Here is a 110,309-nt window from a genome sequence, read left to right as displayed (position 1 = left end):
GGACTTGAAGCCCTCGGGGTTGAGCACGTTGCCCTGCTCGTCGATCCAGCCGCGCTCCACCATCTCCTCCTTGGGCAGGTGCCGCTGGAGCGGGGTGATGATGCCGCCCGGGTGGAGCGAGAAGGCGCGTACCCCGTGCTCCTTGCCGAGCTTGTCGAGGTGGACGGCGAACAGGACGTTCGCGGTCTTGGCCTGGCCGTAGGCCTCCCACTTGTCGTAGCCGTGCCGCCAGTGGACGTCGTCCCAGCGGATGCCGGAGAAGTGGTGGCCTCGGGAGGAGACGGAGACGACGCGGGCGCCGCCGGGTTCGATCGCCGGCCAGAGGCGGTTGACCAGGGCGTAGTGGCCGAGGTGGTTGGTGGCGAACTGCGCCTCCCAGCCGGGTCCGACCCGGGTCTCCGGGCAGGCCATGATCCCGGCGTTGTTGATCATGAGGTCGACGGTGCGTCCGGAGGCGAGGAACCGCTCGGCGAACGCCCGTACGCTCTCCAGGTCGCCCAGATCCAGCTCGTCCACCTCGACCCCGTGCAGCCCCGCGAGCGCCTCCCGCGCGGTGTCCGGACGCCGCGCCGGCACGACGACCTCGGCACCCGCCTTGGTGAGCGCCCGGGTGGTCTCCAGCCCGAGCCCCGAGTAGCCACCGGTGACGATCGCGAGCTTTCCGGTGAGGTCGATCCCCTGAAGGACGTCGTCGGCAGTGCTCTCGGCACCGAAACCCGACCCGATCTTGTGCTGTGCAGTGCTCATGCCCGAAACGCTACGAATTGGAGCGCACTCGAAGTCAAGCGGAACCGGGCCGCCTTCACCTCATCACCGGATCGCCACGACCACACAGCTGTCGCCGTACTGCCAGACAGCACCGGCATGGCGGAAGCCCGCCTCTCGCAGGAGTCGTAGGTGCGTGGGCAGGGAGAGGCGGGCGGCGTTGTCCGTTCCCGTCGGGGAGCGGCGGGTCTGGTGTTCGGCGAAGAGGTCGGTCATCTCGGGGTCCTCGGCGATCGCCGCCCACCAGGAGGACCAGTCCTCGTGGGCGAAGGCCCGCCGTCGTTCCGCCCGGCGGCGGCCGATGTGTCCGGCGATCTCGGCGAGTTCGGTGTCGTCCGGTGGGAGGTGGTCGCCGTTGACGAGAATGCCGCCGGGGCGGAGCAGTGACGCCAGCCGGCCGTAGGTGCGGCGCAGGGCGTCCGGGTTCAGGTAGTGCAGGGCCGTCGTCGACACGGCCGCGTCGAGCGGGCGGTCGAGGGTGAGGGCCTCGGTCCAGCCGGGTTCGCCGATGACCGTGTCGACGTAGCGGGCCGCGTCCGCGTGGTGGGTGCGGGCCAGTTCCAGCAGGAGCGGGTCCCGGTCCACCGCCACGATGTCCGCGTCCGGCAGCCGCCGGGCCAGGCGGGCCGCCAGTGATCCGGGGCCGCAGCCGAGGTCGACGATCAGGGGCCGGTGGGCGGCGCCCGCGGCGATGTGCTCGACCAGGTCGGCGATCACCGTGAAGCGTTCCTCACGGTCGACGGCGTACCGCTCCTGCTGACGCTCCCACCGCCGCACCCATCGCTCGGCCGTTGCCAGACTCAGCCCCATACGGTCGTGCCACCTTGCCGTCTCGCCTCTGATCCTTTTCGCAGAGGGTATAGGTGACAACGGTTTCCATTCCCTGTTCGGCTGCTGATATCACCCGAGGGTGGCGAGAACCGAGAGCAGCCTGTCGATCTCCTCCTCGGTGTTGTAGACGTGCAGACTCACCCGGACCGAGTCGGTCTTCTCCCCCGCGCCGCCCTGGCAGTGGCTGTCGGAGCGGACCATGAAGCCGTGGCTGAAGAGGATGAACCCCAGGTCGCCGGAGTCGATGTCGCGGTGCCGGAAGGTGACGATGCCCTGGCGTCGCTGTACGGGCGAGTCGGCGGCGATGCTCGTCTGGCAGCCGAGGATCTCGTAGGCGTCCAGGTGGCGCAGCCCTTCGGTGAGCCGGGCCGCCAGGGCGACGGTCCACCGTTCGATCCGGTCGGGCCCTGCGGCCTCCAGCCAGTCCAGCGCCGCCGTCAGGGAGGCGATGCCGACGGTGTTGGGCGTACCCGACCAGCCGCCGGGGGCGAACGCCGGTCCGCGTGTCTGACGTGCCCAGACGGCCCCCGAGCCGGGCAGGGCCATGGCCTTGTGGCCGGAGAAGACGACGAAGTCGACGTCCAGCGCGGCCACGGACACCGGCAGGTGCCCGATGCTCTGGGCGGCGTCCAGGCAGATGACGGCGTCCGGGCCGACCGCCTCGCGGATGCGGTGGATGTTCATGTCACCGCCGTAGACATGGTGGACATGGGTCGCGGCGACGAATCTGGTGCGCGGCCCGGCGAGGGACGCCAGCGCCGTGTGGTCGTAGTCGCCGGAGGCCTGCTGGTACGGCATCGGCAGGACGCGGACCCGCACGCCCTGGCCGGCCAGCTGCTGCCGGGCCTCCAGCCAGGGCGAGATGTTGGCCTGGTGGTCGGCGACCGGGACCACGATCTCGTCGCCGTCGGCGAGGAGTTCGGGAAGCCAGTCCCGGGCGATGGTGCGCAGCCCCTCGGTGGTGCCGCTCGTGAAGTGCACGGCCGACCGCTCCGGGTCCGGGTCGCCCAGGAAGCCTTTGACGCGGTCCCGGGTCTGCTCGACCAGGTCCGTGGTCCTGTTGGCCCAGGTGTAGGTGCCGCGTCCGGCGTTGGCGTTGGTCGTGGTGAGGTAGGTCTGCACCGCGTCGAGTACGGCCTGCGGCTTCTGGGCGGTGGCCGCACTGTCCAGGTAGGCCAGCTCCGGGTGCCCGGTGATGATGGGGAACTGGGCGCGCAGCGCGCTCAACTCCTCGATGGAAGAAGGCCCTTGAGTAGGTATCCCCGGTGCCGTCATGCCGCTCGGTCCCGTACCAGGGGTGCGCCCGCGTCGCGCCAGGCGATGATGCCACCGGTCAGGCTGCGGACGTCCGGATGCCCCATGCGGGTGAGCAGCGCGGCGTAGCGGGCGGACTTCTCGCCGACCGGGCAGGCGAGCAGCACCGGGCGGTTGCGGCTGAAGGGCAGGCCGCCGTGGACCAGTTCCTCGAACAGCTCGTCGACGATGTTGACCGAGCCGTCGATGTGCAGGGCGGCGTACGCGGAGGGGCTGCGCAGGTCGACCACGAGCGGCAGGCCGGTGGCGATCCACGCCTGGGCGTCGGCGACGCCGACGGCCGGAGCCGCGCGTACCTCGGTGTCGGACAGATCGGCCGGTGAGTTCCTGCGGCGGGGGCGGCCGAACAGGTCCGGGCGCCGCCGGCGGACGTAGCTCAGGTAGCTCTCGACCCGGTCGCAGACGATGAAGACGGCCGACTGCCGTTCCGTCAGTTCGCTGTCGGCGGCGCGCAGTCGGCGCAGGGCACCGAAGTAGGCGGCTCCGCCGGTGGGGCCGGCCATGATGCCGCACCGGCGGTTCAGGGTCAGCATGCCCTCGATCGCGTCGTCGGCGCTCACCGCCTCGATCGTGTCGTAGGTGCCGGGGTCGAACAGCCCGACCTCGCGCGCCTCGTCGATGGTGCGGATGCCCGGGATGAAGTCGGACTTGTCCGCGACCAGTCCGACGACCCGTACGGCGGGGTCGTGTTCGCGCAGCACGCGGGCGACCCCGGTGGAGGAACCGGCCGTGCCCACACAGGCGATGAACCAGTCCGGGGCCCGCCCGTCCAGGTCCTTGACGATCTCCGGGCCGGTGCCGGTGAGGTGGGCCTCGGTGTTGCGCGGGTTGAAGTACTGGTCGGTGTGGAGGAAGGCGGCGCCGGGTTCGGACAGCGTCCGGTGGAAGAGGGTCAGCGGGTCGTCGGTGGCGGTCGGGTCCAGGCATTCGCTCTGGCCCGGCAGCTCCTCGATCTCGGCGCCGAGCAGCAGCAGGAGGTCCTTGATCTCCGGGATGCGCATCCGGTTGGTGACGCTCCTGAAGGTCAGGCCGTGCATCCCCGCGAGGACGGCCAGGGCCTTGGCGGTGTTGCCGCTGGACAGCTCCACGACCTGCCGGCCGTGCTCGGCCGCGTCCGCCAGATGGGGGCGGGCCATGTTCCAGGCGGCCCGGTCCTTCACCGATCCGAACGGGTTGAGCAGTTCCAGCTTGGCGTACAGGTCGATGTGGGCCAGACCGTGTACGGCCGGGTCGATGCGCACGAGCGGAGTGTTGCCGATGGCCTCGGTGATGCTGTCGTACCTCACTGTGCTCCCCCCACGAAGGTGGTCGGCCAGTACTGATCGTCCAGGCACCAGCGCCACGAGCCGCCGTCCTGCCAGGCGGCGACCTTGCGGGCGGCGGGCTGGTGCTGGGCGCGGGTGGCATGGAAGTCCATGCAGTAGCCGGCGGTGTTCGCGAAGGCCATCAGGTCACCCGGTTCGGGGCGGCGCGGCAGGAAGACCGTACGGCGGGTGATCAGGTCCGACTCCAGGCAGAGGCTGCCGAAGAGGTGGACCGCGACCGGTCCCGTGTCGGCGTGTGACAGGTCTCGTGGGACGACGACCGGGTCCATCAGCACCCCGTGCGCCTCCAGGGCGATGTCGTCGGCCTTCGCCTCCAGCCGTACGAGAAGCTCGTCGCGGTCCTCCTGGGTGCGGACCTCCAGCACCCGCGCGAGCGTCAGCCCGCACTGGTCCAGCAGCGCCCGCCCGGGTTCGGTGTGCAGGTCGTAGAGGTGCTCCAGGAGCAGGTCGGCCAGCGGGCGGCCGTCGAAGGACGCGGCCGGGTGCGCGAGGAGTTCGTCGAGGTACCGCGCCCCGGCGACCGGCCGGTGCGCGGGGTAGAGCCCGAGCGCACCGCGCAGGGTGCCCGCCTCGCTGCGCAGCCCGTAGCCGTGGCCGCCCCAGGTCAGGGGCGGTCGGGTGCCGAGGACGGCGGCGGTGAGTTCGGTCGTGTACCGCTCCCACTGGTCGCGGTCGGCGAGGTAGCCGACGCCGAATCCGCCGCCGATGTCCACGGCCGACGGCCGTAGTCCCCGCTCCCGGCACTCCTCCAGCACGCGCAGGCAGCCTTCGAGGGCCGTCGCCTTCTCGTCGAGGCTGGTGGTGTCCAGGTGGTACGCCACACCCGTCGCGTCGAGGACGTCACGGTGCCGCTCGACCGCCTCCAGCAGCGGGTCCAACTCCCTTACGGGGGACCCGAATCGGCTGCGCCGGCTCAGCACCCGCACGCCGGTGGTCTCGAACCCCGACAACCGCAGCAGGACACGGGCTCGGGGCAGGGCGTGCTTGCGTACGAGAGCGGCGAGTTGCTCCAGCTCGTCACGGCTGTCGACGCCGACGGTGACCGACGTACGCGCGGCCAGCCAGAGGAACTCCCTGTTCTTAGGTCCGGTGGCGGTGATGCGGTCGGGGGTGAATCCGGCGCCGAGCGCGTGCTGCAGCTCTCCCAGCGAGGCGACGTCCACGCCCGCGTCCGTGGCGGCCAGCCGCCTCAGCAGGGCGCTGGACCGGTTGGCCTTGTGGGCGAAGAAGACCTGGCCGGAGAGGTGATGCCCGCGGTACACCGATCGGAACCGCTCCAGATTCGCGGCGATCTGCTCGGGAAGGACCACATGCAGTGGCGACCCGAGCGCGTCCGTGAGCGTGTGCAGCAGCTCGCCGGACTCCGCCAACGAGCGCAACCGGGCTTCCAGCCGCGGTTGGAGAAACAGAGGTTGCCCGCCCATGCCTGGTCCCTCCCCCAGTACCCAGGCCCGGCATCCCGGGCACGGCCCACCGCTCCCCGCGGTGTGCCGTATGACCCCCTTCCCCCATCCGATCGGTTTACGCCCCGTACCTCCCCTACTGGGAGCAAGTCGGCAGGTTTTCGCCGGAATTCGGTCCTGGGAGCCCACCACCGGCGGGTACCGCCCCGGGCCGGCGGTAGACGTACGGCGGCGCCTCGGGCCGGCCGCCGTCGGCCAGTTCGCGGACGAGGTGGTGGTCCGGTGACAGCGCGCACGCCGGGTCGGTGCGGGCGGCGTCGCCGGTGAGCGCGAACGCCTGGCAACGGCAGCCCCCGAAGTCCTCCTCCTGGCGGGGACAGCCGTGGCAGGGGCCGGTCATCCACTCGGTGCCGCGGAAGCGGTTGAAGGCCGGGGACCGCTCCCAGATCCAGGCGAGCGGGTGGTCACGGACGTTGGGCGGCTGGAGGTCGGGCAGGGAGGCGGCGGCCGGGCAGGGCAGGACGGTCCCGTCCGGAGCGACGGTGAGCGAGACCGCTCCCCAACCGCCCATGCAGGGCTTGGCGACGCCGTCGAAGTAGTCCGGCACGACCCACACCAGGTCGACGCGGCCGGCCAGCTGCTCCCGCCGGCGTTCGACGGTCTCCCGGGCACGGGCGAGCTGGTCGCGGGTGGGCAGCAGCGCGGTGCGGTTGAGCAGACCCCAGCCGTAGAACTGGGTGTTGGCCAGCTCGATGCGGTCCACGCCCCAGTCCACGCCGAGGTCGATGAGGGCGTCGACGGCGTCGAGGTTGTCGCGGTGCAGCACGACGTTGAGGCCGAGCGGAAGCCCGGCCCGGCGGACGAGGGCCGCGGCGCCTTCCTTCGCGGCGAAGGAGGACCGGCGTCCGGCGATCCGGTCGTTGGCCCGCGGGTCCGCGTGCTGGACGGAGAGCTGGACACTGCGCAGCCCGGCCGTGGTGAGCGCGGCCAGCCGGGCCTCGTCCAGGCCGGTGCCGCTGGTGACCAGTTGGGTGTAGATCCCGGCGGCCTCGGCGGCGGCGACGATCTGCTCCAGGTCGGGGCGCAGCAGCGGCTCGCCGCCGGAGAGGTGGGTGTGTACGACGCCCAGCTCGGCGGCCTGGCGCAGCACGTCCGCCCACTGCCCGCCGCTCAGCTCGCTCGAACGGCGCGCGAGTTCCAGCGGGTTGGAGCAGTACGGGCAGTGGAGCGGGCAGGCGTGGGTGAGTTCGGCGAGCAGGGCCCAGGGGGGTGCGGGGTCGGTGGAGCCGGTCACTTGAGCCAGCCTTCCTGTCGCAGGCGGTCGAGGAAGTCGGGTACGACGGTGGCCACCGGGGCGTCGGGGAAGCGCTCGGCCAGCTCGCCGACGATCCCGGGCACCGTACGGCTGCCGTCGCACAGGCCGACGACCACGCCCGCATGCCCCTCCAGGACGACCACGCGCTCCGGCAGGACCAGCAGGTCCCTGTCGCGCACGGTGTCGTGCCGCAGCATCAGCGAGGGGGCGAGGGCGGGGCACCAGGTGTTCTCGGGCTCCGGGATCACATCGACTCCCGGGAGCCGTCCTGACCCTGCCCGTCGGCGTGCTGCACGGCGTCGAGCAGGGACCACAGCACGTCGCACTTGAAGGAGAGCGCGGCCACCGCCTTCTCCTGGTCCGTGCGGGTCCGGGCCCACTGGAGTACGAGTTCGAGCGCCTCGCCGCTGTCCCGGCGGCCCTGGTCGACACGCGTGCGGAAGTAGGCGAGTCCCTCGGGCGCGATCCAGGGATAGTGGCGCTCGAACGCCTCGATCCGCGTGCGCATCAGATCGGGGGCGCTCAGCTCGGTGAGCGAGGCGGCGACGGCCTCCAGGGGTGAGCGCAGGCGGCAGAAGTTGACGTAGCCCTCCACCGCCAGCCGTACGCCCGGCAGCACGGCCTCGCCCGACAGCAGGGTCCGGCGGTCCAGGCCGGCCGCCTCGCCGAGCCGCAGCCAGCGCTCGATGCCGCCCTCGCCCTCGCTGCGGCCGTCGTGGTCCTCGATCCGCCGCAGCCACATGCGCCGCAGCCGCGGCGAGTCCAGCTTGGCGGTGATCAGCGCGTCCTTGACGGGGATGTGGCGCTGGTAGTGGAAGCGGTTGGTGATCCAGCGGCGCACCTCGGCCTGGGTGAGGTCGCCTTGGTGCATGCGGATGTTGAAGGTATGGCGGTCGTGGTAGCGCCCCTCACCCACCGCGCGCAGGCGAGCCTCGAACTCGGCGGGGCTCCAGGGTTCCGTCAGCGGGGCAAGTGTCGTCGTCACAGCTCGATCACCATTCCGTCGTCGGCCACCTCGATGCCCAGCCGGGCGAGCTGCTTGTGCTGCGGCGCGGCAGGGTCGACGAGGGGGTTCGTGTTGTTGAGGTGCGTGTAGAGACAGCGGGCGGACAGGGTGGCGAGGATGTCGGCGGTGCCGCCCGGTCCGTCGATGGGCAGATGGCCCATGCCCGTGGCGGTGCGGGCGGAGATGCCGGTGCGGCGGGGCTCCTCGTCGTCCCAGAAGGTGCCGTCGACGATGACGCAGTCGGCCTCGGCGGCGGCGCGGTGCAGATCGTCGGACCAGGCCGCCACGGCGGGGGCGTAGAGGGCGGACCTGCCGGTGGCCGGGTCGTACAGGCGCAGCGCGACGACCCAGGCGTCGTGCCCGGGGGCGTCGGCCGCGTATCGCGGGCGCTTGTCCGAGACGGGCACGGCGCTGATGCGTACGCCGGAGCCGAGCGGGCCCGGCGCGTCGGCGCGCAGCGGCTGCGCACCCCGGCGTCCCAGTTCTCGCCAGGTCAGGGCGGTGTAGGGGGTGAGCACCTCGCCCAGGCGCAGGCGGTCCTCGAGTGCCCGGCGGACCGGGGCGGTGGCGAGGATCTCCAGGCCGTCCGCCTCGCGCAGCCGCCAGATGCCCAGCGTGTGGTCGAGTTCGGCGTCGGTGAGGACCACTCCGGCGACCGGCGTCTGCCGCGGGCCGGGCCCGGGGTGGAGGACCGGGTGGGCCTCGATCTGGTCGCCGATGTCGGGGGTGGCGTTGACGAGGTACCAGCGGCCCTCGTCGGCACGGACGGCGAGCGAGGCGTGCCGGCGGCGCCGCACACAGTGGGCGCGTGCCCCGGAGCACCCGGGGCACGCGCAGTTCCACTGGGGGATGCCGCCGCCGGCCGCGGTGCCGAGTACCCGCAGCAGCATGCCGGCGGCTAGCGGACGCTGAGCGAGTAGGCGGTGACCTCGAGCGCGGTGTCGACGACGGTGTACCCGGGGGTCTGCCACGCGGTCCGGTCGGCTTCCTCGGCGGTGGTCCCGGCCGGCTGCTCGATGTGTTCGGTGGCTTCGGTCATGATGTGTGCCTTCCTTTCGGCAGTGGTGAGTTCGCCCCCTTGTTCAGCAGGGGGTCGTCACTTGATGGTCACTTTGAGAAGGAGGTCCTTCTCCGCGCCGCGGTCGCTCGTGCCCAGCCAGAGCTGGTCGGCGCCGGGGACCTTGGCGAGTGCCCGCAGCCGGCCGTAGGCGCCGGTGTAGTACGCCGTCGCCGGCTGGATGCCCTGGCCGGTGGCGTCGATCGGCAGCCGCCACAGCCGGCGGCCGCTGAGGGTCGTGGCGTAGATGACGTTCTTGACGACCGCGATCTGGGCGGGCACGCCTCCCTGGTCCGGCTTCCAGACCATCTTGGGATTCTTCATGCCCGCGACGGAGCAACTCCCCTCGCACTTGGGCCAGCCGTAGTTCCCGCCCGGCTTGATGAGGTTGAGTTCGTCCCAGGTCGACTCGCCGATCTCGGTCTCCCACAAGCGTCCGTTGCGGTCCCAGGCCAGGCCTTGGGGATTGCGGTGGCCGTAGCTGTAGACGCGGGTTCCGAACGGGTTTCCGGGAGCGGCGGCACCGGTCTTGGTGATCCGCAGGATCTTTCCGTTGAGCGAGTTCCGGTCCTGGGCCAGCCCGGACTGCTGCGCGTCGCCGGTGGTGACGTAGAGGTATCCGTCGGGGCCGAAGGCGATCTTTCCGCCGTTGTGCTGGGTGTCCCTGACGATTCCGGTGAGGATCGGGGTGTAGCCGCTCAGCGAGGTGCCGTCGAAGTTCATCCTGACCACGCGGTTGTCGCCGGCCGTGGTCTCCATGAAGAACACGGCCCGGTCCGTGGTCCCGTTCCAGGTCGGTGACGCGGCGACACCCAGCAGACCGCCCTTGTCCTGCGTCGTGTAGTTCCACACCGCTTTCGGGACCGTGCCGACCTTCTGCTTGGCCCCGTCCAGGGCGACCTTCCAGACCGTGGCGGTGTCGCGTTCCGTCACCAGCGCGGCGTTCTTGCCCGGCAGGAACGAAATCCCCCACGGGGTCGTCAGCCTGTCCGACAGGGTGCTGACACCCGACGGTGCGCCCTCACGGTGCGCGCCGGATCCGCCGTCCTGCGCACGCGGGACGGCCGGCGGTGCCGCGGCGGTCGCGGTCGACTGGACCACGCCGACGGCCACCACAGCGGCGACAGCGGAAATCGCGGCCATGCCCGGACGGACCCGGTGCAGCGCCGAATGCGCCAAGCGTGACATCCTCATGCCTTTCCTGTCGTGGGGCGCGACCGTGTGATTCCCAGCGGAAAAGGAAGCGCCCGACTGCGATACATGGGGTGGTGGCATTACTGCGCCGCAGCATGGTGAACCCGCTGAAAGGGCGAGGACCGAAGCGTGGCAATGACTCCTTTCTGGAGTATTAGGCGCCCACGGAATCTCTGGCCACCCGGATCCCCCCATCCTGCTGAAGCGCCGTAAAGTCCCTCCCACGAGTGACCCGCCGTCAGGGCAGGTGGCGGGGCCACGCGCCGGATCTACGGCTTGGCCGGGCAGCCGGCCTGGTCGCTGTCGGACGGGGTCGGCAGGTCAGGGACCGGAGGCGTCGTCGCGGGGCTCGGCTCGGGCGTCGCGGCGGGCGTCGGGCCCGGGGGCGAGGTCGGAGAAGGCGCCGGGGACGGGTTCGGGGTGACGCACGGGGGCGCGGCGGTGGGGGACGCCGGCTGGGGCGGGGGGCTGGTGTTCCCCGCGTCGATGCAGTCGACGAACCGCACGAAGCCGGGCCGGTCGGTGCCGTCGGCGGGGACCACGAAGTCACTGGCCGCATGGCTGCGGAGCAGGCACATGTCGTAGCGGGCGAGCGCCGGAAGGGTGTCCTGTGCGGAGGTGCTCCGGTACTCGTGGCGGCCCACCAACTGGCAGGAGTCGTAGCGGATCAGCGGCCCTCGCGGACCCACCGCGTAGCGGTGCGGGCGGACTTCGGCGGAGAAGTCCCGGTAGGCGAAGGCGGTGTCGTCGCAGTCGCTGAAGTGGACCGTTCCGCCGTTCCACACGCAGTCGATGACCCGCACGTCGGGATCGCGCACCTCGAAGCGGATGTCCTCGGCGTGGAAACGCTGCACCGAGTCATGGTGCACGTTGACCGGGAAGCGGAAGAACGTGCTCGTGGTGCCGTACTCCGGGGAGCTTTCCGGGCGTTTGCCGGTGATGATGTACGAGCCGCCCCGGCAGCTGATCGAACCGCCGTAGGGGAACTCCAGGAAGTTGCCCCATTCGTATTCGACCTTCATGTCGGTGAACCAGTAGTTGAGGAACTGGTCCTGGTCGTTCGGCTGGTCCTTCCAGCGCTTCGCGAGCCCGGAATACAGAAACGCCCGGCGATAGCTGCCGCCGATCCGGCACGCCTCCCACCGCATCTCCGAGTTGGTGTCCGTGCCGTCCAGGGCGAGCCCGTACTCCCATTCCCCCGTCCACTCGCACTCCGAGAACCGGTAGTCCTGCGCCTGCCCGGTCGAGTACGAGCTGAAGAAGGAGGCGCCGGGCGTGGCCGAGTGGAACTCCATGCGTTCGAAGGAGAGATTCGACCAGACGTCCTCGTTGCGGCAGAGATAGGAGCCCGGGCCGGTCTCCGGGCGGAAGACGAGGGTCGTCATCCGCTTGCCCGCTCCGGCGAAGCGCAGGCCGTTCGCGGGCCGGGGCGGAGCGACACCGTCGAGCAGCGCGTTCGGACGGGTGATGAGGAACTCGCCGGCGGGGATCTGGATCACCACACGGCCGACGCCCTGGGAAACGCGTGCGGCGGCGAAGGAGTAGGCGACCTCGAACGCCGCGCTGGCGTCGGTCCGCCCGTCGCCCACCGCCCCGAGGTCGGCCACGTTGACCACGGTTGCCGAGTTGTCCCAGCCTTTCGAGCCGACAGCGGCGGAGGCCGCGCGGGTGGACAGAGCCGTCGCGGCCAGCGCCGAGGCTCCGCCACGCAGGAGATGCCGACGGCTGACACGGGACACTCCGCCACCCGATTCTGTCATAATTGCCTCCTTCCAGCGAGTTTCTCAATAAGGTGGGAAATGACCGAGTTTGCCGAAGTGCTCAGGCAGTTGTCGTCGGCACAGAAGCCCGCGAAGGGGGCGTCGGTCTACAGCCTGTTCGTCAACCGTCCGGCCGGCCGGGTACTGGCCGCGGTGGCCTACCGCGTCGGGGCGACACCCAATCAGCTCACCACGCTCGGCGCCCTGTTCACGTTTCCGGCCCTGGCGACCGTGGCCCTGGTGCCGCCCGGCCGGATGATGTCGCTCTGCGTCGGTGCGGCGATGACCGTGGGGTTCGCCCTGGACGCGGCGGACGGGCAACTCGCGCGCGGTCAGCGCTCGGGGAGTCCGTCCGGCGAGTGGCTGGACCATGTGCTGGACTGCGTCAAGCTCGTCGCCCTGCACCTCGTGGTGCTGGTGTCGTTCTACCGGTTCTTCGCGCTGCCCAGCCCGCTCTTCTTACTGGCACCGATGGTCTTTCAGCTCGCGGCCGTGGTGATCTTCTTCGCCGGGGTGCTGACGGAGAAGCTCAAGCGGCGGGCGACGGCCGACGCGCCGGCGGGGTCGACCCCGGCGCTGTGGTCCGTGCTGCTCCTCCCGGTCGACTACGGCGTGACCTGCCTCAGCTTCCTATTCCTGGGGAGTCAGCACGTCTTCCTTCTCCTGTACTGCACCCTGCTGCTCGCCCATGTCCTGTTCATGGCCGCCTTCCTGGTCAAGTGGTTTCGCGAGCTGCGCTGAGGGGATGTGCGGCGGCTCCTGCGCGGAGAGCAGTTCCAGGGCGCCGCGCAGCAGGGTGCTGGAGACGTGCATGGTGTAGGGGAAGTAGACGACTTCGACGCCGACCTGCGCGAAGTGCCGTTCGAGCGCCTCCCACTTGGGCGTTCCCCGCCAGTCGTCGCCCTTGAAGACGACCTGGAAGCCGATCGTCTTCCACCGCTCCACCTTGTCGTCCTCCCACTCGACGACGGCCTCGTCGACGTGGCGCAGGCTGCGGACGATGTCCAGGCGTTCGGCGAGCGGGATGACCGGCGGCCGGCCCTTCATGCGCCTGGCCAGGTCGTCGGAGGTGACGCCCACGACGAGGCGGTCGCAGTGGCGACGCGCCTCGCGCAGGATGTTGAGGTGCCCGATGTGGAACAGGTCCCAGACGCCGGGCGCGTATCCGATGCGGGTCACGTCCACGGGTCACCCACTCCCCTGACGGTGGCCTTCGCGGGGACGGCCACGTTCAGGGAGGGGGACTTCCGCGAGGTGTTCTTCCCGTCCGTCACCTCGATCCGGTACTGGTGACGGGTGCCGGCGGGCACGGAGTCGGTGAAGCTCATCCATGGGCGGTCCCAGTAGGTGGACGACTGGCTCTGCCGTGAGACGAGTTTCCCGTCCCGGTAGAGCAGGTACGTCAGCGACGCGTCGTCCCGGTCCCACGAGGCCTGCCAGTGGATGGCGACCTTTCCGGGGCTCGCGGCGGAGAGCGCGAGCGAGGGAACCTTCGGCGCCCCGGTGTCGGGGCCGGCCGCGAAGCGGGTGAGGCTCTGCTGCGGTTTGCCGTTGACCTTGGTGAACTCGCCGCTCACCCACAGGATGTCCCGGGCCATCGTCATGGCGCGGGGACCCACCGGCTCCCCCAGCCCGTCGTCGGTGTCGGGGAACCAGTGCAGGATCCTCCCGTTCTCGGGCGACTGGGCCAGCAGGTGCTGCCGGTCCTGTCGCTCGGGGAATCCTCCGAGCGCCTGGCTGCAGTTGTGTGCGTGCGAGCCGCTGTAGAGGACACCGCGGTAGAGGAGGACGGCTTGAGTGGCGCCTTGGCAGTTGTCGTACCACGCCATGGTGCCGTCATCGAGACGGCCCGCGATGCGGCCGTCGTAGGAGCCCGGGCCATGGCCGTCGGCACCCAGGTAGAAGCGGTTGCCGTCGTTCGTGATCGTCCTGACCGTCGAATTCAGCGGCAGCCAGTCGGGATACCTGCGCACCGACGCGCCGGTGCCGGAGTCCAGGGCCACCAGCGCGTGCGCCCTCTCACCGTTGACCTGGTCGAAGTCGCCTCCGACGAGGAGCTCGTGACGCGACGGCACGGCCGACAGGGCGCGCACCGGACGGTCGATGTCCGCCGCGAAGGGCAGCAGCGCGCCGGTGGGTGCGAGGGCGGCGACGCGGTTCCTGGCCTTGCCGTCGACGACACTGAAATCACCGCCGAGGTACACCGCGTCGCCCGTCGTGTCGATGGCCCGTACGGTCGCGGACACCGCGGGCCTGAAGTCCTTGCGCAGCGAGCAGTGGGCCGTGTCCAGGGCGACCGCGCTCGCCACGCCGGTGGACCCGACATGGCTGAAGGAGCCGCCCACGTACAGCGCCTTGCCGTCGGGCGAGGTCTTGAGGGCACGTACGGTTCCCTCGCCGCCGGTGAACGACGGGGCGCAGGGCAGCAGGGCCCCGGTCACGGCGTCGAACGCGGCGAAGTTGTGGCGCGGGATCTCCCGCTTGCCGGGGGCGGCACCCGGCGGCCGTACCGCGTCGAAGGTTCCCCCGGCGTAGACGACACCGTTCGCGTAGGCCAGTGACCAGACGATGCCGTCCGTCTGCCAGGTGGCCAGCGGATCGGCGGTGAACGACGTCCGGGGCGCTACGTCGGCGGCCACGGCGGAGGAGGCGTTGAACAGGGCGGCGGAGCAGCAGAGAGTGGCGGCGACGGCCCTGGTGGCCACCTTCGTTGGGAGCTTTCTCAGGCGCAAGGGACACCCCGGATAGCAGTGGTGTGGGCGGCGCGCGGGGAGTGGGGCGGGACTTCGCGAACCCGGACCGTGCGACCCTGCCTGGGCTCATGCGGCGCGACTGCGCAGCACTCCGACCAGCTCGCTCACTCCCAGCGACCTTCGATACCACCACAAAGTAGTACCAAATACACACATTCCCAAGGTCATTCCGACGGCGAGTCCTGACGGAGTGTCACCGATCAGCATACGAAGGGCCGCCAGCACCACCGAGACGACCAGCGCGATGCCGAGGGCGGTGGTGTAGCCGCGGTCGACGGTCGTGAAGCCGAGGCGCAGGCGGATGATCAGTGCTGCCGAGAGGTTCTCCACGATGATGGCCGCACCCCAGGAGACGGCGGCACCGAGGACGCCCCACCTCGGGACGGCGAGCACGCCGACCGTCAGTTGCACCGCGAACGCCACGGCGGTGATGGCCAGATGCCAGGAACTCTTGCCCGCCATGAGCAGCACGGTCTGGGCGTTGCCGACCGCGACGTTGATCAACGAGGCCACGCACAGCACGACCAGAGCGGGCGCCCCGGCGACGAACTCCGGGCCGAAGACCGAGAGAACGGTCCGGGGGAAGCCGGCGACGAGGACGAACAGCGGCCAGGAGAAGAGCACGATCCAGCAGGTCGAGATGTGGTGCAGATGGCGCGCCTCGGAGACGTGGTCGACGGCGAGCATCCGGCTGATCTCGGGTGCCACGGCGAGCCGGACGGCGAGTTGGAGCAGGGTGCCCGCGGTGACGACGCGGCCGATGGCGGTGTAGACGCCCGCCTCGGTGCTGGTGGCGAGTGCGGACAGCAGGATGACGCCGACCCAGACCGCGCTGATGTCGAAGATCGAGGAGACGGCGCGAGGCGCCGAGAAGCTCCAGAAGGCGTGCCAGGGGGCGGCACCGCGCCCGGCCGGGCGTGTCGTGCCGCGGAGGGCTCGGCACCGGCGCAGGGCCAGCCACGCGGCCACGGTCCCGGCCAGCGCGGGCAGCAACCAGGCCGCGGCCAGGGACAGCATCCCAGGCGCGTAGTACGCCACCGGGACGGCGATCAGCACGCGCAGCACGGGTTTGCCGATCTGCTCCACGCCGACGAACGGCACGACCGTGCCGTGGCCCTGCGTGGCACCGAGCAGGACGAGTCCGATGGTGGCGGCGGGCAGGAACACCGCGAAGAGCCGGACCAGGGTGACCGCGTCGGCCGGCGGCAGGTGGGGCAGGAACGTGGTGGCCACGGCGGGGAACAGCAGCAGGGGCAGGGCGGCCGCGGTGCTGGCCACGGCCGCCGGTACGACGGCCACCCGCAGCAGGGCACCCACCGAGCGGCCCCCGTTGACGGCGAGGTCGCGCGAGACGAAGCGGACCAGCCCGGTGTCGGAGCCCAGCTTGCAGGTGTTGCTGAGAATGGTGAACAGGGCCACGCCCGTGAAGACCGCGCCCGCCCCACGCGCTCCGGCGGCGCGGGTGATCAGGCCGACGAGGACGAAGGCGAAGACGGCGTTCGCCGCGGAACCCGCCACGCCCCACCATCCGCCCCGTGCGGCGGCGGCGACCCCGCTCGGGGCGGCGGCCCCCGCGGGGGTGGGAGCGGTCGCTCCGGGCGCGGTCACCCGCGGGAGACCGTGAGTGTGTCGTCCTTCGCGGACTGTTCCACGATCGGGATGGCGGGCTCCACCGCGGGACGCCGCTGGGTGCGACGGCGCAGGGCGGCGCGGAGGCGTCCGTACGGACGGCCGGCGTCGAGCACGGTGCCGAGGAGGTTGCCGCCCGAGCAGCCGATCAGCTCGTGCACCCGCCTGAGGTCGTCCCGCCGGGTGGTGTCGAGGTCGGTGACCAGGAGGACGCCGTCGACCCGCTGGGCGACCGCCAGGGCGTCGGCGTGCTCCAGGAGCGGCCGGGTGACGACGACTGCGGTGTCGGATTCGGCACCGGACAGGGCCCGGTGGACCGCGCCGGACACGCCCGCCTGGACGTGCGCACCGGTGCTCGCGCTGGAGCAGCAGGCGAATCGCCCGGCGGTACCGGCGTCGACGGGGAGGCTCCCTTCGGGCAGGGACTTCTCCTCGGGCGTGCGGGCGTCGTCCGGCACGAGCGGCAGCCGGGTCGCGAGGCCGGGCGTGTCCGGGTCGGCGTCGACCAGCAACACCTCGTCCCCGCACTCCGCGAGGGCCGCGGCCAGGTTCACGGCCACCTCCCCGGTGGTGGTACGGCGCCGGGGGGCCACGACGAGTACGCGGCCGGCGCCGGCCGAAGGACCGGTCTGGCGCAGGCGGTAGGCCAGGGCGCGGTAGGCCTCGGTGCGGTCGCCTCCCGTGTGACCAACCGTCAGCAGGTCCTCGCGGTCGCGGTCCTGGCGGGGCAGCATGCCGAGCACCGGAGCGCGCAGCGCGGCCCGGGCCTCGTCGGCCGAGCGGACCCGGGAGTCGAGGGCGGAGCGCAGCCAGGCCAGCAGGATGCCGAGGGCGAGACCGCTCGCGAGGCCGAGCACGAGCAGGACCGGCCAGCCGGGCCCGGAAGGATGCCTGGGGGCCTCGCCGCTGCGGACGATGTCACCCCCGGTGGTGTCACGGGAGTTGATGTCGGAGACCCGCTTGTGCAGGGTGGCGATCTCGCTCTGGACGACGGAGTTCGCGGAGTTCGCGGAGTTCGCGGAGTCGTCGTCGTCGCTCGTCTTCTTGGCCGACTGCTTGGTCACCGCGGCGATCTGCTGCTCCACGCCCCGGGTGGCCCGGTCCACGGCGGCGTCGTTACGGCCCTTGCGGTCGGCCAGGTAGGCCTCGGCGAAGGCGTTGGCGCCACGCGCCGCACGCTTGGGGGTGTCGGCCGTGAACTCGAAGCGGAGCACCTGGGACTTCGGCGGGTTGGTGACCCGCAGCCGGTCCTGGAGCGCGCCCGCCCGGCTCGGGGACTGTCCCAGGGTGTGCGCCGCACGGATGGCGACCGCGGCGCTGGCGGCGATCTGCTGCTCGGTGCCCATGCTGACCTGGTTGTCCGCGGCCACGGCGACCGTGCCGAAGGGGTCGGTGGTGGAGCGCACGAGGACTTCGCTGGTGGAGGTGTAGGTGTGGGTGCGGACCAGCGCCAGGGCCGCTCCGGCGAGCAGTCCCAGGACGATCCCCAACGCGATCATGGCACGGTGGCGCAGGAGTCGGCGCAGTTGGTCGCGTAGCTGGTCCGGCTCGTCGTACCGGTCGTCGAGGTGGAAGGGGCCGGTCACGAGTGCCCTCCTGTTCCGGGGATCGATGCGTGACGGGTGGGTGCGGTCGACAGCGCGGCCGAGCGGGACCGGGATGCCCGGGCCGTGGGGGTGGTGATGAGCAGCGGGATGGTCACCAGCAGCATCAGCGGGCCCACGATGCCGAGCAGGCTGCCGCGCAGGAAGACCATCTGGTAGAAGGCGAAGGCCGGGACCAGTAGCGCCGCGAGGGTGCCCGGCCGGTCGCGGAGCCGGTGCCGTACGTCGTCCATCCGGCGTCCGGCCGCGCCGAGCAGGAAGAACACGACGGCCACCGCCGACGGGCCGGCCCACAGATAGCTCTCGATCCACAGCGGCGCGGAGAGATTGAGGAAGTCGTAGCCCGCGTACTGGGCCAGGGTGATGCCGGTGTCCTCGGGTTTGTCCGGCCACACCGAGCGAGGGACCAGGAACAGCGGGGGCCCCAGCGCGTTCTGGGGCGAGAACCCCTTTTCCCACGCGTAGTCGATGCCGGTCTGCACCTGCTGGTAGGCGTCGTAGTCGCCGTTGGTGGTGAACTGCTCGGCGAGGGAGACGACGGCGATCTGTTCCCGGTCGCTGTAGCGGAAGTAGTCGCTGTAGGGGAAGACGAGCAGCACGGCCGTCATGAGGGTGGCCGCGATGGCGCGGAAGGCGCGGGGCCGGCACAGTCGGGGCACGGTGAACAGCAGGGTCAGCAACACCGTGCCGGCCCAGAACCTGGGCTTGCTGACGGGGTTGTTGACGACGACGTTGAGTGCCAGGAACAGCGGCAGCAGCAGCCGGCGGATGCCGCGCAGCAGCCGGTCGCCGCCGGGCAGCCGCGGCACGTGCAGCAGGCCCAGCAGGGCCCAGAACGCGGGTACGGACAGCGACCAGTTGCGCAGGGCCATCAGGAAGGCGTCCTGCTCGCTGTCCATGGCGCCCGCTTCCCGCAGGGCCTGACGGCTCGTGAAGTAGGCCTGGAGGCCGCCTGGTTGGGCGGGGATCAGCAGCACCGCGAGGGCGAGCGCGAGGGCGCAGAGCGCGACGAGGCGCCAGGGCGCGACACGGCGGGACAGCAGCCGTTCCACCGCTCCGGGTGAGGTGACGGCCGCACGGGCGGCGAGCGCGTGCTCCCGGCGGGCGGCGAAGGCCGTTCCCGCGGTGTGGGCGAGGAGCCCGAGTTCGATGACTGCCACGGCCGTGAGGGCGGTCCCCTCACCTGCCCGGTAGGCCCACGGGTACGTGTCGGTGGCGAGCATGGCCAGGGGCGCCAGGCCGAGCCAGATGTAGGCGAAGACCCAGAAGCCGAGGGCGACGAGCCGCACCGTCGTCGCGGTGAGCACGCGGGTGAGCGTCACCCCGGTGTGCGCCACGACGACAGCCTGCAGAGCGAGCGCCACCGACAGGTGCGCGTCGCATGACTGGAGGATCAGACCCGGCAGCAGAACGATCAGCGCCACCGTCCAGAGCGAGACCGCAGCCACGCTGCGGATGCCGGCGTCCCGCGTCCCGACTTCTGCGCCACTCGGGCATTTCAACTGAACCTTCATCAACAGCTTTATAACGCCCATTCATCCCGAATCCATACAGGCGCGCGCGAATCCCCAGCTCCGCACGGCTGTTCGCGGACCCAGTCATCGGGTGACGAGAAAGTTCCGGGCGGCGTGCCATTTACCGCAAATCATGACAAATGTGTATTGCTTATCGGAACAGAATCCAGGACAGAGGAGTTGCCCATGAGCAAGCAGGTCGACGTCGTCGTTGCCGGTGGCGGGGGATTCATCGGCGGTCATCTGGTGGGCGCCCTGCTGAACCAGGGGCTGACCGTCCGCTCCATCGACATCAAGCCCCAACGCGATTGGTACCAGGTGCACGACGCCGCGGAGAACGTGATCGCCGACCTGTCGCTCCTGGACAACGCGCGCGCGGGCGTCCGGGGCGCACGGCAGGTGTACATGCTCGCCGCCGACATGGGCGGCATGGGCTTCATCGAGAACAACAAGGCCGCCTGCATGATGTCGGTACTGACCAGCACACACATGCTGAAGGCCGCGCAGGAGCACGGCGTGGAACGGTACTTCTACTCGTCCTCCGCCTGCGTCTACGCCGCCGGCAAGCAGACCGACCCGAACGTCACCGCGCTGCGGGAGGAGGACGCCTACCCGGCTCAGCCGGAGGACGGCTACGGCTGGGAGAAGCTCTTCTCGGAGCGCATGTGCCGCCACTTCGCGGAGGACTACGGGTTCATCTCGCGCGTCGCCCGCTACCACAACGTGTACGGCCCGCACGGCACATGGGACGGCGGCCGCGAGAAGGCCCCCGCCGCGGTCTGCCGGAAGATGGCCGAGGCGGTCCTCTCCGGCGACCACCGGATCGAGATCTGGGGCGACGGCCTGCAGACCCGTTCCTTCATGTACATCGACGACTGCCTGTACGGCACCCAGATGATCATGAAGGGCGACAGTGACGTACCGGTCAACCTCGGCTCCTCGGAGCTGGTGACCATCAACCAACTCGTCGACATCGTCGAGGAGATCGCGGGTATCCGCTGCGAGCGCGGCTACCGGCTCGACGCCCCGCAGGGGGTGCGCGGCCGCAACTCGGACAACACCCTGATCCGCGAGATCCACGGCTGGGAGCCGTCGGTCTCCCTGGCCGACGGCCTGGAGAAGACCTACGCCTGGGTCTACGACCAGGTCAAGCGCTCCCACCAGTGAGACGCGAGGAGACGGACAGCCGATGAGGATCCTCGTCCACGACTACAGCGGCCACCCGTTCCAGGCCCAGCTCAGCCGGGAGTTGGCACGCCGTGGTCATGACGTCGTCCACTCGACGTGCACGGCCTACGTCTCCGGCAAGGGCAACCTCGCCGGAGACTGCGCCGGCCTCCGCTTCGCCACCATCGGGGGCGGCACGAAACTGAGGAAGGAGGCCTACTTCCACCGGCTCCACCAGGAGACCCGGCTGGGCCTCGAACTGGCCCGGCAGGTACGGCGCGAGAAGCCCGACGTGGTGCTGCTGTCCAACCTTCCGATCCCGGTACTGGTCGTGACCGCGGCCGTGCTGGGGAGGCTGCGCATCCCTTGGGTGCTGTGGCATCAGGACGTGACCGCGGTCGCGTTGCAGAGCTTCGCCGCCGCGCAGGTCGCGAAGTCGATGGGCCTCGCCGCCAAGGTCTTCGGGGCGGGCGAGAAGTGGTCGGCACGCCGGGCCTCGGCCATCGTGGTGATCGCCGACTCCTTCGTGCGGGTCCACGAACGGTGGGGCACCGCCGGCAAGGTCACCGTCATCCCCAACTGGGCGCCGCTGGACGAGATCGTCCCGGTGGCACGTACCAACGCCTGGTCGGCGGAGCACGGTCTGAACGACGTGCGGACGGTGCTGTACTCCGGCACGCTGGGCCTGAAGCACAATCCGGTGCTGCTGGTGCAGCTGGCCGAGCGCCTGCGGGACCGGGGTGCTCCGGTACGGCTCGTCGTCGTCAACGACGGCCCCGCCGTACCCGTCCTCAGGGAAGCGGCCGCGGCCCGCGGTGTCGAGCTGACCCTGCTGCCCTTCCAGCCCTACGAGCGGCTGCCCGAGGTGCTGGGCACGGGCGACGTCCTCGTCGTCCTCCTGGGGCCGGACGCGGGGCAGTTCTCGGTCCCGTCCAAGACCCTGTCCTATCTGTGCGCCGGGCGGCCGGTGCTCGGCCTCATGCCCGCCGACAACCTCGCCGCGCAGCTGCTCCACCAGGCGGGGTCGGCGGTCCTCCCGCCGGAGGAGTCCGCACTGGACGGTGCGGCCTCCTGGGTCCAGAAGATCCTGGCCGACCCTGCCCGCGCCGAACGGCTGGGCAAGGAGAGCCGGGCACTGGCCGAGCGCGAGTTCGCCCTGGAGAGCTGCGCCTCCCGCTTCGAGGACATCCTCCGAAGGGTGAGCACCGCCTCGGCACACTGAGCCGGCCGTGTGAGCACACGTGCCGAATGCCACGGACCGCCCCGCTGACCATCCGCGGGGCGGTCCGTGGCGGCGATCAGCGGGCCGAACCCGAAACGGCCGGCTACGCACCCCGCCGAGCAGGGTCAGCCTCACCCGAACCGCCGCCGCAGCGCCGTCCGTAACGGCGAGCCAGCCGAGTTCGAAACGGCCGGCACCCCACCCTGCCGAGCAGGCTCGGCCTGACCCGAACCGCCGCCGCGGCACGGTCCGTGCCGACGATCAGCCAGCCGAACCCGAGGCGGCCGGCCCCGCGCCCCGCCGAGCGAGGTCGGCCGGACCCGAACTACCGCCGCAGCACGGTCCGTAGCAGCGATCAGCGGCCCGAACCCGAAGGCTCCGCAGCCCGCCAGCCACCGCAGCACGGCCCGCAGCAGCAATCAGCCGACCGAACCCGAAACGGCCGGCTCCGCACCCCGCCGAGCAGGGGCAGCCTGACCTGAACCGCCGTCGCTCTCCCGATAGTTCTCCTCCAACCGGTCCACCACAGCGCGGATGGAGTACACGTCCTCGACCACGCGCCGGCCGGCTTCCGCCAGCTCGGCGCAGAGGTCCGGGTCGGCGAGCAGGCGGCGGACCGCGTCCGCCATTGCCTCGGGACTGCCGTCGGTGACGACGGCCGCGCCCCGGCGTGCCAGTTCGTCGGCGATGCCGCAGGTGTCGGTGAGGACGACGGGGGTGCCGGCGGCCATCGCCTCGATGACGGTCATGCCGAACGGCTCGTTCACGCTGGCCAGCACATGGACGGCTGCCGTCCGGTAGGCCTCGCGCGCGTCGGCGGGATCGAGCGCCCCGCCGTAGTGGACCACGTCCGTCAGGCCGTCGGCGATGAGCCGGCGTACGGCGGGCAGCGATCCGTCGTCCGGGCCGTACAGCGTGAACCGGGCCTCGGGCAGCTCCTGGTGAACCAGCGCGGCCATCTCCACGAAGGCCTCCGGACGCTTGCGCGGATGCAGCCGGGCCAGGAACAGCACATGAGGGTCGCGCGGCCGCCGCGGGCCCGGTTCGGGCGGGCCCGGCCGGATGCCGTTGGGCAGGATCCGCAGCGGCGGGCCGTCCGGCCCGAGCACCCGCGCCACCAGCCGGCGCTCCTGCTCGGTCAGGACGAAGCAGGTGCGCGTCCGGCGCAGCAGCGGCAGGTACAGCAGGTCGAACAGCCGGACGGGGAGCGCGGTGCGCGGCTCGACCATGCCGTGGGTCTGCGCCACACACGGGACGCGGCGCAGGGCGGCGACGGCGAGCGCGGCAAGGGAGACCAGATCGCGCCCCGCGTGCACATGCACGACATCGGCGCCGCCCATGGCCCGCCACAGGTCTCGTACCAGGCGGGGATTGAGCAGGCCGATGAAGCCCTGTCCCGGCAGCAGCGTACGGGCGGGCCGGGAGCGCAGCCGGACGGAGCCGATACGGTCCGGTGCCCGGCCGCTGCCCCGCCACAGCGACATCAGCATGACGTCGTGTCCGCGTGCGACCAGCTCCTCCGCCTGGGCGAGGGCCACGCTCGGCGGACCCCCGAAGGCACCGTCGTCACTGACGAGCGTGACCACGTGGAGAAGTCTCATGCGGAGACTCCCTTCGCCGTCAGGACCGCGCCGGCCGGGAGGTCCCGGTGGGCCACGACGCCCGCGCCCACCACGCCGCCCCGGCCGACGGTGACACCGCGCAGGACGACGGCACGGGCCGCGACCCAGCTGCCCGGCTCCAGCCGGATCGGGCCGTTGTCGAACTCGAAGGTGACGGAACGGCGGCGATGGCTGCCCGTGCACAGCAGCGCGCTCTGGGAGACACAGCAGTCGCTGCCGATCGTGACGGGTTCCAGGTTGAGGATCCAGGCACCCTCGCCGATCCAGACGTCGTCACCGATCTCCAGCTTCCACGGCCAGTGCACCCGCACGCCGTGCCGGATCAGCACCCGCTCTCCGACCCGGGCGCCGAAGGCGCGCAGCAGCACCGGCCGCCAGCGGGCCGGGAACCACCACTTGACGAAGAGCAGGTGCAGGGCGGCGAACCAGGCGGCCTGAACGAGCAGGGGGCGCCCCTTGTCGTATCCGGCACCGGTGAAGCCGCGCAGGGATCGCGCGACGACGGTCTGCGCCATGAGAGTGTCCCTTCCCGAGGACTCAGGCGTCCATGGTCGTGATCCTTCCCGCCCCGGGAGCCGTGTCGCCCGTGATTGGGGCGTGTTGGCGGCAGGCCTGCCCGGATGGCGGATCAGTAGGCGCCCTGGCCGTTCAGCACCGCCCGTACGGTGCGGGCGAGCACGTTCATGTCGACAGCCAGGGACCAGTTGTCGACGTAGCGCAGGTCGAGGGCGACCGTCTCGTGCCAGGACAGGTCCGACCGTCCGCTCACCTGCCACAGCCCGGTCAGGCCCGGCTTGACGCTGAGCCGGCGCATCTCGACCGGGTTGTACTTGACGACCTCCTCGGGCACCGGGGGACGCGGGCCGACCAGGGACATGTGGCCGAGGAGGACGTTGAACAGCTGGGGCAGCTCGTCCAGGGAGTAGCGGCGCAGGAGGCGTCCCAGGGGCGTGATCCGGGGGTCGCGGCGCATCTTGAACATGTGGCCGTCGTTCTCGTTCGCCGCCTCCAGCTCGCTCTTGAGCCGGTCCGCGTCGACCACCATCGTGCGGAACTTCCACATGGGGAACGGCGTGTTGTTCCGGCCCACCCGCATCTGGCGGTAGAGGGCCGGGCCGGGTGAGCCGAGCCGGACGGCCAGGGCCAGCAGGAGCAGCAGCGGCGCGAACCCGACGATCAGCAGCAGCGCGCCCACACGGTCCACGACGGACTTCAGCAGCGTCGGCGTGCCACGGCGCAGCGGCGGCACGATGTGCAGCAGGGTGAGCCCGGCCGCCGAGGTGAGCCGGACCCGTCGGCGGGTGACGTCGACGATGCCGGGCAGCACGACGAGCGGGCACCCCCGGTCGTGCAGCGCCCAGGACAGCCGGCGCAGCCGCTCGCCCGCCATGTGCGGGCCCGGCACCACGAAGACCAGGTCGGCCGAGAGTCTGTCGGCCGCCCCGAGCACCACCTTGGAGTCCTGCTCGGGGGTTTCGGGCGCCTCGCAGGGCAGCCGCAGGTCCACGGGTACGCCGGAGAGCGGCTCGTCCTCCCCGACCGGGCAGGATCCGACGATCACGTATTCGTGGTCGGTGCGCTGGGCGAGCTGCTCGACCACCGCGTCGACCGTCGGGCCCTCACCCACCATCAGGACGTGGCGCAGTGCGCGGCCTCTGCGGCGGGCGGCCCGCAGATGACGGTGAATCACCTTCTGGCAGGCCGCCGTGAGGACGAGCGCGGGGATCAGTGCCGTGAAGGCACCGGCCGGCACGCTGCCCAGTCCGCACACCACGCGCAGCGTCGCCAGAGCGCCGACCAGCACCAGCCAGTCCCTGACGGCGGCCCGCAGGCCGCCCCCGTCGCCCCAGGCGGCGAGCGTGTAGCGCCTGCCGGCCACTCTGATCACCGGCCACAGCACGGCGGCGACGGCCGCCAGCCGCAGCGGGTGGGGCTCGCGGACCTCCACGATCGCGGCCGCGACGGGCAGCGCCGCGCCGGCCAGATCCACACAGACCGACAAGGGTCCGTACCAGCGCACCTGGGTGCCCTCCGGGTGGGCGGGTCGGCGCGGCATGGGAACCGGCACGTGTCGGGATGCCGCGATTCTGAACGGCCGCATGCCTCTCCTTCGAAGGCCCGATCTCGGACAACGGGCGCGACCGCACGGTCCGCTCAGAGGGAGGGGCCACACCTCGACGTGATCTTTATATCAACTGACAGGTACTTATGTCGGAATTGGTGGACATATCGCATTAATGATCCCTTACTGACATAGTGCCGCCATGGACAACACGCCTGCCGGCACCCGACGTGGCATCCGTACCCGCCGTACGGCCCTCGCCCTGGCCGGTGGTGCCGCCGGCCTCACAGGTGCCGCCGTCCTCACCGTCGTCCTCCTCATCGGGGAGCACCGTGCGCCGGACCGCGCCGGGCACCCCGCCCCCGGCGCCTCCCCCGGCTCGCCCGGTTCGCCTGGCGAGGCCCCCTCCCCCGGTGCCCCGGGGCTCGGCGACCCGCTCGTGCCGCTCGACGGCAACGGTGGCTACACGGTGCGCCGCTACACCCTCGACTTCGACTGGCGCGCACCCCGCACGCCCTTCGCCGCGACCACCACCGTCAGCGCCACCGCCACGCAGGCCCTGTCCCGCTTCGACCTCGACTTCGCGGGCAACACACTGCACACGGTCACCGTGGACGGCACACCGGCGAAGGCCGTACGCGACGGCGACGAACTGGTCGTCACCCCGGCGAAGCCGATCGCCCGCGGGGGCGCGTTCACCGTCCGGGTCGCCTACACCGCCGATCCGACGCAGCGTCGGCACCGCGACGACGCGATCCAGGACTACGGCTGGGTCCCCACGGCCGACGGCACCCTGCTGTCGCTCCAGCCCGACGGAGCCAGGATGGTCTTCCCGGCCGACGACCACCCCAGCGTGCGGGCGCCGTTCACCTTCCGCGTCACCACCCCGCCGGGACTGACCGCGGTGGCCAACGGCCGGCTCGTCGGGCACGTCCGGCAACCCGACGGACGGATCCGGTGGACCTACGACTCCGAGCATCCGCTCGCGGCCCAGCTGGTCCAGCTGGCCATCGGGAAGTTCTCCGTCGTGAACGGCACGGGCCCGCGCGGGCTGCCCGTCCGGGACGTGGTCCCCGACGGCCTGGTCGCCGGCACCGAGGCGTACCGCTCGCTCACCCCGGAGCATCTGGCCTGGCTCGAACAGCGGCTCGGCCCCTATCCCTTCCGCCGCTACGGCGTGCTGGTCGGGGACACCGACCTGCCGGTGGCCCTGGAGACGCAGTCGCTGTCCGTCGTGCCGAGCGCCGATCTGCTGGGGGATCAGGTCGGCGCCGAGCGCAACCTCGTGCACGAACTCGCCCACCAGTGGACCGGTGACAGCGTCGCGATCCGGCGGTGGTCCGACCTGTGGCTGAGCGAGGGACACGCCCGTTTCTACGAGCTGCTCCACTCCGACACCCACGGCGGCATCGACCTGGAGGACATGATGCGCGCCGCCTACGAGCAGCACGACCAGTGGCGGCACGACGACGGCGCACCCGCCGAGCCCACCGAGCCCACCCTGTTCCGGCAGATGCGCTACGACGGCTCGGCGCTGGTGCTCTACGCGCTGCGGGAGAAGGTGGGCGAGGGCACCTTCGACCGGATCGAACGCTCCTGGGTGACGACGTACCGCGGCCGGGCCGCCGGCACCGCGGACTTCGTCCGGCTCGCGTCCCATGTCGCCGGCGAGGATCTGACGCCCTTTCTGACGCCTTGGCTGTACGGGGCGCACACCCCGCCCATGCCGGGTCACCCCGACTGGCACGTGGAGCCGGTCGAGGACTGACCCGCCCGCCGCGGCGGGCGGGGTGCCGCCGACCGGGTGGCCTGTGCCCGAAGGCTGGTCCACGCCAGTGACGCTCGGCGCGCAGCGGCGCGCGAGGCACGGAAACGTACGAGGGGTGACGCGAAGGGCAACCCCCTTTGCCCTGAAGGGCGATCCACTGCGCCCTGGTCGCATCCGTCCTGGCCACCACGCTGAAACCCCTCGGAGGCACCTCCATGAAAAAGCGCGTCGCCCCCCGCGTCTCCAGTGCCGTACGCGGGCACCGGCGGATCATCTGTGTGACCGCTTCGGCGGCGCTTCTGGTGCCGTTGCTGATCGACCGCTCGGACGGCACACCGTCCGACCAGCTTCTGCAGGACGACTACACCGCCGCGGCGAACGAGTACCAGGTCCCCCGCAGCGTCCTCATGGGCGTGTCGTACCTGCAGTCGCGGTGGGACTCCCATCACGGCGCCCCCAGCGTCGTCGGCGGCTACGGGCCGATGCACCTGGTGGACGCGCCCAGACCCCAGCCGCCGCAGACGCCGCAGCACACGCAGGGACAGCCGCGCGCGGGGTCGGCGGGACCGCCCGCCTCGCGTACGACGAACCCCCCGGCGGACCTGCAACAGGCCGCACGCCTGACCGGGCTGCCGGCCGAGCAGCTGCGGACGGACGACGCCGCCAACGTGCGCGGCGGCGCGGCCCTCCTCGCGGCGACCCAACGACAGCTCGGCAAGCCGCTCAGCCCCAACCCGGGGACTGGTGGGAGACCGTGGCCCGCTTCCCGGGCGCCGCCGACCGTGCCTCGGCGGACACCTATGCCAATGACGTCTTCGACGTGATCCGCCGGGGTGCGCACCGCACCACCGACGCGGGGCAGCGCGTCACCCTCGACGCGAACCCCCACGTCCACCCGCACCGCCCCGCCACCAAGGGCACGCCGCGGCCGAAGGAGGTCGACTGCCCGCCGGACCTGTCCTGCTCCTGGCTCAGCGCGCCGTACGTCGAGATCGACGACGACGAGTACGGCAACCACCAGCTGGCCGACCGGCCCAAGGACCAGCGGATCGACTACATCGTCATCCACGACACCGAGGCGCCGCTGGCGTCGATGCTGCAGACGATCCAGGATCCGGAGGAGGCCTCCTGGCACTACTCCATCCGCTCCCGGGACGGCCACATCACCCAGCACGTCAGGATCAGGGACGCGGCCTGGCACTCCGGCAGCCAGTTCGTGAACGCCCGCTCGATCGGGATCGAGCACGAGGGATTCCTGCGGCAGCCCGACGCCTGGTACACGGAGACGATGTACCGGTCCTCGGCCCGGCTGGTGAAGTACCTGGCGAGGAAGTACGGGGTTCCGCTCGACCGGCAGCACATCTTCGGCCATGACAACGTGCCGGCCCCGACCGAGGACACCATTCCGGACATGCACGACGACCCGGGGCCCTTCTGGGACTGGCGGCACTACTTCGACCTGCTCGGCGCGCCGCTGAAGGCGACCGCCGGGCCGGACAGCGACGTCGTGATGATCCTGCCGGACTACTCCACCCACAAGCCGCGGTTCACTGGCTGCACCAAGAGCGGTGTGAAGTGCGCGCCGCACGGCTCCAGCGCGGTCCGTCTGCACACCGACCCGGCCGACGACGCCCCGCTGATCCAGGATCCGGGCCGGCACCCCGACGGCAAGGACTCCACGGAGGACGTCAACGACCTGGGGTCGCGGGTCTCCGCGGGCCAGACCTTCGCGGTCGCCGAACGCAGCGGCGACTGGACGGCGATCTGGTACCAGGGCCACAAGGCGTGGTTCAAGAACCCTCAGGCCCACCCGACGGCCGTCGGCGCGCGCGGCCGGACGGTGACCCCGAAGGAGGGCCTGAGGGAGATCGAGGTCTTCGGCCGCGCCCTGCCGGAGGAGGACGCCTACCCGGAGGGTGTGGACGAGCAGCCCGAGCCGTCGCCGCTCCCGTACACCCTCCGTGCGGGCCAGCGGTATGTGACGCAGTCCCGCGTCCTCGGTTCCTACCTGGAGAAACCTTCCTCCGACGACTCCCCGTCTCCGGTGGTGCAGGGCGAGGAGGCGTACTACGAGATCCAGCTCGGGCACCGGCTCGCCTATGTCCGGGCGCGTGACGTCGACGTGGTGAAGGCGGCGGCCACGGCGGGCCCGGCCGGGTACACGGCGCGCACTCCCCTGCGCTGACCCGAGGGGTGCCCGGGCCGTCGGCTACAGGCCCGCCGCCCGATGCGTGGGCCGGCCCGCCAGCACGGTCAGGACCACCGGCACGTCGGCCACCTCCGTGTCGGGCACCTCCAGCGGGTTCTCGGCCAGCACCGTCAGGTCGGCGCGGTGGCCGACGGCGAGCCGGCCGGCGAGGTGCTCCTCGCCGGCGGCCCAGGCCGCGTTGACGGTGACGCCCCGCAGCGCCTGCAGTGCGGTGAGGGCCTGTTCGGGCCCGTGCGGGGGCAGGGAGAGGTCGGCGGGGCGGCGGTGCCGGGCGCCGGCCATGACCTGGAGCGGCGGGTACGGCGCGATGGGCCAGTCGGAGCCGAGGACGACCCGGGCTCCGGCCGCCCACAGATCACCGCAGCGGAACGCGCGCGCGGCACGTTCCTCGCCGAGCCGGCGCGACCAGTTGTCGGTGTGGTCGGCCCGGGTGTACTCGCAGCAGTGGGTGGGCTGCATGGACGCGGCCACGCCGAGCCGCGCGAACCGCCGTACGGTGTCGTCGGGCACCGTCTCGATGTGCTCGACCCGGTGCCGTACCGGGGCCGGGCTCTCCGCCTGGGCCTTCTCGACGGAGTCGAGGACGTGCCGTACCGCCGCGTCGCCGATCGCGTGGGTGGCGGTGGGCACACCGGCCCGGTGCAAGGCTGCGATCACCTGGGTGTAGCGCTGCGGGTCGGGCCAGTGGGCGTGGGCCGACTCGCCGTGGCAGTCGGGGACTTCGAGCCAGGCGGTGCCGTTGTCGACGGTGCCGTCCATGAACAGCTTCACGCCGGCGACCCGCCACAGCGCGCCTCCTGTGCCCTGCGGCCGGATGAGTTCGGCTACGGCGTCGTCGTCCGCCTCCGGCCGGCACCAGGGGGCGACCCGCAACCGCAGGGGCAGCGCGCCCTCGGCCTCCAGTGCGGCGTAGACGGACAGGCTCTCGCCGTTCGCGTCCATGGCGTGGCCGCCGGTGAGGCCCGCCGCCGCCATGGCGGCGAGGACCTCCGCGGTGCGGGCCCGTATCTCGGCCTCGGTGGGCCGGGGTGCGACGGCCTCGACCAGTTCGCAGGCCGCGTCCTCCAGCAGCAGGCCGGTGGGCCGCCCGTCGGCGTCGCAGACGATCTCGGAGCCCTGGGCGAACTCCCGCGGGCCGTCGACGCCCGCCAGTTCCAGCGCCCGCGCGCTGGCCAGCAGCGAGTGTGCGTCGAACAGGTCGATGAGGGCGGGTACGCCGTCGAGGACCGGGCCGAGTGCGGCGGCGCCGACCGGCTCGCCGCCGAAGGCGTTGGGGTCCAGGCCCCAGCCGCGCAGCCAGGCTCCCGGCCGCAGGGCCTGCGCGGCCTCGGCGAGCGCGGTGCGTACGGCGTGCAGGTCCCGGCAGGCGGTCAGGTCGACGCCCATGGTGCGCTCGGCACCGGAGACCGGGTGCAGATGCCCGTCGGTGAAGCCCGCGGTGACCACCGCTCCGCGCAGGTCGACGACCGTGCTGCCGGGCCCGGCGAGGGCACGGGCCTCCCGGTCGTCGCCGAGGAAGGTGATCACTCCGTCCTCGGCGGCGAGCGCGGTGTGCGGAAGGAGCCTGCCCGTGCCGGGGTCGAGCAGCCGGGCGGAGAGTAGGACGAGATCGGCGGGCACGGGGGTCCTCCGGAGGGTTCGGTAGGCGTACTTGATGGCTGGTCAGCTTGGAATGTCGTCCAACACCCCTGAGGAGAGGCCGAGTTCACGCTCGGCGGTGGTGACGGCCATGCGGGCCACGGCCGGCGGCCGCTCGGGGGTCGCGGTGTTGGCATGTGCGCCGAGGCCGTCGAGCACGACCAGGATCTGAATGGTCGTCACCAAGGGGTCTTCGGTGTGGAACTCGCCTGCCGCCACACCCTCCCGGACCAGACCTTCGAGCCGTTCCCGCCAGGCGGCCTCCTGCTCGGAGACCCGGGCGCCCAGGACCGGCCGGTAACGGCTGAGATGGCGCGCGTTGATCCACAGCCGGCTGATGGCGTCGTACGCCTCGCCCGAGGTGCGGGCGAAGAACCGGGCCAGATACAGGGTGGGGGTGCCCTCGGGGCGCTCGGCCGGGAGGAGGGCGTCCAGCTCGCCGGTCGCGGCGCTGCCGAAGGCCTCGGCGACGAGGTCCTCGGCCGAGGGGAAGTAGTGGCTGATCAGCCCCGGGCGGACATCGAGTTCCTCGCCGATCCGGCGCAGGGTGACGCTTTCCAGTCCCTCGGCCAGGGCGACGGCGGCGGCCGCCTCGACGATTTCGGCCCGCCGGGCGGCCGGGTCCTTGCGGACCCGCTTGCGCTGAACGCTTGACGACATGACGGCAATGCTATTGAGTGTGCGACCAATAAGCAACTGGTCATGCGACCAATAAGCGACCAGGCCGATCCCACCGCCCCCGGAGGGCCTCATGGCGTCCACGCTCCCCGACCCGCATCCCGACGGAATCGCACCGGCATCCCCGGCCCCCGAGCGGGCGAACGGCATCGAGTCCCACGGCATCGACCACATCCCCGACTCCGAGCGCCGCGGCCGACCCCGCGAGCTGTTCCCGGTCTGGGCCGCCGCCAATGTGAACTACCTCAGCCTGGTCGTCGGCGGCGCGCTGGTGCTGATGGGTCTGAGCCTGTGGCAGGCGGTGGCCGTGATCGTCGTGGGCAACGTGTTCTGGCTGCTCACCGGCCTGCTCGCGGTCTCCGGCCCGGCGGCGGGCGCGCCCAGCGAGGTCGTGACCCGGGCGATGTACGGCGTCCGCGGGAACCGGGTGAACAACGCCGTGACCGGCTGGATGATCTCCGTCTGCTACTTCGCGCTGAACCTGGCCGCGGCGGCGACCGCCGCCTTCTCCCTGGTCGGACGGACCGGCCTGCCGGTGAACAACGCGGTGAAGGCGCTCGTCGTGGTCCTGATCGCCGCGGTCACCCTCGCCATCAGCGTCTACGGCCACACCGCGATCATCCGGCTCTACGTCCCGATCACCCTCGCGCTCACCGCCGTCTTCGCCGTGGTGGCCGTCGCCGTGGTGCGGCACACCGACTTCGGCTACGTCCCGGAGCGTCCGCTGACCGGCACGGCGCTGTGGGCGACCGCGCTGGCCGGCGTCGGGCTGATCGCCTCGGGCCCGCTGTCGTACACCACCAGCGCCGACTTCTCCCGCTATCTGCCCCGCAGCACGTCCGCGACGTCGGTGGCCGGCTGGACGGCGCTCGGCGGGTTCCTGCCCGGCACCCTGGTCTGCTGTCTCGGCGCGTTCGCGGCGACCGCGGTCGACATGAGCGACCCGCAGGGCGCGCTGGAGGGGCTGCTGCCCGGCTGGTTCCGCCCGCTGTTCCTGCTCGCGCTGGTCCTCGGCACCGTGGCCCTCAACGCGCTGACCGCCTACAGCGCCGGGCTCGCCCTGCAGGCCGTCGGCATCCGCATCCGGCGCTCGCTCAGCGTCCTCGTCGACGGAGCCGTCTCCGTCTCGCTGACCCTGTACGCGCTGCTCGTGTCCGACTTCCTGGACACGGTCGGGAACGTCCTGCAGCTGACCGTGGTCCTGCTCGGCCCGAGCATGGCCGTCTACGCCACCGACATCCTGCTGCGCCGCAACCGCTACGACGGCCTCGCCCTCGCCGACGAGACCCCGGGCAGCCCCTTCTGGTACACGAGCGGGGTCAACTGGTCCGGCGCGCTGGCCCTCGCGGCGGGCGTCGCCGCGTCCGCCGTGTGCGTCGACACCGCGTACACCGGGCCGGTGGCCGCCGCCCTGGGCGGCATCGATCTCGCCCTGCCGGTGGGGCTGTCGGTGGCTTCGGGCGTGTACGCGGTGTCGATGCGGGGCGTGCGCGGGGCGGGCTGAGCAGCCGGACGGCGGTGCCTCACACCTCGCCGAGGAAACCCGGATCCGCCGGGCCCATCTGCCGGGCGAAGTCCGCTGCCACGCCCAGGACTTCACGCATCGCCACGGGCCGCCGGCTCGTGGCCGCGAGGTCGTCGTGCGCCTCCTTGGACCACAGGAACGGGTAGACGGTGATGCCCTGCGCGAGGTCCGGCTCCGCGGCCTCCTCGCGCCATCCGGGCCAGCGCAGGCCGTCGTAGAACGTCTCCAGACGGCCGGACAGCAGCCACCACACCCAGGTGGAGTGGCCCATGTCCAGGGCCTCCCACTCCAGGGTGTCGGGGGCGAAGTACGTCAGCTGCCCGGGGTCGCCGGGGCGGCCCGCTCCGGCCGGGTCGTGGCCGTTGAGCGCGAACACCCCGCCGAGCACGTCGTGCCCGACGACCAGACCGGACGCGGGGTGCCAGGCGGGGTCGAACTCCTTTGGGAAGCGGTTGACCCGGCCCAGACTCGGCAGACCGCCGGCCGCAGCCGAGCCGCCGCCGTACACCCGCACCCATCCGTCGTCCAGGACGAGTCCGCCGCAGTTCAGCGCCAGCGCGCCGAGCGTGGAGCGCGCGGTGACCTGCATCTGCAGCAGGCACCGGCGGCCCTCCTCGGGATCGGCGGGCAGCACGCGGACCGGCACGGCACTGGCCGCGATCAGCTCCTGAAGCTCCGGCCAGGCCGGATCGTCCACCTGGGCCAGTTCGTCGATCTCGCGCATCCGGGGATCATGGCACGGACGCCGTGCCGTGCCCGCGGCTGCCCCCGGTCAGCCCTGCGGGCGCGGCTCGCGGCGCTTCCGGTTCGGCCGGTGCGGGCGCCGGAGGGTGTCCAACTCGCCTACGGCCGCACGGATGTGTGCCGGATCGCCGGGAGCCGCGGAACCGGCGCACCACCACGACGGGCGCCCGGACACCTTGCGCACGTGCATCCCCAGGTCGTGTTCGGAGCACAGCGGCCACGCCCGCCACAGCCGCTCCGTGACCGTCTCCTGGGCGGCCTCGGCAACGGCCTCAAGGGCGTCGGCCGCGGAGCCGGACCACAAGGGGTTCCCGTGCCACTCGCCGTTGGCGAGGGCGACGTAGACCTGCTCCGGTTCGCCCTCCTCCCAGGGCACCGCGAACAGGCGCAGGGGCCGCTGTTCCGGCAGGGTCGCCGCCAGATCCCGGTTGACCGCTGCCAGGGCCTCGTCCCAGAGGGGATGTTCGCCCTCGGCCACGGGGCGTGGTTCGGGTCGGCGGAAGGGCGAGTGGTAGCGCATTGGGGCATCCTCTCCCATGCGCCCGCCCACCCGTCAGCTCATTTCTCCAGGATGGTCCCTCCCCCATGACCGACTCCCCCTCGATGCCCACGCCCGACGTCGACCGCCTGATGGGCGAGGTCGACCGGTCGGCCGCACGGCTCGCGGCCACACTGTCCGGCCTCACCGAGGCCGAGTGCCGTGCGCCCAGCGCGCTCGCCCCGTGGACCCGGGGCCAGGTGCTCGCCCACATCGCGGGCAGCGCGGACGCCTACGTATGGCTGCTGCGGCTGGCGCGCACGGGCTCCGCGCCGGGGCCCCGGCAGGATGCGGCCGCCCTGGCCGAGACGGCCGAGCGGACCGCCGCCCTGCCCGTCGACGCGCTGGCCGACCGGACCCGGCGGGCCCTGGACCTGGTCGTGGCGGAGGCCCGGGAGATGCCGGCGGCACGGTGGGACGTCCTGGTGGCGGCACTCGCGGGCTGGCGGCACCCCGCCTGGTACACCCTCCTGCGGTGCCTGCGGGAACTGGAGCACCACCATGTCGACCTCGGCCTGGGATACGGCACCGCCGACTGGCCGGCGTCGTACGTGTCCTGGGCACTCGACGAGACCCTCACCACCTTGCAGGTCCAGGGACATCCCGTCGCCCGCGTCGAGGCGGTCGACCTGGGGCGCCACTGGGCCCCGTCTCCCGAGGGCCCCTCGATCGCCGGGCCCGGACACCTCCTGCTCGGCTGGCTCAGCGGGCGAACTCCGGCCACCGGCCTGGTGTCCGACCGTGCGACCGAGACCCTGTCCCCTCTCCCGAGGTGGCCGCAGCCGCCGACTCCCGGGTGGGGACGGACCGACGACGTCCTCGGCCTCGCCTGACCACCGTCCCGTCGAAGTACGCCTGCTGGACGCGCTCCTGACGAACCGTGAGACTGGGACACGTCCGACGGCCCGGCTCTCCAGGACGGTGACCATGGAAGTGGAAGTCCCCCGCGTCGAACTCACCCCGCAGGCCGCCGAACTGGTGCGCAGGCTGCGGGCCGAGCACGGTCCGCTGATGTTCCACCAGTCCGGCGGCTGCTGCGACGGCAGCGCGCCCATGTGCTACCCGGACGGCGAGTTCCGGACCGGCGGCTCGGACGTGCTGCTGGCGGAACTGGCGGTGGAGGGCGTCGAGGAGCCGGTGACCTTCTGGATGTCGAGGAGCCAGTACGAGGTGTGGAGCCACACCCGGCTGATCGTCGACGTGGTACCCGGAAGAGGGAGCGGATTCTCGCTGGAGGCACCCGAGGGGGTGCGTTTTCTCACCCGTTCTCGCGTAGTCGATGCCTAGCACCCCCGCGGGCCACCGCCGTCTGCTGCACTTCCCTGAGTTCTGGGACAGTTGACGAGACATCAGGGGGCGCGGTGGCGCACGATCGGCGGCAGACGGCAGCGGGCAGATCGGTTCTCACGGTTCTCACGGCGTTCGGTGTACTGGCCGGTGCGGCCCTGGCGGGGGCGGCACCGGCCGGTGCCGTACCGCTGGGCAAGATGGGCAGACGGATCGCGCCGGGGGTCACCTACCGGCAGTTCGACATCTCGGCGGCCGCGGGCGAGGCACACGCCCACCTGCTCACCGTCGACCTGAACAATCCGCACGTCCGCCTGGACCTGCTGTACCCGGGGACGGTGGCCGCCCGCGCGACCGTGTCGAAGCTCGCCGACTCGGCCGGCGCGGTCGCCGGTGTCAACGGCGACTTCTTCAACATCTCCGAGACCCAGCACCCGGGCGTGGAGGCGACGGGCGCGACGGTGGGACCGGCGATCGCGGACGGGAACGTGCTCAAGGCGGCGGTGCCGAAGGGCCAGCGGTTCGGGCCCTCCTTGCCGCCCGGGACGACCACGACGGACGTCCTCGGCGTGGGTACCGACGGGCGGGCCCGGCTGGACCGCCTCACCCTCACCGGCTCCGTCGGCACGCCGGAGGGGCAGTTCCCGCTCAAGGGCCTCAACCAGTACGCGCTGCCGCAGAACTCCGTCGGCGCCTTCACCTCACGGTGGGGCAGCGCCTCACGGGTGCGTGCCACCTGCGGCACGGACACCGACCGGGCGGCGGCGTGCAGCACGGACACCTACGAGGTGAAGGTGCGGGACGGTGAGGTGGTCTCCGCCTCCGACTCCCCGGGCAGCGGCTCGATCCCCACGGGCACCACGGTCCTGGTGGGCCGGGAGGAGGGCGCGCAGAAGCTGCGCAAGCTGTCGGTGGGCGACCGGGTGACCGTCACGCACGCCCTGGTGGCGGCCACGGCCAAGGTGCCGTACACGTTCGCGATCGGCGGCTACCCGGTGCTGCGGAACGGCAAGCCGCTGTCCGGCCTGGACGACAACGCCTCGGCCGTGCGCACCGTCGTGGGCTTCGCCGACGACGGGCACCGGATGCTGCTCCTCGCGCTGGACGGAGCCGCGGCCTATCGGACGGGCATGACCATCGCCGAAGAGGCCGAACTCATGAACGAGCTGGGCGCGTCCGACGCGTTCAACCTCGACGGCGGCGGCTCGACCGAGATGGTCACCCGGAATGCGGGCGCGAGCGGTGTGACGGTCCGCAACCACCCGAGCGGCGGCGCCGAACGCCCGGTCCCGAACGGCATCGGGGTCTTCTCGTCCTGACCTCGCGGCTCAGGGGCGCAGGCTGCCCACCAGATCGGCGGTCGCGGTGAGCCCGCTGTGGATGGTGGGCGCCATGCTGGTGCTGGCCAGGTAGAAGCCGAGCAGCATGCAGACCAGGCCGTGCGAGATCTTCAGCGCGCCGTTACGCATGAAGATCACGACAATGATCAGGAGCAGCAGCACCACAGAGATGGAAACGGCCATCGGGAACCTCCTCCGCCACGCCCCATGAGCGGCGTTCGGCCGCAAGTGTGGCGTAGCGAGGGGTTCGTCCGGGCGGCTGACATGTCCTCCGATCGTGTGGTGTTACACGGACGGGTGTGCGTCCAGGAAGGCCTGCAGGCCGGCGAGGTCGTCGGTGTTGAGGTAGTCGACGCCGCCCGCGAGGAGTTCCGTCCACAGGGCGTCCCGGGCCGCACCCGCCGTGTCCGGGGTGGCCCAGAACCGGATCTGCTGCCCGCGCGCGTGGGCGGCGTCGGTGATGCCGCGCAGCTTCTGCCGCTCGGCGTCCGGGAAGGGGCCCTCGCCCTGCCAGGTGAAGTTCAGCGTCCAGTTGTCGCTGATCAGCGGGATGAAGGAGGCGGGGGCCGCGCCGCCGAGGTCGGCGAGCCGGCCGTCGTAGAAGGCGCGGCGCTCGGTCTGGGCCTCCATCGGGATACGGGCCGCGCGGTCGCCGGAGATGACGGCGGTGACCGGGCCGGGGTGGACGCGGCCGTGCGCGTAGCGGGTGAACAGGTGCGGGTAGCGCCTGAGGTGCCGGTCGAGTTCGACGTACGTCGAGGAGCCCTCGGTCTTGATGTCGATGAGGAGTTGCACCGACTGCCGCCGGCCCCGGTACACGGAGCCGTGGTTGGCCTCGACGAGGGCGGCGAGCGGGTCGAGGTAGAGGGATTCGAGGGTGCGGGTCGGGTCCAGCTCGGAGGTGTCGTGGCCGATGAGCAACTGGTCGCCGACGAGGAAGATGTCGGCCTCGACGCTGCCGAAGCGGTGGTCGAGGGCGTCGAACAGGGGCCGCGGGTGCTCATAGTCGTTGTGGGCGTGCGCGTGCCACAGCGGGCGCGGGCCACGGTGGCCGCCGCCCGCCCAGGCCTGGCCGGCGGGCAGGGCGACCGCGCCCGCGAGGGCGGCGCCGAGGGTGGTGAGGGCTCTGCGACGGGTGGTGAGGGCCATGCGCTGCCTCCCTTGAGGGGCCGGATGGGACCGGGGAGAGTATGCGTGCGCTCTCCACTCAAAAGCCCCTGCCCTACAGGGAGTTGGCCGGACTGCTGCCCTCTGTTCACTTGGTGACGGGTGCGCACACGAAGAAGCCCGCCCCGGGTGGGGCGGGCTTCACGGGCTGTGCGTCAGGGCGCCTGGAGGTCGACCAGTTCAGCCAGGGCCTCCCGGTGGGCGCCTGCCGTGCCGTAGGCGATCGAGTCCGCCTTGGCCCGCTTCAGGTACAGGTGGATCGGGTGCTCCCAGGTCATCCCGATGCCGGCGTGGAGCTGGAGCGCCTCCTCGGCGGCGTGTACGGCGACCGGGGCGGCGTAGGCCTGGGCGACGGCCACGGTGACGTCGGTGTCCTCGCCGGAGGCCAGCGCGTCGGCGGCGGCGCGGGCGGCGGCCCGGAGGTTGACGACCTCCAGCCACAGCTGGGCGAGCCGGTGCTTGAGCGCCTGGAAGCCGCCGACCGGCCGGTTGAACTGCTTGCGCTCCTTCAGGTACCGGACGGTCTCGGTCAACGCCCAGTCGGCGACGCCGAGTTGCTCGGAGGCGAGCAGTCCGGCGGCGGCGCGCAGGGCCCGTCGCACGGCGGGCTCCGCGTCGCCGATGCGGCGGCCGGGCGCCCCGTCGAGGGTGACGGTGGCGAGCGGGCGGGTCAGGTCCAGGGAGGTCTGCGGGGTGACGGTCACCGCGTCGGCGGCCACCGCGTACAGCCCGCCGTCGTCGGCCGGGACCAGCAGGACGTCGGCGGCGGCCGCGTCCGCGATGCCGGTCAGCTCACCGTGCAGGGTGCCGTTCTCCAGACGTACGGCCTTGAGGGCCGCGCCCGGTGCCGAGTGCAGCCCGACCGCGAGGGCGCCGATGGCGCGCCCGGCGGCCAGACGGCCCAGCAGCTCCTCGTCCCCGCAGGCCAGCAGGGCCTCGGTGGCCACGACCGCGCTGGTGAGGTACGGGACGGGCGCGACCGCCCGGCCCAACTCCTCCAGAACGACGGCGACTTCACGGTGGGAGGCACCCTGGCCGCCCTGCGCCTCGGGCACCAGCAGCCCGGCGAGACCCATGCCGTCGGCGAGCAGCTTCCACAGGGCGAGGTCGTGCGGGGCGTCCGACTCGGTGCGGGCGATCACGCCGGCCGCGTCGCAGTGGTCCGTGAGCAGGTCGCGGACGGCGGCGCGCAGCGCCTCTTCCTCCTCCGAGTACAGCAGGTCGGTCATCGGGCGAGGTCCTTCCAGGCGACGTCCTTGTCGGTGCGCGGCTCGGCGGGCAGGCCCAGGACGCGCTCGGCGACGATGTTCAGCAGGACCTCGCTGGTCCCGCCCTCGATGCTGTTGCCCTTGGAGCGGAGGTAGCGGTAGCCGGCGTCGCGGCCGACGAAGTCCACCAGCTCGGGCCGCCGCATGGTCCAGTCGTCGTACAACAGCCCTTCCTGGCCGCGGAGTTCGACCTCCAGGCCGCTGATCTCCTGGTTGAGGCGGGCGAAGGCGAGCTTCATGCCGGCGCCCTCGGGGCCGGGCTGCCCGGCGACGAGCTGCTGGCGCAGGCGCTCGGCGGTGAACCGGGCGACCTCGGACTCGACCCAGAGCTTCAGCAGCCGCTGGTGGAGGTCGTGGGTGCGCAGTTCGGGGCGTTCCCGCCAGGTCTTCGAGACCGGGCCGATCATGCCGCCCTCGCGGGGCAGTCGCATGCCGCCGATGGCGACGCGCTCGTTGTTGAGCGTGGTCTGGGCGACCCGCCAGCCGTCGCCGACCTCGCCGAGGCGGCGGGAGTCGGGGATGCGGACGTCGGTGAGGAAGACCTCGTTGAACTCGGCCTCACCGGTGATCTGCCGCAGCGGACGGACGTCGACGCCGGGGTCGGTCATGTCGCAGAGGAAGTAGGTGATGCCCGCGTGCTTGGGCACGTCCGGGTCGGTGCGGGCGATGAGGATGGCCCAGCGGGAGTTGTGCGCGCCGGACGTCCACACCTTCTGCCCATTGACCACCCACTCGTCGCCCTCCCGCACGGCCCGGGTGCCGAGCGCGGCGAGGTCGGAGCCGGCGCCGGGCTCGCTGAACAGCTGGCACCACACCTCCTCGCCGATCCACAGCGGTCGCAGATAGCGCTGCTTCTGCTCCTCGGTGCCGTACTTGAGGATCGTCGGGGCGGCCATGCCGAGCCCGATGCCGTTGCGGCGCGAGTCGTTGTCGGGAGCGCCGGCCGCCTCCAGCTCGGCGTCCACGACGACCTGCAGGGAGCGCGGGACATCGAGTCCGCCGAGGCCCGTCGGGTAGTGCACCCAGGCCAGCCCCGCGTCGAAGCGGGCCTTGAGGAAGTCGAGGCGGTCGGTGGCGGCGGGCGGATGCGCGGCCAGCAACTCCCGTGTGCGGCGGCGCAGTTCTTCGGCGTCGATCATGCGGCGGCTCCCTTGTCCATGACCACGGCCACCCGGCCGGTGGTCACCCCGTCGGCGACCCGCTGCACGGCCGCGGCGGCGTCGGCGAGCGGTACCCGCTCGCTCACCAGCGGCTTGATCGCACCCCGTGCCGCCAGCTCGGTGAGCTGCTCGTGGCAGTGCAGGACCAGCTTCGGGTTCTTGGTGTTGTACAGGCCCCAGTGGAGGCCGAGGATCGAGTAGTTCTTCACCAGGGCGTGGTTGAGCGCGGGGCTCGGGATGGTGCCGCTGGCGAAGCCGACGACGACGATCCGGCCCTCGAAGGCGACGAGCTTGGCGGACTGGGCGTAGGCCGTGCCGCCGACGGGGTCGTAGATCACGTCGGCGCCCCGGCCGCCGGTGGCCTCCTTCACGGCGGCGACGACGTCCTCGGTGCGGCGGTCGACGACCACGTCACAGCCCAGCTCCCGGGCGACGGCGGCCTTGTCGGCGCCGCCGACCACGCCGATCACGGTGGCCCCGGCCGCCTTGCCGAGCTGCACGGCCGCGCTGCCGACGCCTCCTGCGGCGGCGTGCACGAGCAGGGTCTCCCCCGCCTCCAGGTGGGCGCGGCGGTGCAGGCCGAACCAGCCCGTCTGGTAGCCGATGTGCAGCGCGGCGGCCTCGGCGTCGTCCAGGGACTCGGGCGCGGGCAGCAGGGCGCGGGCGTCGGCTAGCGCGTACTCGGCGAAGCCGCCGTACGGCAGCACGGGGTTGGCGATCACCCGGCGGCCGTCCTCGGTCTCGGCGCAGATCTCCACCCCGGGAGTGAAGGGCAGCGGCGGCCGTACCTGGTACTGGCCCCGGCACAGCAGGGCGTCCGGGAAGTTGATGTTGGCGGCACGCACCCGCAGCAGCACCTGTCCCTCGCCGGGCGTGGGCCGCTCCACCTCCGCCAGGCGCATCACCTCGCTCGGCTCGCCGTTCTCGTGCACTTGCCATGCCTGCATGCGGGGCCTCCACGGGACTGCTTCGTCTGACCGGGTCCGATCGCATACTAAGCGGTCGCTTGCCATTCGCGAAACAGTCGGACGCGTCACTTGCGCGCGTCACTTCGGACACGTCACCTACGAGCCGGCCGTGCCCGTACGTGCATCCGCTCCCCCTGCGGCCCGAACAGGCTCAGGAACTCCACCGACCCCTCTCCGGTCGACCCGAACCAGTGCGGCACCCGGGTGTCGAACTCCGCCGCCTCCCCCGCCGACAGCACCACGTCGTGTTCGCCGAGCACCAGCCGGAGCCTGCCCGAGAGCACGTACAGCCACTCGTAGCCCTCGTGGGTGCGCGGCTCCGGCTCCTGGCTGCGCTGGGGTTCGCGGACCTTGAAGGCCTGGAGGCCGCCGGGCTGGCGGGTCAGCGGCCAGAAGGTACGGCCGTGCCGTTCGAGGGGCTTCGCCCGCACCCGGGGGTCGCCGACCGGCGGGGCGCCGACCAGCTCGTCCAGCGGTACCTGGTGGGCCTGCGCGATGGGCAGCAGCAGCTCCAGGCTGGGCTTGCGCAGGCCGGACTCCAGCCGGGACAGGGTGCTGACGGAGATGCCGGTCGCCTCGGACAGCGCCGCAAGGGTCACCTCCCGCTCCTTGCGGATCCGCCGGAGCCTTAGGCCCACGCCCGCCAGCACGCCGTCGGTGGTCTCGGTGCTCTCGGTACTCATGCCCGTATTGCAGATTCGGCAAAGACGTTTGTCAACACGGCAGGGTGTGGGCGACCGTCGGGCGCGGAGGTGGTCACCATGACCGAGAACTGTGAAGTGGTGGTGGTCGGAGGCGGCGCGGCCGGTCTGTCCGCCGCGCTGGTGCTGGGCCGGGCCCGGCGGCGCACCCTGGTGGTCGACGCGGGCGAGCCGCGCAACGCGCCGTCCGCGCACCTGCAGGGCTATCTGACCCGGGACGGCATGTCGCCCGCCGACTTCCTGGCCGTCGGGCGCGAGGAGATCGCCCGGTACGGCGTGGAACTGGTCCGGGACCGGGTCGTGGACGCGACCAGGGGCGAGGACTTCACCGTGGTGCTCGCGAGCGGCCGGACCGTACGAGCGCGGCAGCTGGTCGTCGCCACCGGCCTGAAGGACGAGCTGCCGCCGGTCCCGGGGATCGCCGAGCGGTTCGGCCGGGACGTGGTCCACTGCCCGTACTGCCACGGCTGGGAGGTCCGCGACCGGGCGACCGGCGTGCTCGCGAGCGGCCCGATGAGCGTGCACCAGGCGCTGATGGTGACCCAGTGGTCGAAGGATGTGCGGTTCTTCCTGCACGAGGTGCGGGAGACGGAGCTGACGGACGAGGACCGGCGCAGGCTGGCCGCCGCCGGGGTGACCGTCGTACCCGGTGAGGTCGCGGAGGTGCTCGCCGAGGCGGACCGGCTCACCGGCGTCCGGCTCGCGGACGGCACGGTCCACGAGCGCGAGGTGCTGTACGTCGCACCACGTGCCGTTCCGCAGAACGACCTGCTGGTACGGCTGGGTGCGGAGCTGCGCGAGACGCCGTTCGGCAGTTTCCCGGTGATCGACGAGCGGGGCCTGACGACCGTGCCGGGTCTGTGGGCGGCGGACAACGTGAGCGGCTTCGCCGAGCAGGTGGTGAACGCGGCCAGCCGGGGGTACCGGGCCGGGGCGGCGATCAACGGCGAGCTGCTCTTCGCCGACCTCCACGCGGCCGTACGGGTGTAGAGCCCGCACCTGCGGTGCAACCATGACTGCATGCTGCTGGCCCGGCTCGCCGAGGTGTCCCGGGAGGTCGCCGCGACGGCGGCCAGGTCCCGTAAGACCGCGCTGCTCGCGGAGCTGTTCCGGGACGCGGAGGCGGACGACGTGCCGATCGTCATCCCCTACCTGGCCGGACGGCTCCCTCAGGGGCGGCTCGGCGTCGGCTGGAAGGTGCTCGGCCGTCCGGTCCCGCCGGCCGCCGAGCCCTCCCTGACCGTGCGGGAGGTCGACGCCCGGCTCGGCGAGCTGGGCAAGGTGTCCGGGGCCGGTTCCCAGGCGGAGCGGGCCCGGATCCTCGGCGAGCTGATGGGCGCGGCCACCGGGGCGGAGCAGCGCTTCCTGCGCGGCCTGCTCACCGGCGAGGTCCGGCAGGGCGCGCTGGACGCGGTCGCCGTGGAGGGCCTGGCCCGGGCGACCGGCGCGGATCCGGCGGACGTACGGCGGGCGGTGATGCTCGCCGGGTCGCTGCAGACAGTGGCGCAGGCCCTGCTCGCGGAGGGGCCCGGGGCGCTGGACCGGTTCCGGCTCACGGTCGGCCGCCCGGTGCTGCCCATGCTGGCGCAGAGCGCCTCCTCGGTGGCCGAGGCGGTCGAGAAGCTGGGCGCGTGCGCGGTGGAGGAGAAGCTGGACGGCATCCGGGTCCAGGTCCACCGGGAGGGCAGCGCGGTACGGATCCACACCCGCACGTTGGACGACATCACCGACCGGTTGCCCGAAGTGACCCGGGCGGCCCTGGGGTTGTCGAGCGACCGGTTCATCCTCGACGGGGAGGTGATCTCCTTCGGCGCGGACGGCCGGCCCCGCTCCTTCCAGGAGATCGCCGGCCGGGTGGGCTCCCGGACCGACGTGGCGAAGGCCGCCGGGGAGGTGCCGGTCTCGCCGGTCTTCTTCGACGTGCTGCTGGTCGGCGGCCTGGACGTGCTCGACCTCCCGTTCGCCGAACGGCACGCGCTGCTGGCCGATCTGGTGCCCGGGCCGATGCGGGTCCGCCGGGCCATCGCCTCGGGGCCGCAGCACATCCCCGAGGCGGAACGGTTCCTCGCCGACACCCTGGCCCGTGGCCACGAGGGCGTGGTGGTCAAGGCGCTGGACGCCCCCTACAGCGCGGGCCGGCGCGGTGCGTCCTGGCTGAAGGTCAAACCCGTGCACACGCTCGACCTGGTCGTGCTGGCCGCCGAATGGGGCCACGGCCGCCGCACCGGCAAGCTCTCCAACCTCCACCTCGGCGCCCGCAACCCGGACGGCACCTTCGCGATGCTCGGCAAGACCTTCAAGGGCATGACCGACGCGGTGCTCGCCTGGCAGACCGAGCGGCTGCGGGAGCTGGCCGTCGAGGACGACGGCTGGGTGGTCACCGTACGCCCGGAACTCGTCGTGGAGATCGCCTACGACGGCCTGCAGCGCTCCTCCCGCTACCCGGCCGGCGTCACCCTGCGCTTCGCCCGCGTGGTCCGCTACCGCGAGGACAAGAGGGCCGAGGAGGCCGATACGGTGGAGGCCCTGCTGGCGGCCCACCCGGAGGTCAAGCCGTGACGGTGCGGACGACGAAGCGCAGCGCGGGACTGCTGTTGTTCCGGCACAGCGACGAGGGGCTGGAGGTGTTGCTCGGCCATATGGGCGGTCCCTTCTTCGCGAAGAAGGAGGCGGGAGCATGGACCGTGCCCAAGGGCGAGTACGAGCCCGACGAGCCCGCCTGGGAGGCGGCCCGGCGCGAGTTCCGGGAGGAACTGGGGATGGCCCCGCCCGACGGGGAGGCCGTACCGCTGGGCGAGGTCGCGCAGGCCAACGGCAAGATCGTGACCGTATGGGCGATCGAGGCGGACCTGGACCCGGAGGCGATCGAGCCCGGCACCTTCACCATGGAGTGGCCGCCGAGGTCCGGGCGGACGCAGGAGTTCCCGGAGCTGGACCGGGTGGCGTGGTTCGGTCTGGACCGGGCCCGTGAGCTGATCGTCACGGCTCAGGCCGCGTTTCTCGACCGGCTGGCGCAGCACTCGGGCTGAAGGGGGTGCTACGCGTTGCGGTCGGCAGCGCCGCGCGCGAAGGTCGAAGCAAGACCGCTCCCAGGGAGGTCAGCCATGCCCATCGCGACGGTGAACCCGGCGAACGGCGAGACGCTCAAGACGTACGAGGCCATGGGCGAGGAGGAGCTGGAACGCCGGCTCCAGCTCGCCGAGGCGACGTTCCGCACGTACCGGACGACCACGTTCGCCGAACGCTCCCGACTGCTGAACAAGGCCGCCGACCTGCTGGACGAGGACCAGCAGGAGATCGGCCGGGTCATGACCACCGAGATGGGCAAGCCGGTCAAGCAGGCCCGCGCGGAGGCCGCGAAGTGCGCCAAGGCGATGCGCTGGTACGCCGAACGCGCCGAGGGACTGCTCGCCGACGAGGAACCGGCCGAGTCGGACGTGCGGGACTCCGGCGCCTCCCGGGTCCGGGTCCACTACCGGCCGATCGGGCCCGTCCTCGCGGTGATGCCGTGGAACTTCCCCCTGTGGCAGGTGATCCGCTTCGCCGCGCCCGCGCTGATGGCGGGCAACGTGGGCCTGCTCAAGCACGCCTCGAACGTCCCCCAGACAGCCCTCTACCTGGAGGACCTGTTCCACCGGGCGGGCTTCAAGGAGGGCTGCTTCCAGACGCTGCTGGTCGGCTCGGGAGCGGTCGACGCCATCCTGCGCGACGAGCGGGTGAAGGCAGCGACGCTCACGGGCAGCGAGCCGGCCGGGCGGGCCGTGGCCGCCACCTCCGGGGAGATGATCAAGAAGACGGTGCTGGAGCTGGGCGGCAGCGACCCGTTCGTCGTCATGCCCTCCGCCGACCTCGACCGGGCGGCGCAGGTCGCCGTGACCGCGCGGGTGCAGAACAACGGACAGTCGTGCATCGCGGCCAAGCGGTTCATCGTGCACACCGACGTGTACGACGCCTTCGCCGAGAAGTTCGTCGCGGGCATGAAGGCGCTGAAGATCGGCGACCCGCTGGAGGAGAGCACCGAGATCGGGCCGCTCTCCACCGAGCAGGGGCGGGCCGACCTGGAGGAGCTGGTCGACGACGCGAAGCGCAGCGGCGCCCAGGTGCTGTGCGGCGGGGACCGTCCCAACTGGCCGGGCTGGTACTACCCGCCGACCGTGCTGGCCGGCATCACCCGGGAGATGCGCATCCACCGCGAGGAGGCGTTCGGGCCGGTCGCCACGCTGTACCGGGCCGGCGACCTGGACGAGGCGGTTCTGATCGCGAACGACTCCTTCTTCGGGCTGAGTTCGAACGTGTGGACGCGCGACGAGGACGAGGTGGAGCGGTTCGCGCGGGATCTGGAGGCGGGTGGCGTGTACGTCAACGGGATGACCGCCTCCCATCCGGCGTTCCCCTTCGGCGGGGTGAAGCGGTCCGGGTACGGGCGTGAGCTGTCCGGGCACGGAATCCGGGAGTTCTGCAACATCACCACGGTTTGGCAGGGTGCGTGAGCGCTGCGCGGCTACCATCCCGTTTGTGAACCGCGAAGTGACTCTGCCTCTGATCGTCGACGACCGCGGGTCCTTGCAGGTGGCTGCGGCCGACGTGAGCAAGTTGTTGCGGACCGTGGGTGGGCGGTGGCTGCATCTTGTCGAGGCCGGGGAGCAGCTCGATGAGGACACGGTGGCTGCGCTGACCATTGAGTTGGCGAAGCTGGCAGATCGTATTGATGTGGCGTGTATCGCGCACAGCAGTGGGGCGCCGTAGGTCGTCCTAGGGGGCTTCCCTCAGCGAGTCCCAGAACATCGCTTCGTAGGACTGGAGCAGGCTTCCGTAGATGTGGGCCAGGTCCGTATTCAGGCGGCCGGTGTCCAGGGCCGCCTGGACCGCCGCCGTCGCCCGGGCGTCCAGGTCGGGGGCCGGTTGCGCGAAGAAGTCGAAGAAGGCGCTGGCCTCGTCCGAGAAGCCGTAGTGGCGGCGGAGGCCTTCGGCGATGCGGGCGCAATAGCCGCCCCACGCCGAGAAGTTGGCGGTGAGGGCCAGGATCACGTCGGCCGGTGAGCCGTTGAGGGCCAGCCAGGCCACGTAGGCGGGGTAGGCCTGGCAGCCGGGGCGGGGCGGGTGGGAGCGGGTCCGCTCCTCGGTCACGCCGCTCTCCTCGGCGAACGCCGCCAGGTGCTCCCCCGCCAGTGCCTCGCCCTCGGCGAGCGAGGTGAAGAAGGCGGTGGCCGCGGGGCTGTCGGCCGCGCGTTCGGCCAGGTGCAGGAAGGAGCGGTGGTCGGCGGCGATCACCCACCGTTGTTCCAGGGCCAGGGCGGCGAGGGTCTCGCGGCTCGCCTCGCCCCTGGCGATCCGCGGGACCAGGGAGTTGGGATGCGGGTCCGGGGCGAGTCGGGCGGTCGTGGCGGCCAGTAGTTCAGCGGCCGTGAGCGTCATCGGGTCCTCCGAAGGGTCGTACGGGCTCAAGGTCCGATCCCTACCCGTTGTCCCCGATTCGGAGTAATCCGACGCGAGATCGTCGCCCCCTCGGGTGAACCTGGGTGGACCACCTTCTGACCGGTGGGCGCAGGCCCGCCGGACGGCGAAAGCAGGGACGGCTCATGGCGACTTTGTGCAGACCCTCGGTGTCCGTACCCGAACACGTGATCACGATGGAGGACACGCTGGAGCTGGCACGTACGCACCACGCGGACCACCCCCAGCTGCCGCTGGCCCTCCGGCTGATCGAGAACACAGGCGTCCGCACCCGGCACATCGTGCAGCCCATCGAGGAAACCCTGAAGCACCCCGGGTTCGAGGAGCGCAACAAGCTCTACGAGGCCGAGGCGAAGGCCCGTGTCCCCGCGGTGATCCAGCGGGCCCTGGACGACGCGGAGGTCCTGACCTCCGACATCGATGTCATCATCTACGTGTCGTGCACGGGCTTCATGATGCCGTCGCTGACCGCGTGGCTGATCAACGAGATGGACTTCTCGTCCACCACCCGCCAGCTCCCCATAGCCCAGTTGGGCTGCGCGGCCGGCGGTGCGGCCATCAACCGGGCCCACGACTTCTGCTCGGCCTATCCGGAAGGCAACGCGCTCATCGTGGCCTGCGAGTTCTGCTCGCTGTGCTACCAGCCCACCGACCTCGGCGTCGGATCGCTGCTGTCCAACGGCCTGTTCGGCGACGGCATCGCCGCGGCCGTGGTGCGCGGCCGGGGCGGCACGGGCGTCCAGCTGGAGCGCAACGGCTCGTACCTGATCCCCAAGACCGAGGACTGGATCGCGTACGACGTCCGGGCGACCGGCTTCCACTTCCTGCTGGACAAGCGGGTGCCGACCACCATGGAGCCGCTCGCCCCGGCGCTCCAGGACCTCGCGGGCACGCACGGCTGGGACGCCGCCGACCTGGACTTCTACATCATCCACGCGGGCGGGCCCCGAATACTCGACGACCTCAGCAAGTTCCTGCAGGTCGACCCGCACGCCTTCCGGTTCAGCCGGTCCACGCTCACCGAGTACGGCAACATCGCCAGCGCCGTCGTCCTGGACGCGCTGCGCCGGCTGTTCGACGAGGGCGGTGCCGAGCACCGGGCGCGCGGGCTGCTGGCCGGGTTCGGTCCCGGCATCACCGCCGAGATGACCGTGGGCCGCTGGGTCCAGGACGGCGGGATCACGCGATGAGCGAAGAGACCCTCACCGAGACCCTGCCCCCGATCCGGCACTGGCCGGCCGTCGATCCGACCGGGACGGACTTCGACCCGGTGCTGACCGATCTGATGCGCGAGGGTCCGGTCACCCGCGTCCAGCTGGCCAACGGCGAGGGCTGGGCGTGGCTGGTCACCCGGTACGACGACGTGCGCATGGTGACCAACGACCCCCGCTTCAGCCGCGAGGCGGTCATGGGCAGGCAGGTGACCCGGCTCGCCCCGCACTACATCCCGGACCAGGGCGCGGTCGGCGTCCTGGACCCGCCCGACCACACCCGGCTGCGCCGCTCGGTCGCCGCCGCGTTCACCGCGAAGGGTGTGGAGCGGATCCGCGAGCAGGCGCGCGGCATGCTGGACGAGCTGGTCGACGAACTCCTCCAGGACGGCCCGCCCGCCGACCTGACGGCGACGGTCCTCAGCCCCTTCCCGATCGCGGTGATCTGCGAGCTGATGGGCGTCCCGGCGGCCGACCGGCACGCCATGCACACCTGGACCCAGCTGATCCTGTCCTCCGCGCACGGAAAGGAGGCCGGCGAGAAGGCCAAGCGCGAGATGAGCGCATACTTCTCCGACCTCATCGGGCTGCGCGAGGGCAGCACGGCCGAGGACGTCACCTCGCTGCTCGGCGCCGCCCTGGGCCGGGGCGAGGTCACCCTGGAGGAGGCCGTCGGCCTCGCCGTCCTCCTCCAGATCGGCGGCGAGGCGGTCACCAGCAACAGCGGGCAGATGTTCTACCTGCTGCTGACCCGCCCCGACCTGGTCGAACGGCTGCGCTCCGACCCCGCGATCCGCCCGCGGGCGATCGACGAACTGCTGCGCTACATCCCGCACCGCAACGCCGTCGGCCTCTCCCGGATCGCTCTGGAGGACGTGGAGATCGGGGGCGTACGGATCCGCGCGGGCGACCCGGTCCACGTCTCCTACCTGGCCGCCAACCGCGACCCGGACGTCTTCCCGGACCCGGAGACGATCGACTTCTCCCGCAGCCCCAACCCGCACGTGGCGTTCGGCTTCGGCCCGCACTACTGCCCCGGCGGCATGCTGGCGAGGCTGGAGTCGGAGCTGCTGGTGGACGCCCTGCTGGACCGGGTGCCGGGCCTGCGGCTCGCCGTAGCGCCCGGACAGGTGCCTTTCAGGAAGGGCGCGTTGATCCGCGGGCCCGCGGCCCTGCCCGTGGCGTGGTGAGCGGCTGATGACGACGACCGAGGGACTGCTCGTGCCTCCGGGCCATGGCCGCGTGGTCGAGACGTCCGCCCAGCGCGTGACGTTCAAGGTCACCGGCACCCATTCACGGACGGCCTCCACCTTCGAGGTGGAGGTCCCGCCGGGCTTCGATGTCGGTGCCCATGTGCACACGCGCAGCGAGGAGTTGTTCTACGTCCTCGAAGGCGAACTGGACGTGCTCGCCTTCGAGCCCCGCATCCGCACCCCCGACAACTGGCAGAAGTGGGAGTCGAGTTCGGGCAACCGGGTGGTACGGGCAACCCCGGGCACGGTGATCGTCGTACCCCCCGGCTGCCCCCACGCCTTCGCCAACCCGACGGACTCCCCGGCCAAGATGTTCTTCCAGGCGTCCCCGCCCCCCGATCACGAGCACTACTTCGAGGAGCTGCTGGAGATCCTCGGCAGCGGCGGTCCACCGGACCACGCGGCGATCGAGGAGCTGCGGAAGCGCTACGACATCGAGCAGCTGACGCCGCTCAGGCATCGTTAGCGGATGGGCATGCCCGACAGCGTGCGGGCGATCACCAGACGCTGGATCTCGCTCGTCCCCTCGAAGATCGTGTAGATCGCGCTGTCCCGGTGCATCCGCTCCACCGGGTACTCCCTGGTGTACCCGTTGCCGCCGAGAATCTGGATCGCCTGCGCCGTGACCTTCTTCGCCGTCTCGCTGGCGAACAGCTTGGACATCGACCCCTCGGCCGCGGTGAACGGCTTCCCGTTGATCGCCATCCACGAGGCCCGCCACACCAGCAGCCGGGCCGCGTCGATCTGCGTGCGCATGTCCGCGAGCTGGAAGGCCACGCCCTGGTTGTCGATGATCGGCCGCCCGAACTGCTCCCGGGTCGTGGCGTAGTCGAGAGCCACCTCGTAGGCGGCCCGGGCGGTGCCCACCGCCATCGCGCCGACGGCCGGGCGGGACGCCTCGAAGGTTGCCATCGCCGCGTTCTTCACCCGCTCGCCGCCCGTCTTCGCCCGCTCCCGGGCCCGCGCCAGCCGCTCGTCCAGCTTCTCCTTGCCGCCGAGCAGGCAGGACCCGGGAACGCGCACGTTCTCCAGGACGACCTCGGCGGTGTGCGAGGCGCGGATGCCGTGCTTCTTGAACTTCTGCCCCTGGGACAGCCCCGGCGTGCCCGGCGGGACGATGAAGGAGGCGTGGCCCTTGGAGCCCAGCTCCGGGTCGACTACCGCGACGACGACGTGGACGTTGGCGATGCCGCCGTTGGTCGCCCAGGTCTTCGTGCCGTTGATCACCCACTCGTCCTTGGCCTCGTCGTACACGGCACGCGTGCGCATGGAGGCGACGTCGGAGCCGGCGTCGGGCTCGGAGGAGCAGAACGCGGCGACCTTGACGTCGTTCGCGTCGCCGTACATCTGGGGGATCCAGGTGCCGATCTGCTCCTCGGTTCCGTTGGCGAGAACGCCCACGGCGGCGAGGCCCGTGCCCACAATGGAGAGGGCGATGCCCGCGTCGCCCCAGAACAGCTCCTCCATGGCCATCGGGATACCGAGGCCGGTGGGGTCGAAGTACTGCTGCGCGTAGAAGTCGAGGGAGTAGATGCCGACCTTCGCGGCCTCCTGGATGACCGGCCAGGGAGTCTCCTCACGCTCGTCCCATTCGGCGGCCGCGGGGCGGATGACGTCGGCGGCGAAGCCGTGCAGCCAGTCCCGGACCTCCTTCTGTTCGTCGTTGAGCTCCATGGTGAACTCGGCCATGTCCCCTCCAGCGGCGGTGCATTCGGTGTTACTAGCGGTAACACGAGTGTGTTACTGACCGGTAGGAAAAGTCAACTCCCGATGACGCGTCGGCATCCCGTTCGATGTCAGGGCCGTGGACAGTGTTAGTTTGCGCAGGCGTCACCGAATCAGCACGGGTGGGGAGAGCACATGGACACCACGCAGCGGACCGATCAGCAACGGTCCGCCGACCGCCGACGGCGCGAGCTGCTGGAGGCCGCGGACAGAGTGGTCCTGCGTGACGGTCCGCAGGCCTCGATGAACGCCATCGCCGCGGAGGCCGGCATCACCAAGCCGATCCTTTATCGCCACTTCGGCGACAAGGGCGGGCTTTACGCGGCCTTGGCCAAGCGGCACACGGACGCTCTGCTGGATTCACTGCGGGCCGCGCTGGACGCCCCGGCCGAGCGGCGGGAGCGCGTGGAGTCCACGTTGGACACCTATCTCGCGGCGATCGAGGCACGACCTCAGGTGTATCGGTTCCTCATGCATCCGGCGGAGGGAAGCACCGGCGGCGACCAGGGCTTCGATGTCGGCAAGCATTCGGCCCCGCTGCTTCGGCGCATGGGCGAGGAACTGGCTCAGGTCATCGAGGACCGGCTGGATCTCGGGCCCGGGAGTCAGCAGCTGGCTCGGGTGTGGGGGCATGGGATCGTCGGGATGATGCATGCGGCGGGGGACTGGTGGCTGGGTGAGCGGCCGTGCTCCCGGGCTGAATTGGTGCGGTCGCTTGCGGATCTTTTGTGGGGACGCCTTGCAGCAGCTGGGGACAAAATAGGCGGTCCCGGGTTCTGACGGTTGCGTTTCGGGCGCGGGTGAGTGGGGGCTGAGCGCACCCCGCGGCGGAGCCGCAAAGGGAACACAGCCCCGCGCCCCTCAGGTGGGACCACTTCCGCGGTGCCATGAAGATCGGGAGATTTGTCTCATCAACCTGCGGTGGCGCCAACCCGTCAAGTGGTCGGCGTACACCGTGCCCTCCAAGTGGTCGCACTCGTGCTGCAAGCACCTGGCGAAGAATCCTGTGCCATGCACGGTGACCGGCTCCCCCGTCACCGTGAAACCTTCGACCACCGTGTGGTCGTAACGCTCCGTCCCTGCTTCCAGCCCCGGCAGGGACAGGCAGCCCTCCGGGCCCCGGATCACCACACCGTCCGCCTCCACCAGGCGCGGGTTCACGATATGTCCGAGATGTCGCACGTCCTCGTCGTCGGGGCAGTCGTACACGAACACCCGTAGCGGCACCCCGATCTGGTTCGCGGCCAGGCCCACCCCCTGGGCCGCGTACATGGTCGCGAACAAGTCCTCCACGAGTGCGGCCAGTTCGGGGCCGAAGTCCGTGACGTCCCCGCAGGGTGCGTGCAGGACGGGGTCGGGGAGGAGGGAAAGAGGCCGGACGCGCCCGCGGGCGCCCGGGATCGAGCCGTGTCGCATGGCGGCAAGGGTACGGTTCCTTCAGCTCATGCCCGCCGCACTGGCATGGGCCGGGATTCGGGTGTGCGAATGGATCTCGATAGGCTGAGGTCCACACCACGTTGCCGGATGGCCCCAGGCGCGGCGCGTACGCAAGGAGGATCGAGAACTGATGGCAGGCAACTCGGACCCGCTCACGCCGCGGGCCAAGCTGGCCGTGACCGCGGGCAAGGCGGTCGCAGCGGCGTCGCGGGCCGCGGGACGCGGCAGCGGATCGGTGATCGGTGGCCGGGTCGCGCTCAAACTCGACCCCGACCTCCTCGCCCGGCTCGCCCAGAACCTGGACGTCGTCCTGGTCTCGGCGACCAACGGCAAGACCACGACCACCCGGCTGATCGCGGAGGCCCTGCGGGCCGCGGGTCAGGTCGTCTCGAACGCGCTCGGCGCGAACATGCCGGCCGGCATCACCTCGGCGCTGGCCGGAGGCTCGGAGGCCAAGTTCGGCGTCATCGAGGTCGACGAGAAGTACCTGGCCGGCGTCGCCCGCGACACCGACCCGAAGTGCATCGCACTGCTCAACCTCTCGCGCGACCAGCTGGACCGCGCGGCCGAGACCCGGATGCTCGCCGAGAACTGGCGCGAGGGTCTGGCCGGGTCCAAGGCCGTCGTCGTCGCCAACTGCGACGACCCGCTGGTCGTGTGGGCCGCCTCCTCGTCCCCGAATGTGATCTGGGTCGCAGCCGGGCAGATGTGGAAGGACGACGCCTGGTCCTGCCCGTCGTGCGGTGGCGTGATGCAGCGCCCCGGTGACGACTGGTTCTGCGGCGAGTGCGGCTTCCGCCGGCCGACGCCCACCTGGGCGCTGTCCGGGGACCATGTGCTGGATCCGCACGGGTCCGCCTGGCCGATCCACCTCCAGCTGCCGGGACGCGCCAACAAGGCCAACGCGGCCAGCTCCGCGGCCGTCGCCGCCGTCTTCGGGGTGCCGCCTCAGGTCGCCCTGGAGCGGATGTACCAGGTGCAGGCGGTCGCCGGACGGTACGACGTCGTCCAGTTCGAGGGCCGCGACCTGCGGCTGCTGCTGGCGAAGAACCCGGCCGGCTGGCTGGAGACGTTCTCCCTGATCGACCCGCCGCCCACCCCGGTGATCCTGTCCGTGAACGCGCGCGGCGCCGACGGCACCGACACCTCCTGGCTGTGGGACGTCGACTACACGCGGCTGACCGGCCACCCGATCTTCGTCATCGGCGACCGGAAGCTGGACCTCGCCGTCCGTCTGGAGGTCGCCAACCAGCACTTCCAGGTCTGCGACAACCTCGACCAGGCCGTCCAGATGGCGCCGCCGGGACGCATCGAGGTCATCGCGAACTACACCGCGTTCCAGGACCTGCGCCGCCGCGTCGGCAACTGATCAGGAAGGGCGATCACCTCATGAGCGACAACCAACTGCGGCTGGTGTGGATCTACCCGGACCTGCTGAGCACCTACGGCGACCAGGGCAACGCGCTCGTCGTGGAGCGCCGGGCGCGGCAGCGCGGCCTGGACGTGGCCCGGCTGGACGTGCGCAGCGACCAGCCGATCCCGACCTCCGGCGACATCTACCTGATCGGCGGCGGCGAGGACCGGCCGCAGCGCCTCGCGGCCGAGCGGCTGCGGCGCGACGGTCATCTGCACCGGGCGGTGGAGAACGGCGCGATCGTCTTCTCCGTCTGCGCCGGCTACCAGATCCTCGGCCACGAGTTCATCAACGACCTCGGCCAGCGCGAGCCGGGCCTCGGCCTGCTCGACGTGGTCTCGGTGCGCGGCGAGGGCGAGCGGTGCGTCGGCGACGTCCTCGCGGACATCGACCCGCAGCTCGGCCTGCCCCAGCTGACCGGCTTCGAGAACCACCAGGGCGTCACCCACCTCGGCCCCACCGCCCGCCCCTTCGCCCAGGTCCGCCTGGGCCGGGGCAACGGCACCGGGGACGGCACGGAGGGCGCGTACAACGGGACGGTCTTCGGTACGTACATGCACGGCCCGGTGCTGGCCCGCAACCCGCTCATCGCCGACCTGCTGCTGAAGCTGGCGCTCGACGTCAACGCGCTGCCGCCGATCGACGACCGCTGGTACGACGCGCTCCGCAACGAGCGCATCGCGGCTGCGCAGCAGCCTGCGTAGGTACTGCTGCGCAGCAGCCGGCGTAAGCGTCACGTCAGGGACTTTTCAGCGGGTTCCGGCAGGCTCGTAGCGGGCCCGCCTGACGAGCCGTCCGCTCACATGTGCGGGGGCGTCCAGCAGGCGGACGCCCGCTACGGAGCCACCCCCTCACGCCGGTAGGGTGGCCGGGAATCCGCCGGACGACGTGGTCCGGTTTCCCGGCCCACGTTGAGAAGGTATTTCGGGCTATGCGCATTGGTGTCCTCACGTCCGGCGGCGACTGCCCCGGCCTGAACGCCGTCATCCGGTCCGTCGTGCACCGTGCCGTCGCCGACCACGGCGACGAGGTCATCGGTTTCCGGGACGGCTGGAAAGGCCTCCTGGAATGCGACTACATGAAGCTCGACCTCGACGCCGTGGGCGGCATCCTGGCCCGCGGCGGCACCATCCTCGGCTCCTCCCGGGTCCAGCCCTCGCATCTGCGGGACGGTGTGGAGCGGGCCAAGGGCCATGTCGAGGAACTGGGCCTCGACGCGATCATCCCGATCGGCGGTGAGGGCACGCTGAAGGCGGCCCGGCTGATGTCGGACAACGGTCTGCCCGTCGTCGGTGTCCCGAAGACCATCGACAACGACATCGCCGTCACGGACGTCACGTTCGGCTTCGACACGGCCGTCGGAGTGGCGACGGAGGCCCTGGACCGGCTGAAGACCACCGCCGAGTCCCACCAGCGCGTGCTGGTCGTGGAGGTCATGGGCCGGCACACCGGCTGGATCGCCCTGCACTCCGGCATGGCGGCCGGCGCCCACGCCGTCGTCGTACCGGAACGGCCCTTCGACATCGAGGAGTTGGCCGCGCGGGTCGGTGAGCGGTTCGAGGCGGGCAAGCGGTTCGCCATCGTGGTCGCCGCGGAGGGGGCCAAGCCGCGGCCCGGCTCCATGGAGTTCGACGAGGGCGGCAAGGACATCTACGGTCACGAGCGCTTCGCGGGGATCGCCCGGCAGCTGTCGATCGAGCTGGAGCAGCGGCTCGGCAAGGAGGCGCGGCCGGTGATCCTGGGGCATGTGCAGCGGGGCGGGACGCCCACGGCCTACGACCGGGTGCTGGCCACGCGATTCGGCTGGCACGCGGTGGAGGCCGTGCACCGCGGGGAGTTCGGGATGATGACCGCGCTGCGCGGGACCGACATCGTGATGGTGTCGCTGGCCGAGGCCGTGGAGACGCTGAAGACGGTTCCCGCGGAGCGGTACGACGAGGCGGAGTGCGTGCTGTAGTTCACCTGCCGCAGTTCGCCTGAGAACAACCCGCCCCCGGTCACAGCCGTGACCGGGGGCGGTTCTAGTCTTGGGGGCGGACAGACGCGTACAACCCCCACGAATCAGGAGCCGCCGGATGGATCACAGCGGGCACGGCATGATGATGGACTTGCCGCCGTTCACGCTGGGGCGGGGCCTCCAGTGGTCGGCGGATCCGTTCTTTCTGGTCGCCTGTCTGACCGGGTTGGCTCTGTACGGCTGGGGTGTGGTGCGGCTGCGGCGGCGTGGGGACGCGTGGCCCGTCGCCCGTACGGTGTCGTACGTCGTCGGTGTGCTGACCATCGCGCTGGTGATGTGCACCAAGCTGAACGACTACGGCATGGTCATGTTCAGCGTGCACATGGTGCAGCACATGGTGATCAGCATGCTGTCGCCGATCCTGATCCTGCTGGGCGCCCCGGTCACGCTGGCGCTGCGCGCGCTGCCGGTGGCCGGCAAGGGCCGCAAGGGGCCGCGTGAGCTGCTGCTGGCGCTGCTGCACAGCCGGTACATGCGGGTCATCACCCACCCGGTGTTCACGATCCCGCTGTTCATCGCGAGCCTGTACGCGCTGTACTTCACGCCGCTGTTCGACTTCCTGATGGGGTCGAGGGCCGGGCACATCGCGATGATGGTGCACTTCCTCGCCGTGGGTGTGGTGTTCTTCTGGCCGATCATCGGCGTGGACCCCGGGCCCCACCGGCCGAACCACCTGATGCGGATGCTGGAGCTGTTCGCGGGCATGCCGTTCCACGCGTTCTTCGGCATCGCGCTGATGATGGCGTCGGAGCCGATGGTGGAGACGTTCAAGAACCCGCCCGCCTCGCTCGGCATCGACGCGCTCTCCGACCAGAACGCGGCCGGCGGTATCGCCTGGGCGTTCAGCGAGATCCCGTCCGTGCTGGTGCTGATCGCGCTGCTGTTCCAGTGGTACGGCTCCGAGCAGCGGCAGGCGAAGCGCAAGGACCGGGCCGCCGACCGGGACGGCGACAAGGAGCTGGAGGCGTACAACGCCTATCTGGCCTCGCTCAACGCGCGGGAGAGCTGAGTCCGCGGTATGCCGTTCGGGCGGTGTTCGGGGCACCATGGTCAGGAACGGACCATGAGGAGGGTGTCGCGATGCCCGGTTCCACGAACGGTTCCACCAAGGCGATGGGGGCGATGACCGTCGGCGGGCTCGTCGTCGTGACGGCCTACACGGTCGCGCTCGGCAGCAACGGCTGGCTGTGGTTCGGATGGGTGGTGCTGGGGCTGCTGACGCTCGCCATGGTCGTCACCCAGTCGTAGGACGCTCGTCGCGGGCGTGGCTGATTACAGTGCCCGCATGAACAGCAGGACTGCCTCCTTCGACGACCTCGACCGGAAGATCATCACCGCGCTGATGACGAACGCCAGGACCAGCTTCGCCGAGATCGGCGCGGCGATCGGGCTGTCGTCCACCGCGGTCAAACGGCGCGTGGACCGACTGCGGGAGACCGGTGTGATCACCGGGTTCACGGCGACCGTGCAGCCGTCGGCGCTCGGCTGGCGGACCGAGGCGTACGTCGAGGTGTACTGCGAGGGAGCGGCCCCGCCGCGGCGCCTGGCGGAGGTGGTGCGCAACCACCCGGAGATCACCGCGGCCATGACGGTGACCGGCGGCGCGGACGCGCTGCTGCACGTACGGGCGCGGGACGTGGAGCACTTCGAGGAGGTGCTGGAGCGGATCCGCGCTGAACCGTTCATCCGGAAGACGATCAGCGTGATGGTGCTGTCCCACCTCCTCCCGGAAAGCCCGGAAGCGGGCGCCACCCACGCCGCACCCGAGTGATCGCGGCGTAAACCCCGACACGCGCAGTTCTCGTGCGTTCTCCCTGGTGAGAACGCAGCGATGCTGCGCATGCACGCAGCTTTCGTTTCTTGTCGCGCGCCTCCATTGCTTTCTACCGTGGTGCCACCCCTCAGTGACACACAGGAAAGCGGAGGAAACCCTCTGTGGCCGAAAGTCGTGTGCCGCGCGCCCGGCGCTTCCTTGTCTGCGAACCCAGACACTTCGCCGTGCAGTACGCGATCAATCCCTGGATGCATCCCGACACGCCCGTCGACGTGGATCTGGCCCAGGAGCAGTGGCAGGAGCTGATCCGCGCCTACCGCTCCCACGGCCACGCCGTCGAGGCGGTCGAACCGGTCCCGGGCCTGCCCGACATGGTGTTCGCCGCCAACGCGGCGTTCGTGGTCGGCGGCCGGGTCTTCGGCTCTCTGTTCCACGCGCCGGAGCGGCGCCCCGAGTCGGTCCACTACGACACCTGGTTCAAGTCGGCCGGCTACGACGTCTACCGCCCCGAGTCGGTGACCGAGGGCGAGGGCGACCTGGTGTGGACGGGCCGGTACGTGCTGGCCGGCACCGGGTTCCGCACCACCCGTGAGGCCCACCGCGAGGCGCAGGAGTTCCTCGGCCACCCGGTGATCGGCCTGACGCTGGTGGACCCGTACTTCTACCACCTGGACACGGCGCTGTTCGTGCTCGACGACGACAACATCGTCTATTACCCGGAGGCCTTCTCCCCCGGCAGCCGGGAGGTGCTCAAGCGCCTCTACCCGGACGCGGTGCTCGCCACCCGCGACGACGCGATGGCGTTCGGCCTGAACTCCGTGTCCGACGGCCGGCACGTCTTCATCGCCCCCAAGGCCGAGGCACTGGCCGAGCGCCTGGCCGACCACGGTTACGTCCCCGTCCCCGTCGACCTGTCGGAGTTCCACAAAGCCGGCGGTGGCATCAAGTGCTGCACCCAGGAGATCCGCTGATGACCGCACCCGCGCACGAGCGCACGTCCGACGACCTGATCAAGGCGGAGGAGCCGGTCCTCGCGCACAACTACCACCCCCTGCCCGTGGTCGTCGCCCGGGCCGAGGGCACCTGGGTGGAGGACGTCGAGGGCCGCAGGTACCTCGACATGCTGGCCGGCTACTCGGCCCTCAACTTCGGCCACCGGCACCCGGCGCTCATCGAGGCCGCGCACCGCCAGCTCGACCGGCTCACCCTCACCTCCCGCGCCTTCCACAACGACCGGCTCGCCGAGTTCGCCGAGCGGCTCGCCGAGCTGACCGGCCTGGACATGGTGCTGCCGATGAACACCGGCGCCGAGGCGGTGGAGAGCGGCATCAAGGTGGCCCGCAAGTGGGCGTACGACGTGAAGGGCGTCCCCGCCGACCAGGCCACGATCGTCGTCGCGGCGGAGAACTTCCACGGCCGTACGACGACGATCGTCAGCTTCTCCACGGACGAGACGGCCCGCGCCGGCTTCGGCCCCTTCACGCCCGGCTTCCGGATCGTGCCGTACAACCACCTGGCCGCGCTGGAGGAGGCGGTCGACGAGACGACGGCGGCGGTGCTGCTCGAGCCCATCCAGGGCGAGGCCGGGGTCGTCATCCCGGACGAGGGCTACCTGGCCGGCGTCCGCGAACTGACCCGCCGCAAGGGCTGCCTGTTCATCGCGGACGAGATCCAGTCCGGCCTCGGCCGCACCGGTCGTACCCTCGCCGTCGAGCACGAGGGCGTCGTCCCGGACGTGCTGCTGCTCGGCAAGGCGCTGGGCGGCGGCATCGTGCCGGTGTCGGCGGTGGTGGCCCGGCGCGAGGTGCTGGGCGTGCTGCACCCGGGCGAGCACGGCTCCACGTTCGGCGGCAACCCGCTGGCGGCCGCGGTCGGCACGGCGGTGGTCGAGCTGCTGGAGACCGGCGAGTTCCAGCGCCGGGCGGCCGAGTTGGGGCAGGTCCTGCACGGCGGCCTGGCCGAGCTGGTCGGCCGGGGCGTGACCGGGTTCCGTGCGCGCGGGCTGTGGGCGGGCGTCGACGTCGACCCGGCCATCGGCACCGGCCGGCAGATCAGCGAGCGCCTCATGCGGGAGGGCGTCCTGGTCAAGGACACGCACGGCTCCACGATCCGGCTGGCGCCTCCGCTGACCATCACGGCCGAGGAACTGGGCTCCGCGCTGGGCGCGCTGGAGAAGGTGCTCGGCGCGGCCGGCTGAGACGGGGGCAGGGGGCCGGGCACTCGTCCGGCCCCCTGCCCGCTCGGTCAGCTCTCGCTCTTGCCGAGGAGCTGCTTCATTTCCTTGATCTCGGCGTTCTGGGCGCCGACGATGTCGTCGGCCATGCCCGTGGCGGGGCCGTACCGGCCCTTGCTCTTCTCCGTGGTGGCCATCTCGACGGCGCCCTGGTGGTGCTCGACCATCAGGGACAGGAACTTCGTGTCGAAGTCCTTGCCGGTGGCCTTCTTGAGGGCGGCCATGTCGTCGTCGCTCATCATCCCGGACATCCCGGACATGCCGGTGTGACCCGAGTGGTCCATGCCGGTCATCGGCACCTGCTCGCCCCAGGCCTTCAGCCAGCCGGTCATGGTGCGGATCTCCGGGTCCTGCGCCTTCTCGATGCGGGCGGCGAGGTCCTTCACCCGGGCCGAGGAAGCCCGGCCGTCGGCGAGCCGCGCCATCTCCAGGGCCTGCTGGTGGTGCGGGATCATGCCCTGTGCGAAGGCGACGTCCTGTGCGTTGTGGGGCGTTCCGGTGCTGGACGCGCTCGGGCTCAGGCTCGCCGAGGTGCCGTGGCCCGCGTGGGCGCCGCCGGCGCCACTGCCGCAGGCAGCGAGGAGGACAGAGGCGACACCGGTCACCGCGACGAGTGCGGCACGGCGTGTCAGGTTACGGGTGGTCATGCGGGAACTCCTGCTGTTCGAAAGGTGTCTTCGGGCACGCGTGGGAGGACGACCGCAGCGCATGCGGTCGTCGCGGCCTCTAGATCCGCAGGAGTTGGAGTTCCGCCAGGGAGGGTGGTGCACGGGCCCCGTCCGGCGCCGTGACCGCGCACGCGCGCGCGTCGGTGGCCGGTGCGGGGGCGGCCAGGGGGTCGGGTACGAGCGCGGGCAGGTGCGGACCGCCGTTCACGGCGCCGGACGCGCAGGTGGGATCGGCGTGGTGCATCCGGTGGCCGCCGCAGTGCCCCGCACCCTCGGGACAGTCGTCGTGGGCGATGACCGTGACCATCGTGTGCGCGGCCCGGGCATGCTCCCCGTGCCCCGTGCCGCCACCGGGCCCAAGGGCGTGCATCCCCAACAGCCCGGCCAGCACCGCCAGCACGAACAGCGCGCGAAGCCGCCGCCGGGGCGGTCGCTGGGTGTGCTGTCCGGTGCTGTGCATCGGGGACATCGTAGGGGTCGCGGGCGGTGAGCGAGCCGGGGGCCCTGCCGATGCGGGCGCACACCTCGGTCCGGGAGGCCGGTCCCGGACGGCGTCGACCTCTTGACGAGGGTCCATCCAATCGATATGTACATGCCATCACTTGGTATGGACCAATCCCGTGCAGCCTCGCGCGTCACCCCGGCGCTCCCCCCCTGTGGAGGCAGCAACATGCGAAGACCATCCGCACTCGTCGCCCTGTTCCTCGGCGCACTCCTCCTGCTCCTGTCCCCACCGCCCGCACTCGCCGCGGGCTCGCCCACGGCGTCCTTCGCCAAGACCTCCACCTGGGACAGCGGTTACCAGGGCGCCTACACCCTCACGAACGGCGGCAGTACGACCGTGTCCGCCTGGACCGTCGAGTTCGACCTGCCCTCCGGCACCACGGTCGGCTCGTACTGGGACGCGCTGCTCACCCAGAGCGGCAGCCACTACACCTTCAAGAACCGTGAGTACAACGGCTCGTTGGCGCCCGGCGCGAGCACCACCTTCGGGTGGGTGTCGAACGGTACGGGGACGCCCGCCAACTGCCGGCTCAACGGCGCGCCCTGCACGGGTGGTTCGGGGGGCGGCGACACGACCCCGCCCAGCGTGCCCGGCGGGGTGACCGTGGGCTCCGCGTCCAGCTCGTCGCTGACCGTGCGGTGGACGGCCGCCACGGACGACTCCGGATCCGTCACGGGCTACGAGGTCTCGCGCGACGGCGGCACGCCCGTCACGCTGACCGGAACCTCGTACACCGCCACCGGACTGCAGGCGAGCACCAGTTACTCGTTCCGCGTGCGGGCCCGGGACGCCGCGGGCAACGTCTCCGCCTACAGCGCGGCGGTCAGCGGTACGACCGCTTCCGGAGGCACCCAGCCGGGCGGCGGCGTGCACACCGCTCCGTACCTCGACATGGGCGCGTGGCCCACCCCGAGCATGCCCGACATGGCCTCGGCGAGCGGACTCAAGAGCTACACCATGGCGTTCATCACCGCCTCCGGCTGCAAGGCCATGTGGTTCAACGCCTATGACCCGCGCGACGGCTGGGCCAAGGACCAGATCGACGCGATCCGGGCGAACGGCGGCGACGTGAAGGTCTCCTTCGGCGGCGCGTCCGGCATCGAACTGGCCCAGGCCTGCGACTCGGTGGACTCCCTCTACGCCGAGTACAACGCGGTCGTGAACGCGTACAGCCTGACCTACGTCGACTTCGACATCGAGGGCGCGGCCGTCGCCGACCCGGCCTCGATCAGCCGCCGTTCCCAGGCCCTGGCCCGTCTGCAGCAGGCCCACCCCGGGCTGCGGATCTCCCTCACGCTCCCCGTGCTCCCGGAGGGCCTGACCTCGGACGGCCTGAACGTGGTCAAGGCGGCGCGGGACGCCGGCGTCGACCTCGACCTCGTGAACATCATGGCCATGGACTACTACCGGAGCGTCGACTACGGCGACGCCGCCCTCCAGGCCGCGCAGAGCACCTTCACCCAGCTGAAGTCGCTCTATCCGGGCAGGACCGACGCCCAGATCTGGGCGATGACCGGCGTGACGCCGATGCTCGGCCAGAACGACGACGGCCACGTCTACGACCAGTCCGACGCCCGCCAGCTGGTCTCCTTCGCCCAGGGCAAGCACTTCGGGGAGCTGGCCTTCTGGGAGGCCACCCGGGACCGCAACGCCTGCACCGGCGCCCTGTACCAGTGCACCAACGTCCCGCAGTCCCCCTACGAGTTCGCGAAGATCTTCGCGGCGTACACGGGCTGACGCGCCCTCGGTGCCGCCTACAGCCGCTCGCCCGCGCCATGACCCGGTGGACCGGGCGAGCCGGCCGGACCGAGGTGGGGCCGCGACCGGCCGTACCAGTCGTGCACCACGGCACTGCCCACCAGGAGGTCCTGGACGGAGGCCCGGCGCCTGCTGGCCGGGATCCACAGCAGTCCCAGCGGAAAGAGGAGGTACAGGACGGCCCGCAGCACGGCGGGCACGAGGGTGAGGCGGGCGCCGGACCGGCCGGTCACCCGCAGGCCCATCATCTGGTCACCGGCGGTGCGCCCGACCGTGCACCAGCTGCCCGCGAGATAGGCGACCGCGATCGCGGTGCCGAATCCCGTGGCGCCCCACAGGCCGAGCTGCGGCGCCGAGAACGGGGGCCCCACCAGCAGATATCGCAGCGCCGCGTAACCGAACTGAACGACCGCGACCACGCCGAGCACGACGAGGACGTCCACGACGGCAGCCACGGTACGCGTGACGATCCCGGCCGGCAGTCCTTGGACGACCGCCGGACCGGGCGCACGGGCCATCGAGGTCACGGCGTCTCCGGCCCCTCGCGTCGCGCTCCGGACGGCGGCTCACCGGCCGACGGCCCCGGAGGGGATCCGGCGCGATGCAGCAGCCGTTCGGTGAACCGGTCCACGAACCGGTCGGCGCGGGCGTTCTGCTCACGGAACGCGTCCAGCGTCTCCGCCGTCATGCTGCCCCCGGTGTCCCGGACGATCCGCCCGACGTCCAGCTCCTCCAGCACCTGCTCGGTGTACGTCACCAGGTCCACCCGGGCCAGCACCGCGTCCAGGTCGATGCGCCGTGCGACACGGTCCACGTCCAGCCGCTCCGCCACCGCATCCACGTCGATCCGGTCGATGACGGCGTCGAGGTCGATCCGGGACAGCAGCGTGTCGACGTCGACACGGGCCAGTACGGCGTCCAGGTCGACGCGGGCGAGGACCGCGTCGAGGTCGATCCGGGACAGCAGAGCGTCGAGGTCGATGCGCCGGGCCACGCGGTCCACGTCGAGGCGGTCGGCCACGGCGTCGAGGTCGAGCTCGTCCACGACGGCCGCCGTCATCGCCCGGACGAGCGCCCGCGCCAGGTCCTCCGCCTGATTGCGCGACCGCACCCGTTCCGCCGCTCCCCGCGCGCTCCAGTACGCGATGCGGCGGTCCGCCGCACCCAGCACGGCCGAGGGCACGAGCAGCCGGGTCGCGGCGCGGGCCCAGCGCCCGGCCCGGTCGGCCGTGCCCACGACCCTGGACACCGACCGCCGCTCCACCTCCAGCGCGAATCCGAGCAGGGCGTCGCCCAGGGGCGCCGGCGTACCCACCGGGCGCGGAGTCCCGGGACGAGCTGCGGACACGGCCTGCGACGCCAGATCGGCCAGGCCCAGGACCAGCCGCGTCACCCCCTGGGGCACGGGCCGCACGAGGCCGTCGTCGCCGCCCCCGCCCGTCGGCGCGGAGGAGGGCGAGTCGCCCGCGGACCTGGTCATGCCGCCATCGGACCATCCCGGGCCGCGGCCCGCCCTCACCCGCATCGGGTGAGGAAGGGGCGACAGACAGCCGCCTACGGTGAGGAGAGCCCACACGGCAGACCCCGGAAGGCGGTCCCACCATGTCCACCATCGGCGTGGCCATCGGCCTGGCCGAGGCCGAGGCCCAGTCCATCGCCGAGGCCGAGGCCCGAAGCCGGGACAGCTCCTGAGGCAGGCGACAACGGCTCGTCCCTGAGCATGTGAGGTGACGTCAGGTACGACTCAACCGACCAGGCCATCTGGAAAGGCGGATGCTCAACCGGATGCCGGTACCGACGCCAGAGTCTCACGCGATGTCGGGCATCCCGGACGCCCAGTCGTCCAGAACCCTGGAGGGGTCCAGCGCGACAGGCAGCTCGGTCAGGCCGCGGAACGCGGGGAAGGGCACGGTCAGCCACTTGGCCTCGTCGGCCGGCATGGCCAGGGAGAGCTTCGGGAAGCGGCGGAAGAGCGAGGCCAGGGCGATCTGCATCTCCATCCTGGCCAGCGGTGCGCCGAGGCAGTAGTGCGGGCCCGTACCGAATCCCAGATGATTGCTCTGCACGCCCGGCCGGGCGATGTCGAAGGCGTCGGGGCTCTCGAACGCGGCGGCGTCCCGGTTGGCCGAGGTGACCGCGATCTGCACCAGCGAGCCCTTGGGAATGAGCGTCCCCGCGATGGTGATGTCCTCGAGCGCGTGACGGAAGGTCGCGTTCTCGACCGAGCCCTCGAAGCGGATGATCTCCTCGATGGCGTTCGGGAGGAGTTCGGGCGAGTCGATCACCTGCTTGAGCTGCTCGGGATGCGTGAGCAGGGTGTAGACGGCGTTGCCGATGAGGTAGGCGGTCGTCTTGTGGCCGGCGAACAGCAGCACCCACAGCGTGGACAGCAACTCGCCGTCCGTCAGCGACTCCTGCTCGTCGCTCGTCTGGATGAGGACACTCAGCAGGTCGTCCTCGGGGGCCTTCCGCTTACGGGCGATCAGGACCTCGAAGTACTCCCGGAGCGCGGTCTCCGCCTCGGCCAGCCGGTCCTTGTCCTTCTTGCTGAAACCGGTCCGCGCGACGACGCTGCACCGCTGCTGGACTTCCTCCCTCTCCTCCTCGGGGACGCCGATCAGCTCGCAGATCACCTGGAGGGGCAGCGGGAAGGCGAAGGCCGACAGGAGATCGACGGACTGCAGGGTGGAGCACTGGTCGAGCAGCGCGTCGGTGATCTCCTGGATCCGCGGGCGCAGGGCCTCGATACGGCGGGGGACGAAGGCACGGCTGACGATCCGGCGCAGCCGCGTGTGCTTCGGCGGGTCGGCGAACAGCATGTTGTCGTCCAGGGCGATGGAGGAGTCGCCGAAGATGGAACGGTAGGCATCGATGGCCGCGTACATGTCCTTGCTGATCCGCGGGTCGGCCAGGGCTTCCTTCGCGTCCTCGAACCGCGTGACGAGGTACGAGTCCACACCGTGCGGCGGGGTGAGACGGCACACGGGCGCGTTCTCACGCAGATGCTGATAGAGAGGGTGCGGGTTGGACCGGTATTCGGGGCAGCCTCGGGATGCCGCATCCACTGCCCGGGCTGTCTCGTCCGCGGTCTCCTGCTCTTGCATCTGAGTCATCGACGGCCCTTCTTCTCTTCCCGCAGTGGCACGAGTCGGCTGAACGCTGGAACGCAGGAATGCATTGACGCCACTCGTAACGGGAAAACGCGATTCACCCTGACGCTGACCGACTTCTTCGGCACGGTGCGGTCGCGGAAACGACGAGTGCGCCGTCCGAGGGAAGGCTCGATTGCCGACCCGGCGGCCGTATGACAGGTTCGAACCCAGGGCCGCCATGAGTTCGAATTGCTGCCCGAACTACCGCTGGGTCACTGGAGGAGGACGGGCCGTGGACAGGCGCGACGAAGAAATGGTGCCGGTATTGATCGTGGGCGGTTCGCTTGTCGGACTGTCCGCGTCGGTGTTTCTGGGAAGACTGGGCGTCAGCCATATGGTCGCCGAACGCCGGGCCGCCACTTCCGAACACCCCCGGGGCCGGGGGAACAACATGCGGACCATGGAGTTGTTCCGCACCGCCGGTGTGGAACCGGACATCAGAAAGGCCGCGGCCAACCTGTCCGGCAATCACGGCATCATGCAGACGGACAAACTGTCGGGCGGTCAGAGCAGATGGCTCTCGGCCCGGCTCACCGGCGGGAAGCCCCCCGAGAAGGACGTGTGCTCCACCCTGCGGTGCGCGTGCAGCCAGAACGACCTGGAGCCGGTCCTGCTGGACCACGCCCGTCGACTGGGCGGGGACGTGCGCTTCGGTACGGAGCTGGTCTCCTTCACCGAGGACCGAGACGGCGTGACGTGCGAACTGCGCGAACGGGAGAGCGGCCGGACGTACACGCTGCGCACGGCCTACCTCCTGGCGGCCGACGGACCGCGCAGCCCCGTGCGCGAGCGCCTGGGCATCGGACAGAGCGGAGGGGGCGACCTGTTCCACAACGTCAGCGTCACCTTCCGCAGCAAGCTCCTGCGTGAAGTGGTGGGCGATCAGCGGTTCCTCGTCTGCTACCTGAACGGGACCGAGGGCGACGGGGTCCTGCTGCCCGTCGACAACGAGGAGAAGTGGGTCTTCCACATCCCGTGGTTCCCCGAGCGCGGCCAGACGCTCGAGCACTTCACCGACACGCGCATCGCGGACCACATCAGGGCCGCCGCCGGCGTACGGGACCTGGACGTCGAGGTCACCGGGCGTGCCCCGTGGCACGCGGCGGACCGGGTCGCCGACCGCTACCGGCAGGGACGCGTCTTCCTCATCGGTGACTCGGCCCACGAGATGCCCCCCACGGGCGCGTTCGGGTCCAACACAGGCATCCAGGACGCTCACAACCTGGCCTGGAAGCTCACCGCGGTGCTGCACGGCTGGGCGGGAGAGGGCCTGCTGGACACCTACGAGAACGAACGGCGCCCGGTCGCCCTGGCCACGATCGCCCGGGCCATCGAGCAAGCGGCACGCGAGGAGCACCCCGGCTACGCCGCCGCGCAGGGCCCGGGCCAGAGCACGGACCTGATGACCGTGTCCCTCGGCTACCGCTACCTCTCCACGGCCGTGTCCGGCGCGGACACCGAAGCGCCGATCATCCCGGAGACACTCCGCCTGCAGGCGGACCCCGGTACCCGGGCCCCGCACATGACCGTCGTGCACCACGGGGACACCAAGTCGACCGTCGATCTCTACGAGCGGTGCTTCGTCCTGCTCTCCGGTCTTCCGGACGGGCCGTGGCCGTCGGCCGCCCAGGCCGCAGCGGCCAAGCTCGGCGTCCCCCTGGTGTCCTACCGCATCGGCGTCGGCCCGGACTTCGACCTCGACACCACGGCCGCCCATGGCGCCGATGGCGGTGGCGGTGGCGCGGACTGGGCCGCCGTCCACGGCGTCACCCCTCAGGGCGCGGTGCTCGTCCGCCCTGACGGAATCGTCGCCTGGCGCTCCGCGGACCTCCCCGCGAACCCCGCGCACGAGTTGACGCACGTCCTCGAAGGCCTGCTCAGCCGCTGATCCTCTCTCAGACGCCCCCGGACCCTTCCACCGTAGGGAGCCCCTTCCATGCCGACCGACCTGCAAGCTCCGGGCGACATAGGCCACCGCACCGCACTGAGCGGCGACGACGCCCGACACGAACGAATAGACGTCCACCACCACTACACCGCCCCCGAATGGGTGCGGTGGGCCGAGAAGAACGGGATCGCGGACCGTGACAGCCTGCCGCCGTGGACCCGGTGGGACGAAACGGCCGCGCTGGACCTGATGGATCGGACCGGCACGCGCACCAGCGTCCTCACCGTCGCCATGCTGGGACGCTTCAAGGAGGCGGCGGCACGCAAGGAGAGCACGCGTGTCGCCCTCGACGCCGCCGGCGCCCTGGCCACCAGGCACTCCGGCCGCTTCGCCTTCTTCACGCCCGTCTTCCTCGACGACGCCGAACTCTCCCGCTGGTCCGTCTCCCACGGAATGGACCAGCTCGGGGCCGTAGGCGTCAGCGCGCGCACCAGCACGGGCGACACGTACCTGGGCGACCCCGCACTCGACCCGATCATGGCGGAACTGGACGAACGGGCCGCCGTGATCAGCACGCACCCCATGCAGGTGAACACCTCCGGCGCCCCCCGGGGCGTACCGCCGTTCGTGTGCGACTTCCTCATGGACACCACGCGCGCCGCCCTGAGCCTGATCATGAACGGCACTCTGGACCGCTTCCCGCGGCTCACCTTCATCCTCCCGCACGGCGGCGGGTACCTCCCCTACATCGCGAGCCGGATCGAGGTCTTCGGCCGCCAGCTCGTCCCCGCCGTCGACCCCGGCCGCGTCCGCGACTACCTGCACCGCTTCTACTACGACACGGCCGCGCCCATGTCCCCGTCGGCCACCCCCACTCTGCTGGCCGCCGCTGGTTCCTCCCGGATCCTCTACGGAAGTGACTGGCCGCCCACCCCCACGCGCGTGGTCACCGAGATGACCACCCCCGCTCTGGACGGGGATCCCGCCCTCGGCGACCGGGAACGCGGCCACATCAACCGCGGGAACGCCCTGCGTCTGCTGCCCGCACTCGCTCCTGCCTGAGCGCGCCCGGGGCCGTCACGCGGGCCATCCTCACCAACCGGTGTGACGGCAGTGTCCCTTCGTACCGCTCGCGGGGAGCGACGCGAAGGGACACTGCCCTGCTCACGGAGCCGCACGGCCGACGGGCCGGCTCAGCTCAGCACAGTCCGGCCGGGATCGAGACCCGGCAGAAGTTGCCGCGGAAGAGGTTGCCGCTCTTCGAGGCGTTCTGATTGACCAGGTCGGCCGGGGCGTTGCCGGTGAGCCAGTTCCCGTCGACGCGGTTCTTGGCGTTGACCGCGCCGACCATGCTCTTGAACAGCACGACCCCGCCCGACAGGGGCGACCGGCCGCTGTTGCCCGCGACCACGTTGTGCGTCAGCAGAACGCTCTCCGCACCGGACAGTACGATCCCGGAGCCCTGCACGAACGGCAGCCGGGCCGTCTTGGCGCAGTACTTGTTGTTGCGCAGCACATGGTTCTCGCTGACGGTGAGCGCGCCGGCCTGGGGCTTGTTCTCGTCTCCGATCACGATCATCCCGGTGCAGTTCCCGGTCAGGTAGTTCCGCTGGACCGTGAGGTTGCGCAGACGCAGGACCGTCAGGCCGTTCCGGTTGCCCTCCAGGGTGTTCCCCTCCACGACCAGGCCCCGGCTGTCCGTGGCCCCCTTCTCCGACATCGTCGTGTTGGCGAGGTACAGGCCGGCGTCACCGTTGTCGCGGGCGACGTTGTTCCTGAACACACCGCGCGTGGAGTGCTCCTGCGAGATGCCCCACTGGCCGTTCTTCTCGGCTCTCACCCGCTGCACGGTCAGGCGGTCGGTGGCCAGGGACCACAGACCGACGCGGGAGAAGCCCGTCAGCTTCAGGTCGGAGACGGTCACGTCCGTGACGGGCTTGTTCCTGAGCCCGACCACACAGATGCCCTTGCCGCCCTCCACGCAGCCGACCGCTGCCTTGGGGCTGGGAACGGCCTTCTTCTCGGGAGGCACGATCACCGTGCGCGGACCGACGCCGCGGAGGGTCAGCCCGGAGGTTTTGACCGTGACACTCTCATGGTAGGTGCCGGCCTGCACCAAGACCGTGTCACCGGCGCGGGCGGCATCCACCGCCTTCTGGATCGACTCACCCGGGTGCACCGTCAAGGTCCGCGCGGCCGGGAAGGAAACCGCCGAGGCCGGGAAAGCACCCGTGCCCACACCGAGAAGTACGGCGACGAACGCAGCGTACCGAACATGGTTCCGTTTCATGTCGGGAACGTAGAACCGAATCGGCGGATGCCCGCGCGACACTCGGCCGCATGCCTCCCAACGGGCGTAAAGGTTCACATCACCGGCCGCGTACGGACGACGTCGGAGTAGCAGCGGTGGCAACTCCATCGGGCCATACCTAGGCTCGCTAGCGGAAACGAGCCCGCGGGAAGGAAAGAGAATGCCGCAAGTCGACGAAGAAGAGATCCGCGTTGGTGCGATCGATACGGTGGCTCAGCCTCGAACACTCACGGGTGTTCTGCGTTCCGCGGTCAAACAGACCAACCTGCTCCCGGTTTTCCTGGTCCTCACGGCCATGATGGTGGCACTGTGGCTCATGGGAATGCCCTTCCTGCAGGCCTTGACCATTTCGACCGCGGTGAAGATCTCGATGGTTCTTTTCGCAGCGCGTCGACTGCCTTGCGACTCGAAGGACTGACGCACGGCGATCATCTCTGTGCTGATGGCTGAGGACCGCCCGGCCCGCCGGCCCCGCTCTCCCCGACGCCCCGCAGCGGCGTCGCCGCGAGGTCGTCGCTGCCCGGATGCGCCCGGCGCTCCCGCAGATCGGCCACGGCCAGGACGAGGGCGACGAGGATGATGGCCATGGCGGTGAGCAGGCCGAGCTGAAGGGCCGTCGTGGCACGGCCGTGGTTGGAGAGGTGCGCGAAATACACAGCGCCGACCATGGCGATACCCATGGCCGAGCCGATGCGCTGGCCGGTCTGCATCACCCCGCCGGCCGCACCGGCCCGTCGTACCGGCACGAGCATGAGGGTGAGCGTCGTGTTGGGTGAGACCGTGAGACCGGACCCGATCCCGCCGATGACCAGCGGCAGCGCCATGGCCCAGCCCACGCCCTCGCCGGGCACCAGTTGAACGGCCAACACGACGCCGAGCAGCCCGAGAACCACCGCACTCAGGCCGATGACGACCAGGCTGCGGCCGTAACGCATCACCAGCCGTCCCCCGAAGGCCGCGCCGACCGCCGAGGCGACCGCGAACGGCAGGATCGTCACACCAGCGGCAAGGGCGCTGTATGCCACGGAGTTCTGCAGGAACAGTGACAGGACGAAGAAGATGGTGGTGAGCCCGGCGAAGAACGTGAGGCTGATCAGGGTGCCGAGCGTGAAGGAGCGCAGGGAGAAGAGCCCGAGGTCGACCAGCGGCGCCTTGCCCTGGCTGCCTCGGATCCTTTCCCACAGCCAGAAAACCCCCAGCAGCAGTGCGCCCACCGGGAGCAGTACCCACTTCGCCCGCCCCTGCCACTGCTGTTCCTGGACCAGGGGAAGCAGCAACGCGAGCACGCCCGTGCCGAGGAGCAGTACGCCCAACGGATCGAACTTCTCCCGTTTGTCGCTCGGCACCGGGAGGCGGGGCAGCAGCCGGTGCCCCGCGATGAGGGCGGCCACCCCGATGGGCACATTGACGAAGAACACCCAGCGCCAGCCGTCGTCCGTGCCGAACGCCTGGATCAGCAGTCCGCCCGCGAGCGGGCCCACCGCGGTGGACACGGCGACGACGCTGCCGTGGAAACCGAACGCCCGAGCCCGCTCGGCGCCCTGGAACATCTGCTGGATCAACCCCGAGGTCTGCGGTGCGACCACACCGGCGGCCGCACCCTGGACCAGCCGGAACACCACCAACCAGGTGGGGCCGGCAGCGAGACCGCACGCCACCGACGCGGCCGTGAACAGGCCGAGGCCGAACAACAGCGCCTGGCGTCGCCCACGCAGGTCACCCAGTCGCCCCGCCGGCGCCAGCGCGAGCCCGAAGGCGAGGGCGTACCCGGACACCACCCAGGACTGGGTGGCTTCGGAGGCACCGAGCCCGCGCTCCATGGAAGGCAGAGCCACGTTCACGATCGAGACGTCGAGCAGCGAGATGAAGCCCGCGGCCAGACAGACCCCGAGCGCTTTCCACCGCCGGTCGTCGAGTGCGGGCCGGTCCGTTTCTGTGGTCATGTGATCACGCTATGCAGGCGTGACCGGTCGCACCAGCGGGGAAGGGGAGCCGGGATGACTGTCCGGGGTGACGATGCCGCAGTGGTCGGCTCTCCTTCACACCTGACTATCTGTCAGTGAACTCAGTAAAGTGTCAGCATGAGACCGGCTGAACCCAGCTACAGCTGACCACAGGCGCACATGAGCAAAGTGAGGGACGAACCGTGTTCTACTACCTGCTCAAGTACGTGCTGCTGGGCCCCCTGCTCAGACTGGTCTTCCGCCCCCGGATCGAGGGGCTGGAGAACGTGCCGGCGTCGGGGCCGGCGATCGTCGCAGGGAATCATCTGTCCTTCTCCGACCACTTCCTGATGCCGGCGATACTGAAGCGGCGCATCACCTTCCTCGCCAAGGCGGAGTACTTCACCGGGCCCGGCATCAAGGGCCGCCTCACCGCGTTCTTCTTCCGCAGCGCCGGTCAGATCCCGGTGGACCGCTCCGGCAAGGACGCGGGACAGGCCGCGATCCGCGAGGGGCTCGGAGTGCTGGGCAAGGGCGAGCTGCTGGGCATCTACCCGGAGGGCACCCGCTCGCACGACGGGCGGCTGTACAAGGGCAAGGTCGGGGTCGCGGTCATGGCGCTCAGGGCGGGGGTGCCGGTCGTGCCCTGTGCGATGATCGGCACCTTCGAGGCGCAGCCGCCCGGCAAGGTCATTCCGAACATCCACCCGGTCGTCATCCGCTTCGGCAAGCCGCTCGACTTCTCCCGCTACGCCGGCATGGAGCACGAGAAGGCCATCCTGCGGGCCATCACCGACGAGATCATGTACGCGATCCTCTCGCTGTCCGAGCAGGAGTACGTCGACCGGTACGCGGCCGTCGTCAAGGCGGAGCAGGCGGCCGAGAAGAAGGAGCGCAAGTTCCCGCGGGCGCCGCTCAGCTGATCTGCCGTCGGCAGAACGGCTTCGTGCCGGGCGTGCCGCGCGCCTAGGCTCACCCCATGAAACGGGCTGTGGTGATCGGGGCGAGCGGACAGATCGGCCGTCCGGCGGTGGCGGCACTGGCACGGGACGGCTGGGAGGTGACGGCCGCCTCGCGGGGCGGTGGCCGGGACGAGTCGTGGGGCGAGGGGGTGCGGGCGGTCCGGCTGGACCGTTCCGACGACGGGGCGCTCGCGGCGGTGGTGGGCGACGGCTGCGATCTGGTGGTCGACATGGTCGCGTACGACGCCGGGCACGCACGTCAGCTGACGGCCCTCGCCGACCGGATCGGCTCAGCGGTCGTGATCTCCAGCGTGTCGGTGTACGAGGACGACAAGGGGCGGGGCTTCGACACCCAGGGCGAGCCCGACGGCTTCCCGGCCTACCCGGTGCCGGTCGCGGAGACCCAGCCTACGGTGGCGCCGGGCGAGGCGACCTCCAGCACCCGCAAGGCGGCCCTTGAGCGTGAACTGCTCACGAAGGGAGAGGAGTTGCCGACGACCGTGCTGCGGGCCGGTGCGGTGCACGGGCCGTACAGCCCGCTCCCCCGCGAGCTGTACTTCGTCAAGCGGCATCTGGACGGGCGGGGCGGGCGAGTGCTCGCGTACGGCGGGGAGAGCCGGTTCCATCCGGCGAGCGCCCGGAACATCGCCGAACTGGTCCGGCTGGCGGCGGGCCGGCCGGGGTCCCGGGTGCTCAACGCCTGTGATCCGCAGGCGCCGACGGTGGCCGGGATCGGGGCGGCGATCGACGCAGTCATGGGCGTGGAGCCGGAGACCACGCTCGTGGACGGCCCGCCGCCCGGCGAAGCCGTGGGCCGGACTCCCTGGTCGGTGCCGCTGCCGGTCGTCTTCGACATGTCCGCCGCCGAGCGGGAGCTGGGCTACCGGCCGGTGGTGTCGTACGAGGACAGCCTGCCGGAGACGGTCGAGTGGCTGCGTCGTCGCCTCGCCGAGGGTGACTGGCGGGAGCGCTTCCCGCTGCTCGCCCAGGTGTATCCCGAACTCTTCGACTACGCGGCCGAGGACGCCTGGCTGGCGGGGGCATGACGAAGGGGCGGCCGGAGAGTCCGGCCGCCCCTCGTCGCCGTACCGGAGGGGTTACGGCTTGGGCGTCGCGTGCGGCGCGCAGGTCACGTCGGCGGTGTCCAGCTTGCCGTTGATCAGGTAGTTGTCGACCCGCTCGTTGATGCAGGGGTTGACCAAGCTGGTGACGCCGTGGGAGCCCGCGTCCTTCTCGGTGATCAGGCGGGAGCCCTTGAAGCGCTGGTGCAGCTCGACGGCGCCCGGGTACGGGGTCGCCGCGTCACGCGTGGACTGCACGATCAGCACCTGCGGCAGGCCTCGGTGGGTCTTGACGTCCACCGGGGTCAGCTGCTTGGTCGGCCAGGTGGCGCAGGGCAGGTTCATCCAGGCGTTGGCCCAGGTCATGAACGGGTAGTCCTTGTTGAGCCGGGTGTTGTCCCGGTCCCACTTGCGCCAGCTCGTGGGCCACTTGGCGTCGGCGCACTCGACGGCGGTGTAGACGGCGTTGCCGTTCTCGGCGCTGATGTTGCCGGCCGTGTCCGACAGGTCGGGGGCGGCCGCGTCGACGAGCGCCTGGGTGTCACCGGCGACGTACTTGCTGAACGCCGTCGCCACAGGCACCCACGAGGAGTCGTAGTACGGGGCGCTCTGGAAGAAGGAGATCAGCTCGGCCGGGCCGACGACCCCGCCGAGGGGGCTCTTCTTCGCCGTGGCGCGCAGTTCGAGCCACTTCGCCTGGACGTCGGCGCGGGTGGTGCCGAGGTGGAAGGCGGCGTCGTTCGCGGCGACCCAGTCCTCCCAGTCCTTCCAGCGGCCCTCGAAGGCGATGTCCTGCTCCAGGTTGGCCTGGTACCAGATGTTCTCGCGGGAGGGGTTGACCACGCTGTCCACGATCATGCGGCGCAGGTGGCCCGGGAAGAGGGTGCCGTAGACGGCGCCGAGGTAGGTGCCGTAGGAGACGCCGAGGTAGTTGAGCTTCTTCTCGCCCAGCGCGGCCCGGATGACGTCCAGGTCGCGGGCGGTGTTCGGCGTGGTCATGTGGGGCAGCATGGCGCCGCTGCGCTCGGCGCAGCCCTCGGCGTACTCGCGGGCCAGCTTGCGCTGCGCGGTCTTGTCGGCCTCGGTGTCCGGGACCGGGTCGGCCTTGGGCGCCTTGACGAACTCCTGCGGGTCGACGCAGGAGATGGGCGCCGAGTGGCCGACACCGCGCGGGTCGAAGCCCACGAAGTCGTAGGCCTTGGCCACGTTCGCCCAGATGGCGTTCTTGGTGACGACCCGGCGCGGGAAGCGCAGCCCGGAGCCGCCGGGACCGCCCGGGTTGTAGACGAGGGCGCCCTGGCGCTCCTCGGCGGTCCCCGTGTTGCCGATGCGGTCGACGGCGAGCTTGATCTGCTTGCCGTACGGCTTGGCGTAGTCGAGCGGTACGGAGACCCAGCCGCACTTGATGGGCTTCTCCAGGCCCCAGTCGGCGGGGCAGTCCTGCCAGTCGATGCCGGCCTTGGCGGCGCGGGCGGCGGCGATCGCGGCGCCCCTGGCCTCGCGGTCCTGTCCGTGGCGGCTGTCGGCGCTGGCCGCGGGTGCCGACACCGCGCCGGCTATCAGGGTCGCGGTGACGAGCGCTCCGGCCGAGCCGAGCGCCAGCAGGCGGCTCTTCGGTCTGTTGTCCCTCAAGTGGGCCCCTCCCCCAACACAGTTCTACAAGTGGTCAGGCGGGGATCCTCTCGGCTGTGAGCCGTCTGAGAACAGGGGTCGCAGACGTTTCTTTACCAATCCGATAAACGGACGATCACGTCCCGCTGAGCGGGACATGGGCCATTTCAGGCCAACCGGGTCAGCGCCTCGTCCAGCAGCCGCCGCAGCGCGAGCGCGTCGGGGGCCACGGCGCTGACGAGTACGGCGGGTCCCGCGAGCGGAACCAGCGCGGCGCACTCCCCCAGCATCCGCGCCGCAACCGGCTGCTTGGTGAACTCCGGCCGTACGACGACCAATTGGCCCACCGACCGGTGTCCGGCGAGCACGGCGGGCCCGTCCCAGCCGCCCGGCGCCCCGGGCCCGCAGGACAGCTCCTGGTCCAGCACGGTCCGGCCCGCGACGCGCACCGTGAGCCGGCTGGTGAGCCGCCCGGGTTCCTCTCCGACCCGCCCGAGCACCTGCTCCTCGCGCAGCACGAGCCGTGCCCCGGCGGCGAGTTCGGCGCGGGTGGTGACGTTCAGGTCGCTGCCGCCGGCCGAGATCAGCTGCTCGGGCAGCCAGCGCAGCTCGCCACCGTCGGCCACGTCGAGCCGTACGTCGTAGTGGGCCTCGCCCTTCGCCTGCCCCGGGAGCGCGATGGTGGCGGCGGCCGACCCGACGTGCAACCGGGCGCCCTCCTCCACCCGCGCGTCCAGCGAGAAGCGGTCGCCGCCGAGCGGGCCGCTCATCGCGCCGACGACCATCACCCGCGCCTCGTCGCCGCCGGCCCGGGTGCGGCGCAGCGCCAGCGGGCCCTCGCCGTCCAGCACGGGCAGCGCCGTACCGCCGCGCCCGTCGGCCCGGGCGACGATCCGCGCCTGCGCCCGGACGCCGGTCGCCGTCATGCCGCCCACGCGGCGAGCCGCTCCCGCACCCACGCGGCCACGTCCGTGACTCCGGGCTCCGCGCGCAACGACTGGAAGACGACCGGGAGTTCGGCCCGCTGCGCCTTGGCGTCGGCGGCCATCCGGGCGAGGTCGGAGCCGACGTACGGCGCCAGGTCGGTCTTGTTGACGACGAGCAGGTCGGCGGTGGTGACGCCGGGCCCGCCCTTGCGCGGGATGTCGTCGCCGCCCGCGACGTCGATCACGAAGATCTGCGCGTCCACGAGCCCCTTGGAGAAGGTGGCGGTGAGATTGTCCCCGCCGGACTCCACGAGGATCAGGTCCAGCGGCCCGACCTCGTCCTCCAGGTCCTCCACGGCCTCGAGGTTGGCGGAGATGTCGTCGCGGATCGCGGTGTGCGGGCACGCGCCGGTCTCCACGGCCGTGATCCGCTCGGGCGGCAGCACGGCCTCGCGGAGCAGGAACTCGGCGTCTTCGCGCGTGTAGATGTCGTTCGTGACGACGGCCAGGGACAGCTCGTCGCGCAGGGCCCGGCACAGGGCGGCGACGGTCGCGGTCTTACCGGACCCGACGGGTCCGCCGAGGCCGATGCGCAGCGCGCGGCGGGTTCCGTCGGTTCGATGAGCGTCCGCGCTGACGGCGGCGGGGCCGTGGTGGGTGTGGTCGAGGTGCATGTACGGCTCCAATGGTTGAGAGGCTGAGTCTGGGGACGGCCACTCGCTGCCCAATCGAGTCGGGCGGGTGGGTGGGCGGATTTATGACGCGAACAGGCGCACGGGCCAGGCGGCATGCCACTCCGCGCCGATCTCCAGCACGGGCCCCGAAGCCGCAGGCAGCGCATCGACACCCTCGTCGAGCACCCTTCGCGCCGCCTCCACCGCCGAATCCGCGACGCGATCCAGTTCCGGCGCCAACCGGGCCAGAACTCCCGTCGCGTCGAACGGGTCGAGGCTCAGCAGCCGCACGGTGGCAGTCGCCGGCCCGCTCACGCTCTCGTACGCCGCGCAGTACGCGGCATCCGCGGGGCCGAGACCGGCCGCCCTGGCCGCCACCCCGAGCACGACCGGCTGGTGGGCGCCCTTGGGGAACTCCCCTGCCAGCGCGTCGAGTTCGGCCGACGGCCAGCTCGCCCGCGCGGCCCGCATCAGCTGCCGGCCGAGCCTGCGCGCGGCGCCCCGCAGCGCGGGCGAGGGCGTACGGGCGTCCGCGGCCACGTCCAGCTCCCGGGGCTCGACGCCCAGGACGGCGGCGGCCGCCAGCGCGCCCGCGACCAGCCCGGCGGTGTGCAGCCGGCCCCGGCAGAAGTCCTCCAGGCTCGCGGCGGAGGTGATCCGGCCCGCCTTGACGGCGGCCTCCGCGCCGCCGGAGTGCGCATGCCCTCCGGCGGGGAAGCGGCCGTCGGCCAGGACGAGCAGTGCTGCCCTGGACATCAGAAGAGGAAGTAGCGCTGGGCCATGGGCAGTTCGGCGGCCGGTGCCGCCTCGACCAGCTCGCCGTCGATGTGCACGGCGAAGCTGTCGGGGTCGACCCGGACCTGGGGACGCGCGTCGTTCTCGCGCATGTCCGCCTTGGTCACCCCGCGCGTCGAGTCGATGGCCACGAAGCGCTTGCCCAGCTGAAGGCGCTCCGGCAGCCCGTCCTCGATGGCCAGCGGTGCCACGAAGTTGAACGAGTTGGCGGCCGGTGCCCGGCCGATCGCCCCGTACATCGGCCGGGGCAGGATCGGCTGCGGTGTCGGGATGGAGGCGTTGGCGTCACCCATCTGCGCGTACGCGATCTGGCCGCCCTTGATGACGAGGTGCGGCTTGACCCCGAAGAACGCGGGCTCCCACAGCACCAGGTCGGCGAGCTTGCCGGTCTCGACGGAACCGACCTCGCGGGCCAGGCCCTGGGCGAGCGCCGGGTTGATCGTGTACTTGGCGACGTAGCGCCGTACCCGCCGGTTGTCCGCCTGCCCGTCGCCGGGCAGCGCGCCCCGCCGCCGCTTCATCACGTGCGCGGTCTGCCAGGTGCGCAGGATGACCTCACCGACCCGGCCCATCGCCTGGGAGTCGGAGGAGATGATCGAGATCGCGCCGAGGTCGTGGAGGACGTCCTCCGCGCCGATGGTGGACGGCCGGATCCGGGACTCGGCGAACGCCAGGTCCTCGGGGACGGCCGGGTTGAGGTGGTGGCACACCATCAGCATGTCGAGGTGTTCCTCGGCGGTGTTGACGGTGTACGGCCGGGTCGGGTTGGTCGAGCTGGGCAGCACGTGCGGCTCGGAGACCACGGTCATGATGTCCGGCGCGTGCCCGCCGCCGGCGCCCTCGGTGTGGTACGCGTGGATGCCCCGGCCGGCGATCGCGGCGAGGGTGTCGCCGACGAAACCGGCCTCGTTGAGAGTGTCGGTGTGGATGGCGACCTGGATGCCGGTGCGCTCGGCGACGGTCAGGGACGCGTCGATGACGGCCGGGGTGGACCCCCAGTCCTCGTGCAGCTTGAGGCCCAGGGCGCCGCCGCGGATCTGGGAGAGCATCGCCTCGTGCGAGACGGTGTTGCCCTTGCCGAGGAAGCCGATGTTGAGCGGGTACTGCTCCATCGCCTCCAGCATCCGGGCCAGGTGCCAGGGTCCGGGTGTCACGGTGGTCGCCTTGGAGCCCTCGGCCGGTCCGGTGCCGCCGCCGACCAGGGTGGTGATGCCGGAGGCGAGCGCCTCGTCGGCGATCTGCGGGCAGATGAAGTGGACGTGCGCGTCGATGGCGCCGGCGGTCAGGATGCGCCCGTTGCCCGCGATGACCTCGGTCTCCGGACCGATGACCAGATCCGGATGCACCCCGTCCATCGTGTCCGGGTTGCCCGCCTTGCCGATGCCGGTGATCCGGCCGTCGCGGATGCCGACGTCGGCCTTGACGATCCCCCAGTGGTCGACGATGACGACACCGGTGATGACCGTGTCGGGGGTGCCGTCCGCGCGCGTGGCACGCGACTGGCCCATGGACTCGCGGATGACCTTGCCGCCGCCGAAGACCGCCTCGTCACCGGCGAGCCCGGGGCCGCCGGAGCGGTCCTCCTCGATCTCGATCAGCAGGTCGGTGTCGGCGAGCCGGATGCGGTCGCCGGTGGTGGGGCCGAACAGGTCGGCGTAGGCGGCGCGGGAGATCTCAGGCATCGAGGGCACCTCCGGTCTCCCCGCGCAGTCCGGGCACGACCCGGGCGCCGGCGAGGGGGACGAGTTCGACGGCGACGGGGATGCCGGGCTCGAAGCGTACGGCGGTGCCGGCGGCGACGTTCAGCCGCTTGCCGTGCGCGGCGGTCCGGTCGAACTCCAGGCCGGGGTTGGCCTCGGCGAAGTGGTAGTGGGAGCCGACCTGGACGGGCCGGTCGGCGGCGTTGAGGACGGTCAGCCGGGTGACCTCGCGGCCCTCGTTGTAGACGACCGGGCCGTCCGCGAAAAGAACCTCTCCGGGAATCATCGCGGCCTCCTCAGATGATCGGTTCGTGGACGGTGACGAGCTTGGTGCCGTCCGGGAACGTGGCCTCGACCTGTACGTCGTGGATCATCTCCGGAACCCCGTCCATGACGTCGTCCCTGGTGAGGAGCTTGCGACCGGAGGACATCAGCTCGGCGACGGTGCGGCCGTCACGCGCTCCCTCGAGGATGTGCGACGTGATGAGGGCGACCGCTTCGGGGTGGTTGAGCCTGAGGCCACGGGCCCTGCGCTTCTCGGCCACGTCGGCCGCCACATGGATCAGCAGCCTCTCTTGCTCGTGCGGGGTCAGTTGCACGTCCCACCTCACAGTCCTTGCTCCGGACCGTGCGGGGTCCGGTTGCCGCAGCCACCGCGACGGGATAGGTGTAACACACAGACAAATTTGCCCGAACGTGATCAACGTGAGCAGAAAAACCCCTGGTGGCGTGGATCGGCAGGCTAGTTCGCCGGAGTTTCAACGACGTTAACCGGACCTTGATCAACACATGACCGCGCGATAGGCGCGCGCATACCCGGCTACGAGACGCCGGGCCCCCGGTGCTCGGCCGCGATCCCGAAGCGCTGCCGCTCCTGGGCCGCGGGCGTGACCTCGCGGACGCGGGACACCGAGGTGACCACCTGCTCCTCGGCCGACTCGTCGAGGGAGTCGAGGGAGTCGAGGGCGTCGAGCCGCTCCAGATCCGCGGCCGAGACCAGCGCGACCAGCGGCTTGCCGTGCCGGGTCACGACGACGCGCTCGCCGCCGTACACCACCCGGTTGATCAGGTCGGCGAGCTCAGCCCTGGCTTGTGTCACCGGAATCTCGTAGGCCATGTCCCCATCATAACGTCACGTACGTCCTGTACATTTTTTACAGAAGCGGGGCCGCCGGTGTCCCGTCGCGAGGAGGGGTATGCCCATGAGCCGACCGTCCGCCCGTCACGTCCTGCCCGAGTTCACCGAGCGCACCGGCACGGGCCACCGCACGCTGGATCCCTACTCGAAGCTGTTCGAGAGCCGGGTCGTCTTCCTCGGGACACCGCTCGACGACACGGCGGCGACCGACCTGGTCACGCAGTTCATGCAGCTCGAACACGCGGCGCCGGACCGGGACATCACGCTGTACCTCAACTGCCCGGGCGGCTCGTTCACCGCCATGACCGCGGTCTACGACACGATGCAGTACGTCAGTTGCGACGTGGAGACCTACTGCCTGGGCCAGGCCGCCGCGGCCGCCGCGGTGCTGCTCGCGGCCGGGACACCGGGGAAGCGGTTCACGCTGCCGGGCGCGCGCGTGGTGCTGGAACAGCCCGCGCTGCCCGAGCCGACCCGGGGCCGGCCGAGCGACCTCGTCATCCAGGCGACCGAGCTGGCCCGGATGCGCACCCTGATGGAGGAGATGCTCGTACGGCACACCGGGCGCACCGCGGAGCAGGTCCAGCGGGACCTGGAGCGGGACCTGGTGCTGGACGCGCCGGGCGCACTGGCGTACGGCCTGGTGGACGGCATCGTCCCGAGCCGCAGGGACACCCCCGGCGCACGGGACGCGGGGTGAGCCGCCCGATGCTGCCACCGGAGCTTCCGCCGCTGCCCGCGCTGACGCGTGCCGAGGGCGAGTTGATCGACCGTTACCTGGAAGCGGTCGACCTGCTGGGCCGGATCAACCCGGCGCAGTCCGGGGACACCTATCGCGGGCTGCGCGCGGCGCAGGCCCTGGTGCGCAAGGCGTCCGAGCTGCGCGACGCGCTGACCCTCATGCACCAGCGCGGCGAGACAGAGCTGCATGGGGACACGCTGGCACGGGCCTTGAGGGTGCTCGACGGCGAGCGCCGTACCGCTCGCGTCGTGCTCCCGCCGGACTGCGTGGGCTGATCCGGACGCTCGTCCGGCCCGACGGGACCCGCGTGTCGACGGACCCGTCGGGGCCGGACTCGAAACGGCCCGAACGACGTACCCCCGGCCGGCGTATCTTCAGAGATTTTTCCGGGTCTTTCCGCTTGCACAGTACGCCGGTTCAAGGTCAGCGAGAAAACGCTTCGTCCCAGGTCCGGGGCTACGTGCGGGATCTGACGGTGACTCGAACACAGCACTGTCCACCCGAACGGGCGAGTGGTGAGTAACGCCACAAACCCCCGGTTCCATTGGGATTTTCCGACTTCTGTGAAGGAAGATCCCTGTCTGACGACAAGCCCCCGCCACCGCGGCGGGGCGATCCGGGCGGACGCCGAGTCCTGCCGCCGCCCCGGATGACCGGTCGACAGGAGTGGATCGGCAGGAGTGGAGGACCCGAGCAAGACGGGTCGCCGGAACGGACGTTCGTCGCACAGACGGTCGGTCGGACCGAGCAGCCCTTGGGGTGAAGCCGTGGCAACACGGCCGGGCAACTTCGCCAGCCCGAATCCGACAGGTCATCCTTCACAGGCGGCTGACGAAGGGTTGCGCATGACTGCGCTCAATCGTGTCCCGTCGCTCATGGCCAGGGCCGGTACGGCCTCGGCCCTCACCCTCGCCGCCGTGGGCGGCTCGATCGTGGTCCCGGGCCTCGCCACCGACGCCTCGGCCGCCGGCACGGCGACGAAAGCACTGCAGATCGCGGCCTCCAAGAAGGGTTCCCCGTACCAGTACGGGGCGACCGGACCGCGCCGGTTCGACTGCTCGGGGCTGACGCAGTACTCGTTCAAGAAGGCGGGCAAGAAGCTGCCCCGTACGGCCGCCCAGCAGTACAACAAGACGCACCACATCTCGGCCCGCAGCCGCAAGGCCGGAGACCTGGTGTTCTTCCACTCGGGTTCGAGCGTCTACCACGTAGGCATCTACGCCGGGAAGGGCAAGATCTGGCACGCCCCGAAGACGGGGTCCGTGGTCCGGCTGGAGAAGATCTGGAGCAAGAGCGTCTGGTACGGCCGGGTCAGCTGACCCGGGGTCAGGCCAGGAGCGGCTCCAGCAGCAGGGCCGCTCCCAGGGCCGTGAGCGCCGTCCCGGTGCCCGCCTGCAGCATGCGGGCGGCCCGGGGCCGGCGCAGCCACCTGCCGAGCCGGTCCACCAGCAGGGCCACCACCTGGAACCACGCCAGCGCCAGTGTGCAGACGATCAGCGCGAGCAGCAGCGTCCTGGGCAGGGCGGAGCCGCCGGACGGCACGAACTGGGGCAGCAGGCTGAGGAAGGTCAGCGAGGCCTTCGGGTTGAGGACGTTGGTGACGAAGCCCTGCCGCAGCGGGTGCGCGGCCGACGGCGCCTCCTCGGCGGGGGCGGCGGCCGGCCGGCGCAGCGACCACAGGGTTCGCACACCGAGCTGCAGCACATAGACGCCGCCCAGCAGCTGCAGCGCGCGGAAGAGCGCGGGTACGGCGACCAGCACGGCCGCGACTCCGGCCACCGCCAGCGTGGTGTGCACGAGGAGGCCGCCCGCGATGCCGAGCCCGCAGACCGCGCCGGCGCGGCGGGAGACCAGGGCGTTGCGTACGACCACCGTGAAGTCGGCGCCCGGCATGGCGACGAGTCCGGCGGCGATCCCGGTGAAGGCGATGAGCTGTCCGTCCATACGGCCAGAGTGCACGGGTGGGGCCTTCAGCAGGTATTTCGAATGAGAAGGGCCAGCCTTAAGCAGTGCTTTAGGCTGGTGGCATGTACGACCCCACGCGGCTGGCCGCTCTGGTGGCCGTGGCGGAGGCGGGTTCCATCACGCGGGCCGCCGACCGGCTCGGCTACACGCCGCCCGCCCTCTCCCAGCAGCTGGCGAAGCTGGAGCGGGAGGCGGGCACGGCGCTGCTGGTACGGCATCACCGCGGGGCCCGGCTGACCGAGGCGGGCGAGGTGCTGGTGGCGCGGGCCCGGCGGGTGCTGGACGAGCTGGAACAGGCCCGGCACGAACTGGCCCGGCTGACCGGGCTGTCGGGCGGGGTGCTGCGGCTCGGCACCTTCCCGACCGCGGGCGTCCATCTGCTGCCACCGGCGCTGAGCGCGTTCCGCCGGGCACACCCGGATGTCGAGCTGTCGGTCGCCGACTACGACCCGCCGGCCGGGGTCGCGGCGGTGGCGGCCGGTGAGGTGGATCTGGCGCTGACCCACGCCTACCACCCGGGCGAGGCCGCTCCGGTGCCGGCCTCGGTCTCTCTGGAGCCGGTCCTGGTGGAGGAGCTGGTGCTGGTGACGGCCCCGGGGCACGCGCTGAGCAGTGCCTCGTCCCGGCTGCCGCTGGAGCAACTGGCGGGGCAGCCGCTGATCAGCATGGCCCCGCACCATCCGGCCCGGCGGGAGGTGGAGGCTCTGCTCGCCGAGGCGGGCGCCACTCCCGCGCTGCTGGTGCCGACCCCCGGGTACGCCGTGGTGTGCGCGCTGGTCAGCGCCGGGCTCGGGGTGGCCGTCGTACCGGAGATGGTGGCGCGGACCGCGGTCACTCCGGTCGGGGTGCGGCCGCTGGAGGCGGGACGGCTGCGCCGTACGATCTCGGTCGCCTTCCGGGCCGAGGAGGCCGCTCCGGCGGCGGAGGCGTTCCGGGCCCTGCTGCACGGGGCGTTCGGCCGGGCCCGGCAGACGCCGGTACGTCAGCGACCGTCCGTGTGAACCGTCGCCCGACCGAGTGGGGTCGACGGCCTGCGGCTGTGACCCTGCGGGGTGAAGGTGAAGCGGTGCCGAAAGGACACCATCGGCTGCGCGGGGCCCTCGGTCAGGTAACCGAGAGGAAGAGGAGGTGGTCGATGGCGAACCACATGGCCGCTTCCACCTCGCCGTACATACCCGGTCTGCGCCGCATGTCGTCAGGTGATGCGAGCGCCGTCCGGTCGGTCATTCAGAGAGTCTTGCGTATCAGGGCTCCTGGCCTGCCGTGACCGGCTCGGCCGGGATGGTCCAGGGGAGTTCGATGGAGACCGTCTTGCCGCCCTCGCGGGTGGGGCGCACGCGGAGTCTGCCGCCGCACTCGGCGGTGAGCCAGCGGATGATGACCATGCCGCGCCCGTTGTCCTGCTGGACGGCGGCGGGCAGTCTCTTCGGAAAGCGCGGATGACTGTCCGTGACGCCGATGCGCAGGTGTTCGTCACGGTCCAGCGCGATGTCGACCGTGAAGGTGGGTGACTGGCCGAAGGTGTGCTGTACGGCGTTGGTGGCCAGCTCGGAGACGATGAGTCGCACGGTGTCGGCCACTTCGGTGTCCGACGGCAGGCCCCACTCCGCGAGGGTGCCTACCACGTAGGAGCGGGCCGCGGAGACCGAGGCGGGATCGCTCGGCAGAGTGACGGATGCTTCCAGATGGTCTGCCATGGCGACGTCGTCCCTTTCCCACGGGACCGGAGTCCGACGAGGAGCGGATGGTTCGAGTACGGTCCCGGACTGGTGCTTGTTCGCCAGACTGCCATCACCGGGCCGGTCAGGGGAGCGATCCACCAAGATATGCATATATCTGTCGCTCAAAGCGGTGAACTCTACGACGCGAGACCGTATTTGGGCGGCCCGGTTGGAGTAAGGAGTAACCCATGCAGAACGGTCCCGCGGTACGGCGCCGCAAACTGGGCGCCGAACTGCGTGCACTGCGCACCGGGGCGGGGCTCACCAGCGGTGAGGCGGCCCGTCTCGTGGGCTGGCACCAGTCGAAGGTGAGCCGCATCGAGACCGGCGCCAGCGGGGTGAAACCGGCCGATGTGCGGTTACTCCTCGAAGCCTACGGGGAACGTGACGGCCAACTGCGTGAGCTGCTGCTGATGTTGGCAGGGTCGGAAGAGGCGGGCGGCCGCAGTCGCTGGTGGCACGCCTACCGTGGCATCCTGCCGCCCACCTACCGCGATTTCATCAGCCTGGAGTCACAGGCGACCGGGATGCGCACCTTGGAGACCACGGTGGTTCCCGGCCTCCTGCAGACGCCCGAATACGCCCGCGCGGTCACCCGGGCGGCCCTGGACGGGGTGGACGAGGAGCGGCTGGACGCGCTGGTGGAGGTGCGGCTGGCCAGGCAGGACGTGCTGCGCGCCGATCCGCCGCTGGAGCTGAGCGCCGTACTGGACGAGGCGGTGCTCCGGCGCGAGATCGGCGGCCCTGAGGTGATGGCGCGGCAGCTGGCCCGGCTGGTCGAGTGCGCCCGCCTGCCCCAAGTGCGCCTCCAGGTGCTCCCGTTCGCCGCCGGTGCGCATGTCGGCCTCACCGGGCCTTTCGTTATTTTCTCATTTCAGAGCACTTCTGATCTGGATGTGGTTGTTCTCGACCAGTTGACGAGTAGCCTCTACCTGGAACGGAAAGAAGACCTCAAGGCCTACCTGGAGGCCTTCAACACCCTTCAGATCCACGCCCTTTCACCCGAGGACTCGTTGGATTACATCGCCGGAATAGCTGACGGCGCGTAAGGAGGCACCATGTCAGCACTGCCTCGTAACGTCCCTGCCAGTACCGATCTGCACGACGTGCGCTGGCTGCGCAGCAGCTACAGCACGGGAGCCAACAACTGCGTGGAGACGGCCCGGCCGCACTCCGGCCCCTGGGCCGGGCTGCTCGCCGTGCGCGACTCCAAGAAGCCGGCCGGACCCGCGCTGCTCTTCTCCCCCGGGAGCTGGGCGGGCTTCGTGACCGCGCTCCGATGATCCCGTTCGGACCCGACCCGATCGACCCGACCGATCCCTACTGATCAGATCCGATCGCTTTCGCGCGATGCCCGGCCGTGTCACGCCGACTCATGGTCGCGTCTCGCCGATCACACGTACAGCGCGTTCGATCTCGGCCCCGGAGAGGTCCGCGCGGGCGGTCAGCCTCAGCCGTGAGATGCCGTCGGGCACGGAAGGAGGACGGAAGCAGCCCACGGCCAGGCCTGCCGTACGGCAGTCGGCCGCCCAGCGCACGGCCTGCTCCGGGGACGGAGCCCGCACCGAGACCACCGCGGCGTCCGGACGCACCGCTTCCAGACCCGCGGCGGTCAGGCGTGCGTGCAGTTCGGCGGCGACCTCGCGGGCCCGTTCCGCCCGCGCCGGTTCGCGTCGCAGCAGCCGCAGCGCCGCCAGCGCCGCCCCCGCGGCCGCGGGGGCCAGACCCGTGTCGAAGATGAACGTCCGGGCCGCGTTGACCAGGTGGGCGATCACCCGGGCCGGACCCAGCACCACCCCGCCCTGGCTGCCCAGCGACTTGGACAGCGTGGCCGTGACGACCACGTCCGCGGCGCCCGCGAGGCCGGCCGCGTGCGGGGCGCCCCGGCCGCCGTCGCCCAACACGCCGAGACCGTGGGCGTCGTCGACGACCAGCCCCGCGCCGTGCGCCCGGCACGCCTCGGCCAGCGCGGCCAGCGGCGCCGCGTCACCGTCGACGGAGAACACGGTGTCGGAGACGACGATCGCCTCTCCCCCGTGCGTGCCGAGCGCCTTGTCCACGGCCTCCGGGTCGGCGTGCCCGACGACCTGGGTGGTGCCCCGGGCGAGCCGGCAGCCGTCGATGAGCGAGGCGTGGTTGCCCGCGTCGGACACGATCAGCGAGCCGTGCGGGCCCAGCGCGGTGACCGCGGCGAGGTTCGCGGCATAGCCGGACGAAAAGACCAGAGCCGCCTCGAAGCCGCAGAAGTCCGCCAGTTCGCGCTCCAGCTCCGTGTGCAGCTCGGTGGTGCCGGTGACCAGCCGGGAGCCGGTGGCGCCGCCGCCCCAGCTCCGGGCGGCCCCGGCCGCACCCTCGATGACCTCGGGGTGGTGAGCTAGGCCCAGATAGTCGTTGCTCGCCAGGTCCAGCAGCGGCGAGTCGGCGGGGCGCGGGCGCAGGGTCCGTACGAGTCCGGCGCGGCGGCGCGCCTCGGCCTGCTCGTCGATCCAGCCGAACGCCATGGGTCCTCCGGGGCTTTTGTAGGTAGCGGACAGACCCTAGCGGCACGACCGGTCACCCAGGGTGTGGCAATACCCACACGGTGATCCGCCTTCGTTGTGCAAAGTCTCCTTGGCCCGGAGCGGTCCCGTAGGACAGGATCGGACCTCATGGACCTGCTGAACACGCTGGTGGACAAGGGGCTGCGGCGCGAGCTGCCGACCCGTGAGGAAGCACTCGCCGTGCTCGCCACCTCCGACGACGACCTGCTCGATGTGGTGGCCGCGGCCGGCAAGGTGCGCCGGCACTGGTTCGGCCGACGCGTGAAACTCAACTACCTGGTCAACCTGAAGTCCGGCCTGTGTCCGGAGGACTGCTCCTACTGCTCCCAGCGGCTCGGCTCCAAGGCCGACATCCTCAAGTACACCTGGCTCAAGCCCGACCAGGCCTCCCAGGCGGCCGCCGCGGGCCTGGCCGGAGGGGCCAAGCGGGTCTGTCTGGTGGCCTCCGGGCGCGGGCCGACGGACCGGGACGTGGACCGGGTCTCCGAGACCATCAAGGCGATCAAGGACCAGAACGAGGGCGTCGAGGTGTGCGCCTGCCTCGGTCTGCTCTCCGACGGCCAGGCCGAGCGGCTGCGCGAGGCGGGCGCGGACGCCTACAACCACAACCTCAACACCTCCGAGGCCACCTACGGGGACATCACCACCACCCACACGTACGCCGACCGGGTGGACACGGTGCAGAAGGCCCACGCGGCCGGGCTGTCCGCCTGCTCGGGTCTGATCGCGGGCATGGGCGAGAGCGACGAGGACCTGGTGGACGTCGTCCTCTCGCTGCGCGCGCTCGACCCGGACTCCGTTCCGGTGAACTTCCTGATCCCGATGGAGGGCACCCCGCTCGCCGCGGAGTGGCACCTCACCCCGCAGCGCTGCCTGCGCATCCTCGCGATGGTCCGCTTCGTCTGCCCGGACGTCGAGGTGCGCATCGCGGGCGGCCGCGAGGTCCACCTGCGCACCATGCAGCCCCTCGCCCTGAACCTGGCCAACTCCATCTTCCTCGGCGACTACCTGACCAGCGAGGGCCAGGCCGGCCAGGCCGACCTGGACATGATCGCGGACGCCGGGTTCGAGGTGGAGGGCGCCGACCAGGTGACGCTGCCGCAGCACCGGGCGGATGCCGTCGCGGGTGGGTGCGGGTCGCACGCCGACGCGGGCTGCGGGTCGCACGGCGAGGCCGGGTGCGGATCCGTCTGCGGATCCGTCTGCGGTTCGCACGAAGGAGCGGGCGTGTCCGGTACGGCGTCCGTGCCGGCCACGAACGAGCCGCGCACCGACCTGGTCGCCGTCCGCCGCCGGGGTGCCGGAACGGATCTCGCGCCCAATGCCTGAGCTGTCCGGCCTGGGCGTGCCCGAGCTGCTGGAGCTGGACCGCCGGCACGTGTGGCATCCGTACGGTCCGATGCCCGGGCGTGTCGAACCGCTCGTCGTGGAGTCGGCGAGCGGGGTCCGGCTGCGGCTGGCGGACGGCTCGGGCGAACTCGTCGACGGCATGTCCTCGTGGTGGTCGGCGATCCACGGCTACAACCACCCGGTCCTCAACGAGGCGGTGCGCGAGCAGCTGGGGCGGATGAGCCATGTGATGTTCGGCGGGCTCACGCACGAGCCCGCCGTACGGCTGGCGAAGCTCCTTGTCGACTTGTCACCCGAGGGCCTGGAGCATGTGTTCCTCGCCGACTCCGGGTCGGTGTCGGTCGAGGTCGCCGTGAAGATGTGCCTGCAGTACTGGCGCTCGCTCGGCCGCCCCGGCAAACAGCGGCTGCTGACCTGGCGGGGCGGCTACCACGGCGACACCTGGCAGCCGATGTCGGTGTGCGACCCCGAGGGCGGGATGCACGAGCTGTGGACCGGCGTGCTCCAGCGCCAGGTGTTCGTGGGCCCGCCGCCGGCCGAGTACGAGGAGTCGTACGCGCAGCAGTTGCGCTCGGCGATCGAGCGGCACGCCGACGAGCTGGCCGCGGTGATCGTGGAGCCGGTGGTGCAGGGTGCGGGCGGGATGCGGTTCCACTCCCCCGCGTATCTGCGGGTGCTGCGCGAGGCGTGCGACGCGCACGACGTGCTGCTGGTGTTCGACGAGATCGCCACCGGGTTCGGGCGCACGGGTGCGCTGTTCGCGGCGGAGCACGCGGGCGTCACACCGGACGTGATGTGCGTGGGCAAGGCGCTGACGGGCGGCTATCTGACGATGGCGGCCACGCTCTGCACCGGGCGGGTGGCCGACGGCATCTCCCGGGGCGAGGTGCCGGTGCTCGCGCACGGGCCGACGTTCATGGGCAATCCGCTGGCGGCCGCCGTGGCCTGCGCCTCCATCGAGCTGCTGCTCGGGCAGGACTGGCGGTCGGAGGTCGGGCGGATCGAGACCGGCCTGCGCGAGGGGCTCGCTCCGGCCGCCCAGCTGCCGGGTGTGAAGGACGTCCGCGTGCTCGGCGCCATCGGGGTGGTCCAGCTCGACCACGAGGTGGACGTCGCCGCGGCCACCCGGGCCGCCGTACGGGAGGGCGTGTGGCTGCGCCCGTTCCGCGACCTGATCTACACGATGCCGCCGTACGTCACCGCGGACGCGGACGTGGCACGGATCGCGCGCGGTGTGTGCGCCGCGGCGCGGGAGGGATGAGATGCCGGTACTGGTGATCACGGGGACGGGCACGGAGATCGGCAAGACGGTCACCACCGCGGCCGTCGCTGCCGCGGCGCTCGCGGCCGGGCAGTCGGTTGCCGTGCTGAAGGCCGCGCAGACGGGGGTACGGCCGGACGAGCGGGGCGACGCGGACGAGGTCGTCCGGCTCGCCGGTCCCGTCACGGCCGCCGAACTGGCCCGGTACCCCGAGCCGTTGGCTCCGGGTACGGCGGCCCGGCGGGCCGGGATGGCCCCGGTGCATCCGCACGAGGTGGCCGAGGCGGCGGCGAAGCTGGCCACCGAGCACGATCTGGTGCTGGTCGAGGGGGCGGGCGGGCTGCTCGTACGGTTCGACGCGGCGGGCGGGACGCTGGCGGACGCCGCGCGGCTGCTGAACGCGCCGCTGCTGCTCGTGGCCTCGGCCGGCCTCGGCACGCTGAACATCACGGAACTGTCGGCTCGTGAACTGCGCGCACGTGAGCTGGAGTTGGCCGGCGTGGTGATCGGCAGCTGGCCCGACGCCCCCGACCTCGCCTCCCGCTGCAACGTCATGGACCTGCCGGAGGTGGCCGCCGCTCCCCTCCTCGGCGCACTGCCCGCCGGGGCGGGGGCACTCCCGCCCGCCGACTTCCGCACGACGGCACCGCGGTGGCTGGCCCCGCGCCTGTACGGGACGTGGGACGCGGAGGCGTTCCGGATCCGGGAGGCGCCCTGACCCTCCGGGGGCTGTGCGACCTGTGCCGGGCGGCGGCGTGAGCGATCGGGGTTCGTGCGCTGCGGCACGGGCCCCGCGGTCAAGGAGGCCGACAAGGATCGGCGAAGTGGATTCAGTGGTCGCCCGTGGTCTCGCCCCGGGGGCCGTCGAGCAGTCGTACCAGTTCGATCCGTGAGCGGATGCCCAGGCGGGCGAAGACTCCGCGCAGATGGTGGTCGATGGTGCGGGGGCTGAGGGCGAGCCGGTCGGCGATCTCACGGTTGGTGGCGCCCTCCGCGGCCATGCGGGCCACCGTCAGCTGCTGGGCCGTGAGCAGGGCGGCCGGGTCTGTCGCGACACGTGCGGACACCGGGGTGCCCAGGGCGCGGAGTTCGGCCCGGGCCCGGGCCGCGCAGTGCGGGGCACCGAAGGACTCGAAGGCCTCCAGGGCGCTGTGCAGCCGGTCGCGGGCCTCGGCGCGGCGGCGCAGCCTGCGCAGGGCGCTTGCGCACAGCAGCTCGGTGCGGGCGCGTTCGAGGTCGCGAGTGCCGCGGGCGTGCAGGTCGAGGGCGGTCCGGTAGTGCTCGACGGCCTCGGTGCCGGGTGCGAGCAGGGCCCGGCAGCGGGCGCTGAGGGCGAGGTCGTCGGGGCTGCCCATGGCCCTTGCCCAGCGCTCGTAGTCGGCATGGGCGGCGCGGGCCACCCGGGTGTCGCCGGCGCGGACGGCGGCCTCCACGTAGTGCGGGGTGGCCAGGTGCCGGATGGCACGGTGGCCGTGTCCCGGACCGAATCCGGCGAGCGCGCGCAGCCGGGCCGCGGCGGCGGGGAAGCGGCCGGTGGCGAGGTCGAGAAAGGCCAGCGCCCACTGGGCGAGAGCAGCGGGCAGACCGAGCCCCCGGGCAAGCGCATGCGCACGCGCGGCCGCCGCATGCGCCCGGCAGCCCTCCTCGTCCCCGGTGACCGCCGCGAACATGGCGAGAGCGGCCCGCAGATGACAGGCCCCGTTGTCCTGCCCGGTGGCATACGCCTGCCGCAGGGCGTCCCGCGCGGCGGCCTCGGCAGCACGGGTACGCCCGGTCCAGAAGTCGGCGTACACACGGAACTCCAGAGCCTGAGCCTCGACGACGGGGCTCCCCTGGGCCCGGGCCGCAGCGGCGGCACGCAGGGTGGCGGTGGTGGCCCGGGGGTGGTCACCGAGCATCAGGGCGGCTATGCCCGCGTGGATGAGGAGGGTGGGGGAACTGCCGGGAACGCAGACGGCGGAGCCGTCACCGGGACCGGGCAGGGCAGCCTCGCCGCCGCGACCGCTCACGGACGCATCACGGCCAGTGCCGGCCGAGTTCGAATGCCCTGAGCCAAGAGAGCCTGAATCGCCTCCGAGCCCGCACCACCCCGCCGTCTCCCGGAGCAGGTCGCGGGCGGTCTCGTAGTCGCCTTCGGAGGCCGCTGCGAGGGCGGGTAGAAGGCCGGGGGGTGGGATGGCCAGGCGGTGGGCGAGGGTGCAGGCCTGCTGGGTGCGTCTCAAGTCGCCGGTGTAGATGGCCGCTTCCGCTGCGAGGGCCAGTAACTCGGCTGCTGCGGAAGGGTGTTTCTGTCGGGCGGCCGTGGTGAGCAGGGTGTCGAAGGCTTCCGCCGCGTTGCCCGCTCGGAGGGCGAGGATGCCGTCGAGGGCGGGGGTGTCGGTGCGGGCGGCGAGGTGGTGGGCCCGGTCGGGGCGGCCCGCGTGCCAGGCGTCGGTGGCCGCGCGGGCCAGGAGGCGGGCCTGTTCGTGCGGGTCGGGGCAGAGGGTGGCGGCGCGTTCGCCGAGGGCGCCGGCCAGGGCCGGCTCACCGGCCGCGCGGGCGCGGTCCGCCGCGGTGCGGAGTTCGGACGCGAGCCGCCTGCTGGGGCCCAGGGCGCCCGCCGCCCGGTGCCAGGACCGGCGGGCGGTCTCGCTGCCGCCGCCGAGCACCCGGGCGAGCAGCCGGTGGGCCTCGCGCCGGTCGGCCGGGGAGACGGCCTCGTAGGCGGCGATCCGCGTCCAGGCGTCGCGGAACACGACTCCTCCGGCCGTGGCTTGGGCGACGCCCGCCGCCTCGGCGGCCTCCAGGGGGCGGGTGTCCAGGCGAGCCGCCGCCACCGCGCGCAGGTAGGCGTGAGAGGCCACCGGATGCTGGTCGGCGGCGGCGAGGAGGAGCAGGTGACGGGTGCCGTCCGGCAGGGCCCGGATCTCCCGGCGCAGGGCGTGCAGCAACTCGGGGGCCAGTGCGGCCGGTTCGGTGGGAAGGGGGTCCAGACCCGTTCGCTGACGTGCGGTCAGGCGCGTTACGGCCTCGGCGAGGGCGCGGGGATCGCCGTACACGAGCCGCAGGAGCCGGGCGCGGACCGCTTCCGAGGGATGCGGTGGCGAAGTGCGGTGCTGGGGTGGGGGGTTGACCGGAGTCACCACACCATCGACGTTACTGGCGAGTTAGTTGATTAGTAAAGACTGGCGACTTCACCGATGCGGCGCGCGTAGACCCGTCCCGACACTCCTGGCATCCCCACCCGTTTCAGGAGGCATCATGCAGCGCCACAAGCGTCGCATCGCCACAGCACTGTCGGCGATGACCGCATCGCTCCTTCTGTCACTCCCCCTCACCGCCGCCCCCGCGCACGCCGCGAGCCACGATCCGATCGTGTTCGTGCACGGCATCAGCAGCTCGGCGAGCAGCTGGGACGACTGGGTCGCGGACTTCGAGGCCGACGGCTACAGCTCCTCGGAGCTGTTCGCCTGGTCGTACGACTGGAAGCAGTCCAACGCCACCACCGCCCAGCAGTTGGCCACCGAGGTCAAGAGCGTGCTGGCGCAGACCGGTGCCTCGAAGGTCGACCTCGTGGTCCACTCCATGGGCGCGCTCAGCGGCCGCTACTATCTGAAGAACCTCGGCGGGACGTCGTACGTCGACCACTTCGTGTCGGTCGCCGGGGTGAACCACGGCACCTCCGTCGCCTCCCTGTGCGGGTGGCTGTACACCTCGTGCAAGGAGATGCAGACCGGCAGCGCGTTCCTGACCGCGCTGAACTCCGGTGACGAGACGCCGGGCAGCCTGGCGTATGCCGCCTACTGGTCGGACTGCGACGAGGCGATCAACCCCGACACCTCGGCGGAGCTGAGCGGGGCGACCAACGTCGACGTCGGCTGCATCTCGCACACCGACATGAACAACGACCACGGCGTCTACGAACAGGTGCGCGACTTCATCTCGTGAGCCGCGAGCCGTGACGCGTCCGGCGGGGGTGCGACGGGACCGTACGGGGGACAATCTCCGTAGGCCTGTCCTCCGGGAGGTTGCCATGCGGCTGTCGTCGGCCGGTTCCGGCAAGGTGGCGCGGTGTTCCGTCCACCACCCGCTGTTCGCCCGTCGCTACGCCCGGATCAGCGTGGCCCTGGAGTCCCGGCTGGGGATGGCCGGGGTGCGCGAGCGGCTGCTCGCGGGGCTGTCCGGGCGGGTGATCGAGATCGGCGCGGGCAACGGCCTGAACTTCGCCCACTATCCGGCGGCGGTCGCGGAGGTCGTGGCGATCGAACCGGAGCCGCTGCTCAGGAAGTTCGCGCTGGAGTCCGCGCTGCGCGCCCGGGTGCCGGTCGACGTGGTGCCCGGTGCGGCGGAGGCGCTGCCCGTCAAGAGCGAGGCCTTCGACGCGGTCGTGCTGTCGCTGGTGCTGTGCAGCGTGCGGGACGTGACACGGGCGCTGAGCGAGGCACGGCGGGTACTCAAACCCGGCGGCGAGGTGCGGTTCTTCGAGCACGGGCAGGGCGGCGGCCGGGTGATGACGCTGACCCAGCGCACCCTGGACCGGCGGCTGTGGCCGGCGCTGAACGGCGGCTGCCACCTGTCCCGGGAGCCGGTGGCCGCGCTGCGCGAGGCCGGGTTCGAACTCGGCCCGCTGCGGCGGATGCTGCTGCCGGAGCGGGGGCCGACGCTGCCCACCTCGTACTGTGTGCTCGGGACCGCCTGGCGGCCCGACGAGCCGGGCCGGCGCTGATCACAGGCTCCAGCGGCGCAGCTCCCGGGCGATGTCGTCGATGCTCGCCTCGCCCCTCTTCACCAGCCGCGCGAGGTCGCGGACCTGCTCGGGTGTGGTGACGACCTTCAGGCCGCCGGCGACCAGATAGGCGTAGGCGACGGCCGAGGCGAACAGCGCGTTGGAGCGCTCCAGCGCGGGCACGTGGATGAGCAGCTGGAGCAGGGCCGCGGCGCGGGCGTGCGGGGTGTCGTAGACGGGGACGCCGAATATCTCGGCCCGGTGCCGGGCGACGGCGGCGACCAGCGCGCCCCAGTCGGTGACCTGCGGATCCCCGGGCGTCTTCTGTTCGGCGAGCATGAGCAGCCAGGCGAGGTCGATGCTGAGGTCGCTCAAGGGATCAGCTGCGGCCCGCGCCGGAGTCGGTGCCGTGCGTCTCGGTGAACTCCTCGGCGAACACGGACTCGTACTGCTTCATGAAGTCGGCCGCGGCGTCCACGAAGGTGCGGCCGGCCTCCCCGGCGTCCTGTCTGACCAGCTCTTCGATGTAGCGGTTGACGCTCATGCCGCGGGCCAGGGCGCGCTCGCGGGCCGCGCGGGCGGTGTCCTCGTCCACGCGCACGTTCAGCTGGGTCTTCGCCATGCTTCGACGCTAGCGCCGAGATGCTAGCAACGGCAAGAGCCTCCCCAACGGAACGTGCTCCCAGGTGCCCCTTACACGGTCTCCGAATCCTCGGCCCCACGAGGGATTCCGGCTGTGGGGCGGGTCACACTAGGCTCGGCCCCGACCAGGAGTCGGGACGTCCAGGCGACCGGGAGGCGGCCTTGTCCACACCTGCTGCGGAACACGCGCCGGGCCGGGCGGCGGACGGCGGGATCGCGGCCCGCGCCCGCGGGCTGACCAAGGCGTACGGCTCGGGCGAGACGACCGTGCTCGCCCTGGACTCGGTGGACGTGGACATAGCGCGCGGCCGCTTCACCGCCGTGATGGGCCCCTCGGGCTCGGGGAAGTCCACGCTGATGCACTGTCTGGCCGGCCTGGACAGCGTGTCGGCCGGTCAGGTCTGGCTCGGCGACACGGAGATCACCGGCCTGAAGGACCGCGAGCTGACCCGGCTGCGGCGGGACCGGATCGGGTTCATGTTCCAGTCGTTCAACCTCATCCCGACGCTGAACGCGGCCGAGAACATCACGCTGCCCATGAACATCGCGGGCCGCAGGCCCGACGAGAAGTGGCTGGACCAGGTCATCGACACCCTCGGGCTGCGCGGGCGGCTGACCCATCGCCCGGCGCAGCTCTCGGGCGGGCAGCAGCAACGGGTCGCCTGCGCGCGGGCGCTGGCCTCCCGGCCCGAGCTGATCTTCGCCGACGAGCCGACCGGCAACCTGGACTCGCGGGCGGGTCTCGAAGTACTGGGCTTTCTGCGCAGCGCCGTGGACGACCTCGGGCAGACCGTCGTCATGGTCACCCACGACCCGGGCGCCGCCGCCCACTCCGACCTGGTGCTCTTTCTCGCCGACGGGCGGATCGTGGACCGGATGGAACGACCGACGGCGGACGCCGTACTGGAGCGGATGAAGGCGTTCGACGTGGTGCGCGGACGGCTCGGCGACGACAGCACCGCCCTGGAGGACTGACCCGGTGCTCAAGGCGACCCTCAGAAGCTTCCTCGCGCACAAGGGCCGGCTGGCGCTGTCCGCGTTGGCCGTCGTCCTGTCCGTGGCGTTCGTCGCGGGCAGCCTGATCTTCTCCGACACCGTCACCCGTACCTTCGACCGGCTGTTCGCCTCGACCTCCGCCGATGTGACGGTCGAGCCGAAGCAGGACCTGAAGTCCCCGGTGCCGAGCGGCGCCGTCCAGAGCGTGCCCACGGCCCTGAAGGACCGGGTGGCGAAGGTCGACGGGGTCGCGGCGGCCCACGCGGACGTGTCGGTGCAGAACGTGGTGGTGGTCGACAGCCACGACAAGTCCGTCGGCCCGACCACGGGCGCCCCGACGATCGCCACCTCCTGGTACGTCACCCACCGCAGCCCGGTGAAGCTGACCTCCGGTCATGCGCCGCGGGGTGCGGGCGAGGCGCTGCTCGACGCGGACACCGCCGGCAAGAAGCACGTACGGATCGGCGACACCCTGACCGTGCAGGCCCAGCCGGGCACCTTCCGGGTCCGCATCGTCGGCATCGCCACGTTCACCACCACCAACCCGGGCGCGGCCCTGGTCTTCCTGGACCCCGCGGTGGCCGCCCGCGAGCTGCTCGGCTCCGCCGACCGGGCCACCAGCATCTCGGTGGACGCGGCGAAGGGCGTGACCGACGCGGAGCTGAAACACCGCGTCGGCGAGGCGATCGGCACCGGCACGTACGACCTGAAGACCGCCGACGAACAGGCCAAGTCGGCTGCGGCCGACCTCGGCGGCTTCCTCGACGTGATCAAGTACGTGATGCTGGGCTTCGCCGGCATCGCCGTGCTGGTGGGCATCTTCCTGATCGTCAACACCTTCTCCATGCTGATCGCCCAGCGCACCCGCGAACTGGGCCTGCTGCGCGCCCTGGGCGCCGACCGGCGGCAGGTGCGGCGGTCGGTGCTCACCGAGGCGGTGCTGCTCGGTGTCGTCGGCTCCACGCTGGGCCTGGCGGCCGGGATCGGCCTCGCGTTCGGGCTGATCCGGCTGATGAGCGCCTTCGGGATGAACCTGAAGGCCACGGAGATGGTGATCGGCTGGCCGACGCCCGTCGCGGCCTACGTCGTCGGCGTCGGCGTCACCTTCGTCGCCGCCTACCTGCCCGCGCGGCGCGCGGCCGGGGTCTCGCCGATGGCGGCGCTCGCGGACGCCGAAGTCGCCGGGGTGGGCAAGCCGTTGACGGTGCGGGCGATCGTCGGGGCCGTGGTCGGGGTGGCCGGGGCGGCCGCGCTCGCCGGGTGCGCGGCGGCCACGAAGACCGCTTCGGCGGCCTCCCTGCTGGGCCTCGGCGTGGTCCTGACGCTGATCGCGACCGTGATCGCGGGTCCGCTGCTGGTACGCCCGGTGATCCGGGTCCTGGGCGGTGCCTTCCCCGCGCTGTTCGGTTCGGTCGGCCGGATGAGCCAGCGCAACGCCCTGCGCAATCCGCGCCGCACCGGCGCCACCGCGGCCGCGCTGATGGTGGGTCTCGCGCTGGTCGGCGGGATGTCGGTGGCGAGCGCCTCCATGTCGGCGTCTTTCGACCGGCAGATCGACAAGACGCTGGGCGCCGACTTCACCGTCCAGAACGCCAACTTCCTGCCGTTCACCCAGGAGATCACCGACAAGGTCCGCGGCACCGAGGGCGTACGGCTCGTCGTACGGCAGCGGTTCGCACCCGTGGCCGTACACCTGCCCGACGGCAAGCGGGTGGAGACGACCGCCGCCGGTTACGACCCCCAGGTCGACGAGGTCGCGCATGTCACCTACGCGGCCGGGAACAGCGCGGCGGCGCTCGCGGACGGCGGCCTCGGCATGGACGTCACTTTCGCCCGGGACCACCACGTGCGCCTGGGCAGCACGCTTCCCGTCGAGTTCCCCGGCGGCCGCACGACCGAGATGAAGGTCGGCGCCCTGACCGACCAGGGCGGCAGCGGCGGATTCGGCATGCAGGGCGGGCTGTTCTTCGGCATCGCCACCGTGGAGAAGTACGTGCCCGGCGGCCAGGACGCCGCGCTCTACGTCGACAAGGCCGCCGGCACCGGCGCGGACCAGCTGCGCTCCCGGCTGGAGCGGACCCTGAAGCCCTACCCGCAGGTCCAGGTGCGCGACCAGGCCGACTACAAGAAGCTCGTCCACGACCAGATCGCCGTGCTGCTCTACCTCGTGTACGCGCTGCTCGGACTCGCGATCGTCATCGCCGTGCTCGGCGTGGTCAACACCCTGGCCCTGTCGGTGGTGGAGCGCACCCGGGAGATCGGGCTGCTGCGCGCGATCGGTCTCGGCCGGCGGCAGCTGCGGCGGATGATCCGGCTGGAGTCGGTGGTGATCGCCGTGTTCGGGGCGGTCCTGGGGCTGGGTCTCGGGCTCGTGTGGGGCGTGTGCACGCAGCAGGTGCTGGCCCTGCAGGGCATGACCGCGCTCGCGATCCCCTGGGGCACGATCGTCGCGGTCGTGATCGGCTCGGCGGTGGTGGGCGTCGTGGCGGCGCTGCTGCCGGCGCTGCGTGCATCCCGCATGAATGTGCTGGCGGCCATCGCGCACGAGTGATGGAATCGCGGCGGAGACCCAAGTAGCTCACAGCTCAAGTCGCTTACCGCCGAGGAGAGTTCATGCCGCGCCCGTTCCGCTTCGGAGTCAGCCTGCTCACTCCCGCGCCCGCCGGGGAGTGGCGCGCCAAGTGCCGCCGCGCCGAGCAGCTCGGGTACGACGTGATCCTCGTCCCCGACCATCTCGGTATGCCCGCGCCGTTCCCGGCGCTGGTGGCGGCCGCCGAGGCGACCGAGCGGCCCCGGCTCGGCACGTTCGTGGTCAACGCCGGCTTCTGGAATCCGGCCCTGCTGGCCCGCGAGATCGCGACCACGGACGCGCTGACCGGTGGCCGTCTCGAACTCGGCCTGGGGACCGGCTACGTCCAGTCCGAGCACGAGGCGGCCGGGCTGCCGTACGGCTCCCCGCGCGAACGCGTGGACCACCTGCGGCACACGGTGGAGGAGCTGGACCGGCTGCTCGGCTCCGAGGAGTACCTACCCCGGCCCGCCCAGCCCCGCGTACCGCTGCTGCTCGGCGGCAACGGCGACCGGATGCTGCGGCTGGCCGCCGAGCGAGCGGACATCGTCGGCTTCACCGGGGTACGGCTGGTGCCGGGCACTACGACGGGGAAGCTGGAGCCCGCCGACGCCGAGGCGGTGGACGAGCGGGTGGCCCGCTACCGGGAGCTGGCGGCGGGCCGGGCGGAACCCGCCGAGCTGAACCTGCTCCTGCAGCTCGTGGCCGTCACCGACGACCCGGAGCCCGTACTCAAGCCGCTGCTGGAGCGGCAGCCGCAGCTGACCCTGCACCGGGCGCTGGCCCTGCCGGTGGTGCTGGCCGGCCCGCTGGAGGAGGTCGTGGCGCGGGTGCGGGCGCAGCGGGAGCGGTTCGGGGTCTCGTACCTGACCGTCCTGGAGCCGCACATGGAGGCGTTCGCGCCGGTGATGGCCCGGCTGCGGGAGGAGTCCGCATGATGGAATTCCCGGGCGGGAGCGGCCCTGTGTGATGGGGTGAGTCCATGATCGAACCGCGTATACGTTCCGCCCGGCCCGCCGACCTGGACGCCGTCCTCGCCTTCTGGAAGACGGCCGCCGAGGGCACCAGCATCAGCGACGACCGCGACGGAGTGGAGCAGCTGGTCACCCGCGATCCCGAGGCGCTGATCCTCGCCGAGCTGGCGGGCGAGCTGGTCGGCACGGTGATCGCGGGCTTCGACGGCTGGCGCTGCCATCTGTACCGGCTCGCGGTGCATCCGGAGCGGCGGCGGCAGGGCATCGGCTCGGCGCTTCTGACCGCCGCGGAGGAGCGATTCGTACGGCTCGGGGGGCGGCGCGGGGACGCGATGGTGCTGGTCCGCAACGAGACCGCGCAGCACGCCTGGCGGGCGGCCGGGTACACGCCGGAGGAGCAGTGGCGCCGCTGGGTGAAGCCGCTCGCCGACTAGGGCACTTTGCTCATCCTTTACCATTGGGGGAGTACTCGGCCCTCGACGAAAGGTTGTGAGCGTCCGCCCATGGGCGATCCTCCCAGTCCGCGACACCGCGCGTTCCGCCCCGCCCTGTCCGATCATGGGACAGGGGTGGTGACCCGATGACCGAAGTGCTGCTCCTTCTGGTGGCGATCCTGCTCTCGCTGGCCTGCGGCGCCTTCGTGGCGGCCGAGTTCTCGCTGACCACGGTCGAGCGCGGCGAGCTGGAGCGGGCCGTCGAGCGCGGCGAGCGCGGCGCGGCCGGCGCCCTGAAGGCCGTGCGGAACCTGACCTTCCAGCTCTCCGGCGCACAGCTCGGCATCACGGTCACCAACCTGGTGGTCGGCATGCTCTCCGAGCCGTCGATCGCCAAGCTGCTCGCCGGACCCATGGAGGCGATGGGTCTGTCGTCCACCACGGCGAGTTCGGTCGCACTGGTGCTGGGCACGGCCCTGTCGACGGTGTTCCTGATGGTGGTCGGCGAGCTGGTGCCGAAGAACTGGGCGATCTCCTCGCCGCTGGCCGTGGCCAAGCGGGTGGGCAACCCGCAGCGCTGGTTCAGCGCCGTCTTCCGCCCCTTCATCACACACCTCAACAACACGGCCAACCACATGGTGCGCCGATTCGGCCTCGAGCCCGCCGAGGAGCTGGCCTCCGCGCGCGGGCCCCAGGAGCTGGCGGCCCTCGCCCGGCACTCCGCCAAGGCGGGCGCGCTGGAGCCGGACACCGCCGAGCTGTTCGTCCGGACGCTGAACCTGGCCGACCTCACCGCGGAGAACGTGATGACCCCGCGCGTCCAGGTCGTCGCCCTCGACACCCAGGCGACCTGCGAGGACGTGGCGAACGCGACCCGGGCGACGGGCCTGTCCCGGTTCCCGGTCTACCGCGGCAGCCTCGACTCGGTCGTCGGCGTCGCCCACATCAAGGACGTCCTGGCCCTGCCCGCCGACGAGCGGCCCCGCCGCTCGGTCACCCAGGTGATGCGCGAGCCCCTGCTGGTCCCCGAGTCGCTCACCGTCGACCGGCTGCTGGACCGCCTCTCGGGCAAGCGGACCATGGCCGTCGTCATCGACGAGTACGGCGGTACGGCGGGCGTCGCGACGCTGGAGGACATCGTCGAGGAGGTCGTCGGCGAGGTACGGGACGAACACGACCCGCACGAGACGCCCGACCTCGCCCCCGCCGGCGCCGACGGCGAGGGCCGGGCCCTGTACTCCGCGGACGGCGCCGCCCGCACCGACCAGCTCGCGCGCGTGGGTCTGCGCGTGCCCGAGGGGCCGTACGAGACCCTGGCCGGCCTGGTCGCCACCGAGCTGGGCCGCATACCCGAGGTCGGGGACGGCGTCGAGGTGGGCGGCTGGCAGCTGGACGTGGTGGACGCCTCGGGGCGCCGGGCGGCCCGCGTACTGCTGCACGCACCGCTGGACGACGAGAAGGACACCGAACGGGGCGACGGGAAGACCGGCCGAAGCGATCGAAGGACCGGGCGGAGCGACCGGAAGACCGAGCGAAGCCACGGAAAGACGGAGGAGGCGCGATGACCGCCGTACAGCTGCTGATCGGTCTGGCGACGCTGGTCGTCAACGCCTTCTTCGTCGGCGCCGAGTTCGCGCTGATCTCCGTGCGCCGCTCCCAGATCGAGCCGCTCGCGCAGGAGGGCGACCGGCGCGCGAAGAGCGTGCTGTGGGGCCTGGAGCACGTCTCCGCACTGCTGGCCGCCGCCCAGCTCGGCATCACGCTGTGCACGCTGGTCCTGGGTGTGGTCGCCGAGCCGGCGATCGCGCATCTGCTGGAGCCGGTGTTCCACGCGGTCGGCGTGTCCAAGAGCGCGGGCCACGCCGTGTCCTTCGTGATCGCGCTGACCCTGGCGACCTATCTGCACATGCTGCTGGGCGAGATGGTGCCCAAGAACATCGCGCTCGCCGAGCCCGTGCGCAGCGCGCTGGTGCTCGGCCCTCCCCTGGTCGCGCTGTCCCGGGCGCTGCGGCCGGTGATCTTCACGATCAACGCCTTCGCCAACGGGCTGCTGAAGCTGCTCAGGGTGGAGGCCAAGGGCGAGGTCACGGCGACCTTCACCGACACCGAACTCGCCGAGATCGTCAAGGACGCCACCGCGGCGGGACTGATCGACGACCGGGCGCAGGAGCGGCTGCACGACGCCCTGGAGCTGGGCAGACGGCCGGTACGGGACGTCGTCGTGCCCCTGGAGCGGGTCGTGTACGCACGCGTGGGCGTCACGGCGGAACAGCTGGAGCGGCTGTCGGCCGACTCGGGCTTCTCCCGGTTCCCGGTGGTCGACGAGGGCCGCCGGATCGTGGGGTATCTGCACGTCAAGGACGCGCTGGACGCCTTGCCGAGGGACACGGCGTTCCGGCTGCGCGACATGCGCCCCATCGCGCGGGTGCGCGAAAGCACCCCGCTGGACGACGTGCTCACCGCGATGCGGGGCAGCCGTACCCACCTCGCGGGCGTGCTCGGCGACGACGGGCGGCTGGCCGGACTGGTGACCATGGAGGACGTACTGCGGGAGCTGTTCGCGCAGCCCGCGTGAGCCGTCCGGGACCGACCGGAGTGACGGACCGGGGTGACCGACCGGCAAGTATGGAGCCGGGATACCATCGCTGTCGCCATGCAGACGAATCCCACATCTCCCACGTACTCCAGCCTGGTCGCGGTCGGCGACTCCTTCACCGAGGGCATGTCGGACCGGCTGCCCGACGGCTCCTACCGGGGCTGGGCCGACCTGCTCGCCACGCGGATGGCCGCCCGCACCCCCGGGTTCCGGTACGCCAACCTCGCGGTACGCGGCAAGCTCATCGGGCAGATCGTGGACGAGCAGATCGACGTGGCGGTCGCCACGAACCCCGACGTGATCACCCTCGTCGGCGGGCTGAACGACACGCTGCGGCCCAAGTGCGACATGGGCCGGGTGCGGGGCCTGCTGACGGAGGCCGTCGAGCGGCTGGCACCCGGCTGCCGGCAGCTCGTGCTGATGCGCAGCCCCGGCCGACAGGGCCCGGTGCTGGAGCGGTTCCGGCCCCGCATGGAGGAGCTGTTCGCCTGCGTCGACGAGCTGGCCGAGCGGCACGGCGCCCTGGTGGTGGACCTGTACGGGGCGCCTTCGCTGGCCGACCCGCGGCTGTGGGACGTCGACCGGCTGCATCTGACGGCCGAAGGGCACCGCCGGGTCGCGGAGGCCGTCTGGCAGACGCTCGGCTACGAGCCCGAGGACACCGAGTGGCGCACGCCGATGCCGGCCACGCCGCCGCCGGGCTGGATGACGCGGCGGGTCGCGGACGCCCGGTTCGCCCAGCAGCACCTGCTGCCGTGGATCGGCCGCCGCCTGACCGGCCGCTCCTCCGGCGACGGCCGCCCGGCGAAGCGGCCGGAGCTGCTGCCGTACGAGGGGCAGGCGTAGCGTCCTTGCCATGGCCACCCGGGTGATCAACGTCAGGGGCCGGATCCACGAGTTCGGCCCCCGGCTGGAACACGCCCCTTCGGAGGTGGTCTACGTCGGCCGCCGCTGGACCATGGGAGGCTGGGACCTCCCCCGGCACCCGCTGTACAACCCGTTCGCCTACGACACCCCGAAGAGGAAGCGGGACGGCACCCGGGCCGAGGTCATGGCGATGTACCGGGCCCATCTGCTGGAGCGGCCGGAGCTGCTGGACCTGGTACCGGACCTGCGCGGAAAGACGCTGGCCTGCTGGTGCGCGCCCGAGCTGTGCCATGCCGACGTACTGGCGGAACTGGCCGACACGGACGAAGTGGCGCAGCTCTCGTAGCATCCGCCGAACAACCCCGTGGCGCTGGCCTGCACAAACCGCCAGTAGAATCTGGACACGTGACTTCTGCGCCCGCCAAGCCCCGCATCCCGAACGTCCTCGCCGGACGCTACGCCTCCACCGAGCTCGCCACGCTCTGGTCGCCCGAGCAGAAGGTGAAGCTGGAGCGGCAGCTCTGGCTCGCCGTGCTGCGGGCCCAGAAGGACCTCGGGATCGAGGTGCCGGACGAGGCGATCGCCGACTACGAGCGCGTCCTCGACACCGTCGACCTGGCCTCGATCGCCGAGCGCGAGAAGGTCACCCGGCACGACGTGAAGGCGCGGATCGAGGAGTTCAACGACCTCGCCGGGCACGAGCACGTGCACAAGGGCATGACCTCCCGTGACCTGACGGAGAACGTCGAGCAGCTGCAGATCCGGCTGTCGCTGGAGCTGATGCGCGACCGTACGGTGGCCGTGCTGGCGCGGCTGGGCAAGCTGGCCGGCGAGTACGCCGAGCTGGTCATGGCCGGCCGCTCGCACAACGTGGCCGCCCAGGCCACGACCCTCGGCAAGCGCTTCGCGACCGCCGCCGACGAGCTGCTCGTCGCCCACGGCCGCGTCGAGGAGCTGCTCGGCCGCTACCCGCTGCGTGGCATCAAGGGCCCGGTCGGCACCGCGCAGGACATGCTGGACCTGCTGGGCGGGGACGCGTCGAAGCTCGCCGAGCTGGAGGACCGGATCGCGCGGCACCTGGGCTTCTCGCAGGCGTTCACCTCGGTCGGCCAGGTCTACCCGCGCTCGCTGGACTACGAGGTCGTGACCGCGCTGGTGCAGCTGGCGGCGGCGCCGTCCTCGCTGGCCAAGACGATCCGGCTGATGGCCGGGCACGAGCTGGTCACCGAGGGCTTCAAGCCGGGCCAGGTCGGCTCCTCGGCGATGCCGCACAAGATGAACACCCGCTCCTGCGAGCGCGTCAACGGCCTGATGGTGATCCTGCGCGGCTACGCCTCGATGACCGGCGAGCTGGCGGGCGACCAGTGGAACGAGGGCGACGTCTCCTGCTCGGTGGTGCGCCGCGTGGCCCTTCCTGACGCCTTCTTCGCCCTCGACGGCCTGCTGGAGACCTTCCTGACGGTGCTCGACGAGTTCGGCGCCTTCCCCGCCGTGATCGCCCGTGAGCTGGACCGCTACCTGCCCTTCCTCGCCACCACCAAGGTGCTCATGGGCGCCGTGCGCGCCGGGGTCGGCCGCGAGGTCGCCCACGAGGCGATCAAGGAGAACGCCGTCGCCACCGCGCTCGCGATGCGCGAGCAGGGCGCCGAGCGCAACGACCTGCTCGACAAGCTCGCCGGCGACGAGCGACTGCCGCTCGACCGGGACCGGCTGGCGGCCCTGATGGCCGACAAGCTGTCCTTCACCGGCGCGGCCGCAGCCCAGGTCGGCGTGGTCGTCGCCCGGATCGAGGAGATCGTCAAGCAGCACCCGGAGGCCGCCGGCTACACGCCGGGAGCGATCCTCTGACGCGCTTCACCCAGGCGGAACTGGAGGCCGCCCGCGACCGTCTCGTCCCCGACGTGGTCGCGGACGGTCTCCATGTGCTGTTCTGCGGCATCAACCCGGGGCTGATGACGGCGGCCACGGGCCACCACTTCGCCCGCCCGGGCAACCGCTTCTGGCCGGTGCTGCACCTGTCCGGCTTCACCCCGAGACTGCTGAAGCCCGCGGAGCAGCGGGAGCTGCCGGCGTACGGGCTGGGCATCACGAACGTGGTGGCGCGGGCGACCGCGCGGGCCGACGAGCTGAGCGCCGAGGAGTACCTGGAGGGCGGGCGGCTGCTGACGGCCAAGGTCACGCGATGGCGGCCTAGGTGGCTGGCCGTGGTCGGGGTGACCGCGTACCGGGCCGCCTTCGGGGACCGCAAGGCTCAAGTGGGGCCGCAGGAGCGGACCATCGGGGACACGCGGGTGTGGGTGCTGCCCAATCCCAGCGGGCTGAACGCGCATTGGACGGCGGCGACGATGGCGGAGGAGTACGCGCTGCTGCGGGAGGCCGCGGGCGGCACGTCGGATCAGGGAGGATCCTTCTCGGTCACGACGCCGAGGAGTTGAAAGGGCAGCTCCGTGTCCCACTGGGAGACGCCGAGGGCGACCCAGCGGCCCGACTCGGCCGCCTCCCACAGGTGGACGTCCGGTACGTGTGCGCTGAGTTCGGCCCACGGCTCGGCTATGTCCTCGCCCTGCATCGTCCGGCCGAAGACGCCGCGCAGGCTGAAGTGCTGCGGCGGCCCCCATCGGTCGGTGAGCCGCTCGGCGAGGCCGTCCCGGTCGGCCTCGTACTGTGCCGCCGTCTCCTGCCAGTCCGTGCCGTCGTCCTCCCAGAACTCGCCGCTCGTCTGTAAGGCGACCATGTGGTAGCCGGGCCCGCTCTCGCCGTGCTCCGTCCTGCCGTGTGCCGTGGGGAACTCCCGGGCGCACAGCAGGTCGATGAGGGTCAGGCACTTCGCGATGTCCATGTGGTTGTCCATGTGATCCAGTAAAGCGGGCGCCACTGACAATTGGCGGGCCGTCAGGCATGCCTGTGCCGGGCCGTCAGGCATGCCTGTGCCGGGCCGTCAGGCCTCCTCGCGCCGGGCCGCAGGAGCCCGGCACTCGCCGGGGTGGGCCCGGCCGAGTACGATCCGCCCAACACGCCCGCGAGCTGGGAGGACGGACGGTGGGGCAGCTGACCGGCGGCGATCCCTCGCTGCTGCGAAGGATCAATTCCGCGGTGGTGCTGCACGCGCTGCGGGCCACGGACTGCGCGACGCTCACCGAGATCACCCGGGTCACCGGTCTGTCCCGGCCGACCGTCGAAGGGGTCGTGGAAGGGCTGATCGAGGCGGGGCTCGTGGTCGAGAAGGCGGCCGAGGAGGGCACCGCCCGCCGCCAGGGGCGACCCGCCCGCCGGTTCCGGTTCCGCGCCGAGGCCGGGCATCTGCTGGGCCTGGAGATCGGCGCCCACCGGGTCGCCGCGCTCCTGTCCGACCTGGACGGACGGGTACTGGGCTCGCAGGCCAAAGAGGTGGACGAGACGGCTGAGGCGGACGAGCGGCTGGAGCGGCTGCGCGGCGCGGTCGCCGAGCTGCTGCGCCGGGCCGGGGTCGCGCGCAGTTCGCTGCGGGCGGTGGGCGTGGGCACACCGGGCATCGTGGAGGCCGACGGCACGGTACGGCTGGGCACGGCCCTGCCGCAGTGGACGGGCCTGAAGCTCGGCGAGCGGCTCAGCCGCTCCTTCAAGTGCCCGGTACTGGTGGAGAACGACGCCAACGCGGCGGCCGTCGCCGAGCACTGGAAGGGTGCGGCGACGGAGACGGACGACGTGGTGTTCGTGCTGGCCGGGCTCAGTCCGGGCGCGGGTTCGCTGATCGGCGGACGGCTGCACCGGGGGTACGGCGGGGCGGCCGGGGAGATCGGCGCGCTGCATCTGCTGGGCCGGGAGGTGACTCCGGAGACGCTGCTGTCCACCACCGACGAGCCGCTGCACCCGCTGGACGAGCAGGCGGTCGCCGAGGTGTTCGCGCTCGCCCGGAAGGGCGATCAGCGCGCGCGGGCGGCCGTCGAGCGGTTCATCCAGCGGCTCGTCCACGACGTGGCCGCGCTGGTGCTGGCCCTCGACCCGGAGCTGGTCGTGATCGGCGGCTGGGCGGCCGGCCTGGACGGCGTCCTCGATCCGCTGCGCCGCGAACTCGCCCGCTACTGCCTGCGCCCGCCCCGGGTGGCCCTGTCCCTGCTGGGTGAGGCGGCCGTGGCCACGGGGGCGCTGCGCCTGGCCCTGGACCACGTCGAGGAGCAGCTGTTCGCAGTGGAGGGAACGGCGACGGCACGGCGGTGAGACCCGGCGCGCCCCGGCGGAGTTCCGGGGCGCGGCGGGAAGGGCCGGAGAGGCCCTGGGGTTCAGGATGGTCGAGCAGAGCCCAGGAGTCAGGAGGCCCGCTGCTCGGGGTCGTGGTGTATCTCCACGTCGGGCGAGTCGCCGAAGGTGAGCCGGCAGGTGTCGGCGCGGTAGGTCGCCACGGAGAGCGCCGCGGTACGGCCCCCGGCGAAGAAGCGGGTGGTGACGACCAGGACGGGAGCGCCGGGCAGCCGGTCGAGGTCCTTGGCGTCGTCCGCGCGGGCCGAGCCCAGCTCGACGGCGCGGTCCTGGCCCTCCAGCTCCTGGCGCTGCAGCTCGCGCAGCACCGCACGCGCGCGTGCCGGGCCGGACGGGGCGTCGATCCCGGTCAGGTCGGGCACCGAGGCGGCCGGGACGTAGAGCAGCTCGGTGGCCACGAGCTGGCCGTGGGACATCCGGGAGCGGCGCACGATGTGCACGGTCTCGCCGGAGGCGGTCTCCAGGGCGGCGGCGACGGCCGCGGGCGGCGCGGACTGGTCGCAGTCGACCGGCTGCCAGGCGTCGTCGCCGGCCCCCGGCCAGGCGTGCTGCTCGGTGCCGACGGCC

110 protein-coding genes, 1 pseudogene and 1 riboswitch (2 of these 112 only partly in view) are annotated in these 110,309 nt (G+C 71.6%); of the genes and pseudogenes, 54 read left to right on the top strand and 57 right to left on the bottom strand.

The features are described from left to right. From CRP49_RS29375 to CRP49_RS29320, 12 genes are all read right to left on the bottom strand, one after another. A protein-coding gene (locus tag CRP49_RS29375; protein WP_094221492.1) for an SDR family NAD(P)-dependent oxidoreductase crosses the window boundary here: on the bottom strand, positions 1-747 show its 5' portion. It extends 216 nt beyond the left edge of the window; 747 of the gene's 963 nt are visible here — the first part of the coding sequence; it begins with the start codon at positions 745-747; the stop codon falls past the left edge of the window. 63 nt (positions 748-810) lie between these two features. Further along, positions 811-1,575, bottom strand: coding sequence for a class I SAM-dependent methyltransferase (locus CRP49_RS29370; RefSeq protein WP_097256062.1), 765 nt, complete (start codon positions 1,573-1,575; stop codon positions 811-813). Between the two features lie 90 nt (positions 1,576-1,665). Then, positions 1,666-2,871, bottom strand: a complete 1,206-nt coding sequence (locus tag CRP49_RS29365; RefSeq protein ID WP_097256061.1) for an aminotransferase class V-fold PLP-dependent enzyme — start codon at positions 2,869-2,871, stop codon at positions 1,666-1,668. Next, positions 2,868-4,196 carry a pyridoxal-phosphate dependent enzyme gene (locus CRP49_RS29360; protein ID WP_097256060.1) on the bottom strand — a complete coding sequence of 443 codons (1,329 nt, stop codon included), beginning with the start codon at positions 4,194-4,196 and terminating at the stop codon, positions 2,868-2,870. The genes CRP49_RS29365 and CRP49_RS29360 overlap by 4 nt, the downstream gene beginning before the upstream one ends. Continuing rightward, entirely contained in the window at positions 4,193-5,659 is a 1,467-nt protein-coding gene (locus CRP49_RS29355; RefSeq protein WP_097256059.1) for a Y4yA family PLP-dependent enzyme, read from the bottom strand. The genes CRP49_RS29360 and CRP49_RS29355 overlap by 4 nt, the downstream gene beginning before the upstream one ends. A gap of 115 nt (positions 5,660-5,774) precedes the next feature. Continuing rightward, positions 5,775-6,932: a pyrroloquinoline quinone biosynthesis protein PqqE gene (gene pqqE, locus CRP49_RS29350; protein WP_257033518.1), complete on the bottom strand. Its 1,158-nt coding sequence runs from the start codon at positions 6,930-6,932 to the stop codon at positions 5,775-5,777. After that, positions 6,929-7,201: a pyrroloquinoline quinone biosynthesis peptide chaperone PqqD gene (gene pqqD, locus CRP49_RS29345; RefSeq protein ID WP_257033517.1), complete on the bottom strand. Its 273-nt coding sequence runs from the start codon at positions 7,199-7,201 to the stop codon at positions 6,929-6,931. Before pqqD ends, pqqE begins: the two co-directional genes overlap by 4 nt. After that, positions 7,198-7,938 (bottom strand): pyrroloquinoline-quinone synthase PqqC, encoded by a 741-nt coding sequence (pqqC, locus tag CRP49_RS29340; protein ID WP_097256057.1) that lies wholly within the window; start codon positions 7,936-7,938, stop codon positions 7,198-7,200. The genes pqqD and pqqC overlap by 4 nt, the downstream gene beginning before the upstream one ends. Next, positions 7,935-8,849: a pyrroloquinoline quinone biosynthesis protein PqqB gene (gene pqqB / locus CRP49_RS29335; protein WP_097256056.1), complete on the bottom strand. Its 915-nt coding sequence runs from the start codon at positions 8,847-8,849 to the stop codon at positions 7,935-7,937. The genes pqqC and pqqB overlap by 4 nt, the downstream gene beginning before the upstream one ends. A gap of 8 nt (positions 8,850-8,857) precedes the next feature. After that, positions 8,858-8,998 carry a pyrroloquinoline quinone precursor peptide PqqA gene (gene pqqA / locus CRP49_RS29330; protein ID WP_097256055.1) on the bottom strand — a complete coding sequence of 47 codons (141 nt, stop codon included), beginning with the start codon at positions 8,996-8,998 and terminating at the stop codon, positions 8,858-8,860. A gap of 57 nt (positions 8,999-9,055) precedes the next feature. Continuing rightward, positions 9,056-10,159, bottom strand: a complete 1,104-nt coding sequence (locus CRP49_RS29325) for a sorbosone dehydrogenase family protein (RefSeq protein WP_097257595.1) — start codon at positions 10,157-10,159, stop codon at positions 9,056-9,058. A gap of 320 nt (positions 10,160-10,479) precedes the next feature. Further along, the gene (locus tag CRP49_RS29320) at positions 10,480-11,970 is read right to left on the bottom strand and encodes a glycoside hydrolase family 55 protein (RefSeq protein ID WP_257033516.1); all 1,491 of its coding nucleotides are present in this window, start codon (positions 11,968-11,970) and stop codon (positions 10,480-10,482) included. A 39-nt stretch (positions 11,971-12,009) separates the two neighbouring features. Between CRP49_RS29320 and CRP49_RS29315 the strand changes: the two genes are divergently transcribed. Further along, the gene (locus CRP49_RS29315) at positions 12,010-12,711 is read left to right on the top strand and encodes a CDP-alcohol phosphatidyltransferase family protein (RefSeq protein WP_097256053.1); all 702 of its coding nucleotides are present in this window, start codon (positions 12,010-12,012) and stop codon (positions 12,709-12,711) included. Here the strand turns inward: CRP49_RS29315 and CRP49_RS29310 are convergent. The 5 genes from CRP49_RS29310 to CRP49_RS29290 all read right to left on the bottom strand — a co-directional run bounded on the left by CRP49_RS29310 (position 12,601) and on the right by CRP49_RS29290 (position 19,404). Next, positions 12,601-13,155, bottom strand: coding sequence for an adenylyltransferase/cytidyltransferase family protein (locus CRP49_RS29310; RefSeq protein WP_306459755.1), 555 nt, complete (start codon positions 13,153-13,155; stop codon positions 12,601-12,603). The genes CRP49_RS29315 and CRP49_RS29310 overlap by 111 nt on opposite strands. Next, positions 13,146-14,675, bottom strand: a complete 1,530-nt coding sequence (locus CRP49_RS29305) for a fibronectin type III domain-containing protein (RefSeq protein ID WP_257033515.1) — start codon at positions 14,673-14,675, stop codon at positions 13,146-13,148. The genes CRP49_RS29310 and CRP49_RS29305 overlap by 10 nt, the downstream gene beginning before the upstream one ends. Before the next feature lie 114 nt (positions 14,676-14,789). Next, entirely contained in the window at positions 14,790-16,331 is a 1,542-nt protein-coding gene (locus CRP49_RS29300; RefSeq protein ID WP_097256051.1) for a lipopolysaccharide biosynthesis protein, read from the bottom strand. Next, positions 16,328-17,938: a hypothetical protein gene (locus CRP49_RS29295; RefSeq protein WP_097256050.1), complete on the bottom strand. Its 1,611-nt coding sequence runs from the start codon at positions 17,936-17,938 to the stop codon at positions 16,328-16,330. Before CRP49_RS29295 ends, CRP49_RS29300 begins: the two co-directional genes overlap by 4 nt. Further along, positions 17,935-19,404 carry a hypothetical protein gene (locus tag CRP49_RS29290; protein WP_097256049.1) on the bottom strand — a complete coding sequence of 490 codons (1,470 nt, stop codon included), beginning with the start codon at positions 19,402-19,404 and terminating at the stop codon, positions 17,935-17,937. The genes CRP49_RS29295 and CRP49_RS29290 overlap by 4 nt, the downstream gene beginning before the upstream one ends. A gap of 252 nt (positions 19,405-19,656) precedes the next feature. On the opposite strand from CRP49_RS29290, the gene CRP49_RS29285 reads away from it, so the two are divergent. Both CRP49_RS29285 and CRP49_RS29280 read left to right on the top strand, forming a co-directional pair. Beyond that, positions 19,657-20,637 carry an NAD-dependent epimerase/dehydratase family protein gene (locus tag CRP49_RS29285; RefSeq protein WP_097256048.1) on the top strand — a complete coding sequence of 327 codons (981 nt, stop codon included), beginning with the start codon at positions 19,657-19,659 and terminating at the stop codon, positions 20,635-20,637. A gap of 22 nt (positions 20,638-20,659) precedes the next feature. Further along, positions 20,660-21,859 carry a glycosyltransferase family 4 protein gene (locus CRP49_RS29280; protein WP_097256047.1) on the top strand — a complete coding sequence of 400 codons (1,200 nt, stop codon included), beginning with the start codon at positions 20,660-20,662 and terminating at the stop codon, positions 21,857-21,859. A gap of 419 nt (positions 21,860-22,278) precedes the next feature. Here CRP49_RS29280 and CRP49_RS29275 read toward each other — a convergent pair whose 3' ends face one another. The 3 genes from CRP49_RS29275 to CRP49_RS29265 all read right to left on the bottom strand — a co-directional run bounded on the left by CRP49_RS29275 (position 22,279) and on the right by CRP49_RS29265 (position 25,537). Then, entirely contained in the window at positions 22,279-23,460 is a 1,182-nt protein-coding gene (locus tag CRP49_RS29275; RefSeq protein ID WP_097256046.1) for a glycosyltransferase family 4 protein, read from the bottom strand. Beyond that, a complete protein-coding gene (locus tag CRP49_RS29270) occupies positions 23,457-23,996 on the bottom strand; it encodes a putative colanic acid biosynthesis acetyltransferase (protein WP_097256045.1) in 540 nt (179 codons plus the stop codon). Before CRP49_RS29270 ends, CRP49_RS29275 begins: the two co-directional genes overlap by 4 nt. 113 nt (positions 23,997-24,109) lie before the next feature. Then, positions 24,110-25,537: a sugar transferase gene (locus tag CRP49_RS29265; RefSeq protein ID WP_257033514.1), complete on the bottom strand. Its 1,428-nt coding sequence runs from the start codon at positions 25,535-25,537 to the stop codon at positions 24,110-24,112. A 208-nt stretch (positions 25,538-25,745) separates the two neighbouring features. Here CRP49_RS29265 and CRP49_RS29260 point away from each other — a divergent pair, with 208 nt between their 5' ends. Both CRP49_RS29260 and CRP49_RS29255 read left to right on the top strand, forming a co-directional pair. Next, positions 25,746-27,311, top strand: a complete 1,566-nt coding sequence (locus CRP49_RS29260) for a M1 family metallopeptidase (RefSeq protein ID WP_257033513.1) — start codon at positions 25,746-25,748, stop codon at positions 27,309-27,311. A 215-nt stretch (positions 27,312-27,526) separates the two neighbouring features. Then, positions 27,527-29,496 (top strand): annotated as a pseudogene (locus CRP49_RS29255) (N-acetylmuramoyl-L-alanine amidase). A gap of 24 nt (positions 29,497-29,520) precedes the next feature. Here the strand turns inward: CRP49_RS29255 and CRP49_RS29250 are convergent. Together CRP49_RS29250 and CRP49_RS29245 are read right to left on the bottom strand one after the other, a co-directional pair. Beyond that, on the bottom strand, positions 29,521-31,140 hold the full coding sequence (locus CRP49_RS29250; RefSeq protein WP_097256044.1) for an amidohydrolase: 1,620 nt from the start codon (positions 31,138-31,140) through the stop codon (positions 29,521-29,523). Positions 31,141-31,182: 42 nt separating this feature from the next. Next, positions 31,183-31,818, bottom strand: coding sequence for a TetR/AcrR family transcriptional regulator (locus CRP49_RS29245; RefSeq protein WP_097256043.1), 636 nt, complete (start codon positions 31,816-31,818; stop codon positions 31,183-31,185). A gap of 91 nt (positions 31,819-31,909) precedes the next feature. On the opposite strand from CRP49_RS29245, the gene CRP49_RS29240 reads away from it, so the two are divergent. Continuing rightward, positions 31,910-33,340, top strand: coding sequence for a cytosine permease (locus CRP49_RS29240; RefSeq protein ID WP_097256042.1), 1,431 nt, complete (start codon positions 31,910-31,912; stop codon positions 33,338-33,340). Between the two features lie 19 nt (positions 33,341-33,359). On the opposite strand, the gene CRP49_RS29235 is transcribed toward CRP49_RS29240, so the two are convergent. Further along, positions 33,360-34,085, bottom strand: a complete 726-nt coding sequence (locus CRP49_RS29235) for a DUF2625 domain-containing protein (protein WP_097256041.1) — start codon at positions 34,083-34,085, stop codon at positions 33,360-33,362. 48 nt (positions 34,086-34,133) lie between these two features. Next, positions 34,134-34,625, bottom strand: a complete 492-nt coding sequence (locus CRP49_RS29230; RefSeq protein ID WP_097256040.1) for a hypothetical protein — start codon at positions 34,623-34,625, stop codon at positions 34,134-34,136. A gap of 65 nt (positions 34,626-34,690) precedes the next feature. On the opposite strand from CRP49_RS29230, the gene CRP49_RS29225 reads away from it, so the two are divergent. The 3 genes from CRP49_RS29225 (at position 34,691) to CRP49_RS29215 (ending at position 37,249) form a co-directional block, all read left to right on the top strand. Further along, entirely contained in the window at positions 34,691-35,476 is a 786-nt protein-coding gene (locus tag CRP49_RS29225) for a maleylpyruvate isomerase family mycothiol-dependent enzyme (protein WP_097256039.1), read from the top strand. 94 nt (positions 35,477-35,570) lie between these two features. Continuing rightward, on the top strand, positions 35,571-35,930 hold the full coding sequence (locus CRP49_RS29220) for a DUF779 domain-containing protein (protein ID WP_094221470.1): 360 nt from the start codon (positions 35,571-35,573) through the stop codon (positions 35,928-35,930). A 200-nt stretch (positions 35,931-36,130) separates the two neighbouring features. Beyond that, positions 36,131-37,249, top strand: coding sequence for a phosphodiester glycosidase family protein (locus CRP49_RS29215; RefSeq protein ID WP_097257591.1), 1,119 nt, complete (start codon positions 36,131-36,133; stop codon positions 37,247-37,249). Between the two features lie 9 nt (positions 37,250-37,258). Here the strand turns inward: CRP49_RS29215 and CRP49_RS29210 are convergent, their stop codons facing one another. From CRP49_RS29210 to CRP49_RS29185, 6 genes are all read right to left on the bottom strand, one after another. Continuing rightward, positions 37,259-37,453, bottom strand: coding sequence for a hypothetical protein (locus tag CRP49_RS29210; protein WP_097256038.1), 195 nt, complete (start codon positions 37,451-37,453; stop codon positions 37,259-37,261). Between the two features lie 102 nt (positions 37,454-37,555). Beyond that, on the bottom strand, positions 37,556-38,419 hold the full coding sequence (locus tag CRP49_RS29205; RefSeq protein ID WP_097256037.1) for a phosphatidylinositol-specific phospholipase C/glycerophosphodiester phosphodiesterase family protein: 864 nt from the start codon (positions 38,417-38,419) through the stop codon (positions 37,556-37,558). A gap of 173 nt (positions 38,420-38,592) precedes the next feature. Further along, the gene (locus CRP49_RS29200) at positions 38,593-39,666 is read right to left on the bottom strand and encodes an acyl-CoA dehydrogenase family protein (RefSeq protein ID WP_097256036.1); all 1,074 of its coding nucleotides are present in this window, start codon (positions 39,664-39,666) and stop codon (positions 38,593-38,595) included. Then, positions 39,663-40,844: an acyl-CoA dehydrogenase family protein gene (locus tag CRP49_RS29195; RefSeq protein WP_097256035.1), complete on the bottom strand. Its 1,182-nt coding sequence runs from the start codon at positions 40,842-40,844 to the stop codon at positions 39,663-39,665. The genes CRP49_RS29200 and CRP49_RS29195 overlap by 4 nt, the downstream gene beginning before the upstream one ends. After that, positions 40,841-41,812, bottom strand: coding sequence for an NADPH:quinone oxidoreductase family protein (locus CRP49_RS29190; protein WP_097256034.1), 972 nt, complete (start codon positions 41,810-41,812; stop codon positions 40,841-40,843). The genes CRP49_RS29195 and CRP49_RS29190 overlap by 4 nt, the downstream gene beginning before the upstream one ends. A 113-nt stretch (positions 41,813-41,925) precedes the next feature. Continuing rightward, positions 41,926-42,516, bottom strand: a complete 591-nt coding sequence (locus CRP49_RS29185) for a helix-turn-helix domain-containing protein (RefSeq protein WP_097256033.1) — start codon at positions 42,514-42,516, stop codon at positions 41,926-41,928. 78 nt (positions 42,517-42,594) lie between these two features. Here CRP49_RS29185 and CRP49_RS29180 point away from each other — a divergent pair, with 78 nt between their 5' ends. The 5 genes from CRP49_RS29180 to CRP49_RS29160 all read left to right on the top strand — a co-directional run bounded on the left by CRP49_RS29180 (position 42,595) and on the right by CRP49_RS29160 (position 47,280). Further along, the gene (locus tag CRP49_RS29180) at positions 42,595-43,524 is read left to right on the top strand and encodes an NAD(P)/FAD-dependent oxidoreductase (protein WP_097256032.1); all 930 of its coding nucleotides are present in this window, start codon (positions 42,595-42,597) and stop codon (positions 43,522-43,524) included. A 30-nt stretch (positions 43,525-43,554) separates the two neighbouring features. Further along, entirely contained in the window at positions 43,555-45,093 is a 1,539-nt protein-coding gene (locus tag CRP49_RS29175; protein ID WP_097256031.1) for an ATP-dependent DNA ligase, read from the top strand. Further along, complete coding sequence (locus CRP49_RS29170) at positions 45,090-45,563, top strand: NUDIX domain-containing protein (RefSeq protein WP_097256030.1); 474 nt, start codon at positions 45,090-45,092, stop codon at positions 45,561-45,563. The genes CRP49_RS29175 and CRP49_RS29170 overlap by 4 nt, the downstream gene beginning before the upstream one ends. 75 nt (positions 45,564-45,638) lie before the next feature. Next, a complete protein-coding gene (locus CRP49_RS29165; RefSeq protein ID WP_097256029.1) occupies positions 45,639-47,024 on the top strand; it encodes an NADP-dependent succinic semialdehyde dehydrogenase in 1,386 nt (461 codons plus the stop codon). Between the two features lie 25 nt (positions 47,025-47,049). After that, complete coding sequence (locus CRP49_RS29160; RefSeq protein WP_094221507.1) at positions 47,050-47,280, top strand: DUF6213 family protein; 231 nt, start codon at positions 47,050-47,052, stop codon at positions 47,278-47,280. A gap of 6 nt (positions 47,281-47,286) precedes the next feature. Here CRP49_RS29160 and CRP49_RS29155 read toward each other — a convergent pair whose 3' ends face one another. Next, positions 47,287-47,949: a transcriptional regulator gene (locus CRP49_RS29155; protein WP_097256028.1), complete on the bottom strand. Its 663-nt coding sequence runs from the start codon at positions 47,947-47,949 to the stop codon at positions 47,287-47,289. A gap of 164 nt (positions 47,950-48,113) precedes the next feature. Here CRP49_RS29155 and CRP49_RS29150 point away from each other — a divergent pair, with 164 nt between their 5' ends. From CRP49_RS29150 to CRP49_RS29140, 3 genes are read left to right on the top strand one after another with little or no spacing between them, the layout of a single operon-like run. Beyond that, the gene (locus CRP49_RS29150) at positions 48,114-49,178 is read left to right on the top strand and encodes a type III polyketide synthase (RefSeq protein WP_097256027.1); all 1,065 of its coding nucleotides are present in this window, start codon (positions 48,114-48,116) and stop codon (positions 49,176-49,178) included. After that, entirely contained in the window at positions 49,175-50,389 is a 1,215-nt protein-coding gene (locus tag CRP49_RS29145; protein WP_097256026.1) for a cytochrome P450, read from the top strand. Before CRP49_RS29150 ends, CRP49_RS29145 begins: the two co-directional genes overlap by 4 nt. A gap of 7 nt (positions 50,390-50,396) precedes the next feature. Continuing rightward, entirely contained in the window at positions 50,397-50,918 is a 522-nt protein-coding gene (locus tag CRP49_RS29140; protein ID WP_097256025.1) for a cupin domain-containing protein, read from the top strand. Here the strand turns inward: CRP49_RS29140 and CRP49_RS29135 are convergent. Next, positions 50,915-52,141, bottom strand: a complete 1,227-nt coding sequence (locus CRP49_RS29135; protein ID WP_097256024.1) for an acyl-CoA dehydrogenase family protein — start codon at positions 52,139-52,141, stop codon at positions 50,915-50,917. The two genes, CRP49_RS29140 and CRP49_RS29135, sit on opposite strands and share 4 nt — an antisense overlap. 171 nt (positions 52,142-52,312) lie before the next feature. Between CRP49_RS29135 and CRP49_RS29130 the strand changes: the two genes are divergently transcribed. Next, on the top strand, positions 52,313-52,957 hold the full coding sequence (locus CRP49_RS29130; RefSeq protein ID WP_097256023.1) for a TetR family transcriptional regulator: 645 nt from the start codon (positions 52,313-52,315) through the stop codon (positions 52,955-52,957). A gap of 81 nt (positions 52,958-53,038) precedes the next feature. Here CRP49_RS29130 and def read toward each other — a convergent pair whose 3' ends face one another. Next, complete coding sequence (gene def, locus CRP49_RS29125; RefSeq protein ID WP_097256022.1) at positions 53,039-53,593, bottom strand: peptide deformylase; 555 nt, start codon at positions 53,591-53,593, stop codon at positions 53,039-53,041. Between the two features lie 151 nt (positions 53,594-53,744). Between def and CRP49_RS29120 the strand changes: the two genes are divergently transcribed. The 8 genes from CRP49_RS29120 (at position 53,745) to rocD (ending at position 61,016) form a co-directional block, all read left to right on the top strand. Beyond that, positions 53,745-54,983, top strand: coding sequence for a MurT ligase domain-containing protein (locus tag CRP49_RS29120; protein ID WP_097256021.1), 1,239 nt, complete (start codon positions 53,745-53,747; stop codon positions 54,981-54,983). 20 nt (positions 54,984-55,003) lie between these two features. Next, positions 55,004-55,732, top strand: a complete 729-nt coding sequence (locus CRP49_RS29115; protein ID WP_097256020.1) for a type 1 glutamine amidotransferase — start codon at positions 55,004-55,006, stop codon at positions 55,730-55,732. Between the two features lie 227 nt (positions 55,733-55,959). Continuing rightward, entirely contained in the window at positions 55,960-56,985 is a 1,026-nt protein-coding gene (locus tag CRP49_RS29110) for a 6-phosphofructokinase (RefSeq protein ID WP_094221450.1), read from the top strand. A 118-nt stretch (positions 56,986-57,103) separates the two neighbouring features. After that, a complete protein-coding gene (locus CRP49_RS29105) occupies positions 57,104-58,054 on the top strand; it encodes a cytochrome c oxidase assembly protein (RefSeq protein ID WP_097256019.1) in 951 nt (316 codons plus the stop codon). A gap of 71 nt (positions 58,055-58,125) precedes the next feature. Beyond that, positions 58,126-58,293 (top strand): hypothetical protein, encoded by a 168-nt coding sequence (locus CRP49_RS46015; protein WP_101372805.1) that lies wholly within the window; start codon positions 58,126-58,128, stop codon positions 58,291-58,293. 37 nt (positions 58,294-58,330) lie between these two features. Further along, a complete protein-coding gene (locus tag CRP49_RS29100; protein ID WP_097256018.1) occupies positions 58,331-58,816 on the top strand; it encodes an Lrp/AsnC family transcriptional regulator in 486 nt (161 codons plus the stop codon). Positions 58,817-58,980: 164 nt separating this feature from the next. After that, positions 58,981-59,790 (top strand): dimethylargininase, encoded by an 810-nt coding sequence (gene ddaH / locus CRP49_RS29095; RefSeq protein WP_097256017.1) that lies wholly within the window; start codon positions 58,981-58,983, stop codon positions 59,788-59,790. After that, complete coding sequence (rocD, locus tag CRP49_RS29090) at positions 59,790-61,016, top strand: ornithine--oxo-acid transaminase (RefSeq protein WP_097256016.1); 1,227 nt, start codon at positions 59,790-59,792, stop codon at positions 61,014-61,016. The genes ddaH and rocD overlap by 1 nt, the downstream gene beginning before the upstream one ends. 47 nt (positions 61,017-61,063) lie before the next feature. Here rocD and CRP49_RS29085 read toward each other — a convergent pair whose 3' ends face one another. Next, the gene (locus tag CRP49_RS29085; RefSeq protein WP_097256015.1) at positions 61,064-61,699 is read right to left on the bottom strand and encodes a DUF305 domain-containing protein; all 636 of its coding nucleotides are present in this window, start codon (positions 61,697-61,699) and stop codon (positions 61,064-61,066) included. Positions 61,700-61,778: 79 nt separating this feature from the next. Continuing rightward, positions 61,779-62,180 carry a DUF6153 family protein gene (locus tag CRP49_RS29080; protein WP_179851780.1) on the bottom strand — a complete coding sequence of 134 codons (402 nt, stop codon included), beginning with the start codon at positions 62,178-62,180 and terminating at the stop codon, positions 61,779-61,781. 210 nt (positions 62,181-62,390) lie between these two features. On the opposite strand from CRP49_RS29080, the gene CRP49_RS29075 reads away from it, so the two are divergent. Beyond that, complete coding sequence (locus CRP49_RS29075; RefSeq protein WP_097256014.1) at positions 62,391-63,962, top strand: cellulose binding domain-containing protein; 1,572 nt, start codon at positions 62,391-62,393, stop codon at positions 63,960-63,962. Between the two features lie 17 nt (positions 63,963-63,979). On the opposite strand, the gene CRP49_RS29070 is transcribed toward CRP49_RS29075, so the two are convergent. From CRP49_RS29070 to CRP49_RS29060, 3 genes are all read right to left on the bottom strand, one after another. Next, entirely contained in the window at positions 63,980-64,501 is a 522-nt protein-coding gene (locus CRP49_RS29070) for an RDD family protein (protein ID WP_097257589.1), read from the bottom strand. Positions 64,502-64,506: 5 nt separating this feature from the next. Continuing rightward, positions 64,507-65,463 (bottom strand): hypothetical protein, encoded by a 957-nt coding sequence (locus tag CRP49_RS48875; RefSeq protein WP_097256013.1) that lies wholly within the window; start codon positions 65,461-65,463, stop codon positions 64,507-64,509. A gap of 328 nt (positions 65,464-65,791) precedes the next feature. Then, positions 65,792-67,096, bottom strand: coding sequence for a cytochrome P450 (locus tag CRP49_RS29060; RefSeq protein ID WP_097256012.1), 1,305 nt, complete (start codon positions 67,094-67,096; stop codon positions 65,792-65,794). 292 nt (positions 67,097-67,388) lie between these two features. On the opposite strand from CRP49_RS29060, the gene CRP49_RS29055 reads away from it, so the two are divergent. Further along, positions 67,389-69,023, top strand: a complete 1,635-nt coding sequence (locus tag CRP49_RS29055; RefSeq protein WP_101924652.1) for an FAD-dependent monooxygenase — start codon at positions 67,389-67,391, stop codon at positions 69,021-69,023. 48 nt (positions 69,024-69,071) lie between these two features. Continuing rightward, a complete protein-coding gene (locus CRP49_RS29050; protein ID WP_097256011.1) occupies positions 69,072-70,085 on the top strand; it encodes an amidohydrolase family protein in 1,014 nt (337 codons plus the stop codon). A 136-nt stretch (positions 70,086-70,221) separates the two neighbouring features. Here CRP49_RS29050 and CRP49_RS29045 read toward each other — a convergent pair whose 3' ends face one another. Continuing rightward, positions 70,222-71,313 (bottom strand): nitrous oxide reductase family maturation protein NosD, encoded by a 1,092-nt coding sequence (locus CRP49_RS29045; protein WP_097257587.1) that lies wholly within the window; start codon positions 71,311-71,313, stop codon positions 70,222-70,224. Between the two features lie 181 nt (positions 71,314-71,494). On the opposite strand from CRP49_RS29045, the gene CRP49_RS29040 reads away from it, so the two are divergent. Then, a complete protein-coding gene (locus tag CRP49_RS29040; protein WP_097256010.1) occupies positions 71,495-71,752 on the top strand; it encodes a hypothetical protein in 258 nt (85 codons plus the stop codon). Positions 71,753-71,762: 10 nt separating this feature from the next. On the opposite strand, the gene CRP49_RS29035 is transcribed toward CRP49_RS29040, so the two are convergent. Continuing rightward, positions 71,763-73,277: an MFS transporter gene (locus tag CRP49_RS29035; protein ID WP_097256009.1), complete on the bottom strand. Its 1,515-nt coding sequence runs from the start codon at positions 73,275-73,277 to the stop codon at positions 71,763-71,765. A gap of 203 nt (positions 73,278-73,480) precedes the next feature. Here CRP49_RS29035 and CRP49_RS29030 point away from each other — a divergent pair, with 203 nt between their 5' ends. Both CRP49_RS29030 and CRP49_RS29025 read left to right on the top strand, forming a co-directional pair. Beyond that, entirely contained in the window at positions 73,481-74,200 is a 720-nt protein-coding gene (locus CRP49_RS29030) for a 1-acyl-sn-glycerol-3-phosphate acyltransferase (protein ID WP_097256008.1), read from the top strand. A gap of 68 nt (positions 74,201-74,268) precedes the next feature. Beyond that, complete coding sequence (locus CRP49_RS29025) at positions 74,269-75,285, top strand: NAD(P)-dependent oxidoreductase (protein WP_097256007.1); 1,017 nt, start codon at positions 74,269-74,271, stop codon at positions 75,283-75,285. Between the two features lie 51 nt (positions 75,286-75,336). On the opposite strand, the gene CRP49_RS29020 is transcribed toward CRP49_RS29025, so the two are convergent. The 8 genes from CRP49_RS29020 to CRP49_RS28985 form a co-directional block, all read right to left on the bottom strand. Then, entirely contained in the window at positions 75,337-76,932 is a 1,596-nt protein-coding gene (locus tag CRP49_RS29020; RefSeq protein ID WP_179851779.1) for an alpha/beta hydrolase, read from the bottom strand. 146 nt (positions 76,933-77,078) lie between these two features. Then, positions 77,079-77,837 carry an urease accessory protein UreD gene (locus CRP49_RS29015; protein WP_097257585.1) on the bottom strand — a complete coding sequence of 253 codons (759 nt, stop codon included), beginning with the start codon at positions 77,835-77,837 and terminating at the stop codon, positions 77,079-77,081. Beyond that, on the bottom strand, positions 77,834-78,511 hold the full coding sequence (ureG, locus tag CRP49_RS29010) for an urease accessory protein UreG (protein ID WP_097256006.1): 678 nt from the start codon (positions 78,509-78,511) through the stop codon (positions 77,834-77,836). The genes CRP49_RS29015 and ureG overlap by 4 nt, the downstream gene beginning before the upstream one ends. 81 nt (positions 78,512-78,592) lie before the next feature. Then, a complete protein-coding gene (locus CRP49_RS29005; RefSeq protein ID WP_097256005.1) occupies positions 78,593-79,267 on the bottom strand; it encodes an urease accessory protein UreF in 675 nt (224 codons plus the stop codon). Then, positions 79,267-80,988, bottom strand: a complete 1,722-nt coding sequence (locus tag CRP49_RS29000) for an urease subunit alpha (RefSeq protein WP_097256004.1) — start codon at positions 80,986-80,988, stop codon at positions 79,267-79,269. Before CRP49_RS29000 ends, CRP49_RS29005 begins: the two co-directional genes overlap by 1 nt. Continuing rightward, entirely contained in the window at positions 80,981-81,292 is a 312-nt protein-coding gene (locus tag CRP49_RS28995) for an urease subunit beta (RefSeq protein ID WP_097256003.1), read from the bottom strand. Before CRP49_RS28995 ends, CRP49_RS29000 begins: the two co-directional genes overlap by 8 nt. Positions 81,293-81,302: 10 nt before the next feature. Further along, positions 81,303-81,605: an urease subunit gamma gene (locus CRP49_RS28990; protein WP_093479411.1), complete on the bottom strand. Its 303-nt coding sequence runs from the start codon at positions 81,603-81,605 to the stop codon at positions 81,303-81,305. Positions 81,606-81,826: 221 nt separating this feature from the next. Beyond that, a complete protein-coding gene (locus tag CRP49_RS28985; RefSeq protein WP_097256002.1) occupies positions 81,827-82,123 on the bottom strand; it encodes a type II toxin-antitoxin system Phd/YefM family antitoxin in 297 nt (98 codons plus the stop codon). 85 nt (positions 82,124-82,208) lie between these two features. On the opposite strand from CRP49_RS28985, the gene CRP49_RS28980 reads away from it, so the two are divergent. The 3 genes from CRP49_RS28980 to CRP49_RS28970 all read left to right on the top strand — a co-directional run bounded on the left by CRP49_RS28980 (position 82,209) and on the right by CRP49_RS28970 (position 84,205). Further along, a complete protein-coding gene (locus CRP49_RS28980; RefSeq protein WP_097256001.1) occupies positions 82,209-82,844 on the top strand; it encodes an ATP-dependent Clp protease proteolytic subunit in 636 nt (211 codons plus the stop codon). Positions 82,845-82,852: 8 nt separating this feature from the next. Further along, positions 82,853-83,161 carry a hypothetical protein gene (locus CRP49_RS28975; protein ID WP_094221427.1) on the top strand — a complete coding sequence of 103 codons (309 nt, stop codon included), beginning with the start codon at positions 82,853-82,855 and terminating at the stop codon, positions 83,159-83,161. Positions 83,162-83,511: 350 nt separating this feature from the next. After that, a riboswitch (cyclic di-AMP (ydaO/yuaA leader) is annotated at positions 83,512-83,728 on the top strand. Between the two features lie 3 nt (positions 83,729-83,731). Then, positions 83,732-84,205, top strand: a complete 474-nt coding sequence (locus tag CRP49_RS28970; protein WP_097256000.1) for a C40 family peptidase — start codon at positions 83,732-83,734, stop codon at positions 84,203-84,205. Positions 84,206-84,212: 7 nt separating this feature from the next. Here the strand turns inward: CRP49_RS28970 and CRP49_RS28965 are convergent, their stop codons facing one another. After that, entirely contained in the window at positions 84,213-84,830 is a 618-nt protein-coding gene (locus CRP49_RS28965) for a LysE family translocator (RefSeq protein WP_094221425.1), read from the bottom strand. Between the two features lie 83 nt (positions 84,831-84,913). Here CRP49_RS28965 and CRP49_RS28960 point away from each other — a divergent pair, with 83 nt between their 5' ends. After that, positions 84,914-85,852 carry a LysR family transcriptional regulator gene (locus CRP49_RS28960; protein WP_097255999.1) on the top strand — a complete coding sequence of 313 codons (939 nt, stop codon included), beginning with the start codon at positions 84,914-84,916 and terminating at the stop codon, positions 85,850-85,852. Positions 85,853-85,955: 103 nt separating this feature from the next. Here the strand turns inward: CRP49_RS28960 and CRP49_RS48075 are convergent, their stop codons facing one another. Next, the gene (locus CRP49_RS48075) at positions 85,956-86,078 is read right to left on the bottom strand and encodes a hypothetical protein (RefSeq protein WP_257033512.1); all 123 of its coding nucleotides are present in this window, start codon (positions 86,076-86,078) and stop codon (positions 85,956-85,958) included. A gap of 17 nt (positions 86,079-86,095) precedes the next feature. Beyond that, positions 86,096-86,548, bottom strand: a complete 453-nt coding sequence (locus CRP49_RS28955; RefSeq protein ID WP_094221423.1) for an ATP-binding protein — start codon at positions 86,546-86,548, stop codon at positions 86,096-86,098. Between the two features lie 212 nt (positions 86,549-86,760). Here CRP49_RS28955 and CRP49_RS28950 point away from each other — a divergent pair, with 212 nt between their 5' ends. Both CRP49_RS28950 and CRP49_RS28945 read left to right on the top strand, forming a co-directional pair. Beyond that, positions 86,761-87,621, top strand: coding sequence for a helix-turn-helix transcriptional regulator (locus CRP49_RS28950; protein WP_097255998.1), 861 nt, complete (start codon positions 86,761-86,763; stop codon positions 87,619-87,621). A 9-nt stretch (positions 87,622-87,630) separates the two neighbouring features. Further along, positions 87,631-87,855 (top strand): DUF397 domain-containing protein, encoded by a 225-nt coding sequence (locus tag CRP49_RS28945; protein WP_097255997.1) that lies wholly within the window; start codon positions 87,631-87,633, stop codon positions 87,853-87,855. Between the two features lie 90 nt (positions 87,856-87,945). Here the strand turns inward: CRP49_RS28945 and CRP49_RS28940 are convergent, their stop codons facing one another. Further along, positions 87,946-89,073, bottom strand: a complete 1,128-nt coding sequence (locus CRP49_RS28940) for an 8-amino-7-oxononanoate synthase (RefSeq protein ID WP_097255996.1) — start codon at positions 89,071-89,073, stop codon at positions 87,946-87,948. Positions 89,074-89,220: 147 nt separating this feature from the next. Between CRP49_RS28940 and bioB the strand changes: the two genes are divergently transcribed. The 3 genes from bioB to bioD are packed head-to-tail and all read left to right on the top strand — an operon-like array spanning position 89,221 to position 92,441. Then, complete coding sequence (gene bioB, locus CRP49_RS28935) at positions 89,221-90,441, top strand: biotin synthase BioB (RefSeq protein ID WP_097255995.1); 1,221 nt, start codon at positions 89,221-89,223, stop codon at positions 90,439-90,441. Further along, entirely contained in the window at positions 90,434-91,723 is a 1,290-nt protein-coding gene (locus CRP49_RS28930) for an adenosylmethionine--8-amino-7-oxononanoate transaminase (RefSeq protein WP_097255994.1), read from the top strand. Before bioB ends, CRP49_RS28930 begins: the two co-directional genes overlap by 8 nt. 1 nt (position 91,724) lies before the next feature. Then, a complete protein-coding gene (gene bioD / locus CRP49_RS28925; RefSeq protein WP_097255993.1) occupies positions 91,725-92,441 on the top strand; it encodes a dethiobiotin synthase in 717 nt (238 codons plus the stop codon). A 112-nt stretch (positions 92,442-92,553) separates the two neighbouring features. Here bioD and CRP49_RS28920 read toward each other — a convergent pair whose 3' ends face one another. After that, the gene (locus tag CRP49_RS28920; protein ID WP_257033701.1) at positions 92,554-94,845 is read right to left on the bottom strand and encodes a helix-turn-helix transcriptional regulator; all 2,292 of its coding nucleotides are present in this window, start codon (positions 94,843-94,845) and stop codon (positions 92,554-92,556) included. A gap of 118 nt (positions 94,846-94,963) precedes the next feature. Between CRP49_RS28920 and CRP49_RS28915 the strand changes: the two genes are divergently transcribed. After that, complete coding sequence (locus CRP49_RS28915) at positions 94,964-95,650, top strand: triacylglycerol lipase (protein ID WP_097255991.1); 687 nt, start codon at positions 94,964-94,966, stop codon at positions 95,648-95,650. Positions 95,651-95,735: 85 nt separating this feature from the next. Further along, complete coding sequence (locus CRP49_RS28910; RefSeq protein ID WP_097255990.1) at positions 95,736-96,428, top strand: class I SAM-dependent methyltransferase; 693 nt, start codon at positions 95,736-95,738, stop codon at positions 96,426-96,428. On the opposite strand, the gene CRP49_RS28905 is transcribed toward CRP49_RS28910, so the two are convergent. Further along, positions 96,429-96,803 carry a fic family toxin-antitoxin system, toxin component gene (locus CRP49_RS28905; protein ID WP_097255989.1) on the bottom strand — a complete coding sequence of 125 codons (375 nt, stop codon included), beginning with the start codon at positions 96,801-96,803 and terminating at the stop codon, positions 96,429-96,431. 4 nt (positions 96,804-96,807) lie between these two features. Further along, positions 96,808-97,050 carry a toxin-antitoxin system HicB family antitoxin gene (locus tag CRP49_RS28900; protein ID WP_094219640.1) on the bottom strand — a complete coding sequence of 81 codons (243 nt, stop codon included), beginning with the start codon at positions 97,048-97,050 and terminating at the stop codon, positions 96,808-96,810. Between the two features lie 182 nt (positions 97,051-97,232). Here CRP49_RS28900 and CRP49_RS28895 point away from each other — a divergent pair, with 182 nt between their 5' ends. The 10 genes from CRP49_RS28895 to mug all read left to right on the top strand — a co-directional run bounded on the left by CRP49_RS28895 (position 97,233) and on the right by mug (position 107,941). Next, positions 97,233-98,045, top strand: coding sequence for an ABC transporter ATP-binding protein (locus CRP49_RS28895; RefSeq protein WP_097255988.1), 813 nt, complete (start codon positions 97,233-97,235; stop codon positions 98,043-98,045). 4 nt (positions 98,046-98,049) lie between these two features. Next, positions 98,050-100,617 (top strand): ABC transporter permease, encoded by a 2,568-nt coding sequence (locus tag CRP49_RS28890; protein ID WP_097255987.1) that lies wholly within the window; start codon positions 98,050-98,052, stop codon positions 100,615-100,617. Positions 100,618-100,679: 62 nt separating this feature from the next. After that, the gene (locus tag CRP49_RS28885) at positions 100,680-101,573 is read left to right on the top strand and encodes an LLM class F420-dependent oxidoreductase (RefSeq protein WP_097255986.1); all 894 of its coding nucleotides are present in this window, start codon (positions 100,680-100,682) and stop codon (positions 101,571-101,573) included. 44 nt (positions 101,574-101,617) lie between these two features. Next, positions 101,618-102,043 carry a GNAT family N-acetyltransferase gene (locus CRP49_RS28880; RefSeq protein WP_097255985.1) on the top strand — a complete coding sequence of 142 codons (426 nt, stop codon included), beginning with the start codon at positions 101,618-101,620 and terminating at the stop codon, positions 102,041-102,043. Between the two features lie 146 nt (positions 102,044-102,189). Further along, positions 102,190-103,608 carry a hemolysin family protein gene (locus CRP49_RS28875; protein WP_097255984.1) on the top strand — a complete coding sequence of 473 codons (1,419 nt, stop codon included), beginning with the start codon at positions 102,190-102,192 and terminating at the stop codon, positions 103,606-103,608. Further along, positions 103,605-104,618 carry a hemolysin family protein gene (locus tag CRP49_RS28870; RefSeq protein ID WP_097255983.1) on the top strand — a complete coding sequence of 338 codons (1,014 nt, stop codon included), beginning with the start codon at positions 103,605-103,607 and terminating at the stop codon, positions 104,616-104,618. The genes CRP49_RS28875 and CRP49_RS28870 overlap by 4 nt, the downstream gene beginning before the upstream one ends. A 78-nt stretch (positions 104,619-104,696) precedes the next feature. Beyond that, a complete protein-coding gene (locus CRP49_RS28865; protein ID WP_097255982.1) occupies positions 104,697-105,485 on the top strand; it encodes an SGNH/GDSL hydrolase family protein in 789 nt (262 codons plus the stop codon). A 10-nt stretch (positions 105,486-105,495) separates the two neighbouring features. After that, positions 105,496-105,852, top strand: coding sequence for a DUF4326 domain-containing protein (locus CRP49_RS28860; RefSeq protein ID WP_097255981.1), 357 nt, complete (start codon positions 105,496-105,498; stop codon positions 105,850-105,852). A 59-nt stretch (positions 105,853-105,911) separates the two neighbouring features. Then, complete coding sequence (gene purB / locus CRP49_RS28855) at positions 105,912-107,354, top strand: adenylosuccinate lyase (RefSeq protein WP_097255980.1); 1,443 nt, start codon at positions 105,912-105,914, stop codon at positions 107,352-107,354. Continuing rightward, complete coding sequence (gene mug, locus CRP49_RS28850; protein ID WP_179851926.1) at positions 107,351-107,941, top strand: G/U mismatch-specific DNA glycosylase; 591 nt, start codon at positions 107,351-107,353, stop codon at positions 107,939-107,941. The genes purB and mug overlap by 4 nt, the downstream gene beginning before the upstream one ends. Here mug and CRP49_RS28845 read toward each other — a convergent pair. After that, entirely contained in the window at positions 107,902-108,345 is a 444-nt protein-coding gene (locus CRP49_RS28845; protein WP_097257584.1) for a hypothetical protein, read from the bottom strand. The two genes, mug and CRP49_RS28845, sit on opposite strands and share 40 nt — an antisense overlap. A 200-nt stretch (positions 108,346-108,545) precedes the next feature. Between CRP49_RS28845 and CRP49_RS28840 the strand changes: the two genes are divergently transcribed. Beyond that, complete coding sequence (locus CRP49_RS28840) at positions 108,546-109,703, top strand: ROK family transcriptional regulator (protein ID WP_097255978.1); 1,158 nt, start codon at positions 108,546-108,548, stop codon at positions 109,701-109,703. An 89-nt stretch (positions 109,704-109,792) separates the two neighbouring features. Here the strand turns inward: CRP49_RS28840 and CRP49_RS28835 are convergent, their stop codons facing one another. Beyond that, a protein-coding gene (locus CRP49_RS28835; RefSeq protein WP_097255977.1) for a GntR family transcriptional regulator crosses the window boundary here: on the bottom strand, positions 109,793-110,309 show its 3' portion. It continues 245 nt past the right edge of the window; only the last 517 of its 762 coding nucleotides appear in the window; its start codon lies off the right edge, out of view — the gene reads right to left on this strand; the stop codon is at positions 109,793-109,795.

Origin of the sequence: Streptomyces sp. Ag109_G2-15 (assembly GCF_900215565.1) — a bacterium.
Classification (GTDB): Bacteria; Actinomycetota; Actinomycetes; order Streptomycetales; family Streptomycetaceae; genus Streptomyces; species Streptomyces diastatochromogenes.
Note: the sequence above shows the minus strand (reverse complement) of the source record. Positions and strands in the feature narration are given on the sequence as shown.

Bases quoted from the DNA above. Each gene is read 5' to 3' on its own strand.
- CRP49_RS29370 (WP_097256062.1), bottom strand. From the start codon at position 1,575: ATGGGGCTGAGTCTGGCAACGGCCGAGCGATGGGTGCGGCGGTGGGAG.
- CRP49_RS29365 (WP_097256061.1), bottom strand. From the start codon at position 2,871: ATGACGGCACCGGGGATACCTACTCAAGGGCCTTCTTCCATCGAGGAG.
- CRP49_RS29355 (WP_097256059.1), bottom strand. From the start codon at position 5,659: ATGGGCGGGCAACCTCTGTTTCTCCAACCGCGGCTGGAAGCCCGGTTG.
- pqqB (WP_097256056.1), bottom strand. From the start codon at position 8,849: ATGCTGCTGCGGGTACTCGGCACCGCGGCCGGCGGCGGCATCCCCCAG.
- pqqA (WP_097256055.1), bottom strand. From the start codon at position 8,998: ATGACCGAAGCCACCGAACACATCGAGCAGCCGGCCGGGACCACCGCC.
- CRP49_RS29325 (WP_097257595.1), bottom strand. From the start codon at position 10,159: ATGGCCGCGATTTCCGCTGTCGCCGCTGTGGTGGCCGTCGGCGTGGTC.
- CRP49_RS29320 (WP_257033516.1), bottom strand. From the start codon at position 11,970: ATGACAGAATCGGGTGGCGGAGTGTCCCGTGTCAGCCGTCGGCATCTC.
- CRP49_RS29315 (WP_097256053.1), top strand. From the start codon at position 12,010: ATGACCGAGTTTGCCGAAGTGCTCAGGCAGTTGTCGTCGGCACAGAAG.
- CRP49_RS29285 (WP_097256048.1), top strand. From the start codon at position 19,657: ATGAGCAAGCAGGTCGACGTCGTCGTTGCCGGTGGCGGGGGATTCATC.
- CRP49_RS29280 (WP_097256047.1), top strand. From the start codon at position 20,660: ATGAGGATCCTCGTCCACGACTACAGCGGCCACCCGTTCCAGGCCCAG.
- CRP49_RS29275 (WP_097256046.1), bottom strand. From the start codon at position 23,460: ATGAGACTTCTCCACGTGGTCACGCTCGTCAGTGACGACGGTGCCTTC.
- CRP49_RS29270 (WP_097256045.1), bottom strand. From the start codon at position 23,996: ATGGCGCAGACCGTCGTCGCGCGATCCCTGCGCGGCTTCACCGGTGCC.
- CRP49_RS29265 (WP_257033514.1), bottom strand. From the start codon at position 25,537: ATGCCGCGCCGACCCGCCCACCCGGAGGGCACCCAGGTGCGCTGGTAC.
- CRP49_RS29260 (WP_257033513.1), top strand. From the start codon at position 25,746: ATGGACAACACGCCTGCCGGCACCCGACGTGGCATCCGTACCCGCCGT.
- CRP49_RS29245 (WP_097256043.1), bottom strand. From the start codon at position 31,818: ATGTCGTCAAGCGTTCAGCGCAAGCGGGTCCGCAAGGACCCGGCCGCC.
- CRP49_RS29240 (WP_097256042.1), top strand. From the start codon at position 31,910: ATGGCGTCCACGCTCCCCGACCCGCATCCCGACGGAATCGCACCGGCA.
- CRP49_RS29235 (WP_097256041.1), bottom strand. From the start codon at position 34,085: ATGCGCGAGATCGACGAACTGGCCCAGGTGGACGATCCGGCCTGGCCG.
- CRP49_RS29230 (WP_097256040.1), bottom strand. From the start codon at position 34,625: ATGCGCTACCACTCGCCCTTCCGCCGACCCGAACCACGCCCCGTGGCC.
- CRP49_RS29225 (WP_097256039.1), top strand. From the start codon at position 34,691: ATGACCGACTCCCCCTCGATGCCCACGCCCGACGTCGACCGCCTGATG.
- CRP49_RS29220 (WP_094221470.1), top strand. From the start codon at position 35,571: ATGGAAGTGGAAGTCCCCCGCGTCGAACTCACCCCGCAGGCCGCCGAA.
- CRP49_RS29215 (WP_097257591.1), top strand. From the start codon at position 36,131: ATGGGCAGACGGATCGCGCCGGGGGTCACCTACCGGCAGTTCGACATC.
- CRP49_RS29210 (WP_097256038.1), bottom strand. From the start codon at position 37,453: ATGGCCGTTTCCATCTCTGTGGTGCTGCTGCTCCTGATCATTGTCGTG.
- CRP49_RS29205 (WP_097256037.1), bottom strand. From the start codon at position 38,419: ATGGCCCTCACCACCCGTCGCAGAGCCCTCACCACCCTCGGCGCCGCC.
- CRP49_RS29200 (WP_097256036.1), bottom strand. From the start codon at position 39,666: ATGACCGACCTGCTGTACTCGGAGGAGGAAGAGGCGCTGCGCGCCGCC.
- CRP49_RS29195 (WP_097256035.1), bottom strand. From the start codon at position 40,844: ATGATCGACGCCGAAGAACTGCGCCGCCGCACACGGGAGTTGCTGGCC.
- CRP49_RS29190 (WP_097256034.1), bottom strand. From the start codon at position 41,812: ATGCAGGCATGGCAAGTGCACGAGAACGGCGAGCCGAGCGAGGTGATG.
- CRP49_RS29185 (WP_097256033.1), bottom strand. From the start codon at position 42,516: ATGAGTACCGAGAGCACCGAGACCACCGACGGCGTGCTGGCGGGCGTG.
- CRP49_RS29180 (WP_097256032.1), top strand. From the start codon at position 42,595: ATGACCGAGAACTGTGAAGTGGTGGTGGTCGGAGGCGGCGCGGCCGGT.
- CRP49_RS29175 (WP_097256031.1), top strand. From the start codon at position 43,555: ATGCTGCTGGCCCGGCTCGCCGAGGTGTCCCGGGAGGTCGCCGCGACG.
- CRP49_RS29165 (WP_097256029.1), top strand. From the start codon at position 45,639: ATGCCCATCGCGACGGTGAACCCGGCGAACGGCGAGACGCTCAAGACG.
- CRP49_RS29155 (WP_097256028.1), bottom strand. From the start codon at position 47,949: ATGACGCTCACGGCCGCTGAACTACTGGCCGCCACGACCGCCCGACTC.
- CRP49_RS29150 (WP_097256027.1), top strand. From the start codon at position 48,114: ATGGCGACTTTGTGCAGACCCTCGGTGTCCGTACCCGAACACGTGATC.
- CRP49_RS29145 (WP_097256026.1), top strand. From the start codon at position 49,175: ATGAGCGAAGAGACCCTCACCGAGACCCTGCCCCCGATCCGGCACTGG.
- CRP49_RS29140 (WP_097256025.1), top strand. From the start codon at position 50,397: ATGACGACGACCGAGGGACTGCTCGTGCCTCCGGGCCATGGCCGCGTG.
- CRP49_RS29135 (WP_097256024.1), bottom strand. From the start codon at position 52,141: ATGGCCGAGTTCACCATGGAGCTCAACGACGAACAGAAGGAGGTCCGG.
- CRP49_RS29130 (WP_097256023.1), top strand. From the start codon at position 52,313: ATGGACACCACGCAGCGGACCGATCAGCAACGGTCCGCCGACCGCCGA.
- def (WP_097256022.1), bottom strand. From the start codon at position 53,593: ATGCGACACGGCTCGATCCCGGGCGCCCGCGGGCGCGTCCGGCCTCTT.
- CRP49_RS29120 (WP_097256021.1), top strand. From the start codon at position 53,745: ATGGCAGGCAACTCGGACCCGCTCACGCCGCGGGCCAAGCTGGCCGTG.
- CRP49_RS29115 (WP_097256020.1), top strand. From the start codon at position 55,004: ATGAGCGACAACCAACTGCGGCTGGTGTGGATCTACCCGGACCTGCTG.
- CRP49_RS29110 (WP_094221450.1), top strand. From the start codon at position 55,960: ATGCGCATTGGTGTCCTCACGTCCGGCGGCGACTGCCCCGGCCTGAAC.
- CRP49_RS29105 (WP_097256019.1), top strand. From the start codon at position 57,104: ATGGATCACAGCGGGCACGGCATGATGATGGACTTGCCGCCGTTCACG.
- CRP49_RS46015 (WP_101372805.1), top strand. From the start codon at position 58,126: ATGCCCGGTTCCACGAACGGTTCCACCAAGGCGATGGGGGCGATGACC.
- CRP49_RS29100 (WP_097256018.1), top strand. From the start codon at position 58,331: ATGAACAGCAGGACTGCCTCCTTCGACGACCTCGACCGGAAGATCATC.
- rocD (WP_097256016.1), top strand. From the start codon at position 59,790: ATGACCGCACCCGCGCACGAGCGCACGTCCGACGACCTGATCAAGGCG.
- CRP49_RS29085 (WP_097256015.1), bottom strand. From the start codon at position 61,699: ATGACCACCCGTAACCTGACACGCCGTGCCGCACTCGTCGCGGTGACC.
- CRP49_RS29080 (WP_179851780.1), bottom strand. From the start codon at position 62,180: ATGCACAGCACCGGACAGCACACCCAGCGACCGCCCCGGCGGCGGCTT.
- CRP49_RS29075 (WP_097256014.1), top strand. From the start codon at position 62,391: ATGCGAAGACCATCCGCACTCGTCGCCCTGTTCCTCGGCGCACTCCTC.
- CRP49_RS29070 (WP_097257589.1), bottom strand. From the start codon at position 64,501: ATGGCCCGTGCGCCCGGTCCGGCGGTCGTCCAAGGACTGCCGGCCGGG.
- CRP49_RS48875 (WP_097256013.1), bottom strand. From the start codon at position 65,463: ATGACCAGGTCCGCGGGCGACTCGCCCTCCTCCGCGCCGACGGGCGGG.
- CRP49_RS29060 (WP_097256012.1), bottom strand. From the start codon at position 67,096: ATGACTCAGATGCAAGAGCAGGAGACCGCGGACGAGACAGCCCGGGCA.
- CRP49_RS29055 (WP_101924652.1), top strand. From the start codon at position 67,389: ATGGTGCCGGTATTGATCGTGGGCGGTTCGCTTGTCGGACTGTCCGCG.
- CRP49_RS29050 (WP_097256011.1), top strand. From the start codon at position 69,072: ATGCCGACCGACCTGCAAGCTCCGGGCGACATAGGCCACCGCACCGCA.
- CRP49_RS29045 (WP_097257587.1), bottom strand. From the start codon at position 71,313: ATGAAACGGAACCATGTTCGGTACGCTGCGTTCGTCGCCGTACTTCTC.
- CRP49_RS29040 (WP_097256010.1), top strand. From the start codon at position 71,495: ATGCCGCAAGTCGACGAAGAAGAGATCCGCGTTGGTGCGATCGATACG.
- CRP49_RS29035 (WP_097256009.1), bottom strand. From the start codon at position 73,277: ATGACCACAGAAACGGACCGGCCCGCACTCGACGACCGGCGGTGGAAA.
- CRP49_RS29015 (WP_097257585.1), bottom strand. From the start codon at position 77,837: ATGACGGCGACCGGCGTCCGGGCGCAGGCGCGGATCGTCGCCCGGGCC.
- ureG (WP_097256006.1), bottom strand. From the start codon at position 78,511: ATGCACCTCGACCACACCCACCACGGCCCCGCCGCCGTCAGCGCGGAC.
- CRP49_RS29005 (WP_097256005.1), bottom strand. From the start codon at position 79,267: ATGTCCAGGGCAGCACTGCTCGTCCTGGCCGACGGCCGCTTCCCCGCC.
- CRP49_RS29000 (WP_097256004.1), bottom strand. From the start codon at position 80,988: ATGCCTGAGATCTCCCGCGCCGCCTACGCCGACCTGTTCGGCCCCACC.
- CRP49_RS28995 (WP_097256003.1), bottom strand. From the start codon at position 81,292: ATGATTCCCGGAGAGGTTCTTTTCGCGGACGGCCCGGTCGTCTACAAC.
- CRP49_RS28985 (WP_097256002.1), bottom strand. From the start codon at position 82,123: ATGGCCTACGAGATTCCGGTGACACAAGCCAGGGCTGAGCTCGCCGAC.
- CRP49_RS28980 (WP_097256001.1), top strand. From the start codon at position 82,209: ATGAGCCGACCGTCCGCCCGTCACGTCCTGCCCGAGTTCACCGAGCGC.
- CRP49_RS28975 (WP_094221427.1), top strand. From the start codon at position 82,853: ATGCTGCCACCGGAGCTTCCGCCGCTGCCCGCGCTGACGCGTGCCGAG.
- CRP49_RS28970 (WP_097256000.1), top strand. From the start codon at position 83,732: ATGACTGCGCTCAATCGTGTCCCGTCGCTCATGGCCAGGGCCGGTACG.
- CRP49_RS28965 (WP_094221425.1), bottom strand. From the start codon at position 84,830: ATGGACGGACAGCTCATCGCCTTCACCGGGATCGCCGCCGGACTCGTC.
- CRP49_RS28960 (WP_097255999.1), top strand. From the start codon at position 84,914: ATGTACGACCCCACGCGGCTGGCCGCTCTGGTGGCCGTGGCGGAGGCG.
- CRP49_RS48075 (WP_257033512.1), bottom strand. From the start codon at position 86,078: ATGACCGACCGGACGGCGCTCGCATCACCTGACGACATGCGGCGCAGA.
- CRP49_RS28955 (WP_094221423.1), bottom strand. From the start codon at position 86,548: ATGGCAGACCATCTGGAAGCATCCGTCACTCTGCCGAGCGATCCCGCC.
- CRP49_RS28950 (WP_097255998.1), top strand. From the start codon at position 86,761: ATGCAGAACGGTCCCGCGGTACGGCGCCGCAAACTGGGCGCCGAACTG.
- CRP49_RS28945 (WP_097255997.1), top strand. From the start codon at position 87,631: ATGTCAGCACTGCCTCGTAACGTCCCTGCCAGTACCGATCTGCACGAC.
- CRP49_RS28940 (WP_097255996.1), bottom strand. From the start codon at position 89,073: ATGGCGTTCGGCTGGATCGACGAGCAGGCCGAGGCGCGCCGCCGCGCC.
- bioB (WP_097255995.1), top strand. From the start codon at position 89,221: ATGGACCTGCTGAACACGCTGGTGGACAAGGGGCTGCGGCGCGAGCTG.
- CRP49_RS28930 (WP_097255994.1), top strand. From the start codon at position 90,434: ATGCCTGAGCTGTCCGGCCTGGGCGTGCCCGAGCTGCTGGAGCTGGAC.
- bioD (WP_097255993.1), top strand. From the start codon at position 91,725: ATGCCGGTACTGGTGATCACGGGGACGGGCACGGAGATCGGCAAGACG.
- CRP49_RS28915 (WP_097255991.1), top strand. From the start codon at position 94,964: ATGCAGCGCCACAAGCGTCGCATCGCCACAGCACTGTCGGCGATGACC.
- CRP49_RS28910 (WP_097255990.1), top strand. From the start codon at position 95,736: ATGCGGCTGTCGTCGGCCGGTTCCGGCAAGGTGGCGCGGTGTTCCGTC.
- CRP49_RS28900 (WP_094219640.1), bottom strand. From the start codon at position 97,050: ATGGCGAAGACCCAGCTGAACGTGCGCGTGGACGAGGACACCGCCCGC.
- CRP49_RS28885 (WP_097255986.1), top strand. From the start codon at position 100,680: ATGCCGCGCCCGTTCCGCTTCGGAGTCAGCCTGCTCACTCCCGCGCCC.
- CRP49_RS28880 (WP_097255985.1), top strand. From the start codon at position 101,618: ATGATCGAACCGCGTATACGTTCCGCCCGGCCCGCCGACCTGGACGCC.
- CRP49_RS28875 (WP_097255984.1), top strand. From the start codon at position 102,190: ATGACCGAAGTGCTGCTCCTTCTGGTGGCGATCCTGCTCTCGCTGGCC.
- CRP49_RS28870 (WP_097255983.1), top strand. From the start codon at position 103,605: ATGACCGCCGTACAGCTGCTGATCGGTCTGGCGACGCTGGTCGTCAAC.
- CRP49_RS28865 (WP_097255982.1), top strand. From the start codon at position 104,697: ATGCAGACGAATCCCACATCTCCCACGTACTCCAGCCTGGTCGCGGTC.
- CRP49_RS28860 (WP_097255981.1), top strand. From the start codon at position 105,496: ATGGCCACCCGGGTGATCAACGTCAGGGGCCGGATCCACGAGTTCGGC.
- CRP49_RS28845 (WP_097257584.1), bottom strand. From the start codon at position 108,345: ATGGACATCGCGAAGTGCCTGACCCTCATCGACCTGCTGTGCGCCCGG.